This window comes from Streptomyces sp. WAC05374, from assembly GCF_004353505.1.
In the GTDB taxonomy this organism is placed as follows: Bacteria; Actinomycetota; Actinomycetes; order Streptomycetales; family Streptomycetaceae; genus Streptomyces.
The window spans coordinates 56,870-171,206 of sequence record NZ_SMNQ01000009.1; the positions used below are offsets into that span (position 1 = coordinate 56,870).

Below are 114,337 nucleotides of genomic sequence, written 5' to 3' on the forward strand. Positions count from 1 at the left end.
ATGTGGGCGTCGGGCACGGCGGCGCGCACCCGGGACACGATCGGCTTGATGTTCTCGGCCTCGTTGTAGGTCGGGATGATCACCAAGGTTCTGCCGAGCGGGCCGTAGCGCCTCTGGCCACCGTCGTTCACTGCTGCCCCTTACGTCCGTACACGGATCACCACCATATCGAGCCCCTGGCGGGACGGGTCGCGGCGGCGGCTCGGAAGGGGGATCCGGCGGCCGGGAATCCGGCGGGCGCGAGTGGGGGCCCGACGTCCTTCGGGCCGACCTGGGGCCCGCTGGCTGCGGGTCGACCGAGAGCCGTTGTCTACTGAACGTCCGGGCCCCACCCGGGTCGCACCTCCCCCGCGCTCCGGCGGAGCAGGGGGGACCCCCAGCCGGCGAAAACCTTCCCTCGCCCCCGAGGCGCGGGCGCTGGACCTGGCTCCCAGTGGTGGTGCGCCGGTGCGGCACACCACCCCATGGCCCAGCGGCGTTCGACGACTGCGTGGAGGCCGGCCGGTCGGACGTCCTGTGGTGGACCCGCCGAACCTACCCGCCGCCGACCGCTCGCTGTCAACACCCGCCCCACCTGCGGCGATTGACGGAAACAGCAGGTCAGAGGGGAAGATCCGCAGGTCGCGGACGACCTTTCCGTGCCGGTGGCCGAGGCGCGGAATGTCCTTACGTCACTCGTTCGGTCGTACGAAGACGGTGCGTCCGGCGACGACGGTCCGCAGGCAGACCGGCAGGTCGGCGCCGGGGGTGAGGTCGGGCAGGCCGGGCGTGCCGGAGCGCGGGTCGGTGGACCAGCGGGCGACGCGGTCGTCGGGCGCCTGGACGACCAGCTCGCCGGTGCGCCAGACCGCGTAGTCGGCGGGCGCCCCGGGCACCAGGACGCCCGCGTCGTCCCGGCCGGTGGCCCGCCAGCCGCCCCGGGTGTGGGCCGTGAAGGCCGCCCGTACCGAGACGCGGTGCTCGGGGGTCCGGTGGAAGGCGGCGGCCCGGACGGTGCCCCAGGGGTCCAGTGGGGTGACGGGGCTGTCGGAGCCGAACGCCAGGGGCACGCCGGCGCGCAGCAGCGCCGCGTACGGGTTGAGCGTGCGGGCCCGCTCGGCTCCCAGGCGCCGGGCGTACATGCCGTCCTCGCCGCCCCAGGCGGCGTCGAAGGCGGGCTGGACGGAGGCGGTGAGGCCGAGCTCGGCGAAGGCGGCGATGGTCTCGGGGGTGAGCATCTCGGCGTGCTCGATCCGGTGGCGGGCGGCACGCACGCGTGCCAGGCCGACCGTCTCGGCGGCCGCCCGTACGCCCTCGACGACCGTGCTGACGGCCGCGTCCCCGATGGCGTGGAAGCCCGCCTGGAGCCCGGCCTCCGTGCAGGCGGTGACGTGGGCGGCGACGGCGGCCGCGTCGAGGTGGGCGGTGCCGGTGTGGCCGGCGTCGGCGTACGGCTCGTGCAGGCAGGCGGTGTGGGAGCCGAGGGAGCCGTCGACGAAGAGGTCGCCGGCGGCGCCCACCGCGCCCAGTTCGCGCACGCGCCGGGCGTCCTTCTCGCCCGCCACGGCCTCGGCCCAGTAGCCGACCACCCGGGGGCCGGGTTCCGCCGCGGCCAGTGCCAGCAGGGCGGTGAAGTCGTCCTCGTCGGAGATCTCGGGGCCCGCGCACTCGTGGACGGTGCCGATGCCGAGGGAGGCGGCGCGGCGGAGCGCGGCGCGCTGGGCGGTCGCGCGCTGGGCGGGGGTGACCGCGGCGTGGGCGGCGGCCCGTACGGCGTGGTGCGCGGCGCCGGTGAGGGGCTGGTCGGGGTGGTACCCGGGCAGTGCGGTGACGCCGGGGACGAGGTCGAGCAGGGCGGTGGTGACGGCCGCGGAGTGGACGTCGACGCGCGGCAGGTAGAGCGGGCGGCCGCCGGTGGCCTCGTCGAGTTCGGTACGGGACGGGGGCCGCTGCTCCGGCCAGCGGGCGGCGTCCCAGCCCTGGCCGAGCAGGACCCGGTCGGCGGGTCGGGCGGCGGCGTGGGCCCGTACGCGCTCAAGGGCTTCGGGGAGCGTACGGGCGCCGGACAGGTCGAGGCCGGTGAGGGCGAGGCCGGTGGCCGTGGTGTGGACGTGCGCGTCGGTGAAGGCGGGGGTCACCAGGGCGCCTTCGAGGTCGATCACCTCGTCCACGCCGGAGGCGAAGGCGTCGGCCGCGCCCTCGGACCCCACCCAGGCGACGTGGCCGCGCTCGACGACCATCGCGGTGGCGAAGGGGTCGGCGGGGCTGTGGACGTCTCCACCGCGCAGGAGCACGGTGCGGTGTTCGCTCTCGGTCATGGTGACCAGCCTAGATACGCGGTCAGACGCGCGGTGGCCGGGCCTCGTACGGGGTGGACAGGACGACCGTCGTCCGGGTGGAGACGCCGGACTGCGAGCGGATGCGGGTGAGCAGGTGCTCGAGCTCCAGGGGGGTGGCCACCCGTACCTTCAGGATGTAGTTCTCGTCGCCGGCGACGCTGTGGCACGCCTCGATCTCGGCGATGTCGGCGAGCCGGTCCGCGATGTCGTCGGGGGCACTGGGGTCGAAGGGTTTGACCGAGATGAACGCGGTCAGCGGCAGCCCGACCGCCTCGGGGTCGACGACGGCGGCGTAGCCGCGGATGACTCCACGCTGCTCGAGGCGTCGGACGCGCTGATGCACCGCCGAGGTGGACAGGCCGGTGGCCTTGCCCAGGTCGGTGTAGCTCATGCGCCCGTCCTTGACGAGCAACTCGACGATCTGACGATCCAGCTCCTCCATGCGGTCAACCTATTGCCCCAGGTGCCTCACGGCACAGCCGGAGGTGCCTCGCGGGGGCACCTGCGGGCGGCATGTGACGAAGACCACAGGTTTCGGGCCGGTGTCGTTCGTGACCGGATGGTTATTCGCGCGAGCGGAAGGGAATTGCTTGCTGTGGTCGAGGCCGCAAGAGCCTGGTCGGCCCACCCGAGGGGGAGATTCTCCATGCAGGAGCCTGTTGATTCGGTCGCATCCCATGAGGACGACGAACTCGACACATATGACACTTTCGAGATGGTCCGGGTGATCTGCCCGGACTGCTCGCAGCCCATCGCGCTGCTGGCGGACGAGGACGTGCTGCCGGAGCACGCCCTGTGTCCCACGCCGTGGAACCCGTTCGTGCTGACGGTGTGCACCGGCACCGGCCGGGCGGCGTCCGACGCGCGCCCCGCCGACGAGTCGCTGGAGCTCCAGGAGCAGGACACCGCCCTGCTGCTGACCCTGCCCCAGGGGCTCGACTGGCGTACGCAGCCCTTCTCGCACGTGGGCGGGCCCGGCTCGCGCCCCATCAAGGCGGCGCGCCCGGCCCAGCGCCGGATGCCGCCGATGCGGCGCGCCGCCTGACGTCACGTCAGACGCACTCGTCCCAGTAGCGGTCCTGCACCATCGCCGTGAGCGTGGCGTGGTGCAGGATCGGACCGTCCGGGTCCTCGGGCACCTCCGCCTCGCCGAAGTGGACCTGGCGGTAGGTGACCCGGAGCATCACGATCGCGTGGCGCAGGGCCGCGTACAGGGTGTAGAAGTCCATGTCGCGGGGTGTGTGGCCGGTGAGTCCGGCATAGCGCCGCTCCACGGCGTCCCGGCGGAGGAAGCCCGGCAGACCCGGCTGCCCGAAGCTCACCGTCAGGTCCTGGAAGAACCGGTGCAGGTACACGGTCCAGCCCAGGTCGACCTCGCGCGGGGCGCAGCCCGCCATCTCCCAGTCGAGCACGGCGGCGGGTTCGAAGCCGTCGTAGACGATGTTGCCGATGCGGGCGTCGCCCCAGCTCAGCACGGCCGGGCCCTCGTCGGCGGGCCAGGTGGCCTCCAGTCGGTCGAAGGCCGCCTCGATCAGCGGTGAGCGCGGCAGCCCGTCGGTCACCCAGGCGTAGTAGGCGCGTTGGGCGTCGACGTGGCGGCGCAGCGGGCTGCCCGGCCCGGGCGGCAGCAGGAACTCCGCCTCGCCGGGCGGGAACCGGTCGTGGAGCCGGGCCAGTACGGAGACGGTGGCGGCCTCCAGGCGGGCGCGCTCGGCGTCGGTGGCGGCGTGCAGCCAGTTTCCCTCGTACGTGTAGGGCATGACGTCCGGCGGCACCCTCCCCTCGGCGCGGGCCATGACGAAGAAGGGCGCGCCGAGCGGCGCCGGGTCCCGCTCCAGCCACAGCACGCGCGGCACCGGGACGTCGGTGTGTTCGGCCACCAGGCGCATCACGCGGTACTGCCGCGCCATGTCGTAGACGGGGAAGATCGTGTACGCGGCCGGGTCGGCCGCCAGGCGCAGCGCGCACCCGCGTACGGGCGCGTCGGGGTGGTCGACGGTGAACAGGAGCGTCTCGCTGGACATGCCGTTGGAGGTGGGCACGGCGACGTCGGTGACGCGGGCGCCGGGCAGGCGGGTGCGGAGCCAGGCGGTGAGGCGGGCGGCCAGTTCCTCGGGGTCGCGGGTGGTGGTGCGGGGGCGTGGTGCCGTGGTCATGGCGGTGCTCCTCGCGGGTCGGGCGGCGGGGCGCCGTTCAGTGGCCGGTGAAGCCGCTCGGGTCGTGGCGGCCGAAGCTGCCGTGCTCGAAGATGCCGTGGCCGGTGCGGCCGTCGAGGGTGAAGCGGGCGGCGTGGTCGGTGACGCCGTAGGCGGCCAGGGGGTGGGCGGCCGGGTCGGACAGGTCGTAGGCGCACCGGTCGGTCCAGCCCCTGCCCCGCCAGGTGCCGTGCTGCCAGTCGGTGGCGGGGGGATAGCCGGCGCCGAGGGCGAGCGGGGAGGAGGTGAGGATGTCGACGCCGATCTCCAGGGGCTTGCGGGCCGGGTCGGTGAGGTGGATGACGGCACGCTCGGGTTCGCGGGTGCCGGGGCGGTAGGTGATGTCGGTGCGGGGCCAGCCGAGCTGGGTGTCGCGGTGGCCGTCGCGCACCATCAGGGCCTCGTTGAGGGTGCGGTACCCGTCGGCGTCCTCCTGGGCGATGACCATGACGAAGCGGTCGTCGAAGCGCATGGGTATCCAGAGCCAGTGGAAGCCCTCGGGGCGGAACTCGTCGGCGCGGCCCGCCTCTTCGCCGGGGATGGGGCGCACGCCCCAGCTCCGGTCGCGTGTTCCGGTCCACTCCCCCGCCGTGACGGGTATCTCCTCACCGGCGACCCGGATGACTCCGGTGCAGTGGCCGGCCTGGACGAAGCGGCGGCCTTCGAGGGTGAGCCGGCCGCCGCGCCGCTGGATGTGGTGGGGCTCCCAGACGGCCGGGAAGTCCGCGGTCCAGGTGAGGTCGTACGAGAACGAGTCCGGGTCGGCGGGGTCGGGGGCGCAGTGGAGGCCCAGTCGCCGCAGGGGCCGGTCGACGGTGATGCGCAGCGGGCCGACGGAGAGGTCGAGGCGGTCGTCGGTGAGCGCGTCGGAGGCGCGGACGGCGCGCAGTCGGTCGCCGGTGCGGAGTGTGGCGTAGGCGTCGATGACCCCGGTGTTGGGGTAGACGCCGAGGCCGGCGATGAGCAGGGCGCGGCCGCGGTGGTCCAGGACGTGGAAGATGCAGCGGTCGTAGGCGTTGCGATCGCCGCTGACGTGGTGCTTCATCGACAGCGGTGCCTGGTGGACGGGGTACTCGTCGAGCGCGATCGGTCGGTCGTCGGACGACACGCTGACCTCCGGTGACGGCAACGGAATTTGACGGTACGTCAGCTCTCGTGCCGTGGCCAGACGCGCGCCGGCACCGGGGGGCGCGCGCCGCACCGGGGGCGCCCGGGGCCGGACGGGCACGAACTGGCGCCCGATTCCCGGGGGCGGTGACCAGGCGGGACCGCCCGGCGTTGGCCGGGCATGAACGTGCCGCACCCGACGTACCCCGCGAGCGGCTACGGCGTGAGCCGCCCGGCCCCGGACACCGAAGAATCGGTTCCGCACTCCACTGATCCGCCCATCTACCGGGCCCTGGTCCGCCACTGGGCCGCCGGCGGCAGGACCGTGCCGGGCCGCCGCGACCAGGAGTGGACCAGGCTCACGGCGGCACCGGTGTGGGCGTTCGGCGGGGAGCTCAGCGGCTCTCGGGACCCACGACGTGACGGGCGATGACCATCCGCTGGATCTGGTTGGTGCCCTCGACGATCTGGAGCACCTTCGCCTCGCGCATGTAGCGCTCCGCCGGGAAGTCCGCGGTGTAGCCGTAGCCGCCCAGCACCTGCACGGCGTCGATGGTGACCTTCATCGCCGCGTCCGTGCAGAACAGCTTGGCCATGGCGGCCTCGCGGGAGAACGGCCGCCCCGCGTCCCGCAGCCGGGCCGCGGCCAGGTACAGCGACCGTCCGGCCTCGATCTGGGTGGCCATGTCGGCCAGCATGAACCGCAGCCCCTGGAAGTCGGCGATCGGGCGGCCGAACTGCTGCCGCCCGGCGGCGTAGGCGACCGCCTCGTCCAGCGCCGCCTGGGCGACGCCGATGGCGCACGCGGCGATGCCGAGGCGGCCGGAGTCCAGCGCCGACAGGGCGATGGCGAAGCCCTGCCCCTCGTCCCCGATCCGCCGCGCGTCAGGAACGCGCACACCGTCGAAGTGGAGCTGGGCGGTGGGCGAGCCCTTCATGCCCATCTTCTTCTCGGGCGCCGCCGCCGAGAGCCCCTCGGCGTCGCCGGGGACCAGGAACGCGGTGATGCCGCGCGGTCCCTCGCCGCCCGTGCGCGCCAGCACCGTGTAGAAGTCGGCGACGCCGCCGTGGGTGATCCACGCCTTGGTGCCGGTGATGACCCAGTCGTCGCCGTCGCGGACCGCCCTGGTGCGCAGGGAGGCCGCGTCGGAGCCGGACGAGGGCTCGGAGAGGCAGTACCCCCCGAGCAGCCCGCCGCCCAGCATGGCCGGCAGGTGATCGGTCTTCTGCTCCTTGGTGCCGTAGCCGGCCAGGGCGTGGCAGGACAGGGAGTGGACGCTGACGCCGAGCCCGACGGTGAGGCGGGCGGCCGCGAGCTCCTCGAGCACCTGGAGGTAGACCTCGTACGGCTGGTCGCCGCCGCCGAAGCCGGAGTCGTAGGGCAGGCCGAGCAGTCCGGATTCGGAGAGCAGGGCGAAGATCTCGCGCGGGAAGTGCCCGGCGTCCTCCTCCTCGGCCGCGCGCGGAGCGATCTCCCGCTGGACGATGTCACGAACCAGGGCGATCAGATCCCTGGATTCCTCGGTGGGCAGCTCACGTTCCACCGGCTGCGGGGCGCGGTCGGGCATGGGGGCGCTCTCCTCCCTGTCGGGCGCTGCGGCGGGCGCGCGCGAAGGGTTGGGCGGCGCCGCCGGGTCTCACTGCCTTGCCGATGCTGCCCTTCCGGATCACGGAATCGGCTGACCAGCGGCTGTGGCGGGTTGAGTATGCCCGATCGGGGGGCTCCCGTCACGGGGTGGCCGGGACGGCTCCACCGGCCATGGAGCCCGGCGCGATCCTGGTACGCACCATTGACCGCACTGGTCCAGTCCTTCTGACGTCGCAGGCCGGCCCCCAGGCTCGTCGGCCGCTTCACCAACTGGGGCGTCGACGGCCGGGGTTGCCGCGTCGGGAACGTCCGCACCTCCGGCTCGGCGGCCCGGCCGACGCACACCGGAAGCTCACGCCGGCAGCGCCTTAGCGCGACCTTCTTCCGGGAGCCGAGCGGCGACACCGCGAACGGCGAACCGATCCGGGCGATCAGGGGGCCGCCCACCGCCGGGCGGCGGGCGTCACAGCAGGCCGAGCCGGGTGACCAGCATGGCGAAGACGACGACGAGCACCCAGCCCAGGGCGTGCTCCAGGAGCTGGGGGCCGTCGTCCTTGGGCCCTCCGGTACGGACCCGGGGGGCGGCGACGGCGGCGGCGTTCGTGGTCATGGTTTCCCGCTCTTTCGACCGATGGGGACCTCACCACAGTGCCAGCGCGGACGGCCTCCCGGGGAGAGACGTTCATCACGGCCCCCGGCAGCCGCCCGCATCCGGCCGTCGCCACCCGGCCGTCCGCGCCCTCGGCGGCCCCTCAGCGGACGCCCACCGCCTCCAGGGCCCGGCTCTGCGCGGTCGTGGGGTGGGCGGGCCAGTACAGGTAGCAGACGCCCCCCGTGCCGGAGACCACCTTCCCGGACGCGTTGTAGCGCTTGGTCCGCAGCCAGATGTTCTCCCACTCGCGGCGCCGGTAGACGCGGCGTACGGCCTCGTTGGACGGGGACGCCGGGTCGTTGGCGATCACGTCCCCGGACGGCGTGAACCCGATCACGGTCATCAGGTGGCCCGCCGTGCCGTAGCCCGCGCCCGTCAGCTCCTCCTGGAGGAACGACTGCGAGGTGATGGCCGGAATCCCGGCGCGGATCAGCGTCTCCAGCTCCGTGAGCGACCGCAGCCGGGTGACGACCGCGCTCAGGTCGTCGTACGTGGCGGCGTAGGCGGCGTTGAAGGGCCAGTTGCCGCAGCCCTGGTACTGGTGGTCGTAGGTGAAGCGGGCGGCGTGGCAGACCTGGGGGTCGGCGAAGTCCGGGTTCACCCACGCCAGGTCCTCGGCGGTGGGCCTGCGGCCCCAGTACTCGATGATCATCTGGGAGGAGGTGGGGCTGCACCACGCCTCGCCGCCGTTGTCGTACTCCGGGTACTGCCCGATGTGGGTGTTCTGCGAGTAGCGCGGGACGAGCAGCTCCCGGGCCGCGCCGGGCTCGGAGGCGGGCACGGTGAAGCGGTCCGGCACGTCCGACGCCATGGCGCCCACCCGCCACACGGCCGGCGTCAGCCGCGTCCCCGGCCGCCGGTGCAGCGTGAGGCGCAGCCGGTACGACGCCAGGCGCAGCCCGCTCGCGGCGTCGTCGATCGCGAAGGTGTCGGTCCAGACGCCGCTCCGCCCGTCCTTCTGGCCGTCGACGGACGTCCGCCGGATGTCACCGTCGCCCGACGCCCAGCGGCCCATCACGTACCAGGGCGTCTCGGTCCCGTCGGTGTAGCGGCCCTTGAGCTCGACCGCGATCCAGGTGCCGGCCGGGGTGTCGGCGTTCCACGAGACGATCGCCTCGGTGGCCGGCACGGTGGAGACGTGCTCGGGCGAGGTCCAGGTGGCGTACTCCCAGGTCGCCCTGGTGCCGGTGTGCGGGTCGGTGTAGTCGGTGCGCCCGGCGGGCGCGGCGATCACCAGCGCCGGGCGGCGGCCGGAGAGGACCCGGGTGCCGGTGCCCGTCCCCGAGCGCCAGTCGGTGCACGAGGTCCAGAAGCGGTTGTCGACGAGGCCGGGCGCCGTTCCGTCGGCGAGGACGGCGGAGGCGGCGCGGGTGCGGCGGGCCGTGGACGTGCCCGGCGCGGCCGCCGAGGCGACGGCCGCGGGGGCGGACACGGCGGAGGCCGCCACCGCGCCCCCCGCGACGGCCAGCGCGGCGAGGACGGTCCGGCGGGGCGTGGACCCGGCGGTGGGCGGCGGGGAGGTGGGCGGGGACTGCGGCGTGGAGTCGGTCATGGCGGTGTGACCCCCAGACGGTCGTACGGACGGGGCGACAAGTGCACGACAGGTGCGCCCACTATCCCGGTTCGGGCAGGGCTCGGCCAGCAACGCGGCACCGCGTCGGCCCACCAATATTGGTCTCCACCTGTGGCTTTGTAGGGTGGTCGGCATGGACGACCTCGACCGCCCCGCCGCCGCGCTGCGCGCGCTGCCGCCCTCCTGCGGCCCCGTCCGGCTGGTCGCGGTCGACGGCCACGCCGGCTCGGGCAAGTCCACCTTCGCGGGCCGGCTGGCGGTGGCGCTCGGCGGGGCCCCGGTGGTCCACCTGGACGACATCGCCACGCACGAGGAGCTCTTCGCCTGGACGGACCGGCTCCGCGAGCAGGTACTCGAACCGCTGGGCCGGGGCGAGGTCGCGCGGGTTCACCCGTACGACTGGAATCTGCGCCGCTTCGGGCCGCCCCGGCCGGTCCCCCCGGCCCCGGTCGTCCTGGTCGAGGGCGTGGGCGCCGGCCGCCGGGCGCTGCGGCCGCACCTGGCCCGGCTGCTGTGGATGGAGCGGGGCGCCGAGGAGTCCTGGGCGCGGGGCCGCCACCGGGACGGACCTGCGCAGTCGGCGTTCTGGGACGGGTGGACGGCGGCCGAGACGGCCCACTTCGCGGCGGACCCGTCCCGCCCCTTCGCCGACGCCCTCGTACGGGAGTGTGCGGTGGGGTACGAGTGGCTGCCGGGACCCGCCGCGACAGCAGTTGCGAACCAGGCCATTACGGAAAGTGACCGCCTTTCCCACCCGTACTGAGCAGTCGGAAATCAGCCTCGAGAGTGCCCCAACTTCGCTTGACCGACGGGCCGGACAGGTCTTACGTTCTCAATGTGCGGCTTTCCGAAGCCGTCGCAGACGCGAAGCCCCCGGTTGTTCCCCCGTGATCGGGGGCTTCGTCCTGCCCCACCCCTCCCCGGTGGCGCCGCTCCAGCACCCCGACGCTCACCGTCGGTCACCGTCCTGGAGGCCGCGCGGCCGTTCCCCGCGAGGCGCCGCGGGCCCCCCGCCCCGCCCGCGTCACGCCCACGCGCCCTTAAGCGCACACTCCCTGTGCCGGTACGATGCCCCTCGGTGCGGTCAAATCCCGTTCATGAAAGGGCGATTGGGAACGCTTCCGGCGGGCGGCCGCCCGGCGGACCGGTACGGGGACACGGTTTGTGGGGGACCCGATGGACATCGGCACGCAGGGCACTCAGGCCCCGGCCGACCTCGCCTGGCTGCGCGGCGTGGACGCCTACACCATGGGTGCGTATCCGCAGGCGGAGGAGGAGTTCCGGGCGGCGGTGCGGCTCGATCCCGCCATGGCCGACGCCTGGCTCGGACTGCACGCGCTGAGGGTCGACACGACCACCGCGCTGCTGCGGATGTACCGCAATCGCGAACGGTTCGGCGAGCAGCGCGCCCGCCACCGCCGCACGCTGAACTCCTGGTACTGGCTCGGCTGGTGGGTCCAGCCCGTGCTGGAGAGCCCGCGCGACCTGCTGCTCGCGCACGCCTCGCACTGGCTGGACGGCCGCCACGTGCCGGAGCTGGACCGGGCGCTGGCCGGGCTGCCGCCCGTCGACGCCGACCCGCAGGTGCGCTTCCTGCACGCGTGCCGGGCCTACCTGGTCAAGGACTGGGACCAGCTCGTCCGCCACACCGAACCACTGGTGAACGATCCGCTGCTGGGCGTCGAGGCCGGGCTGTTCGGCGGCATGGCCCGCGTCCGCCTGGAGATGTACGGGCAGGCCGAGCCGATGCTGGCGGCCGCCCTGATGCGCTGCCGCAGCGAGCAGCCGCAGCGCAAGGAGCTGCGCTACTGGCTGGCCCGCGCCCGGGAGGGCACCGGGCGCAGCGCCGCCGCCCTGCCGCTGTACCGGGCGGTGCACCGGATCGACCCGGCCTTCATGGACACCGCCGCGCGGCTGGCGGCCATCGCCGAGTACGACGGGTTCGACGGACCCGACGACCCCGCGGACCTGGCGGCGGTGTCCCTGGCCGGCCTCGGCCAGGACGCCGCGGACCTGCCCGACGCACCGGACGTGCCGCCCGGTGACGCGCTCCGCCTCGGCGGCGACCCGCAGCCGCCCGGCCAGTCGTCCGGCCAGCCCGGGGCGCAGCCGCCGGTCAAGCCGCCGGCGCCCGCCCATGGCGCCCGCGAGCAGGCCCCCGTGCCCGGCCGGCCGCGCACCCCGGTGTTCCCCGCCAGCCCCACCGACCCGGCGCTGCTGGCGGAGGCGCTCGCCCAACTGGAGCGCATGGTGGGCATGGACCCGGTGAAACGGCAGGTCAAGGCGCTCTCGGCGCAGTTGGAGATGGCCCGGCTGAGGGCCGGGCAGGGCCTGCCGGTGCAGCCGCCGAAACGTCACTTTGTCTTCTCCGGGCCCTCCGGCACCGGGAAGACCACGGTCGCGAGGATTCTCGGCCGGGTCTTCTACGCCCTCGGGCTGCTCGGCGGCGACCACCTCGTGGAGGCGCAGCGGGCCGACCTGGTCGGCGAGTTCCTCGGGCAGACCGCCGTGAAGGCGAACGAGCTGATCGACTCGGCGCTGGGCGGGGTGCTGTTCGTGGACGAGGCGTACTCCCTGTCCAACACCGGGTACAGCAAGGGCGACGCGTACGGGGACGAGGCCCTCCAGGTGCTGCTCAAGCGCGCCGAGGACAACCGCGACCACCTGGTGGTGATCCTCGCCGGCTACCCGGAGGGCATGGACCGGCTCCTCGCCACCAACCCGGGCCTGTCGTCCCGCTTCACCACGCGGGTCGACTTCCCCTCGTACCGGCCGCTGGAGCTGACCGCGATCGGCGAGGTGCTGGCGGCGGCGAACGACGACGTGTGGGACGAGGAGGCCCTGGACGAGCTGCGCTCGATCAGCGGCCATGTGGTCGAGCAGGGCTGGATCGACGAGCTGGGCAACGGCCGCTTCCTGCGCACCCTGTACGAGAAGTCGTGTGCCTACCGCGATCTGCGGCTGTCCGGCTACTCCGGCACGCCCACCCGCGAGGACCTCGCCACGCTGCGCCTGCCGGATCTGATGCAGGCGTACGGCGAGGTCCTCTCGGGGCGGCGCGGTCCCGCGTCCCGGGGGCCCCAGGACCCGCCGGGCTCCCCCGGCGGGCCGGGGCCCGCGGGCTACTGAGGCGTCAGGACGCCCTGTGCCGGGCCGGGGCCCGGTCCGGCGGCCGGTCCTGACGCGGGAGCGAGCCGCCCGCGGCCCCGCTCCGGGTCCGCACCGGGGCCCGGGGACGGCGCCCGGAGCGCACCGGCCGCCGAGCCGCGTGCGATCAGGGGCACCAGGGGCGTGGCGGAGCGGTGCGCGGGGTCGCGGACCTCGCCCACCAGCATCTCCAGCACGTCCTCCAGTGCCACCAGGCCCAGCACCCGGCCGGACGCGTCGGCGACCTGCGCCAGGTGCGTGGCCGCCCGGCGCATCACGGTCAGGGCGTCGTCGAGCGGCAGCTCCGAGCGGAGCGTGGCCATCGGGCGCCACATGTGCTGGGGGACGGCCCGGTCGGCGTCCTCCAGGTCCAGCACGTCCTTGACGTGCACGAACCCCATGAAGGCGCCGCTGCCCTCGGCGCACACCGGGAACCGGGAGTATCCCGTGCGGACGGTGAGCTCCTCGACCTCGGCCGGGGTGACCGACGGGGTGACCGTCACCAGGGACGTACGCGGGATGAGGACGTCGGACACCGGGCGGCTGCCCAGCTCCAGCGCGTCCTCCAGCCGCTCCTGCTCGGCCGGGGCGAGGAGCCCGGCCTGGCCGGCGTCCTCGACGAGCCGGCCGAGCTGGGTGCTGGTGAACACCGCCTCCACCTCGTCCTTCGGCTCGACCCGGAACGCCCGCAGCACCAGGCGCGAGCACGCGCCGAGGGCCGCCGTCACCGGGCGGCACAGCCGGGCGAAGCCGACCAGGCCGGGGCTGAGCCACAGCGCGGTCTTCTCCGGGGCGGCCATGGCGAGGTTCTTCGGGAGCATCTCGCCGATCACGAGGTGCAGGAAGACCACCACGGCGAGCGCGATGACGTAACCGAGCGGGTGGATCAGGCCCTCGGGCAGGTGCACGGCGTGGAAGACCGGTTCCAGCAGGTGTGCCACGGTCGGTTCGGCGACCGCGCCGAGGGTCAGGGAGCAGACGGTGATGCCGAACTGCGCGGCCGCCATCATCTGCGGCAGGTTCTCCAGGCCGTACAGGACCTGGCGGGCCCGCTTGGAGCCCGGGCCGAGCGGCTCGATCTGGCTGCGGCGCACGGACACCAGGGCGAACTCGGCGCCGACGAAGAAGCCGTTCGCGAGCACGAGCAGGCCCGCGAAGAGCAGTTGGAGGACGCTCATCGGACGGCCTCCGCCAGGACGTCGGCCGTGCGGACCAGCCGGACGCGTTCGGCGCGGTACCGGTCCACCTGGCGCACCGAGAGGCGCCAGCCGGGCAGTTCGGCGCGGTCGCCGGGGGCGGGGATGCGGCCGAGCAGGTCGGCGACGAGCCCGGCGACGGTCTCGTACGGCCCGTCGGGGACGTCCAGGCCTATCCGCTTCAGGGTGTGGACCCGGCAGCTTCCGTCGGCCTCCCACGCGGGGTGGCCGTCCTCGGCGCCGACGGCGGCCAGTTCGGGCAGGTCGTCGCCCTCGGCGTCGTGCTCGTCACGGACCTCGCCGACGAGTTCCTCGACGATGTCCTCCAGGGTGACGACCCCGGCCGTGCCGCCGTACTCGTCGACGACGACGGCGATCGGCTGCTCGCTGCGCAGTTGTTCCAGGAGTGCCTGGGCGGGCAGCGTCTCGGGGACGAGCAGCGGGGGGACGGCGACGCGGCCCACCGGGGTGCGCAGCCGCTCGTGCGCGGGCACGGCGAGCGCGTCCTTCAGGTGCACCATGCCGACGACCTCGTCGATGCGCTCCCGGTAGACCGGGAAGCGGGAAAGCCCGGTGGCCCGGGTGAGGTTGACGACGTCCGCCGCCGTGGCGTCGGTCCGCAGCGCGTTGACCTTCACGCGCGGGGTCATCACGTGCTGGGCGGTGAGCCCGCCGAGCGTGAGGGTCCGTACGAAGAGGTCGGCCGTGTCCTGTTCGAGGGCGCCGGCGCGCGCGGAGTGGCGGGCGAGCGAGACCAGCTCGCCGGGCGTGCGGGCGGAGGCGAGCTCCTCGGTCGGTTCGACGCCCAGCAGCCGCACGAGCCGGTTGGCGACGGCGTTGAGCAGGGCGATGACCGGCCGGAAGGCGGTCGAGAACAGGTGCTGCGGGCCGGCGACGAACCGCGCGACCTGGAGGGGCCGGGAGACGGCCCAGTTCTTGGGGACGAGCTCGCCGATCACCATCTGGACGGCGGACGCGCCCAGCATGCCGATCACCACCGCGACGCCGGGGACGGCCCCTTCGGGCAGTCCGGTCGCGGTGAGCGGCCCGTCGAGGAGCTGTGCGAGCGCCGGTTCGGCGAGCATGCCGACGACGAGCGAGGTGATGGTGATGCCGAGCTGGGTGCCGGAGAGCTGGAAGGACAGCTCGCGCAGCGCCCGGACGACGGTACGGGCCCGCCGGTCGCCCTCGGCGGCGGCGCGCTCGGCGTCCGCCCGCTCCACGGTGACGAGGCCGAACTCGGCCGCCACGAAGAAGCCGTTGGCGAGGATCAGGAGGAATGCCGCGGCGAGCAGCAGGAGGGGGATGGTCATGCCGCCGCCTCCTCGGAGGGGGCGGCGCAGGTACTACCGGACGATCCGTCCATTGCTGGAGGGAATCACTCCTCGGGTCGCAGGTGCCCCGCCGGCCCGGTGGTGCGTGGGTGCGGCCGTGTGCGCGAGGCGGTGGCGCGCTCGGCGCCACCGCCATAAGAGTAATCACGCGGACCCCCACTGGGGCAGGGGGTCGCCGCCCATATGAGCGACACGGGCGCGTACGCCCTGGTCAGGCGCCGTCCACTCCGGTTCCGCGGGTCTCGGCGAGGGCCCGCAGGGCGCGCGCGTCGCGGATGGCGCGCTGCTTGCCGATGCCGGGCTGGATGCCCAGCGCGGGCATGCTGGTGCCGTCGCTGAGGTCGAGGAAGACCCAGGGGTCGCCCTCGCGCAGGTTCACCTGGAGGATCTCCGCCCAGGCCAGGCGACGGGTCCTGGTGAGGTTGACGACGGTGACGCCCTCGTCGTCCGCGACGACCTTGGGGCGGCTGAGGAGGGCCAGGACGGCGAAGAAGAGCGCCGCGACGAAGACGAAGCTCGCGCGCTCACCGGGGCCGAGCTTCTCGAGCATCAGGGCGACGGCCGTGATGACGGCGAACATCACCGCGCCCACGGACAGCAGGACCACCCGGGTGCGGGTGGGCCGGAAGGTGACCGGGAGCGCGGGGAGCGGGGAGTCGGACATGGGGCTGGGGGTCACCTCAGAGGCGGCAGGCGTGGATCTCGGTGGTCAGGATCGCCCGTGCGCCGAGGGCGTACAGGTCGTCCATGATGCGCTGCGCCTCACGGGCGGGGACCATGGCGCGGACGGCGACCCAGCCCTCGTGGTGCAGCGGCGAGACGGTGGGCGATTCCAGGCCCGGGGTGAGGGCGACGGCCTGCTCCAGGTGCTCGACCCGGCAGTCGTAGTCCATCATCACGTAACTGCGGGCCACCAGGACGCCCTGGAGGCGGCGCAGGAACTGCTGCACCTTGGGGTCGTCGGCGGGGGCGCCGGTGCGCCGGACGACGACGGCCTCGGACTTGAGGATCGGCTCGCCGATGACCTCCAGGCCCGCGTTGCGCAGCGAGGTGCCGGTCTCCACGACGTCGGCGATGACCTGGGCGACGCCGAGCTCGATGGCGGTCTCGACCGCGCCGTCGAGGTGGACGACGGAGGCGTCGATGCCCTGGTCGGCGAGGTGCTTGGCGACGATGCCCTCGTAGGAGGTGGCGATCGTCATGCCGCCGAAGTCGGCGGGGCCGGCCGCGGTGCCGGGCTTGGTGGCGTAGCGGAAGGTGGAACGGGCGAAGCCGAGCTGGAGGATCTCCTCGGCGCTGGCGCCGGAGTCCAGCAGCAGGTCGCGGCCGGTGATGCCGATGTCGAGCTTGCCGGAGCTGACGTAGATGGCGATGTCACGGGGGCGGAGGTAGAAGAACTCGACCTCGTTCTCCGGGTCGACCATCACCAGCTCTTTGGACTCCTTGCGCTGCTGGTAGCCGGCCTCATGGAGCATCGCCGACGCAGGTCCGGACAGTGAACCCTTGTTGGGGACGGCGATGCGCAGCATGGGGTGGGCTTCCTAACTGTGAAAAGGAGGTTCTGCGGGTGCGGGGCGGGCTCAGAGGTGGGCGTACACGTCGTCGAGCGAGATCCCGCGGGCGACCATCATCACCTGGACGTGGTACAGCAACTGCGAGATCTCCTCGGCGGCGGCTTCCTTGCCCTCGTACTCGGCGGCCATCCAGACCTCGGCGGCCTCCTCGACGACCTTCTTGCCGATGGCGTGGACGCCCTTGTCCACCAGCTCGGCGGTGCGGGAGGTGGCGGGGTCGCCGGTCTTGGCCTTGAGCTCCAGCTCGGCGAAGAGCTCTTCGAAGCTTTTACGGGTTCTGTTCGCCATGATGGTCCTAAGAGTACGGGGTGGTGCGTGCCCACTCAGCGCCAGGGTTCGCTGACCGTGCGCAGTGTGGTCGCGGTGGCGACGGCGGCGGTGACCGCTTCGTGGCCCTTGTCCTCGTTCGAGCCCTCCAGGCCGGCGCGGTCCAGGGCCTGCTCCTCGGTGTCGCAGGTGAGGACGCCGAAGCCGACGGGGACGCCGGTGTCGACGGAGACCTGGACGAGGCCCTGGGTGACGCCCTGGCACACGTACTCGAAGTGGGGCGTACCGCCCCGGATGACGACGCCGAGCGCGACGATCGCGTCGTAGCCGCGGCCGGCGAGGACCTTGGCGACGACCGGGAGCTCGAAGCTGCCGGGGACCCGCAGCAGGGTCGGCTCGTCGATGCCCAGCTCGTGCAGGGCGCGCAGGGCGCCGTCGACGAGGCCGTCCATGATCTTCTCGTGCCACTGCGCCGCGATCACGGCGACCCGGAGGTCGCCGCACTTCTTCACGCTCAGTTCGGGTGCGCCCTTGCCGCTCACGTGGGTGTCTCCTTGCTGGTGGGTCTGGCTGTCTTACTGGTTGTTGCAGGGCGACGCGCCGGCGGCGGCGTCGAGCCAGGGCAGGTCGTGGCCCATCCGGTCCCGCTTGGTGCGCAGGTAGCGGAGGTTGTGCTCGCCCGCCTGGACGGGCATGGGCTCACGGCCGTTGACGGTCAGCCCGTACCGTACGAGGGCGTCGACCTTGTCGGGGTTGTTGGTCATCAGGCGGACGCTGCGGACGCCGAGGTCGGCGAGCATCTGGGCGCCGGCGGCGTAGTCGCGGGCGTCGGCGGGCAGGCCGAGCTCCAGGTTGGCGTCGAGGGTGTCGTGGCCGCGCTCCTGGAGTTCGTAGGCGCGCAGCTTGGACAGCAGGCCGATGCCGCGTCCCTCGTGGCCGCGCAGGTAGACGACGACGCCCCGGCCGGCCTCGGTGACGCGCTCCATGGAGGCCTGGAGCTGGGGGCCGCAGTCGCAGCGCAGCGAGTGGAAGATGTCGCCGGTCAGGCACTCGGAGTGGACGCGGACGAGGACGTCCTCGCCGTCGCCGAGGTCGCCGTGGACGAGGGCGATGTGCTCCACGCCGTCGACGGTGGAGCGGTAGCCGTAGGCGGTGTACTCGCCGTGCGCGGTCGGCAGCCGCACCTCGGCCTCGCGGCGGACGGTCGGCTCGTTGCCGCGGCGGTAGGCGATCAGGTCCTCGATGGAGATGATCGTCAGGCCGTGCTTGCGGGCGAACGGGACCAGCTCGGGCAGGCGGAGCATGACGCCGTCCTCGCCGGCGATCTCGACGATGGCGCCGGCCGGGCGCAGACCGGCGAGCCGGGCCAGGTCGACGGCCGCCTCGGTGTGGCCGTTGCGCACCAGGACGCCGCCGGGCTGGGCGCGCAGCGGGAAGACGTGCCCGGGGCGCACGAAGTCGCCCGGCCCCGCCGTGCCGCCGGCGAGCAACTGGAGGGTGGTGGCGCGGTCGGCGGCGGAGATGCCGGTGGTGACGCCGTGGACGGGGGCCGCGTCGACGGAGACGGTGAAGGCCGTCTTCATCGACTCGGTGTTGTCGCCGACCATCTGCGGGAGCTGGAGGCGGTCGAGTTCGTCGCCCTCCATGGGGGCGCAGATCAGGCCGCGGCACTCGCTCATCATGAAGGCGACGATCTCGGGGGTGGCCTTCTCGGCGGCGATGACGAGGTCGCCCTCGTTCTCGCGGTCCTCGTCGTCGACGACCACGACGGGGCGGCCGGCGGCGATGTCGCGGATGGCCTGCTCGACCGGGTCGAGGGCGAGGTCCGTGGCGTCCCAGACGCTCAGGGAGGTCATGCCGCGTTCCTTTCGTTCGCTTCTCCGCCTGCGCGGCGAAGATGTGCGGGCATCTCGATCGTCTGCGGCCCGGTGGCCGCGCACGCGTCGCTCACAGGAGTGCTCCTTCCAGAGCGGGAGTGCGCGTACGGAGCCACCAGTCGCGCATGCCCCACAGAACGAGGGCGAAATAGATCACGTACACGAGGCCGGAGAAGGCCAGGCCGCTGGAGAAGGCCAGCGGCACGCCGACGAGGTCGACGAGGAGCCAGGCGAACCAGAACTCGACCAGGCCCCGGGCCTGGGCGACCATCGCGACGAGCGTGCCGACGAAGATGTACGCGTCGGCCCACGGGCTCCAGGAGAGCGCCGGGTAGAGGGTGAACAACCCGCCGACGGCGAGGGTGCCGAGGGCGGCTCCGCCGAGGAGCAGTCCGCGCTCCTTCCAGGAGGCGAACCGGACGGCGATGGAGCCGTCCTGGGCCTGCTGCCTGCCCCGGGACCACTGGCGCCAGCCCCAGGCGGCGACGCCGATGACCAGGAGCTGCTTGCCGACGCCGCCGCTGAGGTGGGCGGAGGCGTAGGCGGCGATCAGGATGACGCCGGAGAGGAGCTGGGCGGGCCAGGTGAGGATGGAGCGCCGCCAGCCGAGGGCGAGGGCGATCAGACCGATCGTGTTGCCGATCATGTCGGACCACAGGATGTGCTGGCCGAAGGCGGTGAAGGCCTCGGAGTTGAGCCAGTTCACTGGGCCGTCTCCCCGGTCCGGGCGCCGAGCATCCGCTCGACGTACTTGGCGATGACGTCGACCTCGAGGTTGACCGGGTCGCCGGGCTCCTTGATGCCGAGCGTGGTCAGGGCGAGCGTCGTCGGGATGAGGCTGATGGTGAAGTGGTCCTGGCCGGCGTCGACGACGGTGAGGCTGACGCCGTCCACCGTGATGGAGCCCTTCTCGACGACGTACCGGCGCAAGGGGGCCGGGAGGGAGATCTTGACGATCTCCCAGTTCTCGGAGGGCGTGCGGGCCAGGATGGTGCCGGTGCCGTCGACGTGGCCCTGGACGATGTGGCCGCCGAGCCGGTCGCCGACCGCCATGGGCCGCTCCAGGTTGACCCGGGAGCCGGGACCCAGCGCGCCGAGGCTGGAGCGGCTGAGCGTCTCGGCCATCACGTCGGCGGTGAACTCGCCGGCGGCGGTCTCCACGACGGTGAGGCAGACGCCGTTGACGGCGATCGAGTCGCCGTGCTTGGCGTCCTCGGTGACGAGGGGGCCGCGCAGGCGGAAGCGGGAGGAGTCGCCGAGGTTCTCGACCGCGGTGACCTCACCCAGCTCTTCGACGATTCCGGTGAACACGCTCAGCGCTCCTTGGGGGTGGCGGGGACGGCGGTGATACGAAGGTCGGGGCCGGTGCGCGCGGTCTCGGTGATCTCGAGCCGCAGCGCGTCGGTGAGGGTGGTGATCCCGGCGCCGGCCAGGGCGGCGGGGCCCGCGCCGAGCAGCACGGGGGCGAGGTAGCCGACGACCTTGTCGACGGCGCCCGCGGCGACGAAGGACCCGGCGAGGGCCGGGCCGCCCTCGAGGAGCACGGAGCGGACGCCGCGCTCGTGCAGGGCGGCCAGCAGGGCCGGTACGGACAGTCCGCCGCCCGCCCTGGGCAGCCGTACGACGTCGGTGCCGGGCAGGTCCGGCGCGGCGTCCTCGGCGACCGCGATCAGGGTCGGCGCGGCGTCGTCCAGGACCCGGGCGCCGGGCCGGACGGCGGTGGCCCCGGTGTCGACGACGACCCGCAGCGGCTGGACGGCGCCCTCGATGCCGCGCACCGCGAGGTGCGGGTCGTCGGCGCGCGCGGTGCCGGAGCCGACGACCACCGCGTCGGCCTCGGCGCGCAGCCGGTGCACATCGGCGCGGGACTCGGGCGAGCTGATCCAGCGGCTGGTGCCGTCCTGGGCGGCGACGCGGCCGTCGAGAGTGGCGGCGTACTTCCACAGGACGTAGGGGCGGCCGAGGCGTACGGAGGTGAGCCAGGCGGCGTTGCCGGCCTCGGCCTCCGCCTCCAGGACGCCCGCGGTGACCTCGACGCCGGCCGCGCGGAGGGTGGCGGCGCCGCCGGTGGCCTGCGGGTCGGGGTCGCCGACCGCGTAGACGACGCGGGCGATCCCGGCCTCGATGAGGGCCTGGGCGCAGGGGCCGGTGCGGCCGGTGTGGTTGCAGGGTTCGAGCGTGACGTAGGCGGTGCCGCCGCGGGCGAGGACGCCTGCCTGGCGCAGGGCGTGGACCTCGGCGTGGGGGCCGCCGGCGCGCTCGTGCCAGCCGGCGCCGACCTCGTGGCCGGAGGCGTCGAGGACGACGCAGCCCACGACGGGGTTGGGGCTGGTGGAGCCGAGTCCACGGGAGGCGAGCGCGACGGCTCGGCGCATGGCGGCGATGTCGGCCGCGTCTGCCGTGCCGGTCCGGTCCGCTGCGGTGGCCACCGGGTCCTCCTGCCTCTACGGGCGCGGACTCCGGGGCCTGTCGATGACGACAGGGAAGCGGGACGACACCACCGCACAGGGGGACGCGCGGCCGGAAGGACCGGTCGCCGGACACCGGCGACCAGCACACGAAACGGCCGGTCGCCCCAGGGAGGGGTCACCCGCCGCGCACTGCCTCCCATCCGGACTTTCACCGTCGGTCCAGGAATTTCACCTGGTCAACCGGCCACTGGATGCGGCCGGGTCGCGGACTGTAACCGCCGGTTCGGAATTGCACCGACCCCGGAGTGCGCTGCTGCTGATACAGGGCCAGTGTGCCACGCCCGGTCGTCACCCATGCGGGCGAGCGCTGTGTCCTGCCTCACAGGTCGACCGGAGCATGACATGCGCGACCTAAGTGGTCCAGACCTATTGACCACTTGGTCTAGTCCTTTTAATGTCTGCGTCACCTCCATGGAGCCGGCCCGCAGGTGTGCGCACACCGGGCCTCCAACACGACCCACTCCCCTGCCAGTTGTGTGCCCCCGCCTCCCTCTGCCTCCCAGGAGGAACCGACCGTGCTGTCCCCCACCCGCAGACGAGCCACGCTGCTCACGTCCGGCGCAGCCGCCGCCGGACTGCTGCTCGGCTCCCTGTCCGGCGGCGTCTCCCACGCCGCCACCGACCACGCGTCCTGTCGCCCCGACGGGCTGTACGCGACCCCCGGCGTCACCGTCCCGTACTGCTCGGTCTACGACGCCGAGGGCCGCGAGAAGATGGGCGCCGACCACCAGCGCCGCGTCATCGGCTACTTCACCGGCTGGCGCACCGGCAAGGACGGCACCCCGGCCTACCTGGCCTCCGACGTCCCGTGGGACAAGGTCACCCACATCAACTACGCCTTCGGCCACGTCGACTCCGCCAACAGGCTGTCGGTCGGCACGGACGGCCCGAACAACGCCGCGACCGGGATGACCTGGCCGGGCGTCGCGGGCGCCGAGATGGACCCCGCGTACACGTACAAGGGGCACTTCAACCTGCTCAACAAGTTCAAGAAGCAGCACCCCGACGTCAAGACGCTGATCTCGGTGGGCGGCTGGGCCGAGACCGGCGGCTACTTCGACGACAGCGGCAAGCGCGTCAACTCCGGCGGCTTCTACACGATGGCCACCAACGCCGACGGCTCGGTCAACCAGGCGGGGATCGACACCTTCGCCGACTCCGCGGTCGCCTTCATCAAGAAGTACGGCTTCAACGGCGTCGACATCGACTACGAGTACCCGACCTCCATGAAGGACGCCGGCAACCCGCTGGACTACTCGGTCTCCAACGCCCGCCGGGCGGGGCTGGTCAAGGGGTACGCGGCCCTGATGAAGACCCTGCGCGAGAAGCTGGACCGGGCGGGCGCGGCCGACGGCAGGCACTACATGCTGACCGTCGCGGCCCCCTCCTCCGGCTACCTGCTGCGCGGCATGGAGACCTTCCAGGTCCAGAAGTACCTGGACTACGTCAACATCATGTCCTACGACCTGCACGGCGCCTGGAACGAGTACGTCGGCCCGAACGCCTCGCTCTTCGACGACGGCAAGGACGCGGAGCTGGCGGCGGCGAACGTCTACGGCAGCCAGCAGTACGGCGGCATCGGCTACCTCAACACCGACTGGGCGTACCACTACTTCCGGGGCTCCATGCCGGCCGGCCGGATCAACATCGGCCTGCCGTACTACACGCGCGGCCACAAGAACGTGCAGGGCGGCACGGACGGGCTGTGGGGCAGGGCGGCCGCCACCACCTGCCCGGCCGGGTCGGGCCTGACCAAGTGCGGTGACGGCGCGGTCGGCATCGACAACCTGTGGCACGACAAGGACGACAACGGCAAGGAGTCGCCGGCCGGCTCCAACCCGATGTGGCACGCCAAGAACCTGGAGAAGGGCATCCTCGGCGACTACCTGCCGGCGTACGGTTTCGGCGCGGACACCAGGCTGACCGGCACCTACGCCCGCCGCTACGACTCCACCCTGGTCGCGCCCTGGCTGTGGAACGCGGAGAAGAAGGTCTTCCTGTCGACCGAGGACGAGCAGTCGGTGGCCCGCAAGGCCGACTACGTGGTCGACAAGGGCATCGGCGGCACGATGGTGTGGGAGCTGGCCGGCGACTACGGCTGGAACGCGGCCAAGGGGCAGTACGGCCCCGGCTCCACGCTGACCTCGCTGATGTACGACAAGTTCAAGTCGGCCACGCCGTACGGCGCGAAGGTCTCCAACAAGGCGCTGCCCACCAAGGCGGTGAACATCGGCGCCGAGTTCGGCGAGTTCAAGCTCGGTGACTCCAACTACCCGATCACGCCGAAGCTGAAGATCACCAACAACACGAAGACGACGCTGCCGGGCGGCACGGAGTTCCAGTTCGACTACTCCACGGCCGCGCCGGGCAACGCCTCCGACCAGTCCGGCTTCGGGACCAGGGTGATCAGCAGCGACCACACCGGCGGCAACGTGGGCGGGCTGAAGGGCGACTTCCACCGCGTCTCGCTGAAGCTGCCCGCGTGGCAGACGCTGGCGCCGGGCGCCTCCGTGGACCTGTCGTTCAACTACTACCTGCCCGTGTCCACCCCGTGGAACTGGACGGTGAACATCGGCGGCACGACGTACGCGCTCGCCGGGGACCTGGCGCGGGGCGTGACGGTGGTGGAGCCCGGTACGGGCACCGGCCCGTCGCCCGACCCGACGAACCCGACGCCCACGCCGACGCCCACGCCGACGCCCGGTGCGTGCACCGCGCCCGCGTGGAGCGCGGCGGCCGAGTACGGCTCCGGCACCACGGTGTCCCACAAGGCCCGCACCTGGAAGGCGAAGTGGTGGACCAAGGGCGAGGAGCCCGGCACCACCGGCGAGTGGGGTGTCTGGCAGGACCTCAGCGCCTGCTGACCGGGTGACGGGACGGGGCCCGGCGGCGGAGATACGGCCCTTGCCGCCGCCGGGCCCCTTCGGGCGTTGTGCCGGGCCGGGGCTGTGGCGATCCGCACACTCCGGCGTTCGCGGCGCGTCGGCCTCACATTCCGGCGGGCCCGCCGGTTCTCTCCTGGTGACCACGTCAGGAGAGGAGCGGGGATGAAAACGATTCTGGTGACCGGCAGCACCGGCACGCTCGGCCGGCACGTCGAGGCGCGGCTGCGGGCGGACGGGCACGAGGTGCGGGGCCTGAGCCGGCACGCACGGCCGTACGCCGTCGATCTGCACGAGGGCGGTGCGGGGCTGGACACGGCCCTGGCGGGTGTGGACACCGTCGTGCACTGCGCGTCCAGCCCGCGCGGCGGGGACGAGCGGGCGGCACGGAACCTGATCGCGGGGGCGCGGCGGTCCGGCGCCGGGCACCTGGTGTACATCTCCATCGTGGGCGTGGACCGGGTGCCGCTCGGCTACTACCGGACGAAGCTCGCCGTGGAGCGGCTCTTCGAGGAGTCGGGGCTCGGCTGGACGGTGCTGCGGGCCACGCAGTTCCACGACCTGGTGGCGGCGGTGCTCGGTGCGGCGGCCCGGCTGCCGGTGCTGGCGGTCCCGGCGGGCGTGAGCGACCAGCCCGTCGAGGTCACCGAGGTCGCCGCCCGGCTCGCCGCGCTGGCGGCGGGCGCACCGGCGGGAAGGGTGCCGGACATGGGCGGGCCCGAGGTGCGGACCTTCCCGGACCTGGCCCGCGCGTACCTGCGGGCCACCGGAAGGCGCCGCCCGGTGGTGAGCGTGCCGCTGGCGGGCAAGGCGTACCGGGGCTTCCGGGCGGGCGGCCATCTGGCGCCGGAGCACGCGGTGGGCCGGGGCACCTTCGAGGAGTTCCTGGAGCGGCGGCCTAACGGTTAGGCGCGAAGAGGGCGTCCTGGGCCGCGTCGCGGACCGTCAGCAGCGCCCCGCGCAGCACCGCCGCGCCGCCCAGCGTCCCGGCCCGGACCTCGGTGCGCACGGGGGACAGCGCGGCCAGCCGGGCCTCGACGCGGGCGGCGAGCCCGGGCCCGCCCGCGTGGCCGGTCTCGCCGCCCAGGACGACGCACCCCGGGTCGAGCACGGCGCTGACGGCGGCCGCCCCGAGCGCGAGGCGGTCGGCGAGGGCGTCGAGGAAGGCGTCCGCCCCGTCGGCGGTGGCCGTGCGCACCGCCACCGCGCCGGCCGGCTCCTCGCCCCGGTCGGCGGCCTCGATGCCGTACCGCGCCGCCAGCGAGCGGATCGCCGCCGACCCGCTCAGGGCGTGGAAGCCGCCGTCACAGCCGGTGGCCGACGGCAGGCCGCCCGTCCCCGGCACGGGCAGGAACCCGATCTCGCCGGCGCCGCCCGACGCCCCGCGGCGCAGCTTCCCGTCCAGCAGGACCGCCGCGCCGACGCCGTGCCCGAGCCACAGCAGCACGAAGGTGTCCCGGTCGCGTGCGGCGCCCTCCCGCTGCTCCGCCACGGCCGCCAGGTTCGTCTCGTTCTCGACGAGGACGGTCGCGGGCAGCCGTTCCTGGAGGACCGTCACGAGCCGCCGGTGCCAGGCCGGCAGGCCCGTCGAGTCCCGCAGCTCGCCGGTGGCCGGGTCGATCAGGCCGGGAGCCCCGATGCCGACGCTGTGCAGCCGCCGCACCCCGGCCTCGGCGACCGTCCGCTCCAGCAGCGCCACCGCGCGCTCGACGGCGGGCTGGTCGCTGTGGCCCTCCATGGGCAGGGACGCCTCGGCGAGCGTGCCGCCCAGCAGGTCGGTGACGACGACGGAGACGCTGGTGGTGCGGACGTCCAGGGCGGCGAGGTGCGCGCGGTCGGCGACGATCCCGTACACCCGGGCGTTGGGTCCGCGCCGCTCCGCGCCGGCTTCCCCCACCACCTGGATCAGGCCCGCCCCCTGGAGCCGTTCGACGAGGTCGGCGACGCTGGGGCGGGAGAGTCCGGTGAGGCTCTTGAGCTGACCGGCCGTCAAGGGACCCTGCTCCTGGAGGAGTCGCAGCGCGAGCCGGTCGTTGATGGCCCGGGCGGTGCTGGGCGATGCGGGCATGCCGTGATCCTCTCAGAACTCGTCACACGATCTTACTATCAGGCAGCCTTCCTGATAATTTACGAGCGCTGCCGTCAACCGGACCGGGGAGGGCCCGTGGCGTCGTACGACGTGGAGTTCAGCAGGGAACGCCTGCGGCGGGCCCGGATCGCCGTGGCCGCCGTGTTCTGTGTGCACGGCGCCGTCACCGGCAGCTTCGCCACCCGCATTCCCTGGATCCAGGACCACGCGGGCGTCAGCGCCGGACAGCTCGGCCTCGCGCTCGCCTTCCCCGCCCTCGGGGCCTCGGCGGCGATGCCGCTGGCGGGCGCGGTCAGTCACCGCTTCGGCGCCCGCACGGCGCTGCGCGGGCTGCTCGCCCTGTGGACGCTGTCGCTCGTCCTGCCCGCCTTCGCGCCGGACATCTACACCCTGTGCGGCGCTCTCTTCGTGTACGGGGCCACGGCCGGCATGTCGGACGTGGCCATGAACGCGCTGGGCGTCGAGGTGGAGAACCGGCTCGACAAGTCGATCATGTCCGGTCTGCACGGCATGTGGAGCGCGGGCGCCCTCATCGGCTCGGCCACCGGCACGCTCGCCGCCCACCTGGGCACCGACGCCCGGCTGCACCACGTGATCGCCGCGCTCGCGCTCACCGCGCTGGGCCTGCTCTTCTGCCAGGGCGTGCTGGACCTGCGCAGCGCGCCGGACGAGGAGCCGCCGCCGCGGTTCGCCCTGCCGCCCAGGTCGGCGCTGGTGATCGGGGCGATCGGCTTCTGCGGGGTCTTCGCGGAGGGCGCGAGCCTGGACTGGTCGGCCGTCTACCTGCGCGACCAGCTCGGCACGTCGGCGGGCCTGGCGGCCGCGTCGACCACCGCTTTCGCCCTCACCATGGCGGTGGCACGGCTGGTGGGCGACAGGGTGGTGGACCGGTTCGGCGCGGTACGGACGGTACGGGTCGGGGGCGTCGCGGCGACGGCGGGCGGCGTCCTGGTCGTGGCCGCCCCGCACCCGGCGGTGGCGATGGCGGGCTTCGCGCTGCTCGGCCTCGGCGTGGCCGTGGTCGTCCCGCTGGCCTTCGCGGCGGCCGGGCGCAGCGGTCCCAACCCGAGCCAGGCCATCGCGGGCGTCGCCACCATCACCTACACCTCGGGGCTGATCGCCCCCTCGGCGATCGGCGGGGTGGCCGACGTCACCTCGCTCACGGTCTCGTTCGGCCTGGTGACCCTGCTGGCCTTCGGCCTGGTCGTCGGCGCGGGCGTACTGCGCACGGGCGACCGGACGGCCCGCCCCGCGGCGGGCGGGAAACCGGACCCGGTCGCGGGCGGCGGATCGGGCCCGGTGGCGGATAGCGCGCCGGGCCGGGCGTCCGACGCGGTCGCGGACGCGCCGCCCGGCACGGCTCCGGACGGGTCGGCGGCCGGGAAGCGTCCCCGCTGAGCCGGCTCCGAAGGAGCGGGGGTGGGCCGGGGCGTGCGGGGTGACGGCCTGTCATAGTGGGCGGGTGCGTGTCGGACTGCTCGGTTCCCTGGTGTTCGACACCGGGACCGGCCCCCTCCCGGTGGGCGGTGCGAAGCTGCGGGCGCTGCTGGTGCGGCTGGCGCTCGACGCCGGGCGTGCCGTACGGCCCGGGACGCTGGTGGAGGACCTGTGGGGCGACACGCCCCCGGCGGACCCGGTGAACGCCCTCCAGTCGCTGGTGTCCCGGCTGCGGGGGCTGGCGGCCGGCCCTTCGTCGCTCGTCCACGGGCCGACCGGCTACCGCCTGGCCGTCGAGCCGGCGGCCGTGGACGCCCTCCGCTTCGCCGAGCTGGCGCGTACCGGCCACGAGCTGCTCGCCCGCTCCCGGCCCGACGAGGCCGCGGAGGTCCTGCGGGAGGCACTGGGGCTGTGGCGCGGGCCCGCCCTCGCCGACGTACACGGGGCGCCGTTCGCCGCGGGCGAGGCCGAGCGGCTCGCGCGGGCACGGCTGGCCGCGCTGGGCGACCGGATCGGGGCGGACCTGGCGCGGGGCGCCACGGGTCCCGCCCTGGTCGCCGAGGTACAGGCGCTGACGGCCCGCCACCCGCTGCACGAAGGGCTGCACGCCCAGTTGATCCGGGCCCTCGCGGCGACCGGCCGGAACGCCGAGGCGCTGGCCGTCCACGCGGAGTTGCGCGCCCGGCTCGCGGACACCTTCGGCGCCGATCCGGGCCCGGACGTGACGGCCGCGCACCTCGCCGTGCTGCGGGCCCCGGCGGCACCGCTCCCGCCGGCCCGCCGGGCGCAGGAGCCGCCAGGGCCCCGGGTGCACGGCCCGAGCGGCAACCCGGACACCTGCCCGACCAGCTTCGTGGGGCGCGGCCGGGACGTCCGGCGCGTGACCGGACTGCTCGGCCGCGTCCGGCTGGTGACCCTCGTCGGTCCCGGCGGCGCGGGCAAGACCCGGCTCGCGCAGGTCTGCGCGCGGGAGCTGGCCCCTCCGGACGGGGTCTGGTGCGTCGGGCTCGCCCCGGTCGGGGCGGGCGGCGTGCCGGGGGCGGTGCTGGACGTCTTGCGGGCGCGCGGTGGCCGGGCGCCGGCCCGCGCACCGGCGGACCGTGCCGGCTCCGGCCCCGAGGAGGCGGTCGCGGCCCTGGTCGAGGCGGTGGCGGGCGAGAAGCCGCTCCTCCTGCTGGACAACTGCGAGCACGTGGTCGACGAGGCCGCACGGCTCGTCGCCGCGCTGCTCGCCCGCTGTCCCGGCCTGCGGGTGCTGGCGACCGGCCGGCAGCCGCTGCGGATCGACGGTGAGCACCTGCACAACGTGGGCCCGCTGGAGCTCCCCGCACCCGGCTCCCCCACCGGCCGGGCACGCGCCTGCGCGGCGGTCCGGCTCTTCGAGGACCGGGCCGCCGCCGTCGCGCCCGGATTCACCGTGGACGACACGTCCGTGGGCGCGGTGAGCGAGATCTGCCGCCGGCTCGACGGGCTCCCCCTGGCGATCGAACTGGCGGCGGCGCGCCTGCGCACCCTGCCGCTCGCCGCCGTCGCGGCCCGCCTCGACGACCGGTTCCGGCTGCTCACCGGGGGCAGCCGCGCCGCACTCCCCCGGCACCGCACCCTGCGCGCCGTGATGGCCTGGAGCTGGGAGCTGCTGGAGCCCGGGGAGCGCACACTCCTGGAGCGGCTGGCGGCGGTGCCCGGCGGCGTCACCGAGGACGCGGCGGCGGCCGTCGGCGGGCTCGGCGGCGACGTCCAGGACCTGCTCGCCTCGCTCGTCGACAAGTCGCTCCTGCACCTGGCCGGTACGGCGGACGCGGCCGAGCCGCGCTACACGATGGCGGAGACGGTCCGGGAGTACGGGCGGGAACGGCTCGCCTCGTACGAGGGGCCGGGCCCCGCCCGCGACCGGCACGCCGCCTTCTTCCTGCGCCTCGCCGAGGCGGCCGAGCCCCTGCTGCGCACCCGGGACCAGGTGGACGCGCTGGGCCGGCTCACGGCGGAGCGCGACCACCTCCATGCGGCGCTCCGCCGGTGGACCGGCACGGGCGACGCCGCCGGGGCGGTGCGTCTCGCCGCCGCGCTGGGCTGGTTCTGGCACCTGCGGGGCAATCCGCCGGAGTCGGTGGAGCTGCTCGGCCGGGTGCTGGCTGTGCCGGGGCCGTCGGACCCCGTGGCGTACGTCCGGGTGGTGGCGGCGCACGCCCTCGCCGTGCAGGCGACCGGCCTGCCGCGGCAGACCGAGGAGGCGTTCGAGCGGTTCGGGCGCGTGGCCGGGGACGCGGCGCACGACCCGCATCCCCTGACCGCGCTGGCCCGGCTCGCCCTCGCCGTCGCCTCTCCCGGCGGGGCCGGCGGGCGCCTCGTGCCGGGGCCGGCCGGTGACGACGCCTGGGAGCGGGCGTTCGGGCTGCTGACGTCCGGGCTGCTCGCCCTGCACACCGGTGACCCGCGACGGGCGGCCGACCGCCTCGCGAGCGCCGCGCGGGGCTTCGAGGCCACCGGTGAACGCTGGGGCCTGGCCGTCGCGTTGAGTTCGCACGCCGGTCTGGTGGGCCTCACCGGTGACCTGTCCCGGGTGCGGGCGATGAACGAGCGGGCGTACGACTGCTTCGCGCAGCTCGGGCTGCGCGCGTACTCGATCGAGAACGAGATGTCCGCGGCCCTCCTGCGGGCACGGACCGGTGATGTGCCCGGGGGCCGGCGGGACTTGGAGGAGCTGCTGGAGCAGGTGCTGCCGGGAGGCGCGGCCGAACCGGTGGCGCTCGTACGGCTCGGGCTCGCGTGGCTGGAGTGGTGGGCGGGGCGGTGGGAGCTCGCACGGGCACACGCCGAGGCCGGGCTGGCGGGTACCGGTGCTGGTTCCGGGTTCGGTGCCGGTGCTGGTTCCGATTCTGGTGCCGGTACCGGTTCCGGCCGGCGGCCCCCCGCTCACCTGGCCGCGCTGCTGCGCGCCGCGCTGGCGCGGATCGACGCGGCGGAGGGCGGCCCCGGGCGGGCGGCCGCCCGGCTCGACGACCCGGCGGTGCGCCAGCTTCTGGGCTGGGACACCTCCGTGGCGGCGCGGATCGCGGCGGCGACCGCCGACATCGCGTTCGCCCGCGGTGACGCGGAGGGCGCCGCGCGGCTGCTCGGCGCCGCCACCGCGCTGCGCGGCGCCGAGGACCTGGGCGACGAGGACGTCCGCGCGCTGACCGGACGGGTCACCGGCGTGCTGGGCCCGGCCGGGTTCACCGCGGCGTACGCGGCGGGCAAGGCGCTGTCACGCGCGGGTGCCCGGGACCTGGTGGGCGCGGCGCTCGCCGCCGCCCGGGCCCCCGGTGCCGCCCCTGGCACGCTCACGCCGGACGTGCCGCCTCAGCCGTCCTGACCGTCGCGTTCACGGCCCGGGGCGGAGGGCCCGTCCGGCGCCGGCCTGCCGAACATGGCGCAGACGGCGGCGCCCAGGAGTGCCTGGTGGGCGGCCACCAGCTCGGGGTCGGCGTCGAACTCGAAGAGGAACTCGGTGGGCACGAGGACGACGGCGGAGCGGCGGCCGTCGCGGTCGGAGGAACTCGTGCTGGTGTATCCGGTCATGCCGCCGTCATGGGCCCAGACGGTGCCGCACGGGGTGTCGCCGGTCTCGATGCCGGGTCCGGCGCCCGGCCCGTCCTGCGGGCGTTCGGGGTCCATCGGCACGGTCCTGCGCAGCTCCGCCATCTGCGCCGGGGGCAGCAGCTCGCCGGAGAGCAGGGCCGAGGTGAAGCGGGACCAGTCGCGTGCGGTGGACACCACCGCCCCGGCGGCCCCGCCCCAGCCGGGGTCGTTGCCCGACACGTCGACGTACGCGCCGCGCCGGACGCCCCCGACGTCCCGGAACCGCTCGGGCACCGCGTCCGGCATGTGCGCCGCGTCCGGCTCGTACCCGTGCGCGTACCTGCCGCGCCAGTGCGGGCCGGTGGCGAAGTACGTGTGCCGCAGGCCCAGCGGGCGGGCGATCCGGTCCCGGACGAGCGAGGCGAGCGAGGCGCCGGTGACGGCCTCCAGGACGGCGCCGACCGCCGCGTAGTCGGTGTTGCTGTACGACCACCGGGTGCCCGGCGGGAAGAGCGGGGCGTGGCGCACGCCCACGGCGAGCAGGTCGCGGGAGGTCCAGCGCCGGTCGTCCCTGCCCAGGATCGCCGGCAGCACGGCGGGGTCCAGGGTGTAGTCGTACAGGCCGCTGGTGTGGGTGAGCAGCATCCGCAGGGTGATCGCCGAGCCGCCGGGGACCTGCCCGGGCAGCCACTTCTCCACCGGGTCGGTCAGCGCCAGGCGGCCCTCGGCGGCCAACTGGAGGACGAGCGCGGCCATCATGGTCTTGGTGTTGGACCCCATCCGGAACTCGTCCCCGGCGGCGAGCCGCTGCTCCCGCGCGGCCCAGGGTGCCTGCCGCACGATCTCGACGGGCCGCCCGCTGCCGTCGGTCACCCGCACGATCACACCCGGCGCGCCGGCGTCCACCAGCCGCTGGGCGAGCCGGGCCAGTTCGGCGGGGCGCACCCGGGCGGTGTCCCGGGCCGCCGGAACCGCTTCGGCGGGTGCCGCCCCCGCGGACGTGGCCGTGAGGGTCAGGGCGAGCAGGGGCGCGGACATCGCGCGAAGGCGGCGCGACCGCGTTCTCGGGCGCGGGGGGACGTGCTGTGCGGCGGACATGGGCCGTACCTCCGGGTGGACGTCGACAGGGACGCGCCGAGCCTGCGGCGGGCCGCTGGCAGACCCCGCACAGCGCGCTGGCAGGCCACCCCGCACGCCGCACGCGGCCCAGGGTGGGCCGGGGCGTACGCGCGTCCGATTACCATGGCGGCTGGTCTTTTTCGGCCGCCACCCCCGGCCGGGACCCGGCCGTGCGGCGCGGCCGCCCGAACCGGAGAAGTGGAGCCACCCCCCATGAACCTCGGCGTGCGCTGGACCCTGCACGGCGACGGACGGACACCCGCTCCCGGAGCCGTCGTCCGTCCCGACGAGCGGCTGTCCTGGCCCCGTACCGCCGGGCTCGGCGCGCAGCACGTCGTGGCCATGTTCGGGGCGTCGTTCGTGGCGCCGGTGCTGATGGGGCTGGACCCCAACCTGGCGATCATGATGTCCGGCGTCGCCACGGTGATCTTCCTGCTCGCCACGCGGGGCAGGGTGCCCAGCTACCTGGGCTGCTCGCTGTCGTTCGTGGGGGTGGCGGCGACCATCCGGGCGAGCGGCGGTGACAGCGCCACGGTGACCGGCGCGGTGCTGGTGGTCGGTGCCGTGCTGTTCCTGGCGGGCCTGGCCGTGCGGCGGTTCGGGGCGCGGATCATCCACGCGGCGATGCCGCCCGTCGTGACCGGCGCCGTCGTCATGCTGATCGGCTTCAACCTGGCGCCGGTGACGGCGTCGACGTACTGGCCGCAGGACCAGTGGACCGCGTTGCTGGTGATGCTGTTCACCGGGCTCGCCGTCGTCTGCCTGCGCGGCTTCTGGTCACGCGTGGCGATCTTCCTGGGGCTGGTCTTCGGGTACGCCCTGTCCTGGGTGCTGGACCTGGCATTCGGCAAGATCCACTCCCCGGTCGGCGGAGCCGGGGCCGTCGACCACTGGCGCCTGGACCTCTCCGGCGTCGCGAAGGCCGACTGGATAGGGCTGCCGTCCTTCCACGCCCCGGCCTTCGAGTGGTCGGCCGTCCTCGTCGCCCTGCCCGTCGTGATCGCCCTGGTCGCGGAGAACGCCGGGCACGTCAAGGCCGTCGGCGAGATGACCGGCGACCCGGTCGACGACAAGCTGGGCACCGCCATCGCCGCCGACGGCGCCGCCTCGATCCTGTCGACCGCCGTGGGCGGGCCGCCGAACACCACGTACTCCGAGAACATCGGCGTCATGGCCGCGACCCGCGTCTACTCGACGGCCGCCTACTGGGCCGCCGCCGGCTTCGCGCTCCTGTTCGGCCTGTGCCCCAAGTTCGGGGCGGTCGTCGCCGCCATCCCCGGCGGCGTGCTCGGCGGGATCACCGTGATCCTGTACGGGATGATCGGCCTGCTGGGCGCCCAGATCTGGATCAACGCCAAGGTCGACCTGCGCAACCCCCTCAACCTGGTCCCGGCCGCCGCGGGCATCGTCATCGGCGTCGGCGGCGTGAGCCTGAAGATCACCGACCACTTCGAGCTGGGCGGCATCGCGCTCGGCACGATCGTCGTCATCACCGGCTACCACGTGCTGCGCGCCTTCGCCCCCGCCCACCTCAAGGAGCAGGAGCCGCTGCTGGACGCGGGCACGAGCTCCTACGAGGGCGATCAGCCGGTCGCCAAGTCGTAGGCGTAGTCGGCGGAGAACTCCCCGGCCGCGCCCGAGCAGCCGTCCGACTCGCCCGGCAGCTTGACCCACAGGTAGGCGTCGATCCGGGACGCACCGGTCCGGGTGGTCGGCGTCCGGCCGAGCGCCCGGCCCGCCGGGTCGCACCACGCGCCGGGCGCGGGGGCGCCGTTGCCGTTGCGGCTGGTGTCGATGACGGCGCCCAGGTGCGACGGGCCGCCCAGCTCGGCGAGCACCCGCCGGGCGTAGGCGGCCTCGTCGGCGGTGGCGTGGAAGTTGGACACGTTGGTGAAGATGCCGTCGCCGCTGGTGGCCGCGCCCGCCTCGCGCAGCGCGCCGGCCATCTTCGCCGCCGAGTGCCAGCCGGAGTGACCCGCGTCGAAGTACACCTTGGCCCGCGGGTTGGCCGCCCGGAGCGCCTTGCCCGCCCGCGCGAGGGAGGCGTACCGGGCCGCCCGCTCCCCGTCCGACAGGCAGTCGGCCAGCGCGATGGAGTCCGGCTCCAGGACGACGATGACCGGCCCGCTGCCGAGCCCGGCCGCGAAGTTCCGTATCCACCCGTCGTACGCGGCCAGGTCGGGCGCCCCGCCCTGGGAGGCGCCCCCGCAGTCCCGGTCGGGGATGGCGTACGGAACGAGGACGGGCACCCGGCCGGCGGCGGCCGCCCCTGAGGTCACCGCGCGGACCCTGCCGGTGATGGCCCCGGGGTCGTAGGAGGCGAACCAGACGGCGGCCGGCTGGTCGGCGATCCGGGACTCGATGACCGCCCGGCGCGGGTCGCCGGGATGGGCACGCACCCAGTCGAGCACCTGCGACTGCGGGTGGCGGTAGAGGTCGGCCGACACGGTCCGGGGCGCGGGCGGCTTCGGCGCGCGGCTCTTGGCGACCGACGGTTTCGGGGCCGGCCGGGTCGGCTTCGCCGACGTGCGGGAGGGCGACGGCGAGGGTGACGGCGACGCGGAGGCGGTGGCCGAGGGGCTCGGGCGGGCCGGCAGCGGCGGTACGTACAGCGCGCTCACCGACGCCTCGGGCCGCGGCCCGGCCGTGTCCTCGTCCCCGCCCCCGGTCGCGGCCAGCACTCCGCTGAGCGTCCCGACGGCGACGACCACCGACGCGGCCGCCGCCATGGCGTGGCGGCGCGTGGCGCGCCGCCGTTCGGTGCGCCGGTTCCGTTCCGTCCGGCGCTGTGCGCGCACGCCTGACACCGTGAGATCCCCTCCCCCAGAGGTGCTCGCGCGGGCGGATCGTTCGCCCGTTCCGGCGAAGCCCGGCGCGATGACACCACCGAGAGCCTACCTACTGGGACGCTGCCCCCATGTCGCAGCTCGAGCCATTCCCGCCGGCCCCGTCCGAGGTCGGCCCGGTCCTGACGCGGATGCGTGCGTTCCGCTCGCTGTGGCCGGCGGCGGACGGGGTGGCGGTCTTCAACCGCGTCTACCTCACCGTCACGGAGGAGATCGACCGGCGCATCGGCGCGGGCGAGTTCGCCGACCGGCGGGCCGCCGCCCCCCCGGGCGGCCCCCCCCCCCCGCGCCCCCCCCGGCCGGGGGGGGGCCGCCGGGCGGGGGGGCGGGGGCGGGTCCGCCGCCGGGGGGCCCGCCGCCGCGCGGGCCGTCCGCTCCGCCGGGCGCTCCCGGGCGGCCGTCGCCGCGGTCGCGGGGGGGGGGCGCCCGCCGGCGTGCTGGCGGCCGCTGTTCCAGTACCGGCGCCATCCCGGCGTACGCCCGTTGCAGTTCGCCCTGGCCGGTATCAACGCGCACATCGGGCACGATCTGGCGCTGGCGGTGGTGGACACCTGCCGTACGCTCAACTGCGAACCGGCCGACGTGGAGGGGGAGTTCGACCGGGTGGGCGACATCCTCACGCTGCTGGAGGAGCGCATCCGCGAGGAGCTGATGCCGGGGCCGGACCTGCTGGAGGTGGCCGACCCCCTGACGCATCTGCTGGGCTGCTGGAGCCTGGAGCGGGCCCGGGACGGGGCGTGGCTCGCGGCCCGCTCGCTGTGGCAGCTCCACCACCTGGGGGGCCGGTTCCCGGAGCTGGCCGAGGAGTTCACCGAACGCCTCGACCGCTCCGTGGGCCTGGTGGGCCGGATGCTGCTCACGCCCCTGCCGGTGGGGGCTCAGTCCTCCGGGAGCTCCACCGGGGCGATCTCGTCGTAGACGTCGCCGGGTCCGGGGTTGGAGGCGTCGGTGGCGCCGCCGAAGTGGTGCATGACGCCCCACACGGCGTTCAGCGCGGTCTGCACGGCGCCCTCGGCCCAGCCGGCCGTCCAGGAGATGTCGTCGCCGGCGAGGAAGATGCCCCGCTTGTCCTCGGGCAGCCGGTCCTGCATGAAGTGCGTGAACAGGCGGCGCTGGTAGCGGTAGTGGCCCGGCAGGTTGGCCTTGAACGCGCCCATGAAGTAGGGCTCGTTCTCCCAGGACACGGTCACCGGGTTGCCGATGATGTGCTTGCGGATGTCGACCTTCGGGTAGATCTCGCCGAGCGACTTGAGCATGACCTCCATGCGCTCGTTCGCGGAGAGCGGCAGCCACTTCAGGCTGTCGTCGCACCACGTGTACGAGAGGCAGATGACGGCCGGCTTGTCCGGGCCGTCGTCCAGCAGGTAGGTGCCGCGGGTCATCCGGTCGGTGAGCGTCATCGACATCACGTCACGGCCGGTCTCCTCGTCCTTGTCCAGCCAGAAGGGCCGGTCGACGGGGACGAAGAGCTTGGAGCTCTCCATGTAGTGGGTGCGCTCCATCGCCGTCCAGTGGTCGATGGGGAACAGCGAGTCGTCGCAGGCGATCTTGGACAGCAGCATCCAGGACTGGGCGGTGAAGATCGCGGCCTGGAACGTGCGGATGTCGCCGTTGGCGTCGGTGACGGTGATGCGGTTGCCGGCGGTGCGGTGCAGGCGGGTCACGGCGGGCTTGGGGTCGCCCTCGTGCAGCGACTTCAGCGACGTACCGAGCGGCCAGTGGACGATCTTCTCCGGCTCGCGCTCCCACAGGCGCAGCGGAAGCTGCTGGGAGCCGCCGACGATGCCGCGGTGGTGGTCGTCGGCCTCGGTGTAGACGACGCGGAGGATCTCCAGGATGGAGTTGGGGAAGTCGGTGTCCCAGCCGCCGGTGCCGAAGCCGACCTGGCCGAAGATCTCGCGGTGGCGGAAGGACTTGAACGCCTCCGACTCGCACAGGAAGCCGTAGAAGGTCTGGTTGTCGAGCTTCTCGACGAGCTTGGCCCAGATCTCGCGGATGCGCGGGACGTCGCGCTCGCGCATGGCGCGGTTCATGTCGGAGAAGTCCGCGCCCTCCTCCAGGCAGTCGTTCCACGCCTTGGCGACGTCGCGGTAGACCTGCGGCAGGTCGTCGATGGTCTCGGCGTAGTGCGACTCGCCCTTGAGGTCGACGACGGTCGAGGGGGTGGACTCGGCCAGCGGGTTGGGGAACGGCCGGGTCTCGAGGCCCACGAGATCGATGTAGTGCTGGAGCGCCGTCGAGGAGGGCGGGAAGCGCATGGCGCCCATCTCGGCGGTCAGCCCGTCCGTGCCGGTGCCCTCGAACCCGACGGTGCGCAGCCGGCCGCCGATCTGGTCGGCCTCGTACACGACGGGCTTGAGGCCCATCTTCATCAGCTCGTACGCGGCGACGATGCCGGAGAGCCCGCCGCCGATGACGGCGACCTCGGTGCCGTGCTCGGTCGCGGGTATCTGGCCGAGCCCGGCGGGGTGGGCCAGGAAGTCGTCGTACGCGTAGGGGAAGTCCGGACCGAACATGGTGATCGGCGGCTGCGCGTCGGTGTGCTGGACGGCGGTGGGCACCGTGGACGTCATGGGGTACGGACTCCTTGCGGGGGTGGAGAAAGAGGGGCGAGCGGGGGGCTCAGATCAGGGAGGTGTACAGGCCGGGGCGGCGGTCGCGCAGGTAGGGGTTGGCCTCGCGCGAGGCGGTCAGCAGCTCGGGGTCGACGTCGCCGGTGACCAGTTCCTCGCCGCGTCCGGCGCGGGCGCGGGCGGTGCCGTCGGGGCCGGCGAGGGCGGACAGCCCGACGAACTCGAACTCGCCCTCCTGGCCGGTCCGGTTGGCGTAGGCGATGTAGAGCTGGTTCTCGAAGGCGCGTACCGGTACGACGGACTCGGCGACGACCTCGGCGGGGTGCATCAGCGCGGTGGGCACCAGCAGGAGCTGGGTGCCGGCCAGGGCGTGCGCCCGGACGTTCTCGGGGAACTCCACGTCGTAGCAGATCATCAGGCCCACGCGCAGCCCGCCCAGCTCCGCCTGGACGACCGGCTGGTCGCCGGGGGTGAAGGAGTCGCTCTCGAAGCCGCCGTAGAGGTGGGTCTTGCGGTAGTTGGCGAGCCGGGCGCCGTCGGGCCCGATGAGCTGCGCCGCGTTGTAGACCGTCTCGCCGTCGCGCTCCGGGTAGCCGTAGACGACGGCGAGGCCGTGGCGTGCGGCGATGCCGGCGACCGCGTCGGCGCAGTCGCCGTCGGCGGGCTCGGCCAGCCGGGCCACGTCGTCCCCGATCGCGTAGCCGGTGAGGAACATCTCGGGGGCGACCAGCAGGCCGGCGCCGGTGGCGGCGGCTCGGGCGGCGGCCTCGTCGAGGACCTTGAGATTGGCGGCGACGTCGCCCACCTGTCCGGAGCTCTGGAGCAGGGCGGTGCGCAGCGGCGGCATCGGCAGACCTCTGTCGGGGTGCGGGAGGGCGGGGAGGGCGTCGAGAGACGTTCAAAACGGTACGGTCCGGCCTTCTTCCTGGACAAGGCGTGACCGTTGCGGACCGACCGTTGATCCGTTGCGCGGATGTGCCGGTCGGCGGAGATTCGTTGCGGGCCGCTCGCCCGCTGGTCGGAGGACGGCCCCGCCGCGCGGCGGAGGGCGGACCCGACCGGCGCGCGATGTGGCGGCCGGGGCCCGGACGGAACAGTGGGGGACGTCCGATTCACCAGCCGGAGGGGCTTTCACCATGAACCGTCGTACGAAGATCATCGCTGTGGGCGTTGCGGTGCTGCTCGCCGCGGGCGCCACGGCACCCGCCATGGCCACCGACGACGGGCCGGCCCGGTCGGGCACGGCCCGGGAGGCGGCGGCGCTGACCGGCACGGCGAAGCTGTACCGGCCGGCGGGCGACGACATCACCTTCTCCTTCGACGCGCACCTGGCGGCGGAGGACAACATGAATCCGGAGGCGGCGACCGGCACGTTCAGCTTCCGGCACGTGTTCCCGGACGGCACGTCCGGCTGGGCGAAGGCCCGGGTCGACTGCCTGGTGACGGGCGGGAAGGTGGCGGTCGTGACCGGTGTGGTGACCGAGTCCGACACCCCGTTCAGGGGCAAGCGGGTGGGCGTCTCGGTGCACGACCTGGGCGGGCACGACCGGCTGGGCTATAGCTGGATCGGCAGCGAGCCGGAGGAGACCAAGAAGCTGCCGAAGTGCGTGAGCGCCGCGCCGTTCGAGAAGGTCGAGCGCGGCACCGGCGACTTTCGCGTACTGCCCTGGCAGCCGGAGTACCCGGAGAGCTAGGGATTCCGGATCAGGCCGGCGAGCCGGAGGAGAAGCGCCGCAACAGCGGGGAGAGCACCAGGACCGACTTGGTGCGCTCCACGAAGGGCTCCCCCGCGATGCGCTCCAGTACGCGCTCGAAGTGGCGCATGTCGGAGGCGAAGACCTGGACGATCGCGTCCGCGTCACCGGTGACGGTGGACGCGGCCGCGACCTCCGGGTACCGCTCGAGACCGCGCTGGATGGTCTCGGGCGAGGTGTTGCCGCGTGCGTAGATCTCGATGAACCCCTCGGTCTCCCAGCCGAGCGCCGCCGGGTCCACCCGGACGGTGAACCCGGTGATGGCGCCCTCGGCCCGCAGCCGGTCCACGCGCCGCTTGACGGCGGGCGCGGACAGACCGACGAGCGAGCCGATGTCGGCGTAGGAACGGCGGGCGTCCTCGGCCAGGGCGTGGACGATGCGTTCGTCGAGATCGTTCAGTCGCACTGCGGGTGGGTCACTTCTCTGCTGTGGCCAATCGGGAGCGGCGCATGCCGTACAGGAAGTAGACCACGAGACCCACGGCCATCCAGACACCGAAGACCACCCAGGTGATCATGTCGAGGCTGTACATGCTGTAGCCGCAGAACAGGAAGCCGAGCACCGGGAAGAGCGGGCCGAACGGCACCTTGAAGCTGCGCTGGAGGTTCGGCTGGGTGAACCGCAGCACGATGACGGCGATGTTGACCAGCGCGAACGCGAAGAGCGTGCCGATGCTGGTGGCGTTGACGAGTTCGCCGAGCGGGACGGCGGCGGCGAGGACGCCGCAGAACAGCGAGACGATGACCGTGTTGACGCGGGGGGTGCCGGTCTTGGGGTTGACCTTGCCGAACGCCTTGGGCACCAGGCCGTCGCGGGACATCGCGAACAGGATGCGGGTCTGGCCGTAGAGCACGGTGAGGACGACGCTGGCGATGGAGATGACCGCGCCGGCGGCGAGCAGGGTGCCCCAGAAGCTCTGCCCGGTGACGTCGTTCATGATCGCGGCGAGGGACGCCTCCGAGCCCTCGAACTTCTTCCAGTCCCAGGCGCCCACGGCGACGGCCGCGACGAGCACGTACAGCGCGGTGACGATGACCAGCGACAGCATGATGGCCCGCGGCAGGTCCCGCTTGGGGTCCTTGGCCTCCTCACCGGCGGTGGAGGCGGCGTCGAAGCCGATGTACGAGAAGAACAGGATGGCGCCCGCCGCGCCGACGCTGCTGACGCCGAGCGGCATGAAGTCGGAGTAGTTGCCGGACGTGAAGCCCATGAAGCCGATGGCGCAGAAGAGGACGAGCGCGGCGATCTTCACGACCACCATGATCGTGTTGGCGCGCGCGGACTCCTTGGCTCCGCCGAGCAGGAACACCATCGCGAGCAGCACGACGATCAGCGCGGGCAGGTTGAATATGCCGCCGTCGCCCGGCGGCGCGGTGAGCGCCGCGGGCAGGGTCACGCCGATGGTGCCGTCGAGGAGTTCATTGAGGTAGTCGCCCCAGCCGACGGCCACGGCGGCGACGGACACGCCGTACTCCAGGAGCAGGCACCAGCCGCACACCCAGGCGACGAGTTCGCCCATCGTTGCGTACGCGTACGAGTACGAGGAGCCGGCGACCGGGATGGTGCCGGCCAGCTCGGCGTACGACAGGGCCGAGAAGAGCGCCGTGAGACCCGCGAAGACGAAGGCGAGCGTGACGGCGGGACCGGCCAGCGGGACCGCCTCGCCGAGGACGACGAAGATGCCGGTGCCGAGCGTGGCACCGATGCTGATCATGGTGAGCTGCCACATGGACAGCGAGCGGCGGAGCGAACCGCCCTCACCCTGCCCACCCTCTGCGACCAGCAATTCCACCGGCTTGCGCCGGGTGAGGGCAAAGAGCCCGGACGCCTTGGGCGCGGACGGCTCGGTGGCGGGAGGGGCTGTGCCTTGATCCAGCACTGCGGGGGCTCCTTCATCGCTGCGGGTCGGTGGAGGGCAGACCTGCGGCGGCTCGCGGGCGTGGGGAAGGCCCACGGGGGAAGGGAGACCGCCGAGCAGGCGGTCACCGCCACTCCTGGTACGGGGCACGAGCCTAAAGGTCGCGCTTCGCGCTCGTAATGCAGGGTTGTTGCGCATACGCGAATGATCATTGCGCACTTGGGGCACAGACGGGGAAACATTGCGCCCCGCCGCACGAATCGACACATTGGGGGCCCGGAGCAGGCCTTTCACCCACCGGAGGACACGCGTATGACCTGGCAGGATCCGGCGCCCTTCCTGCGCGGCACGGCCTGGCTGGACGAGCACGGCCGCGCGGTGCGCGCCGACCCGGCCGACCTGGCCCGGCTGCCGTGGGACACCGCCGAGCGGGCGGCGCTGCCCATCGGCGTACGCCTGGAGTTCACGGCCTCCCCGGGCACCCGCGCCGTGGAGATCCGCTACCGCGCCGCCGTGCCGGACGGGAGCCAGGTGCTGCGCGAGCTGGCGCACTGCTTCGCGCTGTGGGAGGGCGACGCCTGCGTCCACGAGGCGTTCACCCGCCCCGCCGAGGAGGCGACCGTCACCATTCCCCTGCCGGGGCGCGCCGGGCCGTTCACCGTGCACCCGCCGGAGAGCCAGGCCCCGGTGGTCCTCGGGCTGCGCGGTGTCGGCGGCACCCTCGCCCCCGCCCCGCCGCGGCCGCGCTGGCTGGTGCACGGGGACTCGATCACCGAGGGCTGGTGGTCCACCCGCCCCGCCCACGCCTGGCCGGCCGTCGCGGGGCGCGCCCTCGGCCTCGACACGGTCAACCTCGGTTACGCGGGCTCGGCGCGCGGCGACCTGCCCACCGCCGAGCACCTGGCCGCCCTCCCCGCCGGGCTCCTCACCCTCGCGTTCGGCACGAACTGCTGGGCGGGCGTCCCGCACACCGCTCCTCTGCTGTACGAGACCACGCGGGCGTTCGTCACCCTCGTGCGCCGGGGCCATCCGGACACGCCCCTGCTGCTGCTCTCCCCGCTGCTGCGCCCGGAGGCGGAGTCCACGGCCAACGCGCTGGGCGCGACCCTCGCCGAGCTGCGCACGGCCATGGAGGAGGCCGTCCGGGACCTGGTCGCGGCCGGCGACGAGCGGCTGGCGCTGCTGCCCGGGCGGGACCTGCTCGGTCCCGGCCACCTCGCGGACGGGCTGCATCCGGACGACGCGGGGCACGCCCGGGTCGCGGCGGCGGTGGTCGCGGCCGTACGGGGCGCGTGATCGCCCACGGGGACGGCGCCGTCGCGCGCGTGAGGGCGAAGGACGTCGCGCGTGAGAGTGAGCGAAGTCGCACGCGAGGTCGCACGAGGGCGCACGAGGGCGAAGGACGTCGCGCACGAGGGCGAATGAAGGGGGAATGAGCTCCGGGAAGCGGGGTAGGGGCGCCTTCGGTCGGTGACGTCGACCCGAGTTCCGAAGGAGGTTCTGTCGTGCTGATGGCGCACCCGTCGATGCTGCGCAAGCTCGTGGCCAGGTATGAGGAACTGGCCGCGCCAGGTGCGGAGTCGGGAGACCCGAAGGTCGTGCGTCAACGGGAGGACACCGCCTACACCCTGTGCGTGTCCACCGGTACGCGTGACATACGTGACGCGCTCCGGGTGGCCAGACAGGCGATCGCGGCGGCGGGTGAACCGGCGGCCGCTTCGGTGACGTCGGCCTCGGTGTGAGCGGGTGGGGAGGGCGGCGACCGGCACTCTCCGGTCGCCGCCCTCGGCTTCGTCACGGCGGAGCGCGGAGAAGTCACGTTTCTCCCCTGCGCCGCGCGGCCACTACGATCCAGACGCCGTTGAACACGAGAAACCGGCCGGGCGGTCAACTGGTCGATGTTTCCGGCACCTTGCCGCGGAAACCCGCCCGTCCTGTTTCCGATTGCGAGAGGTGCTTGTGAACACCAGCGAGTCGAGCGTGCGGGACCGCCTCTGTGAGGCCCTGCGGGAACGCGAGGAGGAGATCGCGGACCGGTGGGTCCGGCTCCAGCTCGAGCAGGCGGTGCTCAGTACCGACATGAGTGAGCACGAGGTGCGCGAGGAGGCCGATCTGTTGATCTCCGCCCTCGCCGCCGGCCTGGCCAGCGACGTGCCGGTGGAACGACTGGTGACGTCCCGGAACGAGCTGCGCCAGACGGTGATAGAGCTCTCGCTGCGCCGCGCGCGGGCGGGTGCCTCACCGACCGCCACCTCCCTGGCGGTCCTGTCGCTCAAGGAGGCGCTGCTCTCCGCCGTCCAGCACACCACCCGCGACTCGGCCGAGCTGTTCTCGGCCGCCATCCTGGTCAACCGGCTGCTCGACGCGGCCGGCGTGCTCTCGTTCGAGACGTACGTGGAGGGGCGCGAGGACATCATCCAGCGGCAGAGCCGTCAGCTCCTGGAGGTCTCCACGCCCGTGGTGCGGCTGTGGCGGCACGTCCTGGCCGTACCGCTGATCGGCACGCTGGACACCGCCCGTACGCAGGTGGTGATGGAGAGCCTGCTCCAGGCCATCCAGGACAACGAGGCCCAGGTCGCCATCATCGACATCACCGGTGTGCCGGCCGTCGACACCGCGGTCGCCCAGCACCTGATGCACACCGTCAACGCGGTACGGCTGATGGGCGCCGACTGCGTGATCAGCGGAATCCGTCCGCCCATCGCCCAGACCATCGCGCAGTTGGGCATCGACCTGTCGACCATCCTGACCCGGGCGACCCTCGCGGACGCCCTGGCTGCCGCCATCCGGCTGACCGACCAGCCGGCCGTCGGGCAGGGCGGCTCCCGGCCGGTGACCGCGTGACGGCCTCCCGCGCCACCGGCGTACCGATCCTGCGGCTCGGCGACGTGCTGATCACCGGGCTGCTCAACGAGCTGGACGACCAGTCGGCGGTCGACTTCACCGACGAGCTCACCGAGCGGATCGTCGGTGACGGCGCCCGTGGCGTGCTGATCGACATCTCCCGGCTGGAGATCATCGACTCCTTCGTGGCGCGCACCCTGATGGAGCTGACCACCATGGCCCGCCTCCTCGGTGCCCGGGTGATCGTGGCCGGTATGCGGCCCGCGGTCGCCATCACCCTGGTCGAGCTGGGGCTCCAGCTCACCGGCGTGGAGACCGCCCTCAACGCGGAGCAGGGCCTGACAGCACTCGGCTGGCACCGCATGCCCCAACCCCCGGGGGAGGTCCGACGTGACGCTCCGCGGTGAACGGGTCGCGACACCCGGTTCCGAGCTGATCGCCCAGCGCACCCCGGCGACAGGCACGTCCGGCTCGTCCGGCACGACGGAAACCTCCGGTACGTCGGGGCCGCCGGACCCGTCCGGTACGCGGGGCGCCCCGGGCCCGTCCGGTGCGACGACCACCACGTCCGGCGGCCCGGACTTCTCCGGCATGTCAGCCATGTCCGGTGGCATGTCCCTGGAGTCCGAGTGCCCCGACGGCCGCTACGGCCGGGGCTCCCGGTTCGAGGTCGCCTCGGAGGAGGACTTGCTGACGGTGCGCCACGCCGTGCGGGCCGCCACCGTGGAGGCCGGCTTCGGGCTCGTCGACCAGACGAGGATCGTCACGGCCGCCAGTGAGCTCGCCCGCAACGCCTACGTCCACGGAGGCGGCGGCGCCCTGGAGATCCAGGTCCTCACGCGGTCCGGGCGGAAGGGGCTGCGGCTGACCGTCCAGGACGACGGGCCCGGCATCGCGGACGTGGAGACGGCGCTCATCGACGGGTACACCACGGGAACCGGGCTCGGGCACGGCCTGGGCGGCGCCCGGCGGCTGATGCACGAGTTCCAGGTGCGCAGCGGCCCCGGCGAGGGCACCACCGTGGTCGTCACCCGCTGGAACGACCGCTGATGGGCCCGGGCTCACCCGTGTCCGTCACCGCCCACATCCCGGTCGACCACTACAGCGCCGTCCAGCTCGCGGCCTCCACCGCGCGCCGGACGGCGCTGGACCAGGGGCTCGCCGGGGCCCTGCCGGACCAGGCCGCCGTGCTCGCCAGCGAGCTGGCCGGCAACGTGGCCAAGCACGCCCAGAACGGCGCGCTCTACATCCAGCCGCTGCCGCTGCGCACCGGCGTGGAGATCATCGCCGTGGACCGGGGCCCGGGCATGGCCGACCTGGAGCAGTGCCTCACCGACGGGTACACCACCAGCAACACGCTGGGCTCCGGCCTGGGCGCGGTGCGCCGGATCGCCGACGAGTTCGCCGTGCGCACCAGGCCGGGCACGGGGACCGTCGTCTCCGCCCGGCTGGGCACGCCCGGCGGCGGGCCCGCCGAGGGCACGCCCTGCGTGGGCGCGGTCCGCGTCCCCGCCGACGGGGAGACCGCCTGCGGCGACTCCTGGGGCCTCGCCGTCACCGGCGGCGTGCGCACCGCGCTGGTCGTGGACGGGCTCGGGCACGGCGGACCCGCCGCCGAGGCGGCCGAGCTGGCGGTGCGCGCCTTCCACCGCGACCCCGCGCAGCCGCTGCCGCAGCTCCTGCGCGCGATGCACCGGGCGCTGCGGCGCAGCCGGGGCGCGGCGGTCGGGCTGCTGCGGCTGTCGGCGGACGGCGTCGAGCAGTGCGCGATCGGCAATGTGCGCACCCTGCTGCTGGCGCGTGACGGCATCCGTCAGCGCTTCGGCGGCCAGCCGGGGGTGGTCGGCTGGAACATGCCCGAGCCGCGGGTGCAGCGCGTCCCCGCCGAGCCGGGCACCGTCGCCCTGCTGCACAGCGACGGCGTCGACGGCCGCTGGACGCACGCCCCGGCCCCCTTCCTCACCGGACTGCCCGCGCCGCTGCTCGCCGGCGCCCTGGTCCACGAACACCGCCGCAGCCGGGACGACGCGACCGTCCTCACCCTCGGCCCGGAGCGGAGAGAACCATGAAACCGCAGATCACCACCCTCCACTCGCTCGCCGGGCTGCGCAGCGCGCTGCGCCGTCTCGCGCACCGGGCCGGCCTGCCCGTGGAGCTGCGCTCCCGGCTGGCGCTGTCGGCGACCCGGGTGGCCCGCCCCGAGCTGCTGGCCGGCCGGCCCGTGCTGCTGGAAACCGTGCCGCCGCAGCCGTCCGGCCGGGCCGACGAGCGGCTGACCGTACGGCTGCACCTCCCCCACGCGCCGCGCCGGCCGTCCCTGGAGGGGCTGCCGCTGCCGCCGGAGCGGCTGCCCGGCACGGACGTCGTGTGGCGGGTGCCCGTCCCCGCCGCGCCCGACGGGAACGTCCCGGCGGGCGATCCGCCCGGTCTGGTGGAGCTGCTGGAGGAGGAGCTGAGCGCGGCCGTCGACCGGGTGGACGCGCTCGCCGACGACCACCAGCGCCTCAAGCACGAGCTGGCCGAGACGAACAGCGGCGTGCTGGCCCTGTACGTCCAGCTCGAGGAGCGCGACGAGCAGCTCCGGCAGGCGCACGGCCGGATACTGCGCCAGCTCGAGGACGCGCTGCGCCCGCCGCCGGCGCGGGTGCCGGGCCTGGAGATGGCCGTGCACTACGAGCCGGCGGAGAAGCACGCCCCCACCGGCGGTGACCTGTACGACTGGTTCGTCCTGCCGGACGGCACCGTGCACATCACGGTCGTGGACGCCCTGGGGCACGGACTGACCAGTACGCGCAGCGCGCTCAACGTCACGCACGCGGTGCGCACCCTCGCCCTGGAGGGGCACCCCCTGGAGTCGATCGTCGCCAGGACGGACGAGGTGCTGGCGACGTTCGACCACGAGCTGATGGCCACCGTGCAGCTCGTCCGGCTGGACCCGCGCAGCGGGGAGCTGGTGCTGGCCAACGGCAGTCATCCGCCGGCCCTCCTCGTACGGGAGGACGGCGAGTCGTCCCTGCTGGAGGTGCGCGGCCGGGGCATCGGCTTCCCGCTGCCGGGCAGCGAGAAGCTGCTGCGCGACCGGCTCGGCCCCGGGGACCTGCTGCTGCTCTACACGGACGGGCTGACCGAGAGCCGCCGCGATCCCCGGGAGGGCGAGCAGCGCCTGGCGCGGGCGGCGGCCCGCCACCGGCACCGGCCGATAGAGGAGGTCCCGGCGGCCATCGCGGACGAGATGCACACGGTCATCCTGCACCCGGACGACACCGTCGCCCTGACCGTGCGGCGGGTGACGGGCTGATCCTCGCCAGGTCCGTGGTTAAGGCACGCGATGTGGGTAAGCGAGCGGTGATGGATGAAGGAGTCGCTCGTGGTTGTCGTGATTTCGCCGTACGTGGACTGTGCATCGGCCCGTGACACAGCCGCACGCTTCGTGGCCGAGCACTGCCCGTGGGCGGACCTGGACGCGGTGCAGCTCGTCGTCACGGAGCTGACGGCCAACGCCCTGCGCCACACGGACGGCTGGTGGCGTCTGCGGCTGCGGGCCGAGCACGGTGAGCTGACCGTGGAGGTGGACGACTCGTCCCCGGCCGCGCCCGAGGCGCGTGCCCCCGACTTCGAGGGCGGTGGCGGCTTCGGCTGGCCGATGATCCTGAGCCTCGCGGGCCGGGTGGAGGTCCAGCCGCGCTCGGCGGGCAAGACGGTCCGCGCCGTCTGGTCGCGCGCGCCCGAGGCCGCCTGAGCCGCCCACTCCTTGCGGCCTCCCGGCCGCCCGAGCCGTCCCGCCTCCGCCGCCCCCCGGCCGCCCGAGCCGTCCCGCCTCCGCCGCCCCCCGGCCGCCCGAGCCATCTCGCCTCCGCCGCCCCCCGGCCGCCCGAGCCATCTCGCCTCCGCCGCCCCCCGGCCGCCCGAGCCGTCCCGCCTCCGCCGCCTCCCGGCCGCCCGAGCCGTGCCGCTGCGGTCCTACCCCTGGAAGGCCACGCGGGCCCTGGAAGGCCACGCGGGCCCGTCCGCGGCCTGTCCGCCCCCGCACGGCCCCGCCCCCCGCACCGCTGCCGGCCCCCGTACCGCCCGGGTACCGGGCCCGACGTCCGACGACGCCCGGGGCGGGGCGCCCCGGGCGTCGTCGGACATTCCGTCAGGTCACTCGACGGCCAGTAGGCCTTCCCTCAGCCGTGTGGTGATCCGGGACAGCAGCCGGGACACGTGCATCTGGGAGACACCCAGCTCGGCGCCGATCTCGGACTGCGTCATCTCGTCCACGTACCGCATCCTCAGGATGCGACGGTCCCGCTCGTCGAACTGCTCGATGAGCGGCTTCAGCGCCTGGACGTTCTCCACGATCTCCAGTTCGCGGTCCGGCTCGCCCAGCCGGTCGCTGAGGGTCTCGGAGGAGTTGTCGCCGCTGTCGTCGAGCGGCAGGTCGATGGAGCCGGCCGTGTACCCGTTCGAGGCGACGAGCCCTTCGAGGATCTCGTCCTCCTCCATCCCGAGGTGCTCGGCCAGTTCGGCCGGGGTCGGAGAGCGGTCGAGGCGCTGGAACAACTCGTCGGTCGCGCGGGCGATGTCGATGCGCAGCTCCTGGAGCCGGCGCGGAACGTGCACCGACCAGCTCGTGTCACGGAAGAACCGCTTGATCTCACCGATGACGCACGGCATCGCGAAGGTCGTGAACTCGACCTCGCGGCTCAGGTCGAAGCGGTCGATCGCCTTGATCAGGCCGATGGTGCCGACCTGGATGATGTCCTCCATCTGGTCGGACCGGTTGCGGAAGCGCGTCGCCGCGTACTTGACCAGGGACAGGTTGAGCTCGATGAGGGTGTTGCGGACGTATTGGTACTCCTCCGTGCCTTCCTCGAGCACCGCCAGCCGGTCGAAGAACTGCTTCGACAGCTCCTTCGCGTCCTTCGGAGCCACCTCGCCGGGGTTCCGGATCTCCGGCAGGTCCGTCGTCGTCTGCCGGGCGGTACCGGCCGAGATCGTGGTCGCCATGGACTCTGCACCCTCCCTAGGTCTTCACGGTACGTTCGCAAGGCGCGTGTACCCCTCTTCCGGCGGAGCACGCATGGGAACTGCCGCCCGAACGGAAAAAGCGGAGGGCCGCTTCTCACACGTGGCGAGAAACGGCCCTCCCGTGGCCTGATGGCGCGTCAGCTCCAGCTTGCGTGCAGCGGCTTGCCCTCGGCGTAACCGGCGGCGCTCTGGATGCCCACGATGGCCTTCTCGGCGAACTCCTCCAGGGAGCCCGCGCCTGCGTACGTGCAGGACGAGCGGACACCCGCGATGATCGAGTCGATCAGGTCCTCGACGCCCGGGCGCGCCGGGTCGAGGAACATCCGCGAGTGCGAGATGCCCTCCTCGAAGACGGCCTTGCGGGCCCGGTCGTAGGCGGACTCCTCGCTCGTACGGTTGCGGACGGCACGCGCGGAGGCCATGCCGAACGACTCCTTGTACAGGCGGCCGTTGGCGTCCTGCTGGAGGTCGCCCGGGGACTCGTACGTACCGGCGAACCAGGAGCCGATCATCACGTTCGACGCGCCGGCGGCCAGGGCCATGGCGACGTCGCGCGGGTGGCGGACACCGCCGTCGGCCCACACGTGCTTGCCGTACTTCTTCGCCTCGGCGGCGCACTCGAGGACGGCGGAGAACTGGGGGCGGCCCACGCCGGTCATCATGCGGGTGGTGCACATGGCGCCGGGTCCCACACCGACCTTGATGATGTCCGCGCCGGCCTCGACGAGGTCGCGCACGCCCTCGGCGGCGACGATGTTGCCGGCGACGATCGGCACGTGCGGGTCCAGGCCGCGGACGGTCCGGATCGCGCTGATCATCGACTCCTGGTGGCCGTGCGCCGTGTCGATGACGAGCGTGTCGACGCCCGCGTCGAGGAGCTGCTTGGCCTTGCCCGCCACGTCGCCGTTGATGCCGACGGCGGCGGCGATGCGCAGCTTGCCCTGCGCGTCGACGGCCGGGCTGTACAGGGTGGCGCGCAGGGCGCCCTTGCGGGTGAGGATGCCGGCGAGGCGGCCGTCCTCGTCCACGGCCGGGGCGTACCGGCGGTTGTGGTGGTCCAGGGTGTTGAACGCCTCGCGCGGGTCCATGTCCGCGTCGAGGAGCAGCAGGTCCGTGGACATGATCTCGGAGAGCTGGGTGAAGCGGTCCACGCCGCTCAGGTCCGCGTCGGTGACGACACCGATGGGCCGCTGGTCGGCGTCCACGACGACGCCGGCGTTGTGCGCGCGCTTGGGCAGCAGCGACAGGGCGTCGGCGACGGTCTGGTGCGGGTCGAGCACGATCGGGGTGTCGAGCACGTGGTGGCGGCTCTTGACCCAGGTGATGACGTCGGTGACGACCTCGATCGGAATGTCCTGGGGGATGACCACGAGGCCACCGCGGCGGGCGACGGTCTCGGCCATCCGGCGGCCCGCGATGGCGGTCATGTTGGCGACGACCAGCGGGATGGTGGTCCCGGTGCCGTCGGGGGAGGACAGGTCGACGCCCTGGCGGGAGCCCACGGCCGAGCGGCTAGGCACCATGAATACGTCGTCGTACGTGAGGTCGTACGGCGGCTTCAGGTCATTGAGGAAACGCACGTGCTGAACATCCCAGTCGTTCGGAGTTGGCCCCCGGGCATTTCAGCCGGGGGGAAAACGCACGTACTTCATTCTCCCATGGCCGCACGCGCGTACGCCCCGGGCGAAAGGCACAGGCCCTGGAGGAACCCCTCGTAGGTTCCTCCAGGGCCACGGGCCGACCGGGTCCGGCACAGGGCCGCCCGCGTGCTACTCGTCCGGGTCCGCGCGGTCCAGGGCCGGGCGGGGGCCGGGGGTGAACTCGGTGAGCAGGTAGTCCGCCGCCATGGTGTCCGTGACCAGGCTGGTGACCAGCCCGGACCGGAGCACCGCGCCGATGGCCGCGGCCTTGCGGGCGCCGCCCGCGATGGCCACGACCTCCGGGATGCGGCGCAGCCGGTCGGCCTCGACCGTGATGCACCGCTCCCCCAGGTCGCGTCCGACCCGGCGGCCGTTCGCGTCGAAGAGGTGGGCGGACATCTCGGCCGCGACGCCCAGCGAGGCGTAGTGCGCCCGCTCCTCGTCCGTGAGCATGTCGTGGACGGTCGAGATGCCCGGCTCCCAGGAGCCGATGGACACCGCGGCGACCGTCACCTTGTCGAAGTACTCGAAGGCGCGGGCGATGCCGGTCTGGCTGCGCAGCGCCGACGCGGTGGCCGGGTCGGGCAGCAGCATCGGCGCGTAGATGGGGTGCGCCTCGCCGCCGGAGACCTGGGCGGCGCGCCGTACCGCCTCCACCGAGCCGCGCTCGGCCGTACCCGCGTCGTACACGCCCGTGAGCTGGACGACCGTGCAGGGCGGCAGCCGGTCGAGGGCGGCCGCCATGTGGATGGTGGAGCGGCCCCAGGCCAGGCCCAGGACGTCGCCCTCGGCCACCAGCTCGCCGAGCAGGTCGGCCGCGACCTCGCCCAGGTTCTCCGGGTCGGGCGAGGCGTCCTCCCCCTCCGGCGGTGACTCGACGACCACGGCGTGACGCAGCCCGTAGCGGGCGCGCAGCGCGTCGGAGCGCTCGGCGTCCAGCTCGGCGGGTACGCGGATCTCGATGCGTACGAGGTCACGCTCCAGAGCGGTCTCCAGCACCCGCGCGACCTTGAAGCGGCTGACGCCGAACTCCTCCGCGATCTGGATCTTGGACTTGCCCTCGAGATAGAAGCGACGGGCCATGGCCGCCGCCTGCACCAGCTCCGCGGGTCCCATCCGCAGGGCTGGCCGTCCCGCCGACATAGCAGACACCGCGATCTCCTCACTGCTGTTCACATTTCGGATCGCCATCCTTGCAGATCCGGCGGTCCGTGATCGGTCCTGTTGGGCTGCGTTCATCTGCCCGTGGTCCACCCGTGGCTCAGTGGCCGCACGCCCAGGCGGCCGTGGCGGTCGCCGCGGTGGCCTGCTCGCGCAGCGCCCGCACCGCGGCGGCCGGGTCCTCGGCCCCGTACACGGCGGAACCGGCGACGAAGACGTCGGCGCCCGCCTCCGCGCACCGCTCGATGGTGGACGCCGAGACGCCGCCGTCGACCTGGAGCCAGAGCTCCAGACCGTGCTTGGAGATCAGCTCACGGGTGCGGCGGATCTTCGGCAGCATGATGTCCAGGAAGGCCTGGCCGCCGAAGCCCGGCTCCACGGTCATGATCAGCAGCATGTCCAGCTCGGGGAGCAGGTCCTCGAACGGCTCGATGGGGGTGGCCGGCTTCAGCGCCATCGACGCCCGGGCCCCCTTGGCCCGGATCTCGCGGGCCAGCCGGACCGGGGCGGCGGCCGCCTCCACGTGGAAGGTGACCGAGCCGGCCCCCGCCTCCACGTACTGCGGGGCCCAGCGGTCCGGGTCCTCGATCATCAGGTGGCAGTCCAGCGGGGTGTCCGTCGCCCGGGCGAGCGACTCCACGACGGGCACGCCCAGGGTGAGGTTGGGCACGAAGTGGTTGTCCATGACGTCGACGTGGAGCCAGTCGGCGCCCTCGACGGCCTTCGCCTCCTCGGCGAGACGGGCGAAATCGGCGGACAGGATGCTGGGGTTGATCTGGGCCATGTGCCAAGCCTGCCATGTCCCATGGGGTTTCTTTTACCCGATGCCCGGGTGACCTTGACGGGACCCGGCACACATACCGCAATCCCGGCGTATCGCCGGCCTCAGGCCGTGCGGCGGAGCAGCGCCAGGTACATCGCGTCCGTCCCGTGCAGGTGCGGCCAGAGCTGTACGTCGGGGCCGTCGCCGAGCGCGGGCACGCCCGGCATGAGGGGCCTGGCGTCGATCAGCTCCGCGCCGCCGTGCTTCTTGAGGACGTCGTCGACCACGACCCGGGTCTCCGCCAGGTGCGGCGAACAGGTCGCGTAGCCGACCACCCCGCCGACCCGGGCGGCCTGCAAGGCCTCGGTGAGCAGGGCGCGTTGCAGCGGGGCGAAGCCCTCCATGTCCTCCGGCCGGCGGCGCCAGCGGGCCTCGGGTCGGCGGCGCAGGGCGCCCAGGCCCGAGCACGGCACGTCCACCAGGACGCGGTCGAACGAGCCGGGGCGCCACGGCGGGCGGGTGCCGTCGGCGGTGATGACCTGGTACGGGCCCGGGTTGCCGGTCAGCGCGCGGTCGACCAGCCGGGCACGGTGCGGCTGCTTCTCGGAGGCGAGCAGGGCGGCGCCGCGTCCGGCGGCCAGGGCGCCGAGGAGGGCCGCCTTGCCGCCGGGGCCCGCGCAGCCGTCGAGCCAGCGCCGGTCGGGGCCGTCGAGCGGGGCGTTCGCCAGGGCGATGGCCACGAGCTGGCTGCCCTCGTCCTGCACGCCCGCCCTGCCCTCGCGCACCGCGTCGATCGCGCCCGGCTCGCCGCCCTCGGCCAGCCGCACGGCGTAGGGGGACCAGCGGCCCGGCAGGCCCGCCTCGTCCCCGAGCACGTCCAGCAGCTCGGCCGGGGTGGACCGGCCGGGGCGGGCGACCAGCGTGACCTCGGGCCGCTCGTTGTCGGCCTCCAGCAGGTCCTCGATCCCGGCGCGGCCGCCGCCGAGGGCGTCCCACAGCGCGGAGACGACCCAGCGGGGGTGCGAGTGCACGACCGCCAGGTGGTCCTCGGCGTCCTCGTCGTACGGCGGGGCCACCTCCTCCAGCCAGGCGTCGAGGTCCCGCTGCGCGATCCTGCGGAGTACGGCGTTGACGAACTTGGCCCGCCCGTCGCCGAGCACCACCCGCGCCAGCTCCACGCTCGCCGACACCGCCGCGTGCGTGGGGATGCGCGTCCCGAGGAGCTGGTGCGCGCCCAGCGAGAGCACGTCCAGGACCGGCGGGTCGACCTCGCGCAGCGGCCGGTCGATGCAGGCCGCGATGACCGCGTCGTACGTGCCCTGCCGGCGCAGCGTGCCGTACACCAGCTCGGTGGCGAGCGCCGCGTCCCGGCCGTCGAAGCCCTCCTTCTCCCGCGCCTTCTTCAGCAGCGGCGGCAGGACGAGGTTGGCGTACGCGTCCCGCTCGTCGACGGCGCGCAGCGCCTCGAACGCCAGGACGCGTACCGGGTCCTTCTTGGGTCGGCGGTACGGCTTGGAGGGACGGCGACGGGACTGCTCGCTCAAAAGGTGCTCCGCTTTTCGGTGAGGCTCGTTCCCTTTCAGCCTACGTCGGTCCGGCCGACGCTCTCCCCCGGGGCGATCCGTACGCCGCGGGCCCAGTCCGCGCCGCGCATCGGCTTCTTGCCCTGGGGCTGGACCCACAGCAGCTCCACGGCGTGCGAGCCGGTGCCGACGTACACGTTGTTCTTGGCCGCCGACAGCTCGCCGGGCGCCAGGTCCGCGCGGTCCTGGACCAGGGCCGCCTGGACGACCTTGAGCCGCTCGCCGCGGAACACGGTCCAGGCGCCGGGGGCGGGCGTGCAGCCGCGTACGACCCGGTCGACGCGCAGGGCGGGGGCGGACCAGTCCAGGTGCGCGTCCTCGACGGTGAGCTTGGGGGCGAGGGTGACCCCGTCGGCGGGCTGCGGCACGGCCTTCAGCGTGCCGTCCTCGATGCCGTCCATGGTGGCGGCGAGCAGGCCGGCCCCGGCGAAGGCGAGCCGGGTGAGCAGGTCGCCGCTGGTGTCGGTGGGCCGGACCTCCTCGGTGACGACGCCGTACACCGGGCCGGAGTCCAGCCCCTCCTCGATCTGGAAGGTCGACGCGCCGGTCACCTGGTCGCCGGCCATGATCGCGTGCTGCACGGGCGCGGCGCCGCGCCAGGCGGGCAGCAGGGAGAAGTGCAGGTTGACCCAGCCGTGCGCGGGGACGTCGAGGGCGACCCTCGGCAGCAGGGCGCCGTACGCCACGACCGGGCAGCAGTCCGGGGCGATCTCGCGCAGCCGTGCCAGGAAGTCCTCGTCGCGGGGCTTCGCGGGCTTGAGCACCTCGATCCCGGCCTCCTCGGCACGCTGGGCGACGGGGCTGGCGACGAGCCGGCGGCCGCGCCCGGCGGGGGCGTCGGGCCGGGTGACGACGGCGGCCACCTCGTGCCGGTCCGAGGCGATCAGGGCGTCCAGGGCGGGTACGGCGACCTCGGGGGTGCCGGCGAAGACGAGCTTCATCAGTGGCTGACTGCCTGTCTGTTCGGTGGCGGTGGCGGGCGACACACCAGTTTAGGGGCCGGTGCGGCGGGGGGCGTACGACGCCGTGCGCGCCCTGGGCATATGCGGATACGCCCCCGCAGCGTGACCCCGGACACGGGTGGCGCGTTGGTCAAGGCAGATTGACCGAAACGGGCCGCCGCCTCGGAGCGGCCCACCCCTTTCAACGCCGGTTCGAGAGGCTTGTAAATGGCCGACCACGCAACCCACGACGCCCAAGCCCGGGCGAGCCTGCATCTGCTGGTGCGGGACATCGAGCGGGTCCGCCGGCAGGTGGACGCACTGCGCACGCTCACCGCCCAGCTCGGCAATGTGTACCGCCCGCGGCGATCCGGCCCCTCCACGGGCTTCGTCGTCTACGGCAGGGCACCGGCCCCCACGGTCCGGCTCGCCCAGGAGCTGCGGGACAGCGTCGAGACCCTGGTGACCGCGGCCGTGGACTTCGACCGCTCGCTGGGCTTCTCGTGGGACGCGGTGGGTTCGGCGCTCGGCGTCACCAAGCAGGCGGTCCACCGCCGTTACGGAGCCCGGCGGGCGGCGGCCCAGCAGACGGCCACGGCGGAGCCGGACCACGCCGTCGAGCCGGGCGGTACGCGCACGATGCCCTCGGTCCCGGCGGCGCGCTCCATGCCGCCCCAGCCGACGTCCGGCTCCCAGACCCTCCGCGAGGAGGTCCGCCCGAGCGCCTTCCCCGGCCCGCGCAACGGCTGACCCCCACCCCGGCCGCCCGGCCCCCCACCTCCAGGGGCCGGGCGGCCGCCTTGTGCCCGGTCCCGCCCGGCACCACCCCGCCCCCTCCCAGGGGCGGGCGTACGGCCGCGCCGGCCAGTCACGCGGGCCGTGTGGGGGTCAGCCGATGTCGGGGGGATCCACCCGGATGCGGACCGGCTCCGCGCCGGCGCGGGCCAGCCGTGCCGCCTGGGCGGCCTTGAGGGCGGCGGCCAGCGCGGCGCCGCTGCCCGGGGGGACCCGCAGCAGGGCCCGCTCCCAGACCTCGCCGGGCGGGGCGTCCCCCGGGCGGCGCGGGGCACCCGGCGGCGGGGGCGTGAGCGGTACGGGGCCGAGCACCTCCGCCTCGGCGGGCAGTTCGGCGGCCGCCAGGAACGCCGCCACCGCCTCCGCCCGCCCCGTCACGGCGGCCATCCGGGAGACCGGGGGGAAGCCCAGCTCGGCACGCTCGGCCAGCTCGCGCTGGGCGTGGCCGACCGGGTCCCACCGCACCAGGGCCTGCACGGGCCGCAGCGTCGGCTCGGCCACGATCACGACGGTGCCGCCCTCGTCCTGGCCCCGCACCAGCGAGGCCGCGTCCATCCAGCGCCGCAGCGCCTCCTCGCCGGCCCGCAGGTCGGCCCGCCCCAGCATGGCCCAGCCGTCCAGCAGCAGCGCGGCCGCGTAGCCGCCCTCGGCGACCGGCTCGGCGCCCGGGGTGCTGACCACCAGCGCGGGCCGGGCGGGCACGGTGTCCAGCACGTGGTCGCGCCCCGACGTCCGCACCGGCACTGCCGGGAACGCCCGGCCCAGTTCCTCCGCCGTGCGCCGCGCGCCGACCACCTGGGCGCGCAGCCGGACGGAACCGCACTCGGCGCAGTGCCAGTCCGGCGCGCCCCGCCCGCACCAGCCGCACCGCAGCTCGCGCTGCCCGGGCGCCTCCAGGGGCCCCGCGCAGTGCCGGCAGCGGGCCGGCGTCCGGCACCGTTCGCACGCCAGCCGCGGTACGTACCCCCGCCGCGGCACCTGCACCAGCACCGGCCCGGACTTCAGGCCCTCCCGGGCCGCCTGCCAGGCCAGGGACGGCAGCCGGGCCGCCCGCGCCGCCTCGTCCCGTGCCAGTTCGCCGTCGCCCACGGTCCGTACGAGCGGCGCGGCCGCCCGGACGCGCTCGCGGGGCGCCACCAGGGGCCGCGCCCAGCCGCTCTCCACGAGCTGGGCCGCCTCGACCGTGCAGCTTGTGCCGCCGAGCAGGAAGCCGCACTTGTCGTGCGCGGCGCGCAGCAGCAGCACCTCGCGCGCGTGCGGCAGGGGCGCGTGCTGCTCGCTGTGGCTGGAGTCCCCGTCGTCCCAGATGGCGACGAGCCCCAGGTCCCGCACCGGGGCGAACATCGCCGCCCGGGTGCCCACGACCGCCCGCACCGCCCCCCGCCGCACGGCGAGCCACTGCGCGTACCGCTTCTCGGGCCCGGCCTCGGCGGTCAGCACGGCGTGCCGCCCCTCGCCCAGGACGGCGGTCAGCGCCGCGTCCACCCGCCCGGCCGCCCGCCCGTCGGGCACGACGACGAGCGCGCCGCGCCCCGATGCGAGGGTGGCGCCCACCGCGCGGGCCAGCTCCTCGGCCCAGTGGGGGCCGGGCAGCGCGTTCCACACGGCCCTCGGCGAGCGGCCGGCCGCCAGCGCCGCCAGGAACGCCTCGCCCCGCTCGTACCTCCCCCAGGTGCCCGGCTCCGGCGCGGCGGGCGGGGGCAGCGCGGGCGGCGAGGGCTTCCGCTCGGCCTTCACGTGGCGCGGCGGCACGGCCAGTTGCAGCACGTCGGCGAGGCTCCCGGCGTACCGGTCGGCCACCGCGCGCGCGAGCGCCAGCAGCTCCGGGCTGAGCACCGGTTCGGGCGACACCACGCCGGCGAGTGCGGCCAGCGGCCCCGAGTAGTCGGACTCGGCCCGCCGCTCCACCAGGAACCCGTCGATGAGCCGCCCGCCCTCGCGCCGGCCGTCCCGCACCTGGTGCGCCCCGGCCCCGAACCGGACCCGCACCCGCACGCCCGGCTGCGCGACCGCGTCGAGCTCCTCGGGCACGGCGTAGTCGAAGAACTGGTCGAGGTGGAGCACGCCCTTGTTCACCACGACCCGGGCGACGGGCAGCTCCCTCGCCAAAGCGGCCCCCCGCCAGGTGCGCGGCTTGGCGCGGGGCACCTTGGCCTTGCGCACGGTCTCGCGTATGAGCGCGAGCTGCTCGGGCGGCTCGGCCCCCCGACCGCCCTCGGCCTCCGGCTTCCCGTTGTCGCTGCTCACAGCCCCATTCCTACCAGAGCGCACTGACAGCGCCCGCTGTCAGTGGCGTGCGCTCGGATGACCGCGTGACCGTCCATGACACCGCGAGGCTGCTGCCCGCGATACCCGTCCTCCGCGACCACTGCCGTGCCCTGGCGACGCCGGAGGCCGTCCTCTGCCCCGACGCCCGGTTCCGGCACTGCACCTTCGACGCGCACTGGTCCGCCACCGAGGAGCTCGCCTCGATGAGCAATGGCGCGGGGGACGAGTTCTCGATCGTCTTCTCCCCCGCCGGTGCGTACGTCCGGGGGTTCGACCACGAGTCGCCGATGAGCCCCTGCGTGCGCGACGCGGTGTGGCCCGGCGTGGTCGACGAGGTCCCGGAGGTGTTCCGGCGGTACGCCGGACGAGCCGGCCTTCTCGGACGGTGTCGGGTTTCCCCTCACCCTCGCCGGTCTGACCGGACCCGCCGGTCCCGCCGGTCCCGCCGGTCCCGCCGGACAGTCGGCGGTCACCGGCCCTCCCCGGACGGGCCGCTGAAACGCCGACGTCCGGCACCCCGGAGAGGGGATGCCGGACGTCGCCGGAGCCGGGGCGGGAGCGGGCCTACAGCCCCGCCGCCTTGCGCAGCGCGTCCACGCGGTCGGTGCGCTCCCAGGTGAAGTCGGGGAGCTCGCGGCCGAAGTGGCCGTACGCGGCGGTCTGGCTGTAGATCGGCCGCAGCAGGTCGAGGTCGCGGATGATGGCGGCCGGGCGGAGGTCGAAGACCTCGGCGATGGCGTTCTCGATCCGCTCCACCTCGACCTTGGCGGTGCCGAAGGTCTCGACGAACAGGCCGACCGGCTCGGCCTTGCCGATGGCGTACGCGACCTGGACCTCGCAGCGGGAGGCGAGGCCGGCCGCGACGACGTTCTTGGCGACCCAGCGCATGGCGTAGGCGGCCGAGCGGTCGACCTTGGACGGGTCCTTGCCGGAGAAGGCGCCGCCGCCGTGGCGGGCCATGCCGCCGTACGTGTCGATGATGATCTTGCGTCCGGTGAGGCCGGCGTCGCCCATCGGGCCGCCGATCTCGAAGCGGCCGGTCGGGTTGACCAGCAGCCGGTAGCCCTCGGTGTCCAGCTTGATGCCGTCGTCCAGGAGCTGCTTGAGCACGTGCTCGACGACGAACTCGCGGATGTCGGGCGCGAGCAGCGACTCCAGGTCGATGTCCGAGGCGTGCTGCGAGGAGACGACGACCGTGTCGAGGCGGACGGCCTTGTCGCCGTCGTACTCGATGGTGACCTGGGTCTTGCCGTCGGGGCGCAGGTAGGGGATGGTGCCGTTCTTGCGGACCTCGGTCAGGCGCTTGGACAGCCGGTGCGCGATGTGGATCGGCAGCGGCATCAGCTCGGGCGTCTCGTCGGAGGCGTAGCCGAACATCAGGCCCTGGTCGCCGGCGCCCTGCTTGTCGAGCTCGTCCTCGTCGCCCTCGACGCGCTTCTCGTACGCCGTGTCGACACCCTGCGCGATGTCCGGGGACTGCGCGCCGATGGAGACGGAGACGCCGCAGGAAGCGCCGTCGAAGCCCTTCTTCGAGGAGTCGTAACCGATCTCCAGGATCTTGTTGCGCACCAGCGTGGGGATGTCGGCGTAGGCCTTGGTCGTCACCTCGCCGGCCACGTGCACCAGGCCGGTGGTGATCAACGTCTCCACGGCGACGCGGGAGGTGGGGTCCTCCCGCAGCAGCGCATCGAGAATGGTGTCGCTGATCTGGTCAGCGATCTTGTCGGGGTGACCCTCGGTCACGGACTCCGAGGTGAAGAGACGACGGGACACAACGCTCCCTGGGTTTGCAGCGGCTGCTGGCTGATCATTTGCGGAACCGGCAGGGGGCTGCGCCCCGCGTCGTTCCGAGGACAGTTTATCGGGCGCTCTCGGCCGTTGGACCAGGTGTCTCGCACGGTGGGAGACGGATCGGCCACATCTGCCGTAACAGCGGTACGAAGATCGGCTCTCAGGACCGGCCGGAACGCCGGTTTTCTACTGGTTTCCTCCACCCAAAGGGGCGAAATGGGAGATTCATCCGGATGTATCCGAGTCGCCGGTGTCCGTGCCGCCGAGCCGGGGGACGACGAGGTCCCAGACGGTCTCCGCCAGGGCCTCCTTGGGCCCGTACGGTACGGGGGTCTCGGTGCCGTCCGCCGCCAGCACCACGGCCTCGTTCTCCTCCGAGCCGAAGGTCTTGCGCTCCCCCACCTCGTTCACCACGAGCAGGTCGCACCCCTTGCGGCGCAGCTTGTCCCGACCATTGGCCAAAACATCATCCGTCTCGGCGGCGAAGCCGACGACCACCTGGCCCGGACGGGCGCGCTCCGCCGAGATCTCGGCCAGGATGTCCGGGTTGCGGACCAGCGCGATCGGCGCCGGCTCCTGGCCGTCCTTCTTCTTGATCTTGCCTTCGGCGTACGAGGCCGGGCGGAAGTCCGCGACGGCGGCGGCCATCACCACGACGTCCGCGTCGGCCGCCGCCTTCAGCACCGCCTCGCGCAACTGCACGGCGGTCCCCACGTGGACGACGTCGACGCCCGCGGGGTCCGGCATGCCGGTGTTGGCCTCGATCAGCGTCACCCGGGCGCCCCGGGCGGCGGCGGTCCGGGCGAGCGCGTACCCCTGCTTGCCGGAGGAACGGTTGCCCAGGTACCGCACCGGGTCCAGCGGCTCGCGCGTACCGCCCGCGCTGACCACGACGTGCCGGCCCGCGAGGTCGGGGCCGGCCGCGGAGCCCCGCGCCAGCACCCGGCGGCAGATCTCGAAGATCTCGTCCGGGTCGGGCAGCCGGCCCTTGCCGGTGTCGGCGCCGGTGAGGCGGCCGACGGCCGGCTCGATCACCACGGCGCCGCGGCGCCGCAGGGTGGCGACGTTCTCCTGGGTGGCGGGGTGCTCCCACATCTCGGTGTGCATGGCGGGCGCGAAGACCACCGGGCACCGGGCGGTGAGCAGCGTGTTGGTCAGCAGGTCGTCGGCGATGCCGTGGGCGGCCTTGGCGAGCATGTCCGCGGTGGCGGGGGCGACGACGACGAGGTCGGCGCGCTGCCCGATGCGTACGTGCGGGACCTCGTGGACGTCCGACCAGACCTCGGTCGAGACCGGGTTGCCGGACAGGGCCGACCAGGTGGCGGCGCCCACGAAGTGCAGGGCGGCCCCGGTCGGCACGACCCGTACGTCATGGCCGGACTCGGTCAGCCGCCGCAGCAGCTCGCAGGCCTTGTAGGCGGCGATGCCACCACTGACTCCGAGGACGACCTTCGGCTTGTCCACTCCACGCCTCCCGGCTGCGGCTCGTGACGACGGTTCCATGACACACCACAGGCCCGGTGGAGTCTCCACCGGGCCTGTCATGACATGCAGTGGGGCACCTACTGGGCCGGGCCCTCAATGGCCTCGGAGGTCAGCAGACCCGCGTTGATCTCGCGCAGGGCGATCGAGAGCGGCTTCTCGTGGACGTGGGTGTCCACCAGCGGACCGACGTACTCCAGCAGGCCCTCACCGAGCTGCGAGTAGTACGCGTTGATCTGACGCGCACGCTTGGCCGCGTAGATCACGAGGCTGTACTTCGAGTCAGTGGCCTCGAGCAGCTCGTCGATCGGCGGGTTGATGATGCCCTCGGGCGCGGTGATGGAAGAGGACACGCTCTACCTTCCGAAAAAGTGGACAAAGATCAAACAACTGCCATCAAGGCTAGCAGCTCACGGGCTACGTCCTCGACAGAGGTGTTGACCAGGGTGGTGTCGAACTCGGCCTCCGCGGCGAGCTCGATCTTGGCTGCCTCGAGCCGCCGCTCGATGACCTCCGGCGGCTCCGTGCCCCGGCCGGTGAGCCGGCGGACCAGCTCGTCCCAGCTCGGCGGGGCCAGGAAGACGAGCTGGGCCTCCGGCATCGACTCGCGGACGAGCCGGGCGCCCTGGAGGTCGATCTCCAGCAGCACGGGCTCGCCCGCCTCGAGGCGCTCCAGCACGGCGCGGCGCGGGGTGCCGTACCGGTTGCCGGCGAACTCGGCCCACTCCAGCAGCTCGCCGTTGGCGATCAGCTTGTCGAACTCGTCGTCGGCGACGAAGTAGTACTGCACGCCGTCCCGCTCGCCGGGTCGCGGCTTGCGGGTCGTGGCGGACACCGACAGCCAGACCTCGGGGTGGACCTTGCGCATATGAGCGACGACCGTGCTCTTGCCGACCCCGGAGGGGCCGGAGAGCACGGTCAGTCGCGGACGTACGTCCGGGGGCTCGGGGGTGGTCCCCCGGGATGTTGCAGCCATGGGGCGATTATTCCAGGTTTACGGCAGTGCCCCGGACGTCAGGCCCCGGTGCTGCCGAACTCGCGCTCCAGGGAGGCGATCTGGTTGGAGCCGAGACCCCGCACACGACGGCTTTCGGAGATGCCGAGCCGCTCCATGATCTGCTTGGCGCGGACCTTGCCCACGCCCGGCAGGGACTCCAGGAGGGCGGAGACCTTCATCTTGCCGATGACCTCGTTCTCCTGGCCCTGCTTGATGACCTCCTGGAGCGAGGCGCCGGAGTGCTTGAGTCGATTCTTGACCTCGGCCCGCTCCCGGCGAGCCGCGGCGGCCTTTTCGAGCGCGGCTGCGCGCTGTTCAGGGGTAAGGGGCGGAAGAGCCACGCCTACGTCACCTCGGATGTCGAACTGTCGGATACGGACCGGTGAGGAACCTAGTCGGCCCACACCAGGGGAGCAACGAGCAACGCAGTGCACGTTGGCTCTGCGACGGAGACTAGCGGCCAAGGCCGTCAGAGTCAGCGAGAACGAAGGAAAAGTCCTGGTCAGCATCGACCTACCCAGACATTTGGGATATAACGACCCGGTTTTGCGCGCAGATTCCGACGACGGGGATCGCAGGTCGGCCGAACGTGATCCGTGTCACACCCTTCACGTGGGAACCCACGGTCACCTCGGGGTGACCGTGGGCTCCGACGGGGTGGACCGGGCGGGGGGTCAGGCGCCGGCCGCCGCCCGCACCTCGTCCGCGTACCGCCGCGCGGCATCGCGCAGCGCCGCCGCGTCCGGACCGTGACGCAGGACACCCCTGCTGACGTTCGGCACGACGTTGCGCACGGCCGGGCCGAAGACGCCCGGCAGGTCCGCCGGGGTCGCGCCCTGGGCCCCGATGCCCGGAGCCAGGAGCGGGCCGTTGATGTCCAGGTCGTACGAGGAGAGGTCGCCGAGCGTGGCGCCGACGACCGCGCCGAAGGAGCCCATGGGCGTCTGGCCCGCGTTCTCCCGGGCGAGGTGGGCGAGCATGGTCGCGCCGATGGTGCGGCCGTCCTCGCGGACCGCGCGCTGGACCTCGGCGCCCTCGGGGTTGGAGGTGAGGGCGAGGACGAACAGTCCGGCGCCGCTCTCCCGGGCCAGGTCGACGGCGGGCCGCAGCGAGCCGTACCCGAGGTAGGGCGAGACCGTGAGCGCGTCGGAGAAGAGCGGGGAGTCCTTGCGCAGGTAGGTCTCGGCGTAGGCGGCCATGGTGGAGCCGATGTCGCCGCGCTTGGCGTCCATGACGACCAGGGCGCCCGCGTCCCGCAGGTCCGCCACGGCGCGCTCCAGGACGGCGATGCCGCGCGAGCCGAACCGCTCGAAGAAGGCGCTCTGCGGCTTGAAGACGGCGACCGTGCCGGCGAGGGCGTCCACGACCGTGCGCGTGAACCGCTCCAGGCCCGCCACGTCGTCGTTCAGGCCCCAGGCGGACAGCAGGGAGCCGTGCGGGTCGATGCCGACGCACAGCGGGCCCCGGGCGTCCATGGCGTGCCGCAGACGGGCACCGAAGGGTTCGAGCGGGCTCATGCGGCGGCCTTTCGGGTGTCGGCGCCGACGGCTTCGGCGAGCGTGGCGTACGGGGAGGCGTTCAGCCGGGCGGCGAGGCCCTTGTGGATGGCGCGGGCGTAGAACGGGCCCTCGTAGATGAAGGCGCTGTAGCCCTGCACCAGGGTGGCGCCGGCGAGGATGCGCTGCCAGGCGTCCTCGGCGTTCTCGATGCCGCCGACGCCGACCAGCGTGATGCGGTCGCCCACGCGCGCGTAAAGGCGGCGCAGCACCTCCAGGGAGCGCTTCTTCAGCGGCGCCCCGGACAGCCCTCCGGTCTCGCTGGTGAGATAGGCCGGGGACTTCAGGCCCTCGCGGGCGATCGTGGTGTTGGTGGCGATGATGCCGTCCAGGCCCAGCTCGACGGCGAGGTCGGCGACGGCGTCGACGTCCTCGTCGGCCAGGTCGGGTGCGATCTTCACCAGCAGCGGGACGCGGCGGCCGGTCACCGTGCGGTCGGCGGCCTCGCGGACGGCCGTCAGGAGGGGCCGCAGGGACTCGGTGGCCTGGAGGTTGCGCAGGCCCGGGGTGTTCGGCGAGGAGACGTTGACGACCAGGTAGTCGGCGTGGCGGGCGAGCCGCTCGGTCGACTTCACGTAGTCGGCGGCGGCCTCGGCCTCGGGGACGACCTTGGTCTTGCCGATGTTGACGCCCACGACGGTCCTGAAGACCGGCACGCGCGCGTGGAGGCGTGCGGCGACCGCGGCCGAGCCGTCGTTGTTGAAGCCCATGCGGTTGATCAGGGCGCGGTCCGACACGAGGCGGAAGAGGCGCTTCTTGGGGTTGCCGGGCTGCGGCTCGCCCGTGACCGTGCCGATCTCGACGTGGTCGAAGCCGAGCATCGCCATGCCGTCGATGGCGACGGCGTTCTTGTCGAAGCCGGCCGCGAGGCCGAACGGGCCGTGCATGCGCAGGCCGAGCGCCTCGGTGCGCAGCTCCTTGTGGCGGGGCGCCAGGGCGGCGGCGAGGAAGGTGCGCAGGACGGGGACGCGCGCGGCGAGGCGGATCCAGCGGAAGGCCAGGTAGTGGGCCTGCTCGGGGTCCATGCGGGTGAAGAACAGCCGGAAGAAGAGCTTGTACATGGTGTGTGGTGTCCTCATGAGGAGGGGGACACCGTTTCCGGTGTCCCCCTCGTGGGCTGCTAGTCGCGGGCCGCGGTCAGGTGCTCCGCGTGTTCCTGGAGGGAACGGACGCCCACTCCGCCGTGGTTGAGCGCGTCGATGCCCTGGACGGCGGCGGCCAGCGCCTGGACCGTCGTCAGGCACGGGACGCCCCGCGCCACGGCCGCCGTGCGGATCTCGTAGCCGTCGAGGCGGCCGCCGGTGCCGTAGGGGGTGTTGACGATGAGGTCGACCTCGCCGTCGTGGATGAGGCGGACGATGGTCTTCTCGCCGTTCGGGCCCTCGCCCTCGGACTGCTTGCGCACGACGGTGGCGTTGATGCCGTTGCGCTTGAGGACCTCGGCGGTGCCGGAGGTGGCCAGCAGCTCGAAGCCGTGGGCGACCAGCTCGCGCGCCGGGAAGATCATCGAGCGCTTGTCGCGGTTGGCGACCGAGATGAAGGCGCGGCCCTTGGTGGGCAGCGGACCGTAGGCGCCGGCCTGCGACTTGGCGTAGGCGGTGCCGAAGACCGCGTCGATGCCCATGACCTCACCGGTGGAGCGCATCTCCGGGCCGAGGACGGTGTCCACGCCGCGGCCGTGCACGTCGCGGAAGCGCGACCACGGCATGACGGCCTCCTTGACGGAGATCGGCGCGTCCAGCGGCAGGGTGCCGCCGTCACCGGTCCTGGGCAGCAGGCCCTCCTCCCGGAGCTCGGCGACGGTGGCGCCGAGCGAGATGCGGGCGGCGGCCTTCGCCAGCGGCACGGCGGTCGCCTTGGAGGTGAAGGGGACCGTGCGGCTGGCGCGCGGGTTGGCCTCCAGGACGTACAGGATGTCGCCGGCCATCGCGAACTGGATGTTGATCAGGCCGCGTACGCCGACGCCCTTGGCGATCGCCTCGGTGGAGGCGCGCAGCCGCTTGATGTCGTGGCCGCCGAGGGTGATGGGGGGCAGGGCGCACGCCGAGTCGCCGGAGTGGATGCCGGCCTCCTCGATGTGCTCCATGACGCCGCCGAGGTAGAGCTCGGTGCCGTCGTAGAGGGCGTCGACGTCGATCTCGATGGCGTCGTCGAGGAACCGGTCGACCAGGACCGGGCGGTCCGGGGAGATCTCGGTGGACTCGGCGATGTACGCCTCCAGGCGCGCCTCGTCGTACACGATCTCCATGCCGCGGCCGCCGAGCACGTACGACGGGCGCACGAGCACGGGGTAGCCGATCTCGTCGGCGATGGCCTTGGCGCCGGCGAAGGTGGTCGCGGTGCCGTGCTTGGGGGCGGGCAGCCCGGCCTCGGCGAGGACCTGACCGAAGGCGCCGCGGTCCTCGGCGGCGTGGATGGCCTCCGGTGAGGTGCCGACGACCGGCACGCCGTTGTCCTTCAGCGCCTGGGCGAGGCCGAGGGGGGTCTGGCCGCCGAGCTGGACGACGACGCCCGCGACGGGACCGGCCAGCGTCTCGGCGTGGACGATCTCCAGCACGTCCTCGAGCGTGAGCGGCTCGAAGTAGAGGCGGTCGGAGGTGTCGTAGTCCGTGGAGACCGTCTCGGGGTTGCAGTTGACCATCACGGTCTCGTAGCCGGCCTCGCTGAGCGCGAAGGAGGCGTGGACGCACGAGTAGTCGAACTCGATGCCCTGGCCGATGCGGTTCGGGCCGGAACCGAGGATGATCACGGCGGGCTTCTCGCGCGGCGCGACCTCGCTCTCCTCGTCGTACGAGGAGTAGAAGTACGGCGTCTTCGCGGCGAACTCGGCGGCGCAGGTGTCGACCGTCTTGTAGACCGGGCGGACGCCGAGGGACTGGCGGACCTCGCGTACGACGTCCTCGCGCAGCCCGCGGATCCGGGCGATCTGGGCGTCGGAGAAGCCGTGGCGCTTGGCCTCGGCGAGCAGGTCGGCGTCGAGGCTGTCGGCGGCGGCCAGCTCGTCGGCGATCTCCTTGATCAGGAAGAGCTGGTCGACGAACCAGGGGTCGATCTTCGTCGAGTCGAAGACCTCCTGGGGGGTCGCGCCGGCGCGGATGGCCTGCATGACCGTGTTGATGCGGCCGTCGGTGGGGCGGACCGCCTCGCGCAGCAGCTCGTCCTTGTCGCCGGGCTCGCCGGTGAAGTCGAACTGGCTGCCCTTCTTCTCCAGCGAGCGCAGCGCCTTCTGGAGCGCCTCGGTGAAGTTCCGGCCGATGGCCATGGCCTCGCCGACCGACTTCATGGTCGTGGTCAGCGTGGAGTCGGCCGACGGGAACTTCTCGAAGGCGAAGCGCGGTGCCTTGACGACGACGTAGTCGAGGGTCGGCTCGAAGGAGGCCGGGGTCTTCTCGGTGATGTCGTTGGGGATCTCGTCGAGCGTGTAGCCCACGGCGAGCCGGGCCGCGATCTTCGCGATCGGGAAGCCGGTGGCCTTGGACGCCAGTGCGGACGAGCGGGAGACGCGGGGGTTCATCTCGATGACGATGACCCGGCCGTCCTCCGGGTTGACCGCGAACTGGATGTTGCAGCCGCCGGTGTCGACGCCGACCTCGCGGATGATCGCGATGCCGACGTCACGGAGGATCTGGTACTCGCGGTCGGTGAGGGTCATCGCCGGGGCGACGGTGATCGAGTCACCGGTGTGCACGCCCATCGGGTCGAAGTTCTCGATGGAGCAGACGACCACGACGTTGTCGTGCTTGTCGCGCATCAGCTCCAGCTCGTACTCCTTCCAGCCGAGGATGGACTCCTCCAGGAGCACCTCGGTGGTGGGAGACAGCGTCAGGCCCTGCCCGGCGATGCGGCGCAGCTCCTCCTCGTCGTGGGCGAAGCCGGAACCGGCGCCGCCCATGGTGAAGGAGGGGCGGACGACGACGGGGTAGCCGCCGAGCGTCTCGACGCCCTTGAGGACGTCGTCCATGGAGTGGCAGATGACCGAGCGGGCGGACTCGCCGTGGCCGATCTTGGCGCGGACGGCCTCGACGACGCCCTTGAACAGGTCGCGGTCCTCGCCCTTGTGGATGGCCTCGACGTTGGCGCCGATGAGCTCCACGCCGTACTTCTCCAGCACACCCTGCTCGTGCATGGAGATCGCGGTGTTGAGCGCGGTCTGGCCGCCCAGGGTGGGCAGGAGCGCGTCGGGGCGCTCCTTGGCGATGATCTTCTCGACGAACTCGGGGGTGATCGGCTCGACGTAGGTGGCGTCGGCGATCTCCGGGTCGGTCATGATCGTCGCGGGGTTGGAGTTCACCAGGATGACCCGCAGGCCCTCGGCCTTGAGGACGCGGCACGCCTGGGTGCCGGAGTAGTCGAACTCGGCGGCCTGGCCGATGACGATCGGGCCGGAGCCGATGACCAGGACGGACTGGATATCGGTGCGCTTAGGCACGCTCGGCCTCCATCAGGGATACGAAGCGGTCGAAGAGGTACGCGGCGTCGTGCGGGCCGGCGGCCGCTTCGGGGTGGTACTGGACGCTGAAGGCCGGCTGGTCGAGAAGCTGGAGGCCCTCCACCACGTTGTCGTTGAGGCAGACGTGGGAGACCTCGGCGCGGCCGAAGGGGGTGTCGGACACCTTGTCGAGGGGGGCGTCGACGGCGAAGCCGTGGTTGTGCGCGGTGACCTCGACCTTGCCGGTCGTGCGGTCCTGCACGGGCTGGTTGATGCCCCGGTGGCCGTACTTCAGCTTGTAGGTGCCGAAGCCGAGCGCGCGGCCGAGGATCTGGTTGCCGAAGCAGATGCCGAACAGGGGCGTCTTGCGCTCCAGGACGGCCCGCATGACGGAGACGGGGCCGTCGGCGGTGGCGGGGTCGCCGGGGCCGTTGGAGAAGAACACGCCGTCGGGGTTCACCGCGTACACGTCCTCCGCGGTGGCGGTGGCGGGCAGCACGTGGACCTCGATGCCGCGCTCGGCCATCCGGTGCGGGGTCATGCCCTTGATGCCGAGGTCGACGGCGGCGACGGTGAACTTCTTCTCGCCGATCGCCGGCACGACGTACGGCTCGGTGGTGGCGACCTCGGCGGCGAGGTCGGCGCCCTTCATCTGCGGGGCGGCCTGGACCCTGGCGAGCAGGGTCGTTTCGTCGGCGATCGCGTCGCCGGAGAAGATGCCCACGCGCATGGCGCCGCGCTCGCGGAGGTGGCGGGTGAGGGCGCGGGTGTCGATGCCGCTGATGCCGACGACGCCCTGGGCGGCCAGCTCCTCGTCGAGGGTGCGGCGGGAGCGCCAGTTGGAGGGGACGCGGGCGGGGTCGCGGACGACGTACCCGGAGACCCAGATCTTCCCGGACTCGGGGTCCTCGTCGTTGACGCCGGTGTTGCCGACGTGCGGCGCGGTCATCACGACGACCTGGCGGTGGTACGACGGGTCGGTCAGGGTTTCCTGGTAGCCGGTCATGCCCGTGGAGAACACGGCCTCGCCGAAGGTCTCCCCCACGGCCCCGTAGGCGCGGCCACGGAAGGTGCGGCCGTCCTCCAGGACGAGTACGGCGGGAGTCTTGGCGGCTCCCCTTGTGGAGGTCGTCATCGTGCGGCGCCTTCCGTCGTAGTGGTGATCATGGTGTTCAGGGTGTCGGCCCAGGTGGTGTGCTCCGCCGCGCGGTCGGAGCGGAAGCCGGAGTCGATCAGCGTCTCGCCGTGGGCCCAGGTGACGATCAGCAGGCCGCCCTCGGCGAGGACCTTGCCCGCGATGCCCTTGTCCAGCCGGGCGCCGCGCAGGTTCCCGGCCGGGACGAAGAAGTCGCGCGCCCCGGGGCGTACGACCGCCAGGCCCTCGTCCGTGAGCGTCAGCTCGACGCGGCTGCGGGTACCCAGCCCGTGGGCGACGATCCGGTCGAGCCACTGACCGGCGGTGGTGGAGCCGTGGTAGCGGCCGGTCATCGTCAGTCTCGCCGCACCGGGGGCGTCCGGCATTCCCGGCAGCTCGGGCAGGTCCGACTGGAGGCTGCCGCGCCACTTCCAGCCCTGGCGCATCAGCCAGTAGACGAGGGCGATGAAGAGCAGCAGCCCGGCGACCCAGCCGAGCCGGGCGGCCCAGTCGGTCACCTCCGCCGACTTCTGCTCCGCCGCGATGTCGATGAGTGTCACGCCAGCTTCCCGTCCATGAGCGTCGCCCGGCCCCGCAGGAAGGTGTGGGTGACGCGACCCGGCAGCTCGCGGCCCTCGTAGGGGGTGTTGCGGCTGCGGGAGGCGAAGCCCGCGGGGTCCACGGGACCACGGTATGCCGGATCGACCAGGGTGAGGTTGGCGGGCTCACCTGCCGAGACGGGCCGGCCGTGGCCGGTGGCGCGGCCGATCGCGGCGGGCCTGAACGACATGCGGTCGGCGACCCCGGCCCAGTCCAGCAGGCCGGTCTCGACCATCGTGTGCTGGACCACGGACAGCGCGGTCTCCAGGCCGACCATGCCCATGGCGGCCGCCGCCCACTCGCAGTCCTTGTCCTCGTGCGGGTGCGGGGCGTGGTCGGTGGCGACGATGTCGATCGTGCCGTCCGCCAGCGCCTCGCGCAGCGCCCTCACGTCGCGCTCGGTGCGCAGCGGCGGGTTGACCTTGTAGACCGGGTTGTAGGAGCGGACCAGCTCGTCGGTCAGGAGCAGGTGGTGCGGGGTGACCTCGGCGGTGACGTCGATGCCGCGCGACTTGGCCCACCGGACGATCTCGACGGACCCGGCGGTCGACAGGTGGCAGATGTGGACGCGGGAGCCGACGTGCTCGGCGAGCAGCACGTCACGCGCGATGATCGACTCCTCGGCGACGGCCGGCCAGCCTCCCAGTCCCAGCTCGGCGGAGACGACGCCCTCGTTCATCTGGGCGCCCTCGGTGAGGCGGGGCTCCTGGGCGTGCTGGGCGACGACGCCGTTGAAGGCCTTCACGTACTCCAGCGCACGGCGCATGATCACGGCGTCGTCGACGCACTTGCCGTCGTCGGAGAAGACGGTGACGCCGGCGGCGGACTCGTGCATGGCGCCCAGCTCGGCGAGCTTCTTGCCCTCCAGGCCGACGGTGACGGCGCCGATGGGCTGCACGTCGCAGTAGCCGTGCTCCTGGCCGAGCCGGTAGACCTGCTCGACGACGCCGGCGGTGTCGGCGACCGGGAAGGTGTTGGCCATGGCGAACACGGAGGTGTAACCGCCGGAGGCGGCGGCCCGGGTGCCGGTGAGGACGGTCTCGGAGTCCTCGCGGCCCGGCTCGCGCAGGTGGGTGTGGAGGTCCACCAGGCCCGGCAGCAGGATCTTCCCCGCGGCCTCGACCACGGTGGCGTCACCGGCCTCCAGGCCGGGGCCGACGGCCGCGACGGTCTCGCCGTCGATCAGGACGTCCTGGGCCTCGCCGCCCAGCACCTTCGCACCACGGATCAGGGTCTTGCTCATCGGTCTTACTTCTCCTCGGTACGGGTCTGGGCGACGGCGGAGGCGTCTTTGGAATCGGGCGTGGCGCCGCCGAGCAGCAGGTACAGGACGGCCATGCGGATGGAGACGCCGTTGGCGACCTGCTCGACGACCGTGCAGCGGCCGGAGTCGGCGACCTCGGCGGTGATCTCCATGCCGCGGACCATGGGGCCGGGGTGCATCACGATGGCGTGCTCGGGCATCCGCGCCATGCGGTCGCCGTCGAGGCCGTAGCGGCGCGAGTACTCGCGCTCGGTCGGGAAGAACGCGGCGTTCATCCGCTCGCGCTGGACGCGCAGCATCATCACGGCGTCGGACTTCGGCAGGGTGCTGTCGAGGTCGTAGGACACCTCGCAGGGCCAGGTCTCGACGCCCACGGGGACCAGCGTGGGCGGGGCGACGAGGGTGACCTCGGCGCCGAGGGTGTGCAGCAGGTCGACGTTGGAGCGGGCGACCCGGCTGTGCAGCACGTCCCCGACGATGGTGATCCGCTTGCCGGCCAGGTCCTGGCCGAGGCCCGCGTCCCGGCCGACCAGGCGGCGGCGCATGGTGAAGGCGTCCAGCAGCGCCTGCGTGGGGTGCTGGTGGGTGCCGTCACCGGCGTTGATGACGGCGGCGTCGATCCAGCCGGAGGTGGCCAGGCGGTACGGGGCGCCGGAGGCGCCGTGCCGGATGACGACGGCGTCCACGCCCATCGCCTCCAGGGTCTGCGCGGTGTCCTTCAGGGACTCGCCCTTGGAGACGGAGGAGCCCTTGGCGCTGAAGTTGATGACGTCGGCGGACAGGCGCTTCTCGGCGGCCTCGAAGGAGATGCGGGTACGGGTCGAGTCCTCGAAGAAGAGGTTGACGACGGTGCGGCCGCGCAGGGTGGGCAGCTTCTTGATCGGCCGGTCGGCGACCCGGGCCATCTCCTCGGCGGTGTCGAGGATGAGGACGGCGTCGTCGCGGGTGAGGTCGGCGGCCGAGATGAGGTGGCGCATCATCTGGGGGAGTTTCTCCGTTTTTGTGGAGGTTGCGGGCCGAGGGGTGACCTGGTGGGGCCGTGCCTGGACAGGTCCGTTGGGCATGCGGGCGCGCGGCGCGGCACGCCGTACGCGAAAGGTCGTACGGGGGTGCTACTGCTCGCCGGCCGCGGCCGTGGAGGCGGTCTCCCGCAGCCCGAGCAGCACGGTGTCGCGACCGTCCTCCTCGGCGAGCTGGACCTTGACCGTCTCCCGCAGCGACGTGGGGAGGTTCTTGCCGACGTAGTCGGCGCGGATCGGGAGTTCGCGATGGCCCCGGTCGACGAGGACCGCGAGCTGGACGGCGCGCGGGCGGCCGATGTCGCCGAGCGCGTCGAGGGCGGCGCGGATGGTGCGGCCGGAGAAGAGCACGTCGTCCACGAGGACGACCAGGCGGCCGTCGATGCCGTCACCGGGGATCTCGGTGCGGGCGAGCGCGCGGGCGGGCCGCATCCGCAGATCGTCGCGGTACATGGTGATGTCGAGGGAGCCGACCGGCAGCGGGCGGCCGGTGATCTGCTCGAGCTTGTCGGCGAGACGGCGGGCGAGGAAGACGCCACGCGTGGGAATGCCGAGGAGCACCACGTCGTCGGCGCCCTTGGCGCGCTCGACGATCTCGTGGGCGATGCGGGTCAGGACCCGCGCGATGTCGGGGCCCTCGAGGACGGGGCGCGCGGCATCGGACTGCTGAATGGCGTCCATACGAAACGGACCTCCTTCTCCGCCTCACGGGACGGACCTTAAAGGACGTCGGAATTGCGCCATCCACGGTACCAGGGCCCGGTGCGTGCTCCTGCCACGGGTCGCCAAAGAGGGCCGGTACGGACCATTCGGCTTGACGCAGCCAAGTAACGCTGCGTAACCTCACAGTGAGTTACCACTCTTTCCCGGGAGCTATATGTCCAGCGAATACGCAAAACAGCTCGGGGCCAAGCTCCGTGCCATCCGCACCCAGCAGGGCCTCTCTCTCCACGGGGTGGAGGAGAAGTCCCAGGGGCGCTGGAAGGCCGTGGTGGTCGGCTCGTACGAGCGCGGTGACCGTGCCGTGACCGTGCAGCGCCTGGCCGAGCTGGCCGACTTCTACGGCGTCCCGGTGCAGGAGCTGCTGCCGGGCACCACGCCGGGCGGGGCCGCCGAGCCGCCGCCGAAGCTCGTCCTGGACCTGGAGCGCCTGGCACACGTCCCCGCGGAGAAGGCGGGCCCGCTGCAGCGGTACGCCGCGACGATCCAGTCGCAGCGTGGTGACTACAACGGCAAGGTGCTGTCGATCCGGCAGGACGCCCTGCGCACCCTGGCGGTCATCTACGACCAGTCGCCCTCGGTGCTGACCGAGCAGCTCATTAGCTGGGGCGTGCTGGACGCGGACGCGCGCCGTGCGGTCGCCCACGAAGAGGCCTGATTCACGGGCCTTCCTACAGCAGAAACGTTGCCGCCGGGTGCGGGGGTCACCTTCGGGTGTCCCACCGCCCCGGCGGCTCTTTCGTGCCCGTGGGGAACCTGGCGGTCCCACGCCGAAGGGCCCGCCGCGCGAGGTGCGCTGCGGGCCCTTCGTACAGGCTCGGTTCCGGCTCGGGGCGAGCCGGTCAGTCCCGGCGGAGCTTCGGCTTGAGGTCCTTGAAGCGGGCCAGCAGGCCGTTGACGAACGACGGGGACTCGTCGGTGGAGAACTCCTTGGCGAGCTGCACCGCCTCGTCGATCACCACCGCGTCCGGAGTGCCGTCCACCCACACCAGCTCGTACGCACCGAGACGCAGGATGTTCCGGTCGACGACCGGCATCCGGTCGAGCGCCCAGCCCTCCGCGTAGGTGGCGATGAGATCGTCGATCCGGTCGGCGTACTGTGCGTACCCCTCGACGAGCTCCATCGTGTACTCGCTGACCGGCGGCTGCCGGTCGTCGGACCGGGCGTGCCGGACCCAGTCCGCGAGGACCTCCTGCGCGGAGGCACCGCGCTGATCGGCCTCGAAGAGGATCTGGAAGGCGCGCTTACGGGCCTTGTTCCGGGCAGCCACGGTTAGCTGTTCACCCGGCCGAGGTAGCCGCTGTCACGAGTGTCGACCTTGATCTTCTCACCGGTGGTGATGAAGAGCGGGACCTGGATCTGGTGGCCGGTCTCCAGGATGGCCGGCTTGGTGCCACCGGTGGAGCGGTCGCCCTGGACGCCCGGCTCGGTCTCCTGGATCGTCAGCTCGACGGCGGCGGGGAGCTCGACGTAGAGCACCTCGCCCTCGTGCGTGGCGACGGTGGCGGTGAAGCCCTCGATCAGGAAGTTCGCGGCGTCGCCGACGGCGGCGCGGGAGACGTGGAGCTGGTCGTACGTCTGCATGTCCATGAAGACGAAGTACTCGCCGTCCATGTACGAGAACTGCATGTCGCGGCGGTCGACGGTGGCCGTCTCGACCTTCACACCGGCGTTGAACGTCTTGTCGACGATCTTGCCGGAGAGCACGTTCTTGAGCTTGGTGCGCACGAAGGCCGGGCCCTTGCCGGGCTTGACGTGCTGGAACTCGACCACGGACCAGAGCTGGTCGTTGTCGAGCTTGAGCACCATGCCGTTCTTGAGGTCGTTCGTGGAAGCCACGGTTGCGGAATCTCCTGGACTGACGCTGGTGGACGACCGAGGCGTGGTGCGTCACGCGCTACAGCGCGAGCAGCTCCTTGGTCGTGATGGTGAGTAGCTCGGGTCCGCCGTCCGCCACCTGGCGTACGACGAGCGTGTCATCGATCCGGACACCGCCCCGGCCCGGGAGGTGGACCCCCGGTTCGACGGTGACCGGCACACAAGCGTCCAGTTTACCCATGGCGCCGGGTGCCAACTGCGGGTCCTCCTCGATTTCGAGCCCGACACCGTGTCCGAGGAAGGGCGCGACGCACTCGCCGTACCCCGCCGCGTCCAGGATCTGGCGGGCGGCGCGGTCCACGTCGCGGTACGCGGTCCCGGGGGCCAGGGCCTCGCGGGCGGCCCGCTGAGCGGCGAAGACGAGGTCGTACAGCTCGATCTGCCAGTCGGCGGGCGAGGTGCCGATGACGAACGTACGGCCGATCTCGCAGCGGTAGCCGCGGTAGTTGGCGCCCAGGCAGACGGAGAGGAAATCACCCTCCTCGACGCGGCGGTCGGACGGCCGGTGACCGCCCCGGCCGGCGTTGGGGCCGGTCGCGACGGAGGTGGGGAACGCCGGGCCGTCGGCGCCGTGGTCCACCAGGCGGCGTTCCAGCTCCAGGGCGAGGTGGCGCTCGGTGCGGCCTACCAGGATCGATTCGAGGAGCTCGCCGAGCGCCTGGTCGGTGATCTCGGCCGCGATCCGGAGGCAGGTGATCTCGTCCTCGTCCTTGACGATCCGCTCCTGCTCGATGGCGGTGCCCAGGTCCGCCAGGCGCACCTTCGGGGCGACCGAGCCCATGGCGCGGTGGCGGGCGACGGTCAGGTGGTGTTCCTCCACCGCGAGGGTGTCCGCCCCCTCGCGGCCGGCGATGCCCACGGCCGCGACCGCCGGGTCGCCGCCGGAGGAGGGCAGCACCATCTGGCGCAGCCGCTCGTCGAGGCGGCCCTCGACCGGGTCGCCCGTGGGCGGGCGGGGGCAGAGCAGGACGTCGTCGCCGGCGCCCAGGAGCAGGACGGCGCCGGGGGGCGCGCCGCCCGCGAGATACCGGACGTTGGCGGGGCGGGAGACCAGGGCCGCCGCAGAGCCGGACGCCGCGCACCGGTCGCGCAGCCGCCCTCGGCGGTCCGCAAACACCTCTGACATGCCCCGAGCCTACGAGTGCCCGCCCGGGTCGGCAGGTCGGGCGGGCCGACCGGGGCGCCGGCGGCCGGAGGGCAGGCCCCTCGCGGGCGGCGCCGGTGGCGGGGCGGCCGGGGTGGTCAACGGCAAAAACCGGGGTATCCGGCGGAGCGGACACAGTCGCCACGGTTCGAAGGAGTCACCATGCCGGCCAGTACTGCCACCACGACCACCGATGTCGTCGAGCTGATCCTGCGGGACCACCGCCGGATGGAGGAGCTGTTCCGGGCGATGCGGAACGTCCAGGCCGACCGGGCCGGGGCGCTCCAGGAGTTCGCCGCCCTCCTGGTGGCCCACGCGGAGGCGGAGGAGAGCGAGGTCTACCCCGCGCTGCGGCGCTACAAGAACGTGGACGACGAGGACGTCGAGCACAGCGTGCACGAGCACCAGGAGGGCAACGAGGCCCTGCTGGCCCTGCTCGAAGTGGAGGACACCGGTTCCGAGGAGTGGGACGAGAAGCTCGAGGAGCTCGTCACGGCGGTGAACCACCACGCCGACGAGGAGGAGCGGACGCTCATCAACGACGCCCGCGAGAACGTCGCCGCCGAACGCCGCGCGGAGCTCGGCACCGCGTTCGCCGAGGCCCGGGCCCGGCACCTGGCGGCGGACTGCGGCAGCCTGGACAACATCCGCCGGCTGGTGAAGTCGTCCTCCCGCTGAGCGCACCGCGCGGCCGTGTCCCCTCCAGGGCCTGACGGACCTGGAGGGGACACGGCTCTAGAAGGCCGGCGGGCTCGCTATGGCGCGGGCGAGGACGTCGTCCAGGACCCGGGCGGTGGTCTCGACGTCGTACTTGGAGTTGTCGATGATCGGCAGCCCGGAGCCGTACCAGCCGGCCATGCGGCCGTGGATGCCGGCGACCTCCTCGTCGGAGAGCCGGCGGTTCCCGCTGCGCTCGGCGTTGCGCTCCAGGACGATCTCGAGGCCCGGGAGGAGGACGACGGGCAGCAGCCCGGGCCCGACGTGGCGCTTCCAGCCGCCCAGGCCCACGACCGGGCGGTCGGGGAAGACGGCGTCGTCGAGGATGCAGGAGATGCCGTTGGCCAGGAAGTTGCGCGCGGCGAAGCCACAGGTGCGGCGGGCCAGCCGGTACTGCGCCTCGGACTGGTCGTTCCAGCCGGACTGGGGGTCGGCGAAGCCGGCGCAGACCCATTCGCGTACGTCGTCCAGGCTGATGTGCGCGGTGGGCACCCGGCGGGTGCTGGCCCAGTACCGGGCGACGGTGGTCTTGCCCGCCCCGGCCGGGCCGATGAGGAGGACGGCGAGCGTGGCGGTGCCGGTCCCCGGAGTGCCGGGCGCGGTGTGCGGCGCCGGCGCCGGGGCGGCGACCGGGGCGCCGGGCGGCAGGTGGATGTGGCCCGTGGTCTCGGGCGGGACCCAGTTGGGCGGCGCCGCGGGAGGCGCGGCGGGAGGTGCCGCGGGCGGGGGGCCCTGCGGTGGCGGCGGGCCCGGGTGGTGGGCGGCGGCCTGGTTCGTCCATCCGGTGGCTGCGTGCCCCGGCAGGTGGGGCGGCGGCAGCGGAGCCCCCACTGCGTGCTGCATCCGGTGCCACTCCGTCTCGTCCGATCGGTGCTGGTCGGGCGGCCGTTGGGCGGCCCGTTACCGAACCGTACCCTCCCCGGCCGACTGTATGGGAACGGCCGGGGACGGTGCGGAGTGCCCGGCTAGGCCAGTTCGTCGGCGAGGGCGCGCAGGGCGAGGCGGTAGGAGCCGATGCCGAAGCCCGCGACGGTGCCGCTGGCCACGGCCGCCACGACGGAGGTGTGGCGGAACTCCTCCCGCGTGTACGGGTTGGAGATGTGCACCTCGATGAGGGGCGCGGTGCGCTGGGCGGCCGCGTCCCTCATGCCGTACGAGTAGTGCGTGAACGCGCCGGGGTTGAGCACCACGGGGAGGGAGCCGTCGGCCGCCTCGTGGAGCCAGCGGATCATCTCGCCCTCGTCGTTCGTCTCGCGCACCTCGACGTCGAAACCGAGCTCCTTGCCGAGCGACCGGCACGCCTCGACGAGGCCGGCGTACGAGGTGGAGCCGTAGACGTCGGGCTCGCGGGAGCCGAGGCGGCCGAGGTTCGGGCCGTTGAGGACCAGGACGCGCCGCGCGGTCACGCGGAGACCTCCCCGTACGCGGCGACGAGGACGGCCGGGTCGGGGCCTTCGAGGACCGTGGGCCGGGCCAGGCCGTCCAGGACGATGAAGCGCAGCAGGTCGCCCCGGGACTTCTTGTCGACCTTCATGGTCTCCAGCAGCTTGGGCCACTGGTCGCCGCGGTAGGTGAGCGGGAGGCCGACGGCCTCGAGCACGGTGCGGTGCCGGTCGGCGGTGGCGTCGTCGAGACGGCCGGCGAGGCGGCCGAGTTCGGCGGCGAAGACCATGCCGACGGAGACGGCGGCGCCGTGGCGCCACTTGTAGCGCTCGTTCTTCTCGATCGCGTGCGCGAGGGTGTGGCCGTAGTTGAGGATCTCGCGGAGCCCGGACTCCTTCAGGTCGGACGACACGACGTCGGCCTTGACGCGGATGGAGCGCTCGATCAGCTCGGCGGTGTGCGGGCCCGCGGGGGTGCGGGCGGCCTCGGGGTCCGCCTCGATCAGGTCCAGGATCACCGGGTCGGCGATGAAACCGGCCTTGATGATCTCGGCCAGGCCGCTGACGTAGTCGTGGACCGGGAGCGAGTCGAGGGCGGCGAGGTCGCACAGGACACCGGCGGGCGGGTGGAAGGCGCCCACGAGGTTCTTGCCCTCGGCGGTGTTGATGCCGGTCTTGCCGCCGACCGCCGCGTCGACCATGGCGAGCACGGTGGTGGGGACGGCGATCCAGCGCACTCCGCGCAGCCAGGTGGCCGCGACGAAGCCGGCGAGGTCGGTGGTGGCACCGCCGCCGACGCCGACGATCACGTCGGTGCGGGTGAAGCCGGACTGGCCGAGCGCCTTCCAGCAGTAGGCGGCGACCTCGGCGGTCTTGGCCTCCTCCGCGTTGGGCACCTGGATCGCGATGGCCTCGTACCCCTGCTCGGCGAGGTCGGCGCGCAGCGCCTCACCGGTCTCAGCCAGCGCCTCGGGGTGGACGACGGCGACGCGCTTGGCGTTGCCGACGAGCCCCCCGAGCTCGCCGAGGAGCTGCCGGCCGACCAGCACCTCGTAGGGGTCGGTGCCGGCCGTGCCGCCGACCTGGATGCGGGTCACTGCGTGGTCAGTCACTTCTGGAGCTCCAGTGCGTCGAGGACCGCCTGGGCGACCTCTTCGGGGGTCTTGTCGTCGGTGGCCACCACCACGCGGGCGACTTCGGTGTACAGGTGCCTGCGGGCCTCCATCAGCTCGCGCCACTGGCGGCGCGGGTTGACGGCGAGCAGCGGGCGGGCGGTGTTGAGCCCGACGCGCCGGACCGCCTCCTCGACGTCCATCGAGAGGTACGCGACCGGGAGCCCGGCGAGGAGCCGGCGGGTGCCGGCGTCGAGGACGGCGCCGCCGCCGAGGGCGAGGACGCCCTGGTGTTCGGCGACGGCGGTGCGTACGGCCTCGCGCTCCAGCGCGCGGAAGTGCTCCTCGCCGTCCTCGACGAAGATGTCCGAGATCTCGCGCCCCTCGGCGGCCACGATGTCGGCGTCGGTGTCCCGGTAGGGCACGCCGAGCCGGTCGGCGAGCAGCGCGCCCACGGTGGACTTTCCGGAGCCCATCGGGCCGACCAGGACGATCAGCGGGCCGGTGCTCACTTGATGTGGAGGTTGTCGAGGTACGAGCGGACGTTGCGGCGGGTCTCGGCGACGCTGTCGCCGCCGAACTTCTCCGCGACCGCGTCGGCGAGGACGAGGGCGACCATGGCCTCGGCGACGATGCCGGCGGCCGGGACGGCGCAGACGTCGGAGCGCTGGTGGTGCGCGGCGGCGGCCTCGCCGGTGACGACGTCGACGGTCTTCAGCGCCCGGGGCACGGTCGCGATGGGCTTCATCGCGGCGCGGACGCGCAGCAGCTCACCCGTGGTCAGACCGCCCTCCGTGCCGCCGGAGCGGCCGGAGGTGCGCTTGATGCCCTCGCCGGTGGCGACGATCTCGTCGTGGGCCTTGGAGCCGGGTACGCGGGCGAGGTCGAACCCGTCGCCGACCTCGACGCCCTTGATGGCCTGGATGCCCATGAGGGCGGCGGCCAGCCGGGCGTCCAGGCGCCGGTCCCAGTGGACGTGCGAGCCGAGGCCGACGGGCACGCCGTACGCGAGGACCTCGACGACGCCGCCGAGGGTGTCACCGTCCTTGTGGGCCTGGTCGATCTCGGCGACCATCGCCTTCGACGCGTCGGGGTCCAGGCAGCGCACCGGGTCGGCGTCCAGCTTCTCGACGTCGGCGGGGGTCGGGTACACGCCGTAGGGGGCCTTGGCGGCGGCGAGCTCGACGACGTGCGACACGATCTCGATGCCCGCCGTCTCCTTGAGGTAGGAGCGGGCGACGGCGCCGAGGGCGACGCGGGCGGCGGTCTCGCGGGCGCTGGCCCGCTCCAGGACCGGGCGGGCCTCGTCGAACCCGTACTTCTGCATGCCCGCCAGGTCGGCGTGGCCGGGGCGAGGGCGGGTCAGGGGGGCGTTGCGGGCCAGTTCGGCGAGCTCGGCCGGGTCGACCGGGTCGGCCGCCATGACCTTCTCCCACTTGGGCCACTCGGTGTTGCCGACCATCACGGCGACGGGCGAGCCCATGGTCAGGCCGTGGCGTACGCCGCCGAGGAAGGTCACCTCGTCGCGCTCGAACTTCATCCGCGCGCCGCGCCCGTAGCCGAGGCGCCGACGGGCCAGGTGGTCCGCCACCATCTCCGTGGTGATCGGGACACCGGCGGGAAGGCCCTCCAGCGTCGCCACCAGTGCGGGACCGTGGGACTCCCCAGCGGTCAGCCAGCGCAACCTGCTCAACGGTGCTCCTCATGCTCGCGCCTCGACAGCGACGGCGCGACCGGGTGCGCGGCCCTGGCCCGCCACCCTGATCCTCCCACGTCCGGGCCCCGCACTGGTGCGCGGTCCACAAGACGGACTCCGCGGCGGTCAGGTCCGCGACGCGCCGCGCGGCCCGCCTCGTGGCGCGGCGGGGGACCGGCGGGCCCCTAGCGGGCGGCGAGGGCCCGTTCGCCGGCGGCGCGCATGGCGGCCAGGGGGGCCGGGGTGCGGCCGGTCATCTGTTCCACCTGGAGGACGGCCTGGTGGACGAGGAGGTCGAGTCCTCCGAGCACCGCTCCCCCGCGGGCCGACCAGGCGGCCGCCAGGGCGGTGGGCCACGGCTCGTACAGCACGTCGAAGAGGGTGCCGGGCCGGCCCGGGACCTCGGCGGCGAGCGCGTCGGTCGTCCCGGCGGGCGTCGTGGCGATCACCAGGGGCGCCCGCAGCCCTTCGGCCGCCCGCCCCCAGTCGGCGGTACGGACGTGGACGCCGAGCCGCTCGCCCCAGCCGCGCATCTCGGCGGCGCGGGCCTCACTGCGCACGTACGCGGTGACGGGGCCGGTGCAGACGAGGGACAGCGCGGCGAGCGCGGAGGACGCGGTGGCCCCCGCGCCGAGCACGGCGGCGGTCTCCACCTTCTCCACGCCCCGCTCCCGCAGCGCGGCGATCATGCCAGGGATGTCGGTGTTGTCGCCGGTACGGCGGCCGTCCTCGGTGAGGACGACCGTGTTGACGGCCTCCACGGAGGCCGCCGTGGCGGTGACCTCGTCGAGCAGCGGGATGACGGCCCGCTTGAGCGGCATGGTCAGCGACAGTCCGGCCCAGGAGTCGTCCAGGCCGTCCAGGAACGCCGGGAGCCGGGCCTCGTCCACCTCGAACCGGTCGTACGACCAGTCGGCGAGGCCGAGCTCGGCGTAGGCCGCCCGGTGCAGCACCGGGGAGAGGGAGTGGGCGATCGGCGACCCGAGGACGGCGGCGCGCTTCACTGTGCTCACTGTCCGGACTTCTCCCGTTCCTTTTCGTACTGCTCGACGTTCCGGTTGTGCTCCTCGTTGGTCACCGAGAACACCGTCTTGTCCTCGTTGATCGACACGAAGTAGTACCAGGGACCCGGGGTCGGTTTCAGCGCGGAATTGATGGCGTCGACACCGGGATTGCTGATCGGCCCGGGCGTCAGGCCCTTGATGTCATAGGTGTTGTACGGATCGTCGATCTTGCGCAGGTCCGACACCGCACCGACGTCGAGGGTGCTTTCTTCCTTGATGTAGTTGATGGTGGAGTCGAATTCGAGCCGGCCGACGGTCTCGATGTTGTTCGGCTTGAGGCGGTTGTACACGACGCGCGACACCTTGTCGAAGTCGTGCTTGTACTTGCCCTCCACCTGCACCAGGCTGGCGACGGTCAGCAGCTCCCACGGACCCTTGAGACCCAGCGACGCGGCCTTGTTCTCGATGTCGAGCTTTCCGTATTCGGCGTTCGCCCGGGCGACCATCTTCTTGAGGACGTCCTCCGGCTTGGCCCCCTTGGCCACCGGGTAACTGGCCGGGAAGAGGAAGCCTTCCAGCGGGTCCTTGACGTCGGGGTGGCCGGTCGCCCACTCCGGCAGGCCGAGGGTCTTCGCCTTCGCCTTGGCGACCGACTTGGTGGTGCCCGGCTTGAGTTCGAGTTTCTTGTCGATCTCCGCGTAGATGTAGGCGCTCCGCTTGCCCTCGGGAATGGTGAGGGCGTTCCGGTTCTCCGGATTGAGCATGGCCTCGACGGCGCTGGCGGCGGACATCCCCTTCTTCAGGGTGTAGACGCCGTCCTGGATGCTCTTGCCGCGGGGGTTCTTCTCCTGGGCGGAGACGAAGGCGCCCTGGCTCTTGACCACGCCGTGCTCGACGAGGAGGGCGGCGATCTCGTAACCGCCGGCGCCCTTGGGGATCTCGACCTGGACGGTCTCGCTCGTTCCCTCACCGGTGAAGTCGGGCGCCGGGCCGAACTGGCCCTGCCAGAACTGGTAGCCGACGTAGCCGACGCCGCCGGCGCCGCCCGCCATGACCAGCGCGACGACCAGGCAGGCGAGGCCGTTGCGGCTCTTGCGCTTCTTCTGCGGCTTGCCACCCCGGCGGCCCTGGCCCCCGCCGCGCCGGGACGAGCCCGCGTCGCCGTCGGGGTCGTCGTCGTGGCCGTCGTCCGGTCCCCCGTCCGGTGCGCCGTCCGAGAAGAACGGGTGGCTCTCCTCCTCCGGTTCCCGGTGCGCCGGCTCCCGCGGCGGGCCGGGCTCCGGCTCGGCCCGCCGCTGGCCCGGGGGCTGCGGCGGCGGGTACGCCTCGGGGGTGCCGTACAGGTCGGGGCCCTGGGCGGCGTACGGGTCGGCCGGCGCGTGGGCCCCGTAGGGCATCGCCGTCTGCTGGCCGGTGTCCCAGGCGCCCGTGTCGTACGGCTGTTGACCGCCGTAGGGCTGCCCCGCGTAGGTCTGCTGGGCGTGGTACTCCTGAGGGGCGTGGTACTGCTGCTCGCCGTAACCCTGCTGCGGCTGCTGCTGGTACGGGTCCTGCTGGTCTCCGTACTGCGCCTGCTGGTTCCCGTACTGCGCCTGCTGGTAGTAGGCCTGCTGACCTTCCCACCCCTGGTTCCCGTGAGCCGGGTCCTCGGGGTGCCACGGTTCGGAGCCGGGGCTCCGGCCATACTCAGTCATCGATCCCCAAACAGCCGCGAGGCGTCCGGACGATCCGCCTCTACGTAGCGCGGCGGCTGTTCGAACACCGCCGCGTAGCGGGGAACGTTACCGTATCGCGATCAGATGACCACTTCGACGCTCTCTCCGGGCGGATTACCCGATACCCGTTCGGACTCAAGAGCGTTCTGAAGGATGATCACAGCGGCTGCCTGATCGATGACAGACCGGCCCTTTCTGGACTTCACGCCCGACGCGCGCAGCCCCTGACTCGCCGTCACTGTGGTCATCCTCTCGTCCACGAGCCGCACCGGAACGGGGGCGACGCCACGGGCGAGTTCCTGGACGAAGGCGCGGACCTTGGCCGCGGCCGGGCCCTCGCCCCCACTGAGGGAGCGAGGGAGGCCGACCACGATCTCGATGGGTTCGTACTCCTCGGTGATCTGCCGCAACCGCCGGTGGGCGGCCGGGACATCACGTCCCGGCACGGTCTCCACCGGCGTGGCGAGGACCCCGTCGGGGTCGCACGAGGCGACCCCGATCCGGGCGTCCCCGACGTCGATCGCGAGCCGGCGGCCGCGTCTCATCAGACGGTGTCCGCGACGAGCCGCTCGACGGCGACGATGGCCTCGCCGACGGCCTCGGCGTTCTGACCGCCGCCCTGGGCGACGTCCGGCTTGCCGCCACCGCCGCCACCGAGGGTCTTGGCGGCCGTGCGGACCAGGTCGCCGGCCTTCAGACCCCGCTCGCGGGCGGCCTCGTTGGTGGCGATGACCGTCAGCGGACGGCCGTTCGCCGTGGTGAACAGGGCGACGACGGCCGGGCGGTCGCCGGGGATGCGGCCGCGCACGTCCAGGACGAGCTTGCGCAGGTCGTCGGCGGAGGTGCCGTCGGGGACCTGGCCGGTCACCAGGGCCACGCCGCGGACGTCCTGGGCGCCCTGGGCGAGACCGGCGGCGGCCTGCAGCACCTTCTCGGCGCGGAACTTCTCGATCTCCTTCTCGGCGTCCTTCAGCTTGGCCAGCATGCCGGAGATCTTCTCGGGGAGTTCCTCGGGACGGCCCTTGACCAGCTCCTGGAGCTGGGCGACGACCGTGTGCTCCCTGGCGAGGAAGTTGTACGCGTCGACACCGACGAGGGCCTCGATGCGGCGCACGCCGGAACCGATCGACGACTCGCCGAGCAGCTTCACCAGACCGAGCTGGGCGGTGTTGTGGACGTGCGTACCGCCGCACAGCTCCTTGGAGAAGTCACCGATGGTGACCACGCGGACGCGCTCGCCGTACTTCTCGCCGAACTCGGCGATGGCGCCCTGCCGCTTGGCCTCGTCGATCGCCATGACCTCGGCGTGCACGTCGAGCTCGCGGGCGAGCACCTCGTTGATCTTCTGCTCGACGTCCGTCATGACCGTCTGCGGCACGGCGGAGGGCGAGCCGAAGTCGAACCGGAACCGGCCGGGCTGGTTCTCGGAACCGGCCTGGGCGGCCGTCGGGCCGAGGGCGTCGCGCAGCGCCTGGTGGGTCAGGTGGGTGGCGCTGTGGGCGCGGGCGATGGCACGGCGGCGCTTGACGTCGATGGTGGCGTACGCGGTGGAGCCGACGGTCACCTCGCCGACCTGCACCGAGCCCTTGTGGACGGAGACGCCCGGGACCGGCTGCTGGACGTCGCGCACCTCGATGACGGCGCCGCTGTGCAGCCTGATCCGCCCGGTGTCGGCGATCTGGCCGCCGCCCTCGGCGTAGAACGGCGTGCGGTCGAGGACGACCTCGATCTCGTCGCCCTCGGTGGCGGCCGGCGAGGGCACGCCGTTGACCAGCAGGCCGACGACGGTGGTCTCGCCCTCGGTGTTGGTGTAGCCCACGAACTCCGTGGCGCCGGAGGTGTCGGCGATCTCGCGGTACGCGGAGACGTCGGCGTGACCGGTCTTCTTGGCGCGGGCGTCGGCCTTGGCGCGGTCGCGCTGCTCCTGCATCAGGCGGCGGAAGCCGGTCTCGTCCACGGAGAGGCCCTGCTCGGCGGCCATCTCCAGGGTGAGGTCGATGGGGAAGCCCCAGGTGTCGTGGAGCAGGAACGCCTTGTCGCCGGAGAGGACCGTGCCGCCGGCGGCCTTGGTCTCGGTCACGGCGGTGTCGAGGATGTTCGTGCCGCCCTTGAGGGCCTTGAGGAACGCGGCCTCCTCGGCGAGGGCGACGGTCTCGATGCGCTTGCGGTCGGTCTCCAGCTCCGGGTACTGCTCGCCCATCGTCCTGATGACGGTGTCGACGAGGTCGCCGACGACCGGACCCGAGGCGCCCAGCATGCGCATGTTGCGCACGGCGCGGCGCATGATGCGGCGCAGCACATAGCCGCGGCCCTCGTTGCCGGGGGTGACGCCGTCGCCGATGAGCATCACGGACGTACGCATGTGGTCGGCGACCACACGCAGCGAGACGTCGCTGGCGTGGGCCTGGCCGTAGCGCACACCGGTCAGCTCGGTGGCCTTGTCGATGACGACCTTCAGGGTGTCGGTCTCGTACATGTTCTGTACGCCCTGGAGGATCATCGCCAGGCGCTCGAGACCGAGGCCCGTGTCGATGTTCTTGCTCGGCAGGTCGCCGAGGATCTCGAAGTCCTCCTTGGAGGTGCCCTCGCCGCGCTCGTACTGCATGAAGACCAGGTTCCAGATCTCCACGTACCGCTCGTCGTTGACGGCCGGCCCGCCCTCGGCGCCGAACTCGGGGCCGCGGTCGTAGTTGATCTCGGAGCACGGGCCGCAGGGGCCGGGGACGCCCATGGACCAGAAGTTGTCCTTCTTGCCCAGGCGCTGGATGCGCTCGGCGGGGACGCCGACGACGTCGCGCCAGATCTGCTCGGCCTCGTCGTCGTCCTGGTAGACGGTGATCCAGAGCTTCTCGGGCTCCAGGCCGTAACCGCCGTGCGCGACCGGGGTGGTCAGCAGCTCCCAGGCGAGCTTGATGGCGCCTTCCTTGAAGTAGTCGCCGAAGGAGAAGTTGCCGCACATCTGGAAGAACGTGCCGTGGCGGGTGGTCTTGCCGACCTCTTCGATGTCCGGCGTGCGCACGCACTTCTGGACGCTGGAGGCGCGGGCGTACGGCGGCTTCTCCTCACCGAGGAAGAAGGGCTTGAACGGCACCATGCCGGCGTTGACCAGGAGCAGAGTCGGGTCGTCCGCGATGAGCGACGCCGAAGGGACGACGGTGTGCCCGCGCTCCTCGAAGAAGCTCAGCCAGCGGCGGCGGATTTCAGCCGACTCCATCAGTGGTCCTCATTCCGGTTGTACGAGTGGTTGGTGGGGTACGGGGGGCGGGGCTCCCGGCCGTCCAGGGCGGCGGCGCGGCGCGGCGCCGGGAGGGCGGGGTCGTCGGCCGGTGCCTCCAGGCCCAGTGCCTCGCCCAGTTCGGCCTCGCGCTGGAGCATGCCCGCCCGGACGTCGAGGGCGAATTCCTTGAGCCGGTGGCCGGTCTCGATCGCCTTGTCGGCAGCCTGGGCGGCGAGGCTCTCGGGCGTGAGCTTCTTCAGCTTGCGATTGACCTTGGTGGTGGCCCACACGCCGGCTGCGGCGCCCGCGGTGAACCAGAAAGCTCGGCGGAACATCCCTTGCGTCAGCCCTTCCGCTTCCGGCCCCTGGCTCCCGGCACCGTACGGCCGACGATCACCGTACGCCGGGGCTGCTCGGCCGGCTTGTCGTTCTTGTTCCGGCTCATCGCCCGGCGCACGCCGTAGCCGAACGCCGCGACCTTGACGAGCGGTCCGCCGAAGGTGGAGGCGACCGTCGTGGAGAGCGCGGAGGCGTTGGAGGTGACTTCCTGGACGTCCGACGCGATGGCGTCGACCCGGTCGAGCTGGGTCTGTGCGGAGCGGACGGTCGCGGAGGCGTCGGCCAGCAGCGGGACCGCCTGCTCGGTCACCTCGGCCACGAGTCGGGTGGTCGCCCTGAGCGCCTGGGCCAGCCTCACCAGCACCACGGCCAGGAAGGAGACCAGGATCGCCCAGAAGACGGCGACCAGGATTCCGGCAACCTCTCCACCGGTCACTGCGCGCACCGCTCTCTGCATCGTCGGACGTCGAAAAAGTCGTTCTCCGAGCCTATCGCGCCCGCGCTCGCTCCCCGTACCGCATTAGGCGGGGAGAGGCGCGGTCTGCGCGGCGGCGGAGGGAACCGGCCGAACCGGTGCGGCCGCCGGGGCAGTTCCGGCCGGCGCCCGGATCGCCGCCCGTCGGGCGGAGGCGCGGGGGCACGCAACGCGGAAGCCCGCCGCTCCCCGGAAGGGAACGGCGGGCTTCGCCACACGCCAGGATCAGCGGGCGTAGTACTCGACGACGAGCTGCTCGTCGCAGATGACCGGGATTTCCTTGCGGTTCGGCTCGCGGTCCAGGCGGAAGGCCAGGGCCTTCAGGTTGACCTGGAGGTAGCGCGGGGTCTCGCCGTCGGGGGCGAAGCCGCCCTCACGCGCGACCTGGAACAGGCTCTTGCTGCGGCTGCGCTCGCGGACCATCACGACGTCGTCGGGACGGACGCGGAACGACGGCTTGTCGACCTTGCCGCCGTTGACCTCGATGTGGCCGTGAACGACCATCTGACGGGCCTGGTAGATGGTGCGGGCGATGCCCGAACGCAGGACCAGGGCGTCGAGACGGCGCTCGAGCTCGACGACCAGCGCCTCGCCCGTCTTGCCCTCGGCCTTCTTGGCACGGTCGTAGGCGCGCGCCATCTGGCGCTCGCTGATGTCGTACTGGGCGCGCAGACGCTGCTTCTCGAGCAGACGGACCTTGTAGTCCGAGTTCTGCTTGCGGCCACGGCCGTGCTCGCCCGGCGGGTAGGGGCGGGCCTCGAAGTACTTGACGGCCTTGGGCGTCAGCGCGATGCCGAGCGCGCGAGACTTCTTGACCTTGGGACGCGACTGGTTAGGCACGTTCTCCAGACCTCCGATATAGGTTAGGTTAGGCTTACCTTAATCAAGGAGATCGCATGTCGAGCCCTGGGAACACCACGCGCATCACAGACAGCAGCACAAAGAGCGATGCTCCTGCTTCGCAGAGCATCGATGTGACGGAGGTCCGATCAGCTCATGGTCAGCCGCGTCCCAGCGGGCTTGAAACCGCCCGGATGCCGTCAGCAGCCGAGCGCACACGAACTCTCGTACAGAGTACATGCTCCGCGGCCGTGATCGTCCCGGGGGCGGAAGGGGCCCGGCCCGACCAGCTCGTGCCCCAGGCCCGGACGGTCGGCACGGACGGCGCCGTGTACCTGCTGTTCCCGGCCGACGCCCCGGTGGTGCGGGCCGCCACGCACGCGCAGGACGACGAGCTGCCCGCGGTGCTGGAGGTGACGGACGTGGCTCCCGTGGCGGTGCCCCACCGTATCCGGGGCCGCGCCTGGGTCCACGGCTGGCTGACCCTCGCCCCCGGCATCGCCGAGCCCGGGCTGATGATGCTGCGCCTGGAGATCGGCGAGGTGTACGTCGACGACCTCTGGGGCGACGCGACGGTCGGCGCCCGGGACTTCGCCGAAGCCCTGCCGGACCCGCTCCTGGAGTACGAGACCGAGCTGCTCCAGCACCTCGCGGCCGTCCACGACGACCACGTGCAGGGACTGAGCGGCCTGCTCGGGCACCGTGCCGGCGTCCGGCGCGTGGTTCCGCTGGCGCTGGACCGGTTCGGGCTGCGGGTGCGCTGCCGTGACACGGCGGGGCACCACTTCGACGCGCGCTTCGACTTCCCCGAGCCCGTGCGGGACATCCACGGGCTGCGCCGCGCCATGCACGCCCTGTTCGAGGCGGCGCGGGACTGATCAGTCCTCGGCGCCGCGCAGGCGCTCCCGCACCTTCTCGGCCACGTCCGCGTACCGCGCCTCCGCGCCGTAGCGGGTCGGCTCGTAGTAACGCCTGCCGTGGATGGCGTCGGGCGCGTACTGCTGGGCGGCGATCCCGCCGGGGACGTCGTGCGGGTACACGTACCCCTGGGCGTGGCCCAGCTTGGCGGCGCCCTTGTAGTGACCGTCCCGGAGGTGGGGAGGGACCGGGCCCGCCAGCCCGTTCCGCACGTCCGCCCGGGCGGCCGCTATCGCGGTGGTCGCGGTGTTCGACTTGGGGGCCAGGGCGAGGGCGATCGTGGCGTGGCTGAGGGTCAGGGCCGCCTCGGGGAAGCCGATCATGGCGACGGCCTGGGCGGCCGCGACCGCGAGGGGCAGCGCCGTGGGGTCCGCCAGGCCGATGTCCTCGCTCGCGGAGATCATCAGACGGCGGGCGATGAAGCGGGGGTCCTCGCCGGCCTCGATCATCCGGGCGAGGTAGTGCAGGGCGGCGTCGACGTCGGAGCCGCGGATGGACTTGATCAGCGCGCTGGCCACGTCGTAGTGCTGGTCGCCGTCCCGGTCGTACGTCACCGCCGCCCGGTCGACCGTCTCCTCGAGGGTGGCGAGGGTGATCTCGGGTTCCTTCTTGGCGAGGGCGGCACCGGCCGCCGCCTCGAGGGCGGTCAGCGCCCTGCGGGCGTCGCCGCCCGCGATCCGCAGCAGGTGGGAGCGGGCGTCACCGGACAGGGTCACCGCACCGGCCAGGCCGCGCTCGTCGGTCAGGGCCCGCTCCAGCAGGCCCTGGACGTCCTCGTCCGTGAGTGGTTCGAGGGTCAGCAGCAGGGAGCGGGACAGCAGCGGGGAGATGACCGAGAAGTACGGGTTCTCGGTGGTGGCGGCGATCAGCGTGACCCACCGGTTCTCGACGGCGGGGAGCAGGGAGTCCTGCTGGGCCTTGCTGAAGCGGTGGATCTCGTCGAGGAAGAGGACGGTCTCCTTGCCGAAGCCGCCGGCCGCGCGGCGGGCGCCGTCGATGACCGCGCGGACCTCCTTGACGCCGGCGGTGATGGCGGAGAGCTCGACGAAACGCTTGTTGGTGGCCTTGGAGACCACGTACGCCAGGGTCGTCTTCCCGGTGCCGGGCGGGCCCCAGAGGATCACGGACGACGCGCCCGCCGGGCCGCCCGCGCCCTCGCCGACCAGCCGGCGCAGGGGGGAACCGGGCTTGAGCAGGTGCTGCTGGCCGACGACTTCGTCCAGGGTGCGCGGGCGCATCCGGACCGCCAGGGGGCTGGTGGACGGATCCTTCTCCTGGCGTTCCTCGGCTGCTGCGGTAAACAGGTCGGGCTCCACACGCAGAAGCCTATGTCAGCCCACTGACAGCCGGCCGGGGACCGGTCAGCCGGTCCAGAAGTCCCACCAGCGGGTCAGGACGAGCATCCCGATGATCCCGATGTGCACGGCCGGCAGCACCCAGGTGAACTCGTCGAGGAAGCCGCGCACCGCCCGCGGCGCGGGCAGCAGGCCGTTGCGCACGTTGTGCGAGGTCACGTACCAGAACATGATGATCGTCGCGATCCACGCCAGGGAGCACCACAGGCACAGGGCGTTGATTTCGTACAGCGACTGGTGCATGAGCCACATGCAGAAGCCGGTGCCGAAGAGCGTCCCGGCGTTCAGGCCCAGCCAGTACCAGCGGCGGTAGCGGGCGCCCGCGAGGAGGCCGACGCCGATGGCGACCACCATGGCGTAGGTGACGAGGCCGAGCATGGGATTGGGGAAGCCGAAGGCCGACGCCTGCTCGCTCTTCATGATGTTGCCGCAGGACACGATCGGATTGAGGCTGCACCCGGGGGTGAAGTTCGGGTCCTCGAGCAGCTTGAACTTGTCGAGCGTGATCACCCACGCCGCGAGCAGTCCGGCCGCACCCGTGACCACCAGCATCCAGGCGAACGCCCGGCTCGCGCCGACCGTCGTGGTGCCGGAGGAAGCGTTGTCAACGGCTGCTGTCGTCATGGGGGATCATTCTGCCGCATGACGGCCGGTGTCCGCCGTTCGGTGGACATAAGGACACCCCGGCCGGGGCCGGGGTGTCCTTGGGATCACGCCGGGCGGGAGGCCAGCTTCTCGACGACGGCGTCGAGGGCGACCGGCTCCTGCTCGCCCGACTCCATGTCCTTGAGCTGGGCCACGCCCTCGGCGAGGTCGCGCTCGCCCAGGACCAGGGCGTACCGGGCGCCGCTGCGGTTGGCGGCCTTCATCGCGGCCTTCAGGCCCTTGCCGCCGTACGCGAAGTCCGTCGCGACGCCCGCCTTGCGCAACTCGGTGACCAGGCCGAACAGCCGGCGCCGGGCGTCCTCGCCGATCGGCACCGCGAACACGCTGGTGGCGGCGGGCAGGTCGAGGGTGATGCCCTCGGCCTCCAGCGCCAGCACCGTGCGGTCCACGCCGAGCGCCCAGCCCACCGACGGCAGGGCGGGGCCGCCGATCATCTCCGACAGCCCGTCGTAGCGGCCGCCGCCGCCCACCGCGGACTGCGAGCCCAGACCGTCGTGGACGAACTCGAACGTGGTCCGCGTGTAGTAGTCCAGGCCGCGCACCAGCTTCTCGTCGTCCTCGAAGGCCACGCCCGCCGCCGTCAGGAGCGCGCGCACCTCCTCGTGGTACGCCCGGCACGCGTCGCACAGGTAGTCGCGCAGCAGCGGCGCGCCCACGAGCTGCTTCTGGACGTCGGCGCGCTTGTCGTCGAGGACCCGCAGCGGGTTGATGTCGACGCGGCGGCGGGTGTCCTCGTCAAGGTCCAGCCCGCGCAGGAAGCCCTGGAGCGCCTCCCGGTACACCGGGCGGCACTCCTTGTCGCCCAGCGAGTTCAGCAGGATACGGAAGTCGCGCAGGCCCAGCGAGCGGTACGCCTGGTCGGCCAGGATGATCAGCTCGGCGTCCAGCGCCGGGTCCTCGGCGCCGATCGCCTCGGCGCCCACCTGCGAGAAGTGGCGGTAGCGGCCCTTCTGCGGGCGCTCGTAGCGGTAGTACGAGCCCGAGTACCAGAGCTTGACGGGGAGGTTTCCCTGCTTGTGCAGGTTGGCCTCCAGGGCGGCGCGCAGCACCGACGCGGTGCCCTCGGGGCGCAGGGCGAGCCTGTCGCCGCCCTTGGTCTCGAAGGCGTACATCTCCTTGGTGACGATGTCGGTGGACTCGCCGACACCGCGGGCGAACAGTTCGACGTTCTCGAAGCCGGGGGTCTCGACGTACCCGTAGCCGGAGTTCCGCAGCGGCGCGGAGATCGCCTCGCGGACGGCGAGGTACGTCGCGGAGCTCGGCGGCAGCAGGTCGTAGGTGCCCTTGGGGGCCTGGAAGGTACTCACGGGACTTCTCTCGTCACATTCCTCGTCGGGGAGCGGGCGACGCTCCCTGGCCGGCCGCCACCTCGCGCAGGTACGGGTTGGTGGCGCGCTCGCGGCCGATGGTCGTCTGGGGGCCGTGGCCGGACAGCACCACGGTCGAGTCGTCGAGCGGCAGGCACACGCGGGCCAGCGAGTCGAGCATCTCGGCCATGTCACCGCCGGGCAGGTCGGTGCGTCCGATGGAGCCGGCGAACAGCAGGTCGCCCGAGAAGAAGACCGGCGGGACGTCCGCCGCCTCGGGCATGCCGAAGGTCACCGACCCCTTCGTATGGCCGGGCGCGTGCGACACGGTCAGCTCCAGGCCCGCGAGGCTCAGCTTCGCCCCGTCGGTGAGCTCGTGGACGTCGTCCGGCTCCCCCACGGTCAGCTCGCCCATGAGCGGCATGCCGATGGAGCGGCCGAGGGCCTTCTCCGGGTCGCTCATCATGTACCGGTCGGAGGGGTGGATCCACGCGGGCACGTCATGGGCGCCGCAGACCGGGACGACCGAGGCGACGTGGTCGATGTGGCCGTGGGTGAGGACGACCGCCACCGGCTTGAGCCGGTGCTTCTTGAGCGTCTCCTCGACTCCCTGGGTGGCCTGGTGGCCCGGGTCGATGATCACGCACTCCTCGCCCGCGGCGGGGGCGACCAGGTAGCAGTTGGTCCCCCAGGCCCCGGCGGGGAACCCGGCAATGAGCACGATCGTCCTTAAGAGTCGTCCGGCACACGTCGTCCGGCGGAGGAATGCAGCAGATCAGAGCCTACCGGCGCTGCTCATTCCACAGCCAACCCGTATACGGTACGGGCACACTCGGCCAGGACAGGAACAGACGACCGACAAGGAGAAGACCCGGTGGTCACCAGCGATCAGCGGCGGCGCCAGCTCGCCCGGGAGAAGTTCGAGCGGCAGCAGAAGCGCCGCGAGGAGGCCCAGCGCAAGGCGAAGCGGCGCACCCGGATCATCGTCGCCGCGGTCGCCGTCGCGCTCGTCGCGGGCGCCGGGGCCTACACGAACTTCCGCACCGAGTCCGCCGCGGACGCGAAGAAGCCGATCGAGTTCCCCTCGTCGTCGCCGGGCGCCGAGTCCTCGCCCGAGCCGAAGGCCGACGAGCCGAAGATGGCCGTCGACACCAAGGCGACGTACACGATGGCGCTGACGACGAACCACGGCGTCGTGTCGATCGCGATGGACGCCGCGAAGACGCCGCGCACGGTCAACTCGTTCAAGCACCTCGCCGACAAGAAGTACTTCGACAACACGAAGTGCCACCGCCTGACCACGCAGGGCATCTTCGTGCTCCAGTGCGGCGACCCCAAGGGCGACGGCACGGGCGGCCCCGGCTACACCATCCCGGACGAGAACCTCGCCTCCCTGGGCAAGCCGGGCGCGGACGGCGCGGTGACGTTCAAGGCCGGGACGGTGGCGATGGCCAACACCGGGCAGCCGGGCACCGGCGGCAGCCAGTTCTTCCTCGTCTACAAGGACACCAAGCTGCCCCCGCAGTACACGCCGTTCGGCACGATGGACGCGGCCGGTCTGAAGGCCGTCCAGGACGTCGCCAAGGGCGGTGTCGAGGGCGGCGCCCAGGACGGTGCGCCCAAGAAGGCCGTCACCATCGAGAAGGCCGTCGTCAGCAAGGCGTGACCCACCGAATTCGGTGGCGCTGAGTGCGGACAGCCGGGCGGCCGGTCGCCTAGATTGGCGTTGTGCAGCGCGACCTCGAGCGTCGTGCTGTGGAGGGCGGGCGAGGCCCGTCAGGGAACTGTGGACGATGCCCGGGGGTGACCGCCCTCGTCGGCATCATGTGGAGGAGGCGCTGTGAGCAGCGACCCGTGGGGCCGCGTCGACGAGACGGGCACCGTGTACGTGCGTACAGCCGACGGCGAGCAGGTCGTCGGATCGTGGCAGGCCGGAACTCCCGAGGAGGCACTGGCCTACTTCGAGCGCAAGTACGAGGGCTTGGTTGTCGAGATCGGCCTCCTCGAGAAGCGGGTGAAGACCACCGACCTGTCGGCCAAGGACGCGATGGCCGCGATCGACCACATCCGTCATCAGGTGGACGAGCACCACGCCGTGGGCGACCTCGACGCGCTCCGCAAGCGGCTCGACAAGCTGGTCGAGACGGTGGAGGCGCGCCGCGAGGAGCGCAAGGCGCAGAAGGCCAGGCAGACCGACGAGGCGCGGCACGCCAAGGAGGCGCTGGTCGCCGAGGCGGAGGAGCTGGCGAAGAGCGAGCAGTGGCGGGCCGCCGGTGAGCGGCTGCGGGCGCTGGTGGACACCTGGAAGGGCCTGCCGCGGCTCGACCGGAAGTCCGACGACGAGCTGTGGCACCGCTTCTCGCACGCCCGGTCGGCGTTCTCCAAGCGGCGCAAGGCGCACTTCGCGTCGCTGGACGCGCAGCGCGAGGAGGCCCGCAGGACCAAGGAGCGGCTGGTCGCGGAGGCCGAGTCGCTGTCGGGTTCCACCGACTGGGGCGCCACGGCCGCCCGGTACCGCGAGCTGATGGCGGAGTGGAAGGCGGCGGGCCGGGCCCAGCGCGAGCACGAGGACGACCTGTGGAACCGTTTCCGCGGTGCGCAGGACGTCTTCTTCGCCGCGCGCAGCGAGGTGTTCGCGGAGCGTGACGCCGAGCAGGCGGAGAACCTCAAGCTGAAGGAGGAGCTGGCCGGCGAGGCCGAGAAGCTGCTGCCGGTGACGGACCTCAAGGCGGCGCGTGCCGCGTTCCGGTCCATCAACGAGCGGTGGGAGGCCATCGGTCACGTACCGCGCGACGCCCGGCCGAAGGTCGAGGGGCGGATGCACACCGTGGAGCGGGCGATCCAGGAGGCCGAGGAGGCCGAGTGGCGCCGGACGAACCCGGAGGCACGCGCGCGTGCGGCGGGTCTGACGGGTCAGCTCCAGGACGCGGTCGACAAGCTGCGCAAGCAGATCGACGCGGCCCGTGCGGCGGGCAACGACGCCAAGGCGGACAAGCTCACCCGTGAGCTGGAGGGCCGTCAGGCGCTGCTGGACCAGGCGCTCAAGGGCCTCCAGGAGTTCGGCGGCTGACGCGGCGACGCGAAAGGGCCTCCCCGTGCGGGGAGGCCCTTTTTCGTGGTGCGCCTACGGCCGGCGGGCCGAGGTGACGCGGTAGACGTCGTACACGCCCTCCACGCCCCGGACCGCCTTCAGGACGTGCCCCAGGTGCTTGGGGTCGCCCATCTCGAAGGTGAAGCGGGAGGTGGCGACCCGGTCGCGGGAGGTCTGCACGGCGGCCGAAAGGATGTTGACGTGCTGGTCGGACAGGACCCGGGTGACGTCGGACAGGAGCCGGGAGCGGTCCAGGGCCTCGACCTGGATGGCGACCAGGAAGACCGAGGACTGGGTGGGTGCCCATTCGACGTCGAGGATGCGCTCGGGCTGCTGCGACAGGGCGTCGACGTTGACGCAGTCGGCGCGGTGAACCGATACGCCGCTGCCGCGCGTGACGAAGCCGATGATCGGGTCGCCGGGCACGGGCGTGCAGCAGCGGGCGAGCTTGACCCACACGTCCTCGACGCCCTTGACGACGACTCCGGGGTCGGCCTTGGTGCGGCGCTTGCCGCGGCCGCGGCTCGGCGGGGCCGACTCGGCGATGTCCTCGCTGGCGGCCTCCTCGCCGCCGAGGGCCTGGACCAGCTTCTGGACGACGCCCTGGGCCGCGACATGGCCCTCGCCGATCGCCGCGTACAGCGACGAGATGTCGGGGTAGCGCATCTCGTGCGCCAGGGTGACCAGGGAGTCGCCGGTGAGGATGCGCTGGATCGGCAGGTTCTGCTTGCGCATGGCGCGGGCGATGGCGTCCTTGCCCTGCTCGATCGCCTCGTCGCGCCGCTCCTTGGAGAACCAGGCGCGGATCTTGTTGCGGGCGCGCGGTGACTTGACGAAACCGAGCCAGTCGCGGGAGGGGCCGGCGCCGGCCGCCTTGGAGGTGAAGACCTCCACCAGGTCGCCGTTGTCGAGCGTCGACTCGAGCGGTACGAGCCGTCCGTTGACCCGCGCTCCTATGGTGCGGTGGCCGACCTCGGTGTGGACGGCGTACGCGAAGTCGACCGGGGTGGCGCCCGCGGGCAGCGCTATGACGTCACCCTTCGGGGTGAAGACGAAGACCTCGTTGCGGGACAGGTCGAAGCGGAGGGACTCGAGGAACTCGCTGGGGTCCTCGGTCTCCTTCTGCCAGTCCAGCAACTGGCGCAGCCACGCCATGTCGTTGATGTGGTCGTCCTTGCCGGCCTTCTTCGGCACGTCGGTGCGCACCTTGGAGGCGCCGGCGACGGCCTCCTGCTTGTACTTCCAGTGCGCGGCGATGCCGTACTCGGCGCGGCGGTGCATGTCGAACGTGCGGATCTGGAGTTCGACGGGCTTGCCGTTGGGTCCGATGACCGTGGTGTGCAGCGACTGGTACATGTTGAACTTCGGCATCGCGATGTAGTCCTTGAACCGGCCGGGGACCGGGTTCCATCGCGCGTGAACGGTGCCGAGTGCGGCGTAGCAGTCGCGGACCGTGTCGACGAGGACGCGGATGCCCACCAGGTCGTAGATCTCCGCGAAGTCCCGGCCGCGGACGATCATCTTCTGGTAGACGCTGTAGTAGTGCTTCGGCCGGCCGGTGACGGTGGCCTTGATGCGGGCGGCGCGCAGGTCGGCCTGGACCTCGTCGGTCACTATGGCCAGGTACTCGTCCCGCTTGGGGGCGCGCTCGGCGACGAGGCGGACGATCTCGTCGTACATCTTGGGGTAGAGGATCGCGAAGGCGAGGTCCTCCAGCTCCCACTTGATGGTGTTCATGCCCAGCCGGTGGGCCAGCGGGGCGTAGATCTCCAGGGTCTCGCGGGCCTTCTTCTCCTGCTTCTCCCGCTTGAGGTAGCGCATGGTGCGCATGTTGTGCAGGCGGTCGGCGAGCTTGATGACCAGGACGCGCGGGTCCTTGGCCATGGCGACGACCATCTTGCGGACGGTCTCGGCCTGGGCGGCCTCGCCGAACTTGACCTTGTCCAGCTTGGTGACGCCGTCGACGAGGAGGGCGACCTGGTCGCCGAAGTCCTTGCGGAGCTGCTCCAGCCCGTACTCGGTGTCCTCGACGGTGTCGTGGAGGAGGCCCGCCATCAGCGTGGCGGGGTCCATGCCCAGCTCGGCGAGGATGGTGGTGACGGCGAGCGGGTGCGTGATGTACGGGTCGCCGCTCTTGCGCTTCTGGCCGCGGTGCCAGCGTTCGGCGACCTGGTAGGCACGCTCGATCTGGCGGAGGGTCGACGTCTCGATCTTCGGGTCGTTGCTGCGGACTATGCGCAGCAGGGGCTCCAGGACCGGGTTGTACGGCGAGGAGCGCTGGACGCCGAGGCGGGCGAGGCGGGCCCGGACGCGGTTGGAGGAGCCGCCGGAGCGGGCGGTTGCGGGCGGCGTGGGCTTGGGCGCCGAGACGGGGGGCGGGCCGGCCGCGCGCTGGGGGGCCGTCGGGCCGGACGTGTTCCGCGCGGCCTTGTCGGGGGGCGTGGCGGTGGGCGCCGCGGCCTTGTCGGCCTGCTGGTCGGGCTTCGCGGCGGAGAGTGGCTGGGCCTCGTCTGGCAAGAGCGCTCCTCGTGCGGGTCCGGGTCCCCCGGTCAGGCCCGGAATCCCATGGTACTGACCTCGGGCGAGCCGCTCGCCCCCGGACGGGGACGGACCGGTTCCGGGGCTGGTACCGGGGAACGCGAAAACGGGCACCCGGTGTTCCCGGGTGCCCGTATCCGTGCCGTGTGCTCGCTGGTCAGAGCGTGATCAGCGCCTCCAGCGGGGCGCCCGCCAGGGTGGGCTCCAGCCGGGCCCGGCCGCCCAGGAAACCGAGTTCCATGAGGACGGCGACGCCCGCGACCTCGGCTCCGGCCCGCCGGATCAGCTCCAGCGACGCCTCGGCGGTGCCGCCGGTGGCCAGGACGTCGTCGATGACCATGACGCGGTCACCGGGCAGGAGGTCCTCGGCGTGCACCTCGATCTCGGCGGTGCCGTACTCCAGCTCGTACGCCTGGCTCAGCGTCGCGCCGGGCAGCTTGCCCGCCTTGCGGACGGGGACGAAGCCCAGCGCGGCGGAGACGGCGACCGGCGCGGCCAGGATGAACCCGCGCGCCTCCAGGCCGACGATCTTCGTCGCCCCGTGCCGTACGCACAGCTCGGCCAGCGCCCCGGTGAGCGCCCCGAACGCCTCGGGGTCGGCGAGCAGCGGGGTGATGTCCTTGAACGTCACCCCGGGGATGGGGTAGTCCGCGACGTCCCGGATGCGGCGCAGGAGCAGCTCCTGCGTGGTGACGGTCATCGGCGCTTGCCCCGCCCGCGGGTGGGCTGGCGCCGCTGGCCGACCACCGCACCGGCGGGTGCGGCGTCCTGCGGCTCGGCCTCGTCGGCACTACCGGCGGAGGCGTCCCCGGCCTCGTCGGTGCCCTGCTCGGCCTGGGCCCGCTTGGCGAGGACGCGCTTCTTCAGCGCCTTCATCTGCGGGTCGCGTTCCTTGAGGTCGGCGACGAGCGGCGTGGCGATGAAGATCGACGAGTACGCACCGGCGGCGAGACCCACGAACAGCGACAGCGAGATGTCGTTGAGCATGCCCGCGCCGAGGACACCGCCACCGATGAACAGCAGGCCGGCCACCGGCAGCAGCGCCACGACCGTGGTGTTGATGGAGCGGACCAGGGTGCTGTTGAGGCTGCGGTTGGCGATCTCGCTGTACGTCCAGCGGGTCTGCTTGGTGATGTCCCTCGACGCCTCCTTGAGACCGTCGAAGACGACGACGGTGTCGTAGAGGGAGTAACCGAGGATGGTCAGCAGACCGATCACGGTGCCCGGGGTGACCTCGAAGCCGACCAGGGCGTAGATGCCGACGGTGATCGTAAGGTCGTGGATCAGGGCGATCAGTGCGGCGACGGCCATGCGCCACTCGAACGCGATGGCCAGGTAGACCACCACGAGGACCATGAAGACGCCGAGGCCCATCCACGCCTTGTTGGCGATCTGCTCGCCCCAGCTCGGGCCGACGACCTCGACGTTCAGGTCGTTCTTGGCGACGCCCAGCTCGGACGACAGCTCGCTCTTGATCTTGTCCGACTCCTGGGTGGACACGTCGCTGATCTGGATGCGCAGACCGCCGGTGCCCAGCTCCTGGACGATCGGGATGTGGCCGGAGATCTCCTCCGCGGTGTCCCGCGCCTCCTCGGTGGAGACCGAGAGCTTGGGCGTGGTCACGACGACGCCGCCCTTGAACTCGATGCCCATGTTCAGGCCCTGCACGGCCAGACCCACGACGGCGGTGATGGTGATCAGGATGGAGACGCCGTACCAGATCATCCGCTTGCCGACGAAGTCGTACCCGACCTCACCGCGGTAGAGGCGTGCGCCCAGGTTGCCGAGTCGTGACATCTCACGCCTCCTTCGGTTCGGTGGTGGCGGAGACACGACGCGAGCGGCGCAGCGGAGGCTTGGCGCCCAGCCGCTTCGGGTCCAGACCCGACCAGGGGTGACCACTGCTGAAGAACTTCGTGCGGGCCATCAGCGTCATCAGCGGCTTGGTGAAGAAGAACACCACGACGACGTCCAGGAGGGTCGTCAGGCCGAGTGTGAACGCGAAGCCCTGCACCTTGCCGACGGTCACGATGAACAGCACGGCGGCGGCGAGGAACGACACGAAGTCGGAGACCAGGATCGTGCGCCGGGCGCGGGGCCAGCCCCGCTCGACGGCGGGCCGCAGGGTGCGGCCCTCACGGATCTCGTCGCGGACCCGCTCGAAGTACACGATGAACGAGTCGGCGGTGATACCGATGGCCACGATGGCGCCGCAGACGGCGGGCAGGTTCAGCGCGAAGCCGATGGCCGGGCCGAGCAGCGACATCAGCGCGTAGGTCAGGACGGCCGAGACCAGGAGGCTCAGCAGGGCGATGACCGACAGACCGCGGTAGTAGACGACCAGGTAGACCACGACCAGCGCGAGGCCGATGGCGCCCGCGACGAGACCGGCCTTGAGCTGCTCGCCGCCGAGCGCGGCGGTGACCGTGGTCACGCTCTCCTGCTCGAACGACAGCGGCAGCGCGCCGTAGGACAGGATGTTGGCCAGCTCGGTGGCGGACTCCTGGTCGAAGCTGCCGGAGATCTCCGCGCTGCCGCCGCCGATGGCGCTGCTGACGGACGGGGCGGAGACGACCTGGCCGTCGAGCGTGATCGCGAACTGGTTCTGCGGCTGCACCTGGCTGGCCAGCTTGCCGGTGGTGGCGGCGAACTTCTTGGTGCCCGCGTCGGTGAAGCCGAGCTGGACGATCCAGCGGCCGCGCTGCGGGTCGAGGACGCCCTGCGCCTCGTCGACGTCCGTACCGGCGACCTCGGCCGCGCCCAGGATGTACTTGGCGTCGCCCTCCTGGCCACAGGCGACGGTCGGCTTGGCCGGGTCCGCGTTCTGGGCCGGGTTGGGGACCTGCTTGGTCTTCTTGTCCGGCGTGCAGTCCAGGGCGGCGAACTGCTTGTCGAGGGCGGCGACGGCCGCGGCACCGGAGGCGGACGGCTGCGGGGCCGGCGTGGCGGCCGGCTTGTCCGTGGTGCTCGCCTTGGGCGAGGGCGTCTCGTCCTGCTTCAGGGCCTCCGGGACGGCACGGCCCTGGGTGGTGGCGCTGGGCTTGGGGCTCGGCGGCGTGGACGCCTTGCCGCTGGGCGTGGCGCTGGGCGTGCCGGTGGCGGGGGGCTCGGTCACCGGCGCGCTGCCGGAGACGGCGAGGACCGGGCGGAAGTACAGCTCGGCGGTGGTGCCGACCTGCTTCTGGGCCTTCTCGGAGTCGGTCGCCCTGGGGATGTTGACGATGATGTGCCGGTTGCCCTGCTGCTGGACCTCGGCCTCCGAGACACCGAGACCGTTGACACGGCGCTCGATGATGCCGATCGCGGTCTGCATGTTGGTGTTGTTGACCGCGTTGGGCTTGCCGGGCTCACTCTCGGCGCGGAGCGTGATGCTCGTACCGCCGGCGAGGTCGATGCCCAGGCGCGGAGTGAGGTCTCCCGACCAGAACATCCCGCCGATCAGGGCTCCGATGGCGATCAGGATCGCGGCCAGGGCACGCCCCGGCCTGCCCTGCCCCCCCGACGCCTGCCCTCGGCCCTTCTTGGGTGCTGCCACCTTCTCGTTTCTCCCTGTCCAACCGCCGCTACGCCGGGTGAGCGTCTCGGCGGCCACGAAGTGGTGTGGGGAATCCCCCGCGTGTGTCGGCACGGAACGGACCGCGCACGCCGGTCGGCGACGCGGTCCGTCTGCACGCCTTACTTCGCGTCGGTGTCGCCGTCGCTCTTCTTGTCGTCGGCCTTGGCGTCCTCGGCGGCGGGAGCGGTGTCGCCCTCGTCGGCCGCGTCCTTCTTGCCCAGGTCGATCTTCGCGTCACCGGTCTCGGTGAGCGAGGAGGCGTCGTCCGGCACGACCGGGGTGTCGGTCTTCAGGTCGCCGTCACCGTGCACGATGCGGTTGTACTCGTCGTCGTCGAGGACGGCGCCGACGGCGTTCTTGGCGTAGACGGCGTGGACCCCCGGAGCGACCTCCAGGAGGACCGTGTCGTCACCGACCTCCTTGACGGTGGCGTACATCCCCCCGATCGTCCGTACGCCGGTTCCGGGCTGCATCTGATTGCGCATTTCCACCGCCTGCTGCTGCTTCTTCTTCGCAGAGCGGGTCATCAGGAACATGGCCCCGATGAGGACGATGAACGGCAGGAGAGTCACGATACTCACGGGACGACAAATCCTTCGCACGGTCGCGGGCAACCGCGGCCTGATCTTCGGGGGTGGGTACGCCGGCCTGTACGGTCGGCATCGGCGGAGTCTAGGCGAGTCCGCATCAATGGAACAACGCCCAGCATGGCACCCCGGTTCCTGACCCGGCGAGTCTCCTCGCCGTCACGTCCCGAAGAGGCCCTGTTGTCCCCTTCCCGGGCCCGCTGCCTGCGGCGGCACCAGGCCGAGATGCGTCCACGCGGCGGGCGTGGCGACCCGTCCCCGGGGGGTGCGGGCCAGCAGGCCCTCCCGTACGAGGAAGGGCTCGGCGACCTCCTCGACCGTCTCGCGCTCCTCGCCCACGGCGACGGCGAGGGTGGACAGGCCGACCGGTCCCCCGCCGAACAGCTTGAGCAGGGCCTCCAGCACCGCCCGGTCCAGCCGGTCCAGGCCGCGGTCGTCCACCTCGTACACCTTGAGGGCGGTGGCGGCGATGTCGCGGGTGATCAGGCCGTCGGCCTTGACCTGGGCGTAGTCGCGGACGCGGCGCAGCAGGCGGTTGGCGATACGGGGGGTGCCGCGGGAGCGGCCGGCGATCTCGGCGGCGCCGTCGGCCTCGATCTCCACGTCGAGGAGCTGGGCGGAGCGGTGGATGACGCGCTCCAGCTCGGCGGGGGCGTAGAACTCCATGTGGGCGGTGAAGCCGAAGCGGTCGCGCAGCGGGGGCGGCAGGAGTCCGGCGCGGGTGGTGGCGCCGACGAGGGTGAAGGGCGGCAGCTCCAGCGGGATGGCGGTGGCGCCCGGGCCCTTGCCGACGATGACGTCGACCCGGAAGTCCTCCATCGCCATGTAGAGCATCTCCTCGGCGGGCCGGGACATCCGGTGGATCTCGTCGAGGAACAGCACCTCCCCCTCCTGGAGGGAGGAGAGGATCGCGGCGAGGTCGCCGGCGTGCTGGATGGCGGGGCCGGAGGTGATCCGGATGGGGGCGCCCATCTCCGCGGCGATGATCATGGAGAGGGTCGTCTTGCCGAGGCCGGGGGCGCCGGAGAGCAGGACGTGGTCGGCGGTGGCGCCGCGTGCCAGGGCGGCCTTGAGCACCAGGTCGAGCTGCTCGCGCACCCGCTCCTGGCCGACGAACTCGGCCAGCGACTTGGGGCGCAGGGCCGCCTCGACGGCCTGGTCCTCCCCGTCGGCGGACGCCCCGACGAGCCGGTCGGCGGCGCCGGGGGCCGGCGTGCTGCTGGTGTCGTCGTACCGGTTCACTGCGGGTTGCCTCGTGTGGTCGTGGCGGCGGAGCCGCGCGGGTGGTGAGGGGCCGGACGCCGCGCCCCGCCGGGGGCGGCGGCCCGGGTCATCGGGTGCGGTTCAGGGTCTGGAGGGCGGCCTTGAGGAGCCGGCCGATCTCGGGGGCGCCGCCCGCCGCCTCGGCCTGCGGGGTGACGGCGGCCACCGCCTCGTCGGCCTCGCGGGTGGCGTACCCCAGGCCGATGAGCGCGGCGTGGAGCTGGTCCCGCCAGGAGGCGGTGACCGGCGCGCCGACGGCCGGTGCCGAGCCGAGGGGCTCGCCGAGCCGGTCCTTCAGCTCCAGCAGCAGCTTCTGGGCGCCCTTCTTGCCGATGCCGGGGACGGCGGTGAGCGCCTTCTCGTCACCGGTGGCGACCGCGAGGCGCAGCGCGTCCGGGCGGTGCACGGCGAGCATGGCCTGGGCGAGGCGCGGGCCGACGCCGCTGGCGGTCTGGAGCAGCTCGAAGACCTGCCGCTCGTCGTCGTCGGCGAAGCCGTAGAGGGTCAGCGAGTCCTCGCGGACCACCAACGAGGTGGCGAGCCGGGCCTCCTGACCCACCCTCAGCGCGGAGAGGGTGTCGGGGGTGCACTGGACGGCCATGCCGATGCCGCCGACCTCGATCACGGCGGTGGTCGGGGCGAGCGCGGCGACCGGACCCGAGACAAAGGCGATCATGCGGTACGGCCTTTCCTTGCGTGGTGGGCGTCGACCGCCTCCTGCAGGCGGTTCTTGGCGGGGGCCCGCCAGATGTGGCAGATGGCGAGGGCGAGCGCGTCGGCGGCGTCGGCCGGCCTGGGCGGGGCGGCCAGCCGGAGCAGCCGGGTGACCATGGCGCCGACCTGCGCCTTGTCGGCGCGGCCGCTGCCGGTGACGGCGGCCTTGACCTCGCTGGGCGTGTGCAGGGCGACGGGGATGCCGCGGCGGGAGGCGCACAGCACGGCGACGGCGCTGGCCTGGGCGGTGCCCATCACCGTACGCACATTGTGCTGGCTGAACACCCGCTCCACCGCGACCCGTTCGGGGCGGTGCTCGTCCAGCCATTCCTCGATGCCGCGCTCTATGGCGACGAGCCGGTGGCCGATGTCCGCGTCCGCGGGAGTGCGGACGACACCGACGCCGAGCATCGTCAACGGGCGTCCGGCGACGCCTTCGACGACACCGACACCGCACCGGGTCAGTCCCGGGTCCACGCCGAGTACGCGCACGCCGCCACCCCTTTTCGTTCAGCCGTTTGTGCAGGCTATCGGGTGGCACTGACAACGACGCGACGGGCCGACGGGGTGTGTTCCCCGCCGGCCCGTCGCTTCGGTGCGTGGGTCAGGCGTCGACCTTCTCCATGACGTCGTCGGAGACGTCGAAGTTGGCGAAGACGTTCTGCACGTCGTCGCTGTCCTCCAGCGCGTCGATCAGCTTGAAGATCTTGCGCGCGCCCTCCTCGTCCAGCTCGACCTGCATGGTCGGGACGAAGTTGGCGTCGGCCGAGTCGTAGTCGATGCCGGCCTCCTGGAGGGCGGTGCGGACCGCGACCAGGTCGGTGGCCTCGCTGATGACCTCGAAGGTCTCGCCGAGGTCGTTGACCTCCTCGGCGCCGGCGTCCAGGACCGCGCCGAGCACGTCGTCCTCGGTCAGCTCGCCCTTGGGGACGATCACGACGCCCTTGCGGTTGAACAGGTACGACACCGAGCCCGGGTCGGCCATCGAGCCGCCGTTGCGGGTCATGGCGACACGCACGTCGGAGGCGGCGCGGTTGCGGTTGTCGGTGAGGCACTCGATGAGCACCGCGACACCGTTCGGGCCGTAACCCTCGTACATGATCGTCTCGTAGTCGGCGCCACCGGCTTCCAGGCCGGCGCCGCGCTTGACCGCGGAGTCGATGTTCTTGTTCGGGACCGAGCTCTTCTTCGCCTTCTGGATGGCGTCGTAGAGCGTCGGGTTGCCGTCGGGGTCGCCGCCGCCGGTGCGGGCCGCGACCTCGATGTTCTTGATCAGCTTCGCGAAGAGCTTGCCGCGCTTGGCGTCGATCACGGCCTTCTTGTGCTTCGTCGTAGCCCATTTAGAGTGGCCGGACATCTGCCTGTCTCCTTCGCGTAACCCATTTCTGAACGAACCCCAGAGATCCTACCGGGATCGGCTCAGCCCGCCGCGCGCACCATGTCGACGAACAGGGCGTGCATCCGGTGGTCGCCCGTGAGTTCCGGGTGGAACGAGGTGGCGAGGGCGTTGCCCTGCCGGACGGCGACGATGTGGCCGTCGTGCTCGGCGATGACCTCGGCCTGGGCACCGACCGACTCGACCCAGGGGGCCCTGATGAAGACGCCCTCCACCGGACCGCCCTCGATGCCGGCGACCTCCACGGCCGCCTCGAAGGACTCGTTCTGGCGGCCGAACGCGTTGCGGCGGACGATCATGTCGATGCCGCCGAGCGTCTCCTGGCCCGAGCGCGGGTCCAGGATCTTGTCGGCGAGCATGATCAGGCCGGCGCAGGTGCCGTAGACGGGCATGCCCGCCCCGATGCGCTCGCGCAGCGGCTCCATCAGACCGAACAGGCCGGCCAGCTTGGAGATGGTGGTGGACTCCCCGCCGGGGATGACCAGGCCGTCGACCTCGGCGAGCTCCTCGGGCCGCCGGACCGGCCTGGCCACGGCGTCCGCCGCGGCCAGGGCGATCAGGTGCTCACGTACGTCGCCCTGGAGAGCCAGGACACCGATGAGCGGAGTGGTCATCACCAGCCCCGGTTCGCGTAGCGCTCGGCCTCGGGGAGGGTGTCGCAGTTGATGCCGACCATGGCCTCGCCCAGGTTGCGGGACGCGTCCGCGATGATCTTCGGGTCGTCGTAGAAGGTGGTGGCCTTCACGATGGCGGCGGCGCGCTTGGCCGGGTCGCCCGACTTGAAGATGCCGGAGCCGACGAAGACGCCCTCGGCGCCGAGCTGGCGCATCAGCGCGGCGTCGGCCGGGGTGGCCACACCACCGGCGGAGAACAGCACGACCGGCAGCTTGCCGAGCTCGCTGACCTCCTTGACGAGCTCGTAGGGGGCGCGCAGCTCCTTGGCGGCGGCGTACAGCTCGTTGTTGTCGAAGCCGCGCAGCTTGGCGATCTCGTTCTTGATCTGGCGCAGGTGGCGGACGGCCTCGACGACGTTGCCGGTGCCGGCCTCGCCCTTGGAGCGGATCATGGCCGCGCCCTCGGCGATGCGGCGCAGGGCCTCGCCCAGGTTGGTGGCGCCACAGACGAAGGGGGTGGTGAAGGCCCACTTGTCGGAGTGGTTGACCTCGTCGGCCGGGGTGAGGACCTCGGACTCGTCGATGTAGTCCACACCGAGGGACTGGAGGACCTGGGCCTCGACGAAGTGACCGATGCGGGACTTGGCCATGACCGGGATGGAGACCGCGTCGATGATCTCCTCGATCATGTTCGGGTCGGACATCCGGGCCACGCCGCCGTCCTTGCGGATGTCGGCCGGGACCCGCTCGAGGGCCATGACGGCGACGGCGCCGGCGTCCTCGGCGATCTTGGCCTGCTCGGCGTTGACCACGTCCATGATCACGCCGCCCTTGAGCTGCTCGGCCATGCCGCGCTTGACGCGCGCGGTGCCGGTCTCGGGCGACTGCGGGGTGGTGGTGGACACGGATGACCTCACTCAAGAAACGGGGGTGGTTTCAACTACAGCGAGCAAACCCGGGCCACCCGGTCCACATCAAGGGCCAATAGTGAGGCGGTGGCTCGTTTTCCCGAGGTCAGGCGCTTCCCGGCCGGTCCGCCAGGGCGGTCGGAGGCTCGTCGTCCATCTCGAACGCCATCGGGAACGGGGCGTGCCCCGCCAGCCGGAACCAGCGCACCTTGCGGTGCCGGCGCAGCGCCCTGGCCGCCCGTACGGCGTCGTTGTGGAACCGGCGCGCCATCGGCACCCGGCGCACCGCGGCGGCCAGCTCCCCGGCGGCCTGCTCGCCGCCCGGGGCCTCGCGCACCGCCTCCACCTGCTCCGGCTCGCCGAAGACCGCCCGCAGCGCCTGGCTCAGCTCGCTCTCGGCCACCTCCCGCTGCTCCTCCTCGGCCTGCCGGGCGGCGTGCGCGGCCTCGTACAGGACGATCGAGGCGGCCGGGTCGAGCAGGCCCGAGGTGGCCAGTTCCTGGGCGACCGAGGCCCGGCGCAGGAGCTGGGCGTCCAGCGCGGCACGGGCGGCGTCGATCCGTGCGTGCAGCCGGTCGAGCCGCCCGGCGGTCCAGCTCAGGTAGAGCCCGATGGCGACCAGGCCGACGACGATCCAGATGAGGGTTTCGATCACGGGCGGAAAGGCTACCCGGGCGCCGGCGCGTCCCCTTCCCACACCGACCGGTCGTGCGCGAACAGCACGCGCCGCGGCCGGAAGGCGGCGACCCGGTCCAGCCAGGGCGGCCACGGCCCGCCCGCCCCGGTGGAGCGGGCCATCTCGTCCGAGGCGTACTGCGACGCGAAGTCGTGGGCCTGCCCGGCCAGCACCACCGTGCCCTCCGCCCCGGTGAGCACCAGCGACTGGTGCCCGGCCGTGTGTCCGGGCGTCGGCAGGACCCGCACTCCCGGCCACACCTCCGCCTCGCCGTCGAGCTCCTCGTACCGCGCGCCGGGGAAGTCGACCAGGGCGTCGATCGTGTGGTTCCCGGCGCGGGCGGTGGCCAGTTCGGTGCGCTGTACGAGGACGGGGCGGCCGGCCAGGAGCGGGTTGCCGCCGCAATGGTCGAAGTGGAGGTGGCAGTTGACCACCACGTCGATGTCGTCCGGTCGCACGCCCACCCCGGCGAGCGCCTCGGCCAGCCCCCTTCTGCGCGGCCGGTACCGCGCGTCCGCCTCCGGGTCGCCCTCCCCCACCCCGGTGTCGAACAGCAGCAGCCCCCGTTCGTGCCGCACGAGGTACGCGAGCGCGGGCTCCACGCGCGCGTGGGGGGTGCCGGCCTCCTTGGCGGACCGGACGAAGTGGCCGAGGTCCAATCGATGCACACGCATGGCGCCCATGCTGCCGTGGCACCCCCGGCGCCCGACAGAGGGCCGGGCGGGGCCGGTTCAGTCCCGTGCCCCTGCCCGGCAGGGGGCCGGGGCGGGCCGGTTCAGTCCCGTGCCAGGCCCCACCGGGCCCGCAGGCCGAGGCGCTCGTCGGTGTCCACCGCGGCCGCGCCGTCGGTGACCGTCTCGTAGACGGCGAGGATGTCGGCGCCGACCGTCGACCAGTCGAAGCGGCGCACGTGCGCGCTGCCCCGCTCGCGCAGTTCCCGGCGCCGGGCCGGGTCGCCGAGCAGCCGGATCGCCGTCTTCGCCAGCGCGTCCGCGTCCTCGTTGGCGAACAGTTCGCCCGCCGCGCCCTGGTCCAGGACCTGCGCGAACGCGTCGAGGTCGCTGGCGAGGACCGGCGCGCCCGCCGACATGGCCTCGACCAGGATGATGCCGAAGCTCTCGCCGCCGGTGTTGGGCGCCACGTACACGTCCACGCTGCGCAGCAGCCGCGCCTTGTCCTCGTCGCTGACCATGCCGAGGAACTCCACGCGCCCGCGCATGTCGGCCGGCAGGGACGCGACGGCCTCCTCCTCGTCGCCCCGGCCGGCGACCAGCAGCCGGGTGTCCGGGCAGGCGGCGAGGATCTTCGGGAAGGCCTTCATCAGTACGGGCAGGCCCTTGCGCGGCTCGTCGATCCGCCCGATGAACCCGAGGGTGCCGCCCTGCCACTCGGCCTTCGGCTCGGCCCCGGCGAAGAAGTCGACGTCCACGCCGTTCGGGATGACGACCGCGTCGCCGCCGAGGTGCTCCACCAGCGTGCGGCGGGCGTACTCGCTGACCGCGATCCGCGCGCTGATCTTCTCCAGCGCGGGCTGGAGGATCGGGTACGCGGCGATCATCGCCCGCGACCGGGGGTTGGAGGTGTGGAAGGTGGCCACGATCGGGCCCTGCGCCGCCCAACAGGACAGCAGCCCCAGCGACGGCGAGGCCGGCTCGTGGATGTGGATCACGTCGAAGGTGCCGTCGTGCAGCCAGCGCCGCACCCGCGCCGCCGACAGGAAGCCGAAGTTCAGCCGGGCCACCGAGCCGTTGTACGGCACGGGCACCGCGCGGCCCGCCGACACGACGTACGGCGGCAGCGGCGTCTCGTCGTCGGCCGGGGCGAGCACGGAGACCTCGTGGCCGAGCCGGATCAGGTGCTCGGCCAGGTCGCGGATGTGGAACTGGACGCCGCCGGGCACGTCCCAGGAGTACGGGCAGACGATGCCGATCCTCACGCCTCGGGTCCCTTCGCCGGGTCCAGGTCCGCGAGCCACAGCCGCTGGAGCATGTGCCAGTCCTCGGGGTGATCGGCGATGCCGGTGGCGAAGGCGTCGGCGAGCGCCTGCGTCATGACGGCCGTCCTCTCCGCCCGCGTGCCGGTCTCGGGGACCTCGACCGGCGGGTGCACCCGCCCCTTCATGACCGCCGAGTCGTCGTACCACAGCGTCACCGGCAGCAGCAGCGCGCCCGTCTGCTGGGCCAGTATCGCGGGCCCGGCGGGCATCCGCGCCGCGTCGCCGAAGAACTTGACCTCGACGCCCGACGCCGACAGGTCCCGGTCGGCGACCAGGCACACCAGGCCGCCCGCCCGCAGCCGCCGCGCCAGCGTCCCGAAGGCCGAGCCACCGGTGTGCGGCAGCACCTCCATGCCCAGCGACTCCCGGTAGGCGACGAACCGGTCGTAGAGCGTCTCGGGCTTCAGCCGCTCGGCGACCGTCGTGAACGGCACCCCCAGCGCGCGGGTGACCCACACGCCCGCGAGGTCCCAGTTGGCCAGGTGCGGCAGCGCCAGGACGACGCCCTTGCCGGAGGCCAGGCCGTCGGTCAGGTAGTGCACGTCCTTGACGTCGAACGCCGCACGGACGCGCTCCGCGCTCCACGAGGGCAGCCGGAACGACTCCATCCAGTAGCGCATGTACGAGCGCATGCCGGCCTTCGACAGCTCGGCCAGCCGCTCCGGGGAGGCGTCCGGCACCACGCGCGCGAGGTTCGACTCCAGGCGGAGCACCCCCTTGCCGCGCCGCTTCCACGCCGTGTCCGCGATACGCCGGCCCAGCCCGGCCGCCACCGGCTCCGGGAGCTTCTTCACCGCGGCCCAGCCGAGCCCGTACAGCCCGTCGGTGAGCCGTTCACGCACCGCGCTCATGTCGCCTCACTCCCCCTGGCACCGGAACCGCCCTCCTCGGGCGAGCCCGGCACCGCGTCCGCCTCGGCCGCCTCGCGCCGCACCGTCACCACTCGCTGCCCCAGCGTCACCGCGCTGCCCACGGCCACCACCCACAGGGCGATGGGCAGCAGCACCTGTACGCCCGGCACGCCGAAGCCGTGCAGTCCGGCCAGGCCGGCGGCCACGAGCGAGACCACGAGCCGCTCGGCGCGCTCCACCAGGCCGTTGACCGCGACGGGCAGGCCGATCGACTCGCCGCGCGCCTTGGTGTACGACACGACCTGGCCGCTCGCCAGGCAGAAGATGGCAACGGCACACAGGACATTGTCGTCGCCGCCGCCCGCGTACCACAGCGCGAAACCGCCGAAGACGGCCCCGTCGGCGACCCGGTCGAGCGTGGAGTCGAGGAAGGCGCCCCAGCGGCTGGAGATGCCGGCCTGGCGGGCCATGTTCCCGTCCACCAGGTCGGAGAACACGAACAGCGTGATGACGATCGTGCCCCAGAAGAACTCGCCCCGGGGGAAGAAGACCAGCGCGCCCGCCACCACGCCGGCCGTGCCGATGAGCGTCACGGCGTCGGGGCTCACCCCGCGGCGGAGCAGAAACGCGGCGAACGGTGTGAGAACACGCGTGAAAAAGGCACGCGCGTACTTGTTCAGCATGGCCTTCCCGAGGGTCGGTGGGCCGTGCGGCCCCTACGGCCACCGGCTGGCCCATCGTAGCCAGGCGGGGGCACCCGCCACCCCCGGGCACCCTGCTCCCGTCGCGGTGTCGGACGTATGGACGCAACCTGGCCTGAGTGGAAAGCTCGAAAGACGACCGCGGGCACCGCCGGAGCTGCCCAAGGAGGCTCCCCCGCGCCCGCGCCCCCCACCTCCACCGTGCACGCACCCCGTGCACTCGCGATCGGGAGGAAGAATCATGGGCGACAAGGCGAACGCACACCCCGGGGCCGCCGGCAGGGCAGTAACGGCCGACCAGCCCTCATCGGTACGGAATGTGGTGCTGGTCGGCCACAGCGGATCCGGCAAGACGACCCTGGTCGAGGCCCTCGCGCTGACCGCCGGAGCGGTCAACCGGGCGGGCCGGGTCGAGGACGGCGGCACGGTTTCCGACTACGACGAGATCGAACACCGCCAGCAGCGCTCCGTACAGCTCTCCCTCGTCCCGCTCGAATGGGACGGGTACAAGATCAACGTACTGGACACCCCCGGATACGCCGACTTCGTCGGGGAACTCAGGGCCGGTCTGCGCGCCGCGGACGCGGCCCTCTTCGTCGTCTCGGCCGCGCAGGAGGCCGACGCCATCGCCGGATCGTGCCGCATGGTGTGGGAGGAGTGCGCGGCGGTCGGGATGCCCCGTGCCATCGTCGTCACCCACCTCGACACCGCTCGCGTCGACTTCGACGAGCTGACCCGGGTCCTCGCGCGCGTCTTCGGCGGTGACGACCCCGACGCCATCCTCCCGCTGTACGTGCCCGTCCTCGGCCCGCAGAGCCCCGACGGGCACGCCCCCGCGACCGGGCTCGTCGGACTGCTCACGCAGAAGATCTTCGACTACGCCTCCGGCGAGCGGAAGGAGAACCCGCCCGACGAGGCGCAGCTCCCGCTCATCGAGGAGGCCCGCAACCGCCTCATCGAGGGCATCATCGCCGAGAGCGAGGACGAGTCCCTGATGGACCGCTATCTCGGCGGCGAGGAGATCGACCTCAAGACGCTCATCGACGACCTGGAGAAGGCCGTCGCACGCGGCACCTTCCACCCCGTCCTCGCCGCGGCCCCGGCCGCCCCCGGCGGGAAGCAGGGCCTGGGCACGGTCGAGCTGCTCGAGCTGATCACCCGCGGTTTCCCCACGCCCCTGGAGCGGGAGGCCCCCGTCGTCACCACCCCCGGCGGAAAACCGCGGCCCCGGATCACCTGCGACCCCGACGGACCGCTGGTCGCCGAGGTCGTCAAGACCTCCTCCGACCCGTACGTCGGCCGGATCTCGCTGGTACGGGTGTTCTCCGGCACGCTGCGGCCCGACGAGACCGTGCACGTCTCGGGGCACGGCCTGGCCGACCGGGGACACGAGGACCACGACGTCGACGAGCGGATCGGCGCCCTGTCCGAGCCCTTCGGCAAGCAGCAGCGGCAGCTCGGCCAGTGCGTCGCCGGCGACCTGGCCTGTGTGGCCAAGCTGTCCCGCGCCGAGACCGGCGACACCCTCTCCGCCAAGGACGACCCGCTCCTGATGGAGCCGTGGACCATGCCCGACCCGCTCCTGCCGCTCGCCATCCAGGCGCACAGCAAGGCGGACGAGGACAAGCTGTCCCAGGGCCTCGCCCGGCTCGTCGCCGAGGACCCGACCATGCGCCTGGAGCAGAACCAGGACACCCACCAGGTGGTCCTGTGGTGCCTGGGCGAGGCGCACAAGGACGTCGCCCTGGAGCGGCTGCGCAACAGGTACGGCGTCCAGGTCGACGTCGTACCGCACAAGGTGTCGCTGCGCGAGACGTTCGGCGGCCGGGCCGCGGGGCGCGGACGGCACGTCAAGCAGTCCGGCGGCCACGGGCAGTACGCCATCTGCGAGATCGAGGTCGAGCCGCTGCCCCCGGGGTCCGGCATCGAGTTCGTCGACAAGGTCGTCGGCGGGGCCGTGCCGCGCCAGTTCATCCCGTCCGTGGAGAAGGGCGTGCGTGCCCAGGCGGCGAAGGGCGTCGCCGCCGGCCACCCGCTCGTCGACGTGCGGGTCACGCTCCTGGACGGCAAGGCCCACTCGGTGGACTCCTCCGACGCGGCCTTCCAGACGGCCGGCGCGCTGGCACTGCGCGAGGCGGCGGCGGACGCCCGCATCGACCTGCTGGAGCCGGTCGCCGAGGTGCAGGTCCTCGTCCCCGACGAGTACGTCGGCCCGGTCATGAGCGATCTGTCCGGCCGGCGCGGGCGCGTCGTCGGCACCGAACAG

General features: G+C 72.8%; 105 protein-coding genes and 1 riboswitch (2 of these 106 cut by a window edge). Of the genes, 25 read left to right on the forward strand and 80 right to left on the reverse strand.

Annotated elements, in window-relative coordinates; all coding sequences use genetic code 11:
- The 3 genes from E2B92_RS18695 to E2B92_RS18705 all read right to left on the reverse strand — a co-directional run.
- Positions 1-131: the 5' portion of a polyprenol monophosphomannose synthase gene (locus tag E2B92_RS18695; RefSeq protein WP_126887832.1), read on the reverse strand. Its footprint begins 649 nt before the window's first position; the window shows 131 of its 780 coding nt (coding positions 1-131); the start codon lies at positions 129-131; its stop codon lies off the left edge, out of view.
- A 540-nt stretch (positions 132-671) separates the two neighbouring features.
- The gene (locus E2B92_RS18700; protein ID WP_126887833.1) at positions 672-2,297 is read right to left on the reverse strand and encodes an amidohydrolase; all 1,626 of its coding nucleotides are present in this window, start codon (positions 2,295-2,297) and stop codon (positions 672-674) included.
- 22 nt (positions 2,298-2,319) lie between these two features.
- Positions 2,320-2,760, reverse strand: a complete 441-nt coding sequence (locus E2B92_RS18705) for an Lrp/AsnC family transcriptional regulator (protein ID WP_126887834.1) — start codon at positions 2,758-2,760, stop codon at positions 2,320-2,322.
- Positions 2,761-2,964: 204 nt separating this feature from the next.
- Between E2B92_RS18705 and E2B92_RS18710 the strand changes: the two genes are divergently transcribed.
- A complete protein-coding gene (locus E2B92_RS18710) occupies positions 2,965-3,363 on the forward strand; it encodes a hypothetical protein (protein WP_126887835.1) in 399 nt (132 codons plus the stop codon).
- A gap of 7 nt (positions 3,364-3,370) precedes the next feature.
- On the opposite strand, the gene E2B92_RS18715 is transcribed toward E2B92_RS18710, so the two are convergent.
- From E2B92_RS18715 to E2B92_RS18740, 5 genes are all read right to left on the reverse strand, one after another.
- Positions 3,371-4,474, reverse strand: a complete 1,104-nt coding sequence (locus E2B92_RS18715) for a phosphotransferase family protein (protein ID WP_126887836.1) — start codon at positions 4,472-4,474, stop codon at positions 3,371-3,373.
- Between the two features lie 37 nt (positions 4,475-4,511).
- The gene (locus E2B92_RS18720; protein ID WP_126887840.1) at positions 4,512-5,558 is read right to left on the reverse strand and encodes a hypothetical protein; all 1,047 of its coding nucleotides are present in this window, start codon (positions 5,556-5,558) and stop codon (positions 4,512-4,514) included.
- Between the two features lie 457 nt (positions 5,559-6,015).
- The gene (locus tag E2B92_RS18730; RefSeq protein WP_126887837.1) at positions 6,016-7,188 is read right to left on the reverse strand and encodes an acyl-CoA dehydrogenase family protein; all 1,173 of its coding nucleotides are present in this window, start codon (positions 7,186-7,188) and stop codon (positions 6,016-6,018) included.
- A 483-nt stretch (positions 7,189-7,671) separates the two neighbouring features.
- Entirely contained in the window at positions 7,672-7,818 is a 147-nt protein-coding gene (locus E2B92_RS18735; protein ID WP_126887838.1) for an SCO1431 family membrane protein, read from the reverse strand.
- Positions 7,819-7,960: 142 nt separating this feature from the next.
- Positions 7,961-9,412: a peptidase C39 family protein gene (locus E2B92_RS18740; protein WP_200836962.1), complete on the reverse strand. Its 1,452-nt coding sequence runs from the start codon at positions 9,410-9,412 to the stop codon at positions 7,961-7,963.
- Positions 9,413-9,566: 154 nt separating this feature from the next.
- Here E2B92_RS18740 and E2B92_RS18745 point away from each other — a divergent pair, with 154 nt between their 5' ends.
- Positions 9,567-10,196 carry a uridine kinase family protein gene (locus E2B92_RS18745; RefSeq protein ID WP_126884794.1) on the forward strand — a complete coding sequence of 210 codons (630 nt, stop codon included), beginning with the start codon at positions 9,567-9,569 and terminating at the stop codon, positions 10,194-10,196.
- A 413-nt stretch (positions 10,197-10,609) separates the two neighbouring features.
- Entirely contained in the window at positions 10,610-12,562 is a 1,953-nt protein-coding gene (locus tag E2B92_RS18750; RefSeq protein WP_126884795.1) for an AAA family ATPase, read from the forward strand.
- Here the strand turns inward: E2B92_RS18750 and E2B92_RS18755 are convergent.
- From E2B92_RS18755 to ribD, 10 genes are all read right to left on the reverse strand, one after another.
- The gene (locus E2B92_RS18755) at positions 12,556-13,758 is read right to left on the reverse strand and encodes a hemolysin family protein (RefSeq protein ID WP_126884796.1); all 1,203 of its coding nucleotides are present in this window, start codon (positions 13,756-13,758) and stop codon (positions 12,556-12,558) included. The genes E2B92_RS18750 and E2B92_RS18755 overlap by 7 nt on opposite strands.
- Positions 13,755-15,089, reverse strand: a complete 1,335-nt coding sequence (locus E2B92_RS18760) for a hemolysin family protein (RefSeq protein WP_126884797.1) — start codon at positions 15,087-15,089, stop codon at positions 13,755-13,757. Before E2B92_RS18760 ends, E2B92_RS18755 begins: the two co-directional genes overlap by 4 nt.
- Positions 15,090-15,321: 232 nt before the next feature.
- Positions 15,322-15,774 carry a PH domain-containing protein gene (locus E2B92_RS18765; RefSeq protein WP_126884798.1) on the reverse strand — a complete coding sequence of 151 codons (453 nt, stop codon included), beginning with the start codon at positions 15,772-15,774 and terminating at the stop codon, positions 15,322-15,324.
- 16 nt (positions 15,775-15,790) lie between these two features.
- Positions 15,791-16,639: an ATP phosphoribosyltransferase gene (hisG, locus tag E2B92_RS18770; protein ID WP_126884799.1), complete on the reverse strand. Its 849-nt coding sequence runs from the start codon at positions 16,637-16,639 to the stop codon at positions 15,791-15,793.
- A gap of 51 nt (positions 16,640-16,690) precedes the next feature.
- Positions 16,691-16,972, reverse strand: a complete 282-nt coding sequence (locus tag E2B92_RS18775) for a phosphoribosyl-ATP diphosphatase (RefSeq protein ID WP_126884800.1) — start codon at positions 16,970-16,972, stop codon at positions 16,691-16,693.
- 35 nt (positions 16,973-17,007) lie between these two features.
- Positions 17,008-17,493, reverse strand: a complete 486-nt coding sequence (gene ribH, locus E2B92_RS18780) for a 6,7-dimethyl-8-ribityllumazine synthase (RefSeq protein ID WP_126884801.1) — start codon at positions 17,491-17,493, stop codon at positions 17,008-17,010.
- A 33-nt stretch (positions 17,494-17,526) separates the two neighbouring features.
- Positions 17,527-18,807, reverse strand: coding sequence for a bifunctional 3,4-dihydroxy-2-butanone-4-phosphate synthase/GTP cyclohydrolase II (locus E2B92_RS18785; RefSeq protein WP_126884802.1), 1,281 nt, complete (start codon positions 18,805-18,807; stop codon positions 17,527-17,529).
- Positions 18,808-18,898: 91 nt separating this feature from the next.
- Positions 18,899-19,474: a nicotinamide mononucleotide transporter family protein gene (locus tag E2B92_RS18790; protein ID WP_235023886.1), complete on the reverse strand. Its 576-nt coding sequence runs from the start codon at positions 19,472-19,474 to the stop codon at positions 18,899-18,901.
- Between the two features lie 56 nt (positions 19,475-19,530).
- The gene (locus E2B92_RS18795; RefSeq protein ID WP_126884804.1) at positions 19,531-20,139 is read right to left on the reverse strand and encodes a riboflavin synthase; all 609 of its coding nucleotides are present in this window, start codon (positions 20,137-20,139) and stop codon (positions 19,531-19,533) included.
- A gap of 2 nt (positions 20,140-20,141) precedes the next feature.
- Complete coding sequence (gene ribD / locus E2B92_RS18800) at positions 20,142-21,203, reverse strand: bifunctional diaminohydroxyphosphoribosylaminopyrimidine deaminase/5-amino-6-(5-phosphoribosylamino)uracil reductase RibD (RefSeq protein WP_126884823.1); 1,062 nt, start codon at positions 21,201-21,203, stop codon at positions 20,142-20,144.
- A 218-nt stretch (positions 21,204-21,421) separates the two neighbouring features.
- Positions 21,422-21,552, reverse strand: a riboswitch (FMN riboswitch).
- 262 nt (positions 21,553-21,814) lie between these two features.
- On the opposite strand from ribD, the gene E2B92_RS18805 reads away from it, so the two are divergent.
- Both E2B92_RS18805 and E2B92_RS18810 read left to right on the forward strand, forming a co-directional pair.
- Positions 21,815-24,163: a chitinase C-terminal domain-containing protein gene (locus tag E2B92_RS18805; protein WP_126884805.1), complete on the forward strand. Its 2,349-nt coding sequence runs from the start codon at positions 21,815-21,817 to the stop codon at positions 24,161-24,163.
- A gap of 183 nt (positions 24,164-24,346) precedes the next feature.
- The gene (locus E2B92_RS18810) at positions 24,347-25,090 is read left to right on the forward strand and encodes an SDR family oxidoreductase (RefSeq protein WP_126884806.1); all 744 of its coding nucleotides are present in this window, start codon (positions 24,347-24,349) and stop codon (positions 25,088-25,090) included.
- Here E2B92_RS18810 and E2B92_RS18815 read toward each other — a convergent pair.
- Positions 25,080-26,249 carry an ROK family transcriptional regulator gene (locus tag E2B92_RS18815; RefSeq protein WP_126884807.1) on the reverse strand — a complete coding sequence of 390 codons (1,170 nt, stop codon included), beginning with the start codon at positions 26,247-26,249 and terminating at the stop codon, positions 25,080-25,082. The genes E2B92_RS18810 and E2B92_RS18815 overlap by 11 nt on opposite strands.
- A gap of 96 nt (positions 26,250-26,345) precedes the next feature.
- Here E2B92_RS18815 and E2B92_RS18820 point away from each other — a divergent pair, with 96 nt between their 5' ends.
- Both E2B92_RS18820 and E2B92_RS33815 read left to right on the forward strand, forming a co-directional pair.
- Complete coding sequence (locus E2B92_RS18820) at positions 26,346-27,668, forward strand: MFS transporter (RefSeq protein ID WP_235023882.1); 1,323 nt, start codon at positions 26,346-26,348, stop codon at positions 27,666-27,668.
- Positions 27,669-27,732: 64 nt separating this feature from the next.
- Positions 27,733-31,059, forward strand: coding sequence for a BTAD domain-containing putative transcriptional regulator (locus tag E2B92_RS33815; RefSeq protein ID WP_126884808.1), 3,327 nt, complete (start codon positions 27,733-27,735; stop codon positions 31,057-31,059).
- Here the strand turns inward: E2B92_RS33815 and E2B92_RS18830 are convergent.
- Entirely contained in the window at positions 31,047-32,303 is a 1,257-nt protein-coding gene (locus tag E2B92_RS18830) for a serine hydrolase domain-containing protein (RefSeq protein ID WP_126884809.1), read from the reverse strand. The genes E2B92_RS33815 and E2B92_RS18830 overlap by 13 nt on opposite strands.
- 294 nt (positions 32,304-32,597) lie before the next feature.
- Between E2B92_RS18830 and E2B92_RS18835 the strand changes: the two genes are divergently transcribed.
- A complete protein-coding gene (locus E2B92_RS18835) occupies positions 32,598-33,989 on the forward strand; it encodes a uracil-xanthine permease family protein (protein WP_126884810.1) in 1,392 nt (463 codons plus the stop codon).
- On the opposite strand, the gene E2B92_RS18840 is transcribed toward E2B92_RS18835, so the two are convergent.
- Complete coding sequence (locus E2B92_RS18840) at positions 33,968-35,191, reverse strand: glycoside hydrolase family 6 protein (RefSeq protein ID WP_399431358.1); 1,224 nt, start codon at positions 35,189-35,191, stop codon at positions 33,968-33,970. The genes E2B92_RS18835 and E2B92_RS18840 overlap by 22 nt on opposite strands.
- A 174-nt stretch (positions 35,192-35,365) precedes the next feature.
- Between E2B92_RS18840 and E2B92_RS18845 the strand changes: the two genes are divergently transcribed.
- Positions 35,366-36,148: a DUF5995 family protein gene (locus tag E2B92_RS18845; RefSeq protein ID WP_443070288.1), complete on the forward strand. Its 783-nt coding sequence runs from the start codon at positions 35,366-35,368 to the stop codon at positions 36,146-36,148.
- On the opposite strand, the gene E2B92_RS18850 is transcribed toward E2B92_RS18845, so the two are convergent.
- Both E2B92_RS18850 and E2B92_RS18855 read right to left on the reverse strand, forming a co-directional pair.
- Positions 36,109-37,803, reverse strand: a complete 1,695-nt coding sequence (locus E2B92_RS18850) for a flavin monoamine oxidase family protein (protein ID WP_126884812.1) — start codon at positions 37,801-37,803, stop codon at positions 36,109-36,111. The genes E2B92_RS18845 and E2B92_RS18850 overlap by 40 nt on opposite strands.
- 49 nt (positions 37,804-37,852) lie before the next feature.
- Positions 37,853-38,650: a carbon-nitrogen hydrolase family protein gene (locus tag E2B92_RS18855; RefSeq protein WP_126884813.1), complete on the reverse strand. Its 798-nt coding sequence runs from the start codon at positions 38,648-38,650 to the stop codon at positions 37,853-37,855.
- Positions 38,651-38,939: 289 nt separating this feature from the next.
- Between E2B92_RS18855 and E2B92_RS18860 the strand changes: the two genes are divergently transcribed.
- Positions 38,940-39,497: a Repetin gene (locus E2B92_RS18860; protein WP_126884814.1), complete on the forward strand. Its 558-nt coding sequence runs from the start codon at positions 38,940-38,942 to the stop codon at positions 39,495-39,497.
- A 10-nt stretch (positions 39,498-39,507) separates the two neighbouring features.
- On the opposite strand, the gene E2B92_RS18865 is transcribed toward E2B92_RS18860, so the two are convergent.
- Positions 39,508-39,963, reverse strand: a complete 456-nt coding sequence (locus E2B92_RS18865) for an Lrp/AsnC family transcriptional regulator (RefSeq protein ID WP_064067061.1) — start codon at positions 39,961-39,963, stop codon at positions 39,508-39,510.
- A gap of 10 nt (positions 39,964-39,973) precedes the next feature.
- Positions 39,974-41,437 (reverse strand): amino acid permease, encoded by a 1,464-nt coding sequence (locus E2B92_RS18870; RefSeq protein WP_126884815.1) that lies wholly within the window; start codon positions 41,435-41,437, stop codon positions 39,974-39,976.
- Positions 41,438-41,728: 291 nt separating this feature from the next.
- Here E2B92_RS18870 and E2B92_RS18875 point away from each other — a divergent pair, with 291 nt between their 5' ends.
- The 8 genes from E2B92_RS18875 (at position 41,729) to E2B92_RS18910 (ending at position 47,999) form a co-directional block, all read left to right on the forward strand.
- Positions 41,729-42,712, forward strand: coding sequence for a GDSL-type esterase/lipase family protein (locus E2B92_RS18875; protein ID WP_126884816.1), 984 nt, complete (start codon positions 41,729-41,731; stop codon positions 42,710-42,712).
- A 215-nt stretch (positions 42,713-42,927) separates the two neighbouring features.
- A complete protein-coding gene (locus E2B92_RS18880) occupies positions 42,928-43,158 on the forward strand; it encodes a DUF5133 domain-containing protein (protein WP_382674532.1) in 231 nt (76 codons plus the stop codon).
- Positions 43,159-43,375: 217 nt separating this feature from the next.
- Complete coding sequence (locus E2B92_RS18885; protein ID WP_126884818.1) at positions 43,376-44,260, forward strand: STAS domain-containing protein; 885 nt, start codon at positions 43,376-43,378, stop codon at positions 44,258-44,260.
- Positions 44,257-44,667, forward strand: a complete 411-nt coding sequence (locus E2B92_RS18890; RefSeq protein WP_126884819.1) for an STAS domain-containing protein — start codon at positions 44,257-44,259, stop codon at positions 44,665-44,667. The genes E2B92_RS18885 and E2B92_RS18890 overlap by 4 nt, the downstream gene beginning before the upstream one ends.
- The gene (locus tag E2B92_RS18895) at positions 44,651-45,310 is read left to right on the forward strand and encodes an ATP-binding protein (protein WP_399431363.1); all 660 of its coding nucleotides are present in this window, start codon (positions 44,651-44,653) and stop codon (positions 45,308-45,310) included. Before E2B92_RS18890 ends, E2B92_RS18895 begins: the two co-directional genes overlap by 17 nt.
- A 17-nt stretch (positions 45,311-45,327) precedes the next feature.
- Complete coding sequence (locus tag E2B92_RS18900; protein ID WP_235023883.1) at positions 45,328-46,329, forward strand: ATP-binding protein; 1,002 nt, start codon at positions 45,328-45,330, stop codon at positions 46,327-46,329.
- On the forward strand, positions 46,326-47,558 hold the full coding sequence (locus E2B92_RS18905; protein ID WP_126884821.1) for a PP2C family protein-serine/threonine phosphatase: 1,233 nt from the start codon (positions 46,326-46,328) through the stop codon (positions 47,556-47,558). The genes E2B92_RS18900 and E2B92_RS18905 overlap by 4 nt, the downstream gene beginning before the upstream one ends.
- Positions 47,559-47,627: 69 nt before the next feature.
- Positions 47,628-47,999, forward strand: coding sequence for an ATP-binding protein (locus tag E2B92_RS18910; protein ID WP_235023884.1), 372 nt, complete (start codon positions 47,628-47,630; stop codon positions 47,997-47,999).
- 401 nt (positions 48,000-48,400) lie between these two features.
- Here the strand turns inward: E2B92_RS18910 and E2B92_RS18915 are convergent, their stop codons facing one another.
- From E2B92_RS18915 to fmt, 6 genes are all read right to left on the reverse strand, one after another.
- Complete coding sequence (locus E2B92_RS18915) at positions 48,401-49,249, reverse strand: RNA polymerase sigma factor SigF (RefSeq protein ID WP_126889000.1); 849 nt, start codon at positions 49,247-49,249, stop codon at positions 48,401-48,403.
- 158 nt (positions 49,250-49,407) lie between these two features.
- Positions 49,408-50,850, reverse strand: coding sequence for a GuaB1 family IMP dehydrogenase-related protein (locus tag E2B92_RS18920; RefSeq protein WP_126888999.1), 1,443 nt, complete (start codon positions 50,848-50,850; stop codon positions 49,408-49,410).
- Positions 50,851-51,039: 189 nt separating this feature from the next.
- Entirely contained in the window at positions 51,040-52,086 is a 1,047-nt protein-coding gene (locus tag E2B92_RS18925) for a sugar-binding transcriptional regulator (RefSeq protein ID WP_185923779.1), read from the reverse strand.
- An 85-nt stretch (positions 52,087-52,171) separates the two neighbouring features.
- Entirely contained in the window at positions 52,172-52,855 is a 684-nt protein-coding gene (gene rpe, locus E2B92_RS18930; RefSeq protein WP_126888998.1) for a ribulose-phosphate 3-epimerase, read from the reverse strand.
- A gap of 101 nt (positions 52,856-52,956) precedes the next feature.
- Positions 52,957-54,378 carry an RsmB/NOP family class I SAM-dependent RNA methyltransferase gene (locus tag E2B92_RS18935; RefSeq protein WP_126888997.1) on the reverse strand — a complete coding sequence of 474 codons (1,422 nt, stop codon included), beginning with the start codon at positions 54,376-54,378 and terminating at the stop codon, positions 52,957-52,959.
- 35 nt (positions 54,379-54,413) lie between these two features.
- A complete protein-coding gene (gene fmt, locus E2B92_RS18940) occupies positions 54,414-55,358 on the reverse strand; it encodes a methionyl-tRNA formyltransferase (RefSeq protein WP_126888996.1) in 945 nt (314 codons plus the stop codon).
- 228 nt (positions 55,359-55,586) lie between these two features.
- On the opposite strand from fmt, the gene E2B92_RS18945 reads away from it, so the two are divergent.
- Entirely contained in the window at positions 55,587-56,108 is a 522-nt protein-coding gene (locus E2B92_RS18945; protein WP_126888995.1) for a hypothetical protein, read from the forward strand.
- A 138-nt stretch (positions 56,109-56,246) separates the two neighbouring features.
- Here E2B92_RS18945 and E2B92_RS18950 read toward each other — a convergent pair whose 3' ends face one another.
- From E2B92_RS18950 to pyrR, 14 genes are all read right to left on the reverse strand, one after another.
- On the reverse strand, positions 56,247-58,400 hold the full coding sequence (locus E2B92_RS18950) for a primosomal protein N' (RefSeq protein WP_126884503.1): 2,154 nt from the start codon (positions 58,398-58,400) through the stop codon (positions 56,247-56,249).
- Positions 58,401-58,985: 585 nt separating this feature from the next.
- Complete coding sequence (gene metK, locus E2B92_RS18955; RefSeq protein WP_126884504.1) at positions 58,986-60,194, reverse strand: methionine adenosyltransferase; 1,209 nt, start codon at positions 60,192-60,194, stop codon at positions 58,986-58,988.
- A gap of 243 nt (positions 60,195-60,437) precedes the next feature.
- On the reverse strand, positions 60,438-61,676 hold the full coding sequence (gene coaBC / locus E2B92_RS18960; RefSeq protein ID WP_126884505.1) for a bifunctional phosphopantothenoylcysteine decarboxylase/phosphopantothenate--cysteine ligase CoaBC: 1,239 nt from the start codon (positions 61,674-61,676) through the stop codon (positions 60,438-60,440).
- Positions 61,677-61,774: 98 nt separating this feature from the next.
- Positions 61,775-62,047 carry a DNA-directed RNA polymerase subunit omega gene (rpoZ, locus tag E2B92_RS18965; protein WP_005319902.1) on the reverse strand — a complete coding sequence of 91 codons (273 nt, stop codon included), beginning with the start codon at positions 62,045-62,047 and terminating at the stop codon, positions 61,775-61,777.
- A gap of 29 nt (positions 62,048-62,076) precedes the next feature.
- Positions 62,077-62,670 carry a guanylate kinase gene (gmk, locus tag E2B92_RS18970; protein WP_126884506.1) on the reverse strand — a complete coding sequence of 198 codons (594 nt, stop codon included), beginning with the start codon at positions 62,668-62,670 and terminating at the stop codon, positions 62,077-62,079.
- Positions 62,671-62,708: 38 nt separating this feature from the next.
- Complete coding sequence (locus E2B92_RS18975) at positions 62,709-63,032, reverse strand: integration host factor (RefSeq protein ID WP_064068014.1); 324 nt, start codon at positions 63,030-63,032, stop codon at positions 62,709-62,711.
- A gap of 333 nt (positions 63,033-63,365) precedes the next feature.
- On the reverse strand, positions 63,366-64,208 hold the full coding sequence (gene pyrF / locus E2B92_RS18980; protein WP_126884507.1) for an orotidine-5'-phosphate decarboxylase: 843 nt from the start codon (positions 64,206-64,208) through the stop codon (positions 63,366-63,368).
- Positions 64,205-65,308, reverse strand: a complete 1,104-nt coding sequence (locus E2B92_RS18985; RefSeq protein ID WP_126884508.1) for a quinone-dependent dihydroorotate dehydrogenase — start codon at positions 65,306-65,308, stop codon at positions 64,205-64,207. Before E2B92_RS18985 ends, pyrF begins: the two co-directional genes overlap by 4 nt.
- A gap of 59 nt (positions 65,309-65,367) precedes the next feature.
- Positions 65,368-68,676 (reverse strand): carbamoyl-phosphate synthase large subunit, encoded by a 3,309-nt coding sequence (gene carB, locus E2B92_RS18990; RefSeq protein WP_126884509.1) that lies wholly within the window; start codon positions 68,674-68,676, stop codon positions 65,368-65,370.
- Positions 68,669-69,811, reverse strand: a complete 1,143-nt coding sequence (gene carA / locus E2B92_RS18995; protein ID WP_126884510.1) for a glutamine-hydrolyzing carbamoyl-phosphate synthase small subunit — start codon at positions 69,809-69,811, stop codon at positions 68,669-68,671. The genes carB and carA overlap by 8 nt, the downstream gene beginning before the upstream one ends.
- Positions 69,808-70,371: a PH-like domain-containing protein gene (locus E2B92_RS19000; protein ID WP_126884511.1), complete on the reverse strand. Its 564-nt coding sequence runs from the start codon at positions 70,369-70,371 to the stop codon at positions 69,808-69,810. Before E2B92_RS19000 ends, carA begins: the two co-directional genes overlap by 4 nt.
- Positions 70,368-71,654 (reverse strand): dihydroorotase, encoded by a 1,287-nt coding sequence (locus tag E2B92_RS19005; RefSeq protein ID WP_126884512.1) that lies wholly within the window; start codon positions 71,652-71,654, stop codon positions 70,368-70,370. Before E2B92_RS19005 ends, E2B92_RS19000 begins: the two co-directional genes overlap by 4 nt.
- Before the next feature lie 5 nt (positions 71,655-71,659).
- Entirely contained in the window at positions 71,660-72,655 is a 996-nt protein-coding gene (locus E2B92_RS19010) for an aspartate carbamoyltransferase catalytic subunit (protein WP_126884513.1), read from the reverse strand.
- A gap of 132 nt (positions 72,656-72,787) precedes the next feature.
- Entirely contained in the window at positions 72,788-73,375 is a 588-nt protein-coding gene (gene pyrR, locus E2B92_RS19015) for a bifunctional pyr operon transcriptional regulator/uracil phosphoribosyltransferase PyrR (RefSeq protein ID WP_126884514.1), read from the reverse strand.
- A 196-nt stretch (positions 73,376-73,571) separates the two neighbouring features.
- Here pyrR and bldD point away from each other — a divergent pair, with 196 nt between their 5' ends.
- Positions 73,572-74,072, forward strand: a complete 501-nt coding sequence (bldD, locus tag E2B92_RS19020) for a transcriptional regulator BldD (protein ID WP_126884515.1) — start codon at positions 73,572-73,574, stop codon at positions 74,070-74,072.
- Positions 74,073-74,256: 184 nt separating this feature from the next.
- On the opposite strand, the gene nusB is transcribed toward bldD, so the two are convergent.
- The 3 genes from nusB to E2B92_RS19035 are packed head-to-tail and all read right to left on the reverse strand — an operon-like array spanning position 74,257 to position 76,419.
- Entirely contained in the window at positions 74,257-74,685 is a 429-nt protein-coding gene (gene nusB / locus E2B92_RS19025; RefSeq protein ID WP_126884516.1) for a transcription antitermination factor NusB, read from the reverse strand.
- A 2-nt stretch (positions 74,686-74,687) separates the two neighbouring features.
- Positions 74,688-75,254 (reverse strand): elongation factor P, encoded by a 567-nt coding sequence (gene efp, locus E2B92_RS19030; RefSeq protein ID WP_064068025.1) that lies wholly within the window; start codon positions 75,252-75,254, stop codon positions 74,688-74,690.
- Positions 75,255-75,312: 58 nt separating this feature from the next.
- The gene (locus E2B92_RS19035; RefSeq protein WP_126884517.1) at positions 75,313-76,419 is read right to left on the reverse strand and encodes an aminopeptidase P family protein; all 1,107 of its coding nucleotides are present in this window, start codon (positions 76,417-76,419) and stop codon (positions 75,313-75,315) included.
- A gap of 180 nt (positions 76,420-76,599) precedes the next feature.
- Here E2B92_RS19035 and E2B92_RS19040 point away from each other — a divergent pair, with 180 nt between their 5' ends.
- Positions 76,600-77,115, forward strand: a complete 516-nt coding sequence (locus E2B92_RS19040) for a hemerythrin domain-containing protein (protein ID WP_126884518.1) — start codon at positions 76,600-76,602, stop codon at positions 77,113-77,115.
- Between the two features lie 57 nt (positions 77,116-77,172).
- Here the strand turns inward: E2B92_RS19040 and E2B92_RS19045 are convergent, their stop codons facing one another.
- The 12 genes from E2B92_RS19045 to rpsD form a co-directional block, all read right to left on the reverse strand.
- Positions 77,173-77,997 (reverse strand): AAA family ATPase, encoded by an 825-nt coding sequence (locus tag E2B92_RS19045; RefSeq protein WP_133087614.1) that lies wholly within the window; start codon positions 77,995-77,997, stop codon positions 77,173-77,175.
- 122 nt (positions 77,998-78,119) lie between these two features.
- Entirely contained in the window at positions 78,120-78,560 is a 441-nt protein-coding gene (aroQ, locus tag E2B92_RS19050) for a type II 3-dehydroquinate dehydratase (protein ID WP_126884519.1), read from the reverse strand.
- Complete coding sequence (aroB, locus tag E2B92_RS19055; protein WP_126884520.1) at positions 78,557-79,648, reverse strand: 3-dehydroquinate synthase; 1,092 nt, start codon at positions 79,646-79,648, stop codon at positions 78,557-78,559. The genes aroQ and aroB overlap by 4 nt, the downstream gene beginning before the upstream one ends.
- Positions 79,645-80,160, reverse strand: a complete 516-nt coding sequence (locus tag E2B92_RS19060; protein ID WP_126884521.1) for a shikimate kinase — start codon at positions 80,158-80,160, stop codon at positions 79,645-79,647. The genes aroB and E2B92_RS19060 overlap by 4 nt, the downstream gene beginning before the upstream one ends.
- The gene (gene aroC, locus E2B92_RS19065) at positions 80,157-81,341 is read right to left on the reverse strand and encodes a chorismate synthase (protein ID WP_126884522.1); all 1,185 of its coding nucleotides are present in this window, start codon (positions 81,339-81,341) and stop codon (positions 80,157-80,159) included. Before aroC ends, E2B92_RS19060 begins: the two co-directional genes overlap by 4 nt.
- 188 nt (positions 81,342-81,529) lie before the next feature.
- Positions 81,530-82,357 carry a shikimate dehydrogenase gene (locus E2B92_RS19070; protein ID WP_126884523.1) on the reverse strand — a complete coding sequence of 276 codons (828 nt, stop codon included), beginning with the start codon at positions 82,355-82,357 and terminating at the stop codon, positions 81,530-81,532.
- Entirely contained in the window at positions 82,354-84,042 is a 1,689-nt protein-coding gene (gene mltG, locus E2B92_RS19075; RefSeq protein WP_126884524.1) for an endolytic transglycosylase MltG, read from the reverse strand. The genes E2B92_RS19070 and mltG overlap by 4 nt, the downstream gene beginning before the upstream one ends.
- Positions 84,043-84,143: 101 nt before the next feature.
- Entirely contained in the window at positions 84,144-84,608 is a 465-nt protein-coding gene (gene ruvX, locus E2B92_RS19080) for a Holliday junction resolvase RuvX (RefSeq protein ID WP_126884525.1), read from the reverse strand.
- A complete protein-coding gene (alaS, locus tag E2B92_RS19085; RefSeq protein WP_126884526.1) occupies positions 84,608-87,277 on the reverse strand; it encodes an alanine--tRNA ligase in 2,670 nt (889 codons plus the stop codon). Before alaS ends, ruvX begins: the two co-directional genes overlap by 1 nt.
- The gene (locus tag E2B92_RS19090) at positions 87,277-87,615 is read right to left on the reverse strand and encodes a DUF6167 family protein (RefSeq protein WP_126884527.1); all 339 of its coding nucleotides are present in this window, start codon (positions 87,613-87,615) and stop codon (positions 87,277-87,279) included. Before E2B92_RS19090 ends, alaS begins: the two co-directional genes overlap by 1 nt.
- Positions 87,616-87,623: 8 nt before the next feature.
- Positions 87,624-88,055, reverse strand: a complete 432-nt coding sequence (locus tag E2B92_RS19095) for a DUF948 domain-containing protein (protein WP_126884536.1) — start codon at positions 88,053-88,055, stop codon at positions 87,624-87,626.
- 264 nt (positions 88,056-88,319) lie between these two features.
- Entirely contained in the window at positions 88,320-88,934 is a 615-nt protein-coding gene (rpsD, locus tag E2B92_RS19100) for a 30S ribosomal protein S4 (RefSeq protein ID WP_126884528.1), read from the reverse strand.
- Between the two features lie 194 nt (positions 88,935-89,128).
- Here rpsD and E2B92_RS19105 point away from each other — a divergent pair, with 194 nt between their 5' ends.
- Positions 89,129-89,812: a DUF2470 domain-containing protein gene (locus tag E2B92_RS19105; protein ID WP_126884529.1), complete on the forward strand. Its 684-nt coding sequence runs from the start codon at positions 89,129-89,131 to the stop codon at positions 89,810-89,812.
- Here E2B92_RS19105 and E2B92_RS19110 read toward each other — a convergent pair whose 3' ends face one another.
- From E2B92_RS19110 to E2B92_RS19125, 4 genes are all read right to left on the reverse strand, one after another.
- Entirely contained in the window at positions 89,813-91,168 is a 1,356-nt protein-coding gene (locus tag E2B92_RS19110) for a replication-associated recombination protein A (protein WP_126884530.1), read from the reverse strand.
- A 45-nt stretch (positions 91,169-91,213) separates the two neighbouring features.
- A complete protein-coding gene (locus E2B92_RS19115) occupies positions 91,214-91,831 on the reverse strand; it encodes a vitamin K epoxide reductase family protein (RefSeq protein WP_126884531.1) in 618 nt (205 codons plus the stop codon).
- 86 nt (positions 91,832-91,917) lie between these two features.
- The gene (hisS, locus tag E2B92_RS19120) at positions 91,918-93,180 is read right to left on the reverse strand and encodes a histidine--tRNA ligase (RefSeq protein WP_126884532.1); all 1,263 of its coding nucleotides are present in this window, start codon (positions 93,178-93,180) and stop codon (positions 91,918-91,920) included.
- Positions 93,181-93,193: 13 nt separating this feature from the next.
- On the reverse strand, positions 93,194-93,901 hold the full coding sequence (locus tag E2B92_RS19125; protein ID WP_126884533.1) for an MBL fold metallo-hydrolase: 708 nt from the start codon (positions 93,899-93,901) through the stop codon (positions 93,194-93,196).
- Between the two features lie 153 nt (positions 93,902-94,054).
- Between E2B92_RS19125 and E2B92_RS19130 the strand changes: the two genes are divergently transcribed.
- Together E2B92_RS19130 and E2B92_RS19135 are read left to right on the forward strand one after the other, a co-directional pair.
- On the forward strand, positions 94,055-94,846 hold the full coding sequence (locus E2B92_RS19130; RefSeq protein WP_126884534.1) for a peptidylprolyl isomerase: 792 nt from the start codon (positions 94,055-94,057) through the stop codon (positions 94,844-94,846).
- Between the two features lie 174 nt (positions 94,847-95,020).
- The gene (locus tag E2B92_RS19135) at positions 95,021-96,250 is read left to right on the forward strand and encodes a DUF349 domain-containing protein (RefSeq protein WP_126884535.1); all 1,230 of its coding nucleotides are present in this window, start codon (positions 95,021-95,023) and stop codon (positions 96,248-96,250) included.
- Between the two features lie 54 nt (positions 96,251-96,304).
- On the opposite strand, the gene E2B92_RS19140 is transcribed toward E2B92_RS19135, so the two are convergent.
- The 16 genes from E2B92_RS19140 to pgsA all read right to left on the reverse strand — a co-directional run bounded on the left by E2B92_RS19140 (position 96,305) and on the right by pgsA (position 112,053).
- On the reverse strand, positions 96,305-98,788 hold the full coding sequence (locus E2B92_RS19140; protein WP_133087615.1) for a RelA/SpoT family protein: 2,484 nt from the start codon (positions 98,786-98,788) through the stop codon (positions 96,305-96,307).
- A 178-nt stretch (positions 98,789-98,966) separates the two neighbouring features.
- Positions 98,967-99,509, reverse strand: a complete 543-nt coding sequence (locus tag E2B92_RS19145) for an adenine phosphoribosyltransferase (RefSeq protein WP_126884643.1) — start codon at positions 99,507-99,509, stop codon at positions 98,967-98,969.
- Complete coding sequence (secF, locus tag E2B92_RS19150; RefSeq protein ID WP_126884642.1) at positions 99,506-100,606, reverse strand: protein translocase subunit SecF; 1,101 nt, start codon at positions 100,604-100,606, stop codon at positions 99,506-99,508. Before secF ends, E2B92_RS19145 begins: the two co-directional genes overlap by 4 nt.
- A gap of 1 nt (position 100,607) precedes the next feature.
- On the reverse strand, positions 100,608-102,344 hold the full coding sequence (gene secD / locus E2B92_RS19155) for a protein translocase subunit SecD (RefSeq protein ID WP_185923552.1): 1,737 nt from the start codon (positions 102,342-102,344) through the stop codon (positions 100,608-100,610).
- A gap of 140 nt (positions 102,345-102,484) precedes the next feature.
- On the reverse strand, positions 102,485-102,946 hold the full coding sequence (gene yajC / locus E2B92_RS19160; RefSeq protein ID WP_126884641.1) for a preprotein translocase subunit YajC: 462 nt from the start codon (positions 102,944-102,946) through the stop codon (positions 102,485-102,487).
- A gap of 165 nt (positions 102,947-103,111) precedes the next feature.
- Positions 103,112-104,194: a Holliday junction branch migration DNA helicase RuvB gene (gene ruvB, locus E2B92_RS19165; RefSeq protein ID WP_126884640.1), complete on the reverse strand. Its 1,083-nt coding sequence runs from the start codon at positions 104,192-104,194 to the stop codon at positions 103,112-103,114.
- A gap of 88 nt (positions 104,195-104,282) precedes the next feature.
- Positions 104,283-104,891 (reverse strand): Holliday junction branch migration protein RuvA, encoded by a 609-nt coding sequence (gene ruvA / locus E2B92_RS19170; protein ID WP_126884639.1) that lies wholly within the window; start codon positions 104,889-104,891, stop codon positions 104,283-104,285.
- Positions 104,888-105,421 carry a crossover junction endodeoxyribonuclease RuvC gene (gene ruvC / locus E2B92_RS19175; protein WP_126884638.1) on the reverse strand — a complete coding sequence of 178 codons (534 nt, stop codon included), beginning with the start codon at positions 105,419-105,421 and terminating at the stop codon, positions 104,888-104,890. The genes ruvA and ruvC overlap by 4 nt, the downstream gene beginning before the upstream one ends.
- Positions 105,422-105,533: 112 nt before the next feature.
- Positions 105,534-106,286, reverse strand: a complete 753-nt coding sequence (locus E2B92_RS19180; RefSeq protein WP_126884637.1) for a YebC/PmpR family DNA-binding transcriptional regulator — start codon at positions 106,284-106,286, stop codon at positions 105,534-105,536.
- Positions 106,287-106,348: 62 nt separating this feature from the next.
- A complete protein-coding gene (gene pdxT, locus E2B92_RS19185; protein WP_126884636.1) occupies positions 106,349-106,939 on the reverse strand; it encodes a pyridoxal 5'-phosphate synthase glutaminase subunit PdxT in 591 nt (196 codons plus the stop codon).
- Positions 106,939-107,844, reverse strand: a complete 906-nt coding sequence (gene pdxS, locus E2B92_RS19190) for a pyridoxal 5'-phosphate synthase lyase subunit PdxS (RefSeq protein WP_126884635.1) — start codon at positions 107,842-107,844, stop codon at positions 106,939-106,941. The genes pdxT and pdxS overlap by 1 nt, the downstream gene beginning before the upstream one ends.
- Before the next feature lie 109 nt (positions 107,845-107,953).
- Positions 107,954-108,502 carry a hypothetical protein gene (locus E2B92_RS19195; RefSeq protein ID WP_126884634.1) on the reverse strand — a complete coding sequence of 183 codons (549 nt, stop codon included), beginning with the start codon at positions 108,500-108,502 and terminating at the stop codon, positions 107,954-107,956.
- Between the two features lie 11 nt (positions 108,503-108,513).
- On the reverse strand, positions 108,514-109,197 hold the full coding sequence (locus tag E2B92_RS19200) for an N-acyl homoserine lactonase family protein (protein ID WP_399431293.1): 684 nt from the start codon (positions 109,195-109,197) through the stop codon (positions 108,514-108,516).
- Positions 109,198-109,298: 101 nt separating this feature from the next.
- Positions 109,299-110,459: a glycosyltransferase family 4 protein gene (locus E2B92_RS19205; RefSeq protein WP_126884632.1), complete on the reverse strand. Its 1,161-nt coding sequence runs from the start codon at positions 110,457-110,459 to the stop codon at positions 109,299-109,301.
- Positions 110,456-111,370, reverse strand: coding sequence for a phosphatidylinositol mannoside acyltransferase (locus E2B92_RS19210; protein WP_126884631.1), 915 nt, complete (start codon positions 111,368-111,370; stop codon positions 110,456-110,458). The genes E2B92_RS19205 and E2B92_RS19210 overlap by 4 nt, the downstream gene beginning before the upstream one ends.
- Positions 111,367-112,053, reverse strand: a complete 687-nt coding sequence (gene pgsA / locus E2B92_RS19215) for a phosphatidylinositol phosphate synthase (RefSeq protein WP_126884630.1) — start codon at positions 112,051-112,053, stop codon at positions 111,367-111,369. Before pgsA ends, E2B92_RS19210 begins: the two co-directional genes overlap by 4 nt.
- Positions 112,054-112,312: 259 nt before the next feature.
- Between pgsA and E2B92_RS19220 the strand changes: the two genes are divergently transcribed.
- Positions 112,313-114,337, forward strand: partial view of an elongation factor G-like protein EF-G2 gene (locus E2B92_RS19220; RefSeq protein WP_126884629.1) — the 5' portion only. 177 nt of this gene lie beyond the right edge of the window; 2,025 of the gene's 2,202 nt are visible here — the first part of the coding sequence; its start codon is at positions 112,313-112,315; its stop codon lies beyond the right edge, outside the window.

Bases quoted from the DNA above. Each gene is read 5' to 3' on its own strand.
- E2B92_RS18700 (WP_126887833.1), bottom strand. From the start codon at position 2,297: ATGACCGAGAGCGAACACCGCACCGTGCTCCTGCGCGGTGGAGACGTC.
- E2B92_RS18705 (WP_126887834.1), bottom strand. From the start codon at position 2,760: ATGGAGGAGCTGGATCGTCAGATCGTCGAGTTGCTCGTCAAGGACGGG.
- E2B92_RS18710 (WP_126887835.1), top strand. From the start codon at position 2,965: ATGCAGGAGCCTGTTGATTCGGTCGCATCCCATGAGGACGACGAACTC.
- E2B92_RS18715 (WP_126887836.1), bottom strand. From the start codon at position 4,474: ATGACCACGGCACCACGCCCCCGCACCACCACCCGCGACCCCGAGGAA.
- E2B92_RS18720 (WP_126887840.1), bottom strand. From the start codon at position 5,558: ATGAAGCACCACGTCAGCGGCGATCGCAACGCCTACGACCGCTGCATC.
- E2B92_RS18730 (WP_126887837.1), bottom strand. From the start codon at position 7,188: ATGCCCGACCGCGCCCCGCAGCCGGTGGAACGTGAGCTGCCCACCGAG.
- E2B92_RS18735 (WP_126887838.1), bottom strand. From the start codon at position 7,818: ATGACCACGAACGCCGCCGCCGTCGCCGCCCCCCGGGTCCGTACCGGA.
- E2B92_RS18740 (WP_200836962.1), bottom strand. From the start codon at position 9,412: ATGACCGACTCCACGCCGCAGTCCCCGCCCACCTCCCCGCCGCCCACC.
- E2B92_RS18745 (WP_126884794.1), top strand. From the start codon at position 9,567: ATGGACGACCTCGACCGCCCCGCCGCCGCGCTGCGCGCGCTGCCGCCC.
- E2B92_RS18750 (WP_126884795.1), top strand. From the start codon at position 10,610: ATGGACATCGGCACGCAGGGCACTCAGGCCCCGGCCGACCTCGCCTGG.
- E2B92_RS18755 (WP_126884796.1), bottom strand. From the start codon at position 13,758: ATGAGCGTCCTCCAACTGCTCTTCGCGGGCCTGCTCGTGCTCGCGAAC.
- E2B92_RS18760 (WP_126884797.1), bottom strand. From the start codon at position 15,089: ATGACCATCCCCCTCCTGCTGCTCGCCGCGGCATTCCTCCTGATCCTC.
- E2B92_RS18765 (WP_126884798.1), bottom strand. From the start codon at position 15,774: ATGTCCGACTCCCCGCTCCCCGCGCTCCCGGTCACCTTCCGGCCCACC.
- hisG (WP_126884799.1), bottom strand. From the start codon at position 16,639: ATGCTGCGCATCGCCGTCCCCAACAAGGGTTCACTGTCCGGACCTGCG.
- E2B92_RS18775 (WP_126884800.1), bottom strand. From the start codon at position 16,972: ATGGCGAACAGAACCCGTAAAAGCTTCGAAGAGCTCTTCGCCGAGCTG.
- E2B92_RS18785 (WP_126884802.1), bottom strand. From the start codon at position 18,807: ATGACCTCCCTGAGCGTCTGGGACGCCACGGACCTCGCCCTCGACCCG.
- E2B92_RS18790 (WP_235023886.1), bottom strand. From the start codon at position 19,474: ATGATCGGCAACACGATCGGTCTGATCGCCCTCGCCCTCGGCTGGCGG.
- ribD (WP_126884823.1), bottom strand. From the start codon at position 21,203: ATGCGCCGAGCCGTCGCGCTCGCCTCCCGTGGACTCGGCTCCACCAGC.
- E2B92_RS18810 (WP_126884806.1), top strand. From the start codon at position 24,347: ATGAAAACGATTCTGGTGACCGGCAGCACCGGCACGCTCGGCCGGCAC.
- E2B92_RS18815 (WP_126884807.1), bottom strand. From the start codon at position 26,249: ATGCCCGCATCGCCCAGCACCGCCCGGGCCATCAACGACCGGCTCGCG.
- E2B92_RS18830 (WP_126884809.1), bottom strand. From the start codon at position 32,303: ATGTCCGCGCCCCTGCTCGCCCTGACCCTCACGGCCACGTCCGCGGGG.
- E2B92_RS18835 (WP_126884810.1), top strand. From the start codon at position 32,598: ATGAACCTCGGCGTGCGCTGGACCCTGCACGGCGACGGACGGACACCC.
- E2B92_RS18850 (WP_126884812.1), bottom strand. From the start codon at position 37,803: ATGACGTCCACGGTGCCCACCGCCGTCCAGCACACCGACGCGCAGCCG.
- E2B92_RS18855 (WP_126884813.1), bottom strand. From the start codon at position 38,650: ATGCCGCCGCTGCGCACCGCCCTGCTCCAGAGCTCCGGACAGGTGGGC.
- E2B92_RS18860 (WP_126884814.1), top strand. From the start codon at position 38,940: ATGAACCGTCGTACGAAGATCATCGCTGTGGGCGTTGCGGTGCTGCTC.
- E2B92_RS18875 (WP_126884816.1), top strand. From the start codon at position 41,729: ATGACCTGGCAGGATCCGGCGCCCTTCCTGCGCGGCACGGCCTGGCTG.
- E2B92_RS18880 (WP_382674532.1), top strand. From the start codon at position 42,928: ATGGCGCACCCGTCGATGCTGCGCAAGCTCGTGGCCAGGTATGAGGAA.
- E2B92_RS18905 (WP_126884821.1), top strand. From the start codon at position 46,326: ATGAAACCGCAGATCACCACCCTCCACTCGCTCGCCGGGCTGCGCAGC.
- E2B92_RS18915 (WP_126889000.1), bottom strand. From the start codon at position 49,249: ATGGCGACCACGATCTCGGCCGGTACCGCCCGGCAGACGACGACGGAC.
- rpe (WP_126888998.1), bottom strand. From the start codon at position 52,855: ATGGCCCAGATCAACCCCAGCATCCTGTCCGCCGATTTCGCCCGTCTC.
- fmt (WP_126888996.1), bottom strand. From the start codon at position 55,358: ATGAAGCTCGTCTTCGCCGGCACCCCCGAGGTCGCCGTACCCGCCCTG.
- E2B92_RS18945 (WP_126888995.1), top strand. From the start codon at position 55,587: ATGGCCGACCACGCAACCCACGACGCCCAAGCCCGGGCGAGCCTGCAT.
- gmk (WP_126884506.1), bottom strand. From the start codon at position 62,670: ATGGCTGCAACATCCCGGGGGACCACCCCCGAGCCCCCGGACGTACGT.
- pyrF (WP_126884507.1), bottom strand. From the start codon at position 64,208: ATGAGCCCGCTCGAACCCTTCGGTGCCCGTCTGCGGCACGCCATGGAC.
- E2B92_RS18985 (WP_126884508.1), bottom strand. From the start codon at position 65,308: ATGTACAAGCTCTTCTTCCGGCTGTTCTTCACCCGCATGGACCCCGAG.
- carA (WP_126884510.1), bottom strand. From the start codon at position 69,811: ATGACGACCTCCACAAGGGGAGCCGCCAAGACTCCCGCCGTACTCGTC.
- E2B92_RS19005 (WP_126884512.1), bottom strand. From the start codon at position 71,654: ATGAGCAAGACCCTGATCCGTGGTGCGAAGGTGCTGGGCGGCGAGGCC.
- E2B92_RS19010 (WP_126884513.1), bottom strand. From the start codon at position 72,655: ATGATGCGCCACCTCATCTCGGCCGCCGACCTCACCCGCGACGACGCC.
- pyrR (WP_126884514.1), bottom strand. From the start codon at position 73,375: ATGGACGCCATTCAGCAGTCCGATGCCGCGCGCCCCGTCCTCGAGGGC.
- bldD (WP_126884515.1), top strand. From the start codon at position 73,572: ATGTCCAGCGAATACGCAAAACAGCTCGGGGCCAAGCTCCGTGCCATC.
- E2B92_RS19035 (WP_126884517.1), bottom strand. From the start codon at position 76,419: ATGTCAGAGGTGTTTGCGGACCGCCGAGGGCGGCTGCGCGACCGGTGC.
- E2B92_RS19040 (WP_126884518.1), top strand. From the start codon at position 76,600: ATGCCGGCCAGTACTGCCACCACGACCACCGATGTCGTCGAGCTGATC.
- E2B92_RS19045 (WP_133087614.1), bottom strand. From the start codon at position 77,997: ATGCAGCACGCAGTGGGGGCTCCGCTGCCGCCGCCCCACCTGCCGGGG.
- mltG (WP_126884524.1), bottom strand. From the start codon at position 84,042: ATGACTGAGTATGGCCGGAGCCCCGGCTCCGAACCGTGGCACCCCGAG.
- ruvX (WP_126884525.1), bottom strand. From the start codon at position 84,608: ATGAGACGCGGCCGCCGGCTCGCGATCGACGTCGGGGACGCCCGGATC.
- alaS (WP_126884526.1), bottom strand. From the start codon at position 87,277: ATGGAGTCGGCTGAAATCCGCCGCCGCTGGCTGAGCTTCTTCGAGGAG.
- E2B92_RS19090 (WP_126884527.1), bottom strand. From the start codon at position 87,615: ATGTTCCGCCGAGCTTTCTGGTTCACCGCGGGCGCCGCAGCCGGCGTG.
- E2B92_RS19105 (WP_126884529.1), top strand. From the start codon at position 89,129: ATGCCGTCAGCAGCCGAGCGCACACGAACTCTCGTACAGAGTACATGC.
- E2B92_RS19115 (WP_126884531.1), bottom strand. From the start codon at position 91,831: ATGACGACAGCAGCCGTTGACAACGCTTCCTCCGGCACCACGACGGTC.
- E2B92_RS19145 (WP_126884643.1), bottom strand. From the start codon at position 99,509: ATGACCGTCACCACGCAGGAGCTGCTCCTGCGCCGCATCCGGGACGTC.
- secF (WP_126884642.1), bottom strand. From the start codon at position 100,606: ATGTCACGACTCGGCAACCTGGGCGCACGCCTCTACCGCGGTGAGGTC.
- ruvA (WP_126884639.1), bottom strand. From the start codon at position 104,891: ATGATCGCCTTTGTCTCGGGTCCGGTCGCCGCGCTCGCCCCGACCACC.
- E2B92_RS19180 (WP_126884637.1), bottom strand. From the start codon at position 106,286: ATGTCCGGCCACTCTAAATGGGCTACGACGAAGCACAAGAAGGCCGTG.
- pdxT (WP_126884636.1), bottom strand. From the start codon at position 106,939: ATGACCACTCCGCTCATCGGTGTCCTGGCTCTCCAGGGCGACGTACGT.
- E2B92_RS19200 (WP_399431293.1), bottom strand. From the start codon at position 109,197: ATGCGTGTGCATCGATTGGACCTCGGCCACTTCGTCCGGTCCGCCAAG.
- E2B92_RS19210 (WP_126884631.1), bottom strand. From the start codon at position 111,370: ATGAGCGCGGTGCGTGAACGGCTCACCGACGGGCTGTACGGGCTCGGC.
- pgsA (WP_126884630.1), bottom strand. From the start codon at position 112,053: ATGCTGAACAAGTACGCGCGTGCCTTTTTCACGCGTGTTCTCACACCG.